Raw genomic sequence first — 81707 nt, 5'->3', positions numbered from 1 at the left:
ATCGACGAGCGGACGCTCGCGGCCACGCGCGAGCTGCTCGTCGAGCGCGGATTCGAGGCGACGACGGTCCAGGCGGTCGCCGCCCGCTCGGGCGTGCACGGTTCGGCCATCTACCGGCGCTGGCCGTCGCGCATCGCCTTGATAGAGGAGGCCGCGTTCCCCGGGTTCAGCCCGGTCAGCGTCCAGCCCACCGGTGATCTACGCCGCGATGTGCGCCGATTCATCCGCGCCTACATGGCCGCCTTCAACGCTCCGGCCGCACGGGCGGCCACCGCGGGGCTGCTCGCCTACCGGCAGACCGCCGATCCGCCCGGCCCGTCCGAGACCTATCCGGGCGTCTCGGTCCGGCCGCAGTTCCGGGACATCCTGGCCGCTGCACCGCCGGGTAGCGTCGACCCGGACGTCGATCCGGACGACGTATTCGACATGCTGCTCGGCGCAGTCCTGACCCGCACCCTCGCCTTCGTCGTCACCGCCCGACGGCGCCCGATCGAACGCACCGTCGAGATGATCCTGCGACTGCTGCAACCTCCCGAGGGAGTCCGGGCATCGGAGCAAGACTCTGTCGTCGCCGTCGATGAGCGCAGGTGAAACAGCCGATATACCTCCACGGCGACCGGATCATGCCCTCACCCCATCGGGCGACCCGCCGGCGATTGAACGCGAGGCGATCAGTGCACGAAGCAGGAAGACCGTAGCATTGAGGCTGGCTACCAGCAGCGTAGCCACGTGAGCGAACGGCGGAGGCGGAGCATGACCGATGAGGAAATCCTGGTCGCGTTCGCCCTGACCAGACTGGACAACGCGAACAGCGATCTCGATCTGGAAGACATTGCCGCCCTGGTGGTGCGCCGCCTCGCCCCCGACCAGATGCTCGACCTCGCCACCCGCAACCTCGCCGAACGAAATGAGCTGCGGGGTGCGCTGTTCGAGTCCGCGGTCGAGCACGTGCTCAGAACCGTGCTGACCGCCCGAGGGCCCATCGACTGACACAGCGCGAGCAACCATCCCCTGCCGCGGATCCGCCGCTCGCCGCCGGTAACGCCACGTGCCGAGAGTTCCTGCGGGACATCGAGATCCCGCCGGAGCGGGCGGACTTCGCGCGGATGGACGCGGGCGGCTCCGGACGTTGCCGCAGAACATCCTGCTGGACCCACCACCGCGTCGGAGACCTTCCTGGCCACCCCGATGGCCGAGGTCACGTCCTGACGCCACCAGGACCAGCTGTCACGGTGCCGGCCGGCAGTATCGGGCCGCCGGTCCAGGTACTGAAGATCAGCTGGGTCTCCACACGGGCGACCTCGCGCCGGGCGGTGAACTGGTCCAGCACGAGCCGTTGCAGCTCGCTCGTGCTCGGGCACGCGACATGCACGACGAAGTCGTGAGCGCCGGTGACGTGATGCATCGCGATCGTCTCCGGCTGGGCCAGCACATGCACGACGAATGGGTCCACCAGCGGGCGCGAGTGCGGCTGAACCTGTACTGCGAGCAAGGCCTGCACGGTCCGGCCGACCGCCTCGGGTGCCACCGTGGTCGTGAAGCCGGCGATGACCCCGGCTCGCCGCAAGCGGGCGACGCGCTCCATACAGGTGGACGGGGCCACTCCCACCATCGCGGCGAGCGCCTTGTTCGCGATCCGACCATCGTTCTGCAACGCCCGTAAAATCGCGACATCGACCGAATCCAAGCGTATATCTTCCGTCATATAGCGAATATATGACGGCGAATACTCTGCGAAATCGAACTCGCTGCCACGGTGAGAGGCATGTCGACATACTCGCAACGCACCCGGGCGGTGCACGCCGGCCGGGACGATCTGACCGATCTCGGTGTGCACGCCGTGCCGCTGGACCTGTCCACCACCTACCCCTCCCGCGACAGCCGCGCCGAAGCCGCCCGGCTCGATGTCCTCGGGACAGGCGCGCTGGACGACGGTCCGCCCGTCTACGGCCGGGTGGGCAACCCCACCGTCGCCCGCTTCGAGACCGCGCTGGCCGAATTGGAGGGCGCCGAGGCCGCGGTCGCGTTCGGCAGCGGTATGGCCGCGTTGTCGGCGTGCTTGCTGGCGGCGGTGGCGGCCGGGCGCCCCCATGTGATCGCGATCCGGCCGCTGTACGGCACCAGCGACCACCTGCTCGCCTCCGGACTGCTGGGCACGACCGTGACCTGGGCGGCGCCGGACGAGGTCGCGGCGGCGGTGCGGCCCGATACCGGGCTGTTGATCGTCGAGTCACCGGCCAACCCGACGCTCACCGAGGTCGATCTGCGGCGGCTCACCGAGGCATGTGGCGAGGTGCCGCTGCTGGTGGACAACACGTTCGCCACCCCGGTCGCGCAGCGGCCGATCGAGTGGGGCGCCCGGATCGTGCTGCACAGCGCCACGAAGTTCCTCGGCGGACACGGGGATGTCATGGCCGGAGTGGTGGCGTGCACCGAGGAATACGCTCGCACCCTGCGGCAGATTCGTTTCGCCACGGGCGGGTTGTTGCATCCGCTGGCGGGCTACCTGCTGCTGCGGGGCCTGGCCACCCTGCCTGTGCGGATGGCTGCCGCCGCGGCGACAGCGGCCGAACTCGCCGACCGCCTCGCCACCCACCCGGCCGTGTCGCGGGTCTACTACCCGGGCCGGACGGCCGACCGCCCCCGAGGCCAGATGAGCGGCGGTGGAGCGATCGTGTCGATCGAGGTCGCGGGTGACCCGCACGCAGTCGTCGCGGCGGTGCGGGTGTTCACACCGGCGGTGAGCCTGGGCAGCGTCGACAGCCTGATCCAGCATCCCGCGTCACTGTCGCACCACATCATGGACCCACAGATCCGAGCCGCCACCGGAATCGGCGACCGATTGCTGCGCCTATCGATCGGCCTGGAGGATGTCGAGGATTTGTGGGCCGATCTGGCCCAGGCACTGTGCCGAGCCGGCCGGTAACCGGGGTCCCGCCGAGGATCGGCACATCACCGCGGGTGTCTCACACGGGGATGCCGCCGTAGGTTCGTCGCCACCGCGCCTCGAGGAACGAGAACACCCCGAAGGCAACCAATCCCAGGGCGACCAGAATGAGAAGCCATGGGCCGAAGACGGTTTGGGCGAATTCGCGAAGCACCCCGTCGACTCCCTTCGCGTCGGCCGGGTTGTAGTCGGCGGCCGCGTACAAGGCCGCGATTCCGATGCCGATGACCACCAGACCACGCGCGATGTAACCTACGCGACCGAGCAGCACCACCATGTCCTGGGTGGAGCGCCGCATCCAGCCCATCCGCAGATCCTCGACGAACTCGATCCGCAGACCACGCAGTGTCGTCACGATGCCGGCGGCAGCGATGGCCAGACCGATCAACACGAGAATCACCCGGCCTCCGCTCAGGCTCAATATCCGAGCGGTCAGATCCCGGGCGGTGGCATCGCCGGAGGCCGGTGCCCGGCCGTGCACGACGAACATTAGTGTACTGAAAAAGATGATGGCATAACCGATTCCGGCGCCGAGCGCGAAGAGTCGATCGCGACCGGACCGATACGCCCGGCCCGAGGCGGCCTGCACCAGACGCCACACCGCCAGCGCGCCGAACCCGATGACCAGAATCCACAACAGCAGATACCCCAGCGGCTTGGTGGCGATGGCCTCCAGCGCCCCGGCTCGCTCGGGCTCGTGCCGGGCGATGCCGAGCGCCAGCATGACCCCGATCACGCCGACCACGATGTACGTGATCCCCCGCGCGACGAATCCGAGCCGCGCAGCGGTCTCCAACCCACCGGATGCCGCGCCTCTGCGCTCGACACTCCGCCGCCCCCACCGCCGATACCCACCCCCACGACGCTCACGTTCCGCACGACCGTCGCGATAACGACGACGATATCCGCCTCGATTTCCGATGAAGCTCATCCGCTCTGCCCTGTCCTCGTGCGGCGGCCACGTACGCGCCGACTGTGCGAGCCATACCCGAAACGACACGAATGACGCACGGCGGACACAACTACGACACATCGTGCCCGAAACAATGAGCGCCACAACGAAGTCCGCCCGTCAAGGCCGATACCGCTCCATGCTGTTCGCAGCGGGACTCGAACAGCACTCTCCGCCAGTCAGTATGCGGGCCGAGATACGTTAGTACAGCTGGCCGATTTGCAGATCGCGAGGACCGAACATTTGCCGCACATCGACTTACGACAACGGATACGAGTAATCCATTGGTAGCGAGCTGGTTTCACGCTCGACATGCGGATTCGAGCTGGGCGCTGATGGGGCCGGTCGGCGCGGTGGAGGGAGGTCTTCGACATGATGTCGATGTCCGAACCGCGGCCCGCACCCCAGTGAAGCGTTACCGTACATGTCAGTGGTGGCACATAGCATCTCGGCCATGACGAGTTCGGCCCAGACATACACCTATCTCCGCCCTTCTGCCGTGTACAGCACGGCAGAAGGGCGGAGAGTCGCTTTGGAGACCTCCGGCGGCGCCACACCGGCCGGGCAGGAAGCCCATCCGCGCTTCTTCCGCGGCTTCCTGACCCACCCCCAGGTCGCCGCCGCCGGACTGTTGTGTGTCGCGGACATCGCCGCCGCCCGCTACTACCAGATGCAACTGGACTACTCATGGGACCCGGTGGTCACCGGGGATGGGGACCGGCTGAGGTTCGAGTCGTTCTCGGCTTGCTGCGGGGTGTACGCGCGGCTCGACATGCTGGGCGAGGCCCTCGACGGCGACGATATCGGCCACGGCACGACCAACGTCGACGTGAACATCCCGCTCCAGGATGCCCTGGCCCGGGTGGGGGCGAGCGATCCGCTGCGCCTGGAGGTCGGGCCCGACGAGATGACCGTCACCACCTTCGAGGGGCCGGTGGTGGAGAAGAAGGTGCCGCTGCCCGGGCGCTGGCTGCGCGGCTTCGCTGAGACCCAGGTGATCGCTTCCGCCTTCGACCTGCGCGCCGAACTCCCGGCAGCCGAGGCCGTGGGTTTCCTGCGCGCGCTGCCACGCCCCAGCACCACCCGCGGCGCCTCCAAGGCGGTGCGCTGGGTCGTTCCGGCGGGCCGCTCGCTGCGCGCCACCACCCGGCCGGTCCCCGGCGCGGTCTGCCTGCCCGGGCCCGAGCGGCTGACCGCGCTGACCCGGGTGTTACGTCATGCGACGGGGCTGCGGATCTACGGCCCGGCCGTCACCGCGGGCAGCGGCCCAGTGGCGAGCGCGTGGGAGATCGGACTGCCCGGGATGCGGCTGACCCTCACCCTGTCCCCGGACACGACACGAGGCTTCTCCGGCGAGGGCAGCGTCCTGGACGCCCTGGCGGCGGACGAGTCGGCCGATGACGCCGACCTGGTGTCCGTGCTGCTCGCATGGGACCCCGCCGTCGACATCGCCGACCTCGCCGCGCAGTCCGGGCTGACCCCACAGCGGGTCCGGGCCGCGCTCACCCGCCTCGGCACAGCCGGGCGCATCGGCTACGACACGGCCGAGGCGGCCTACTTCCATCGGGAGCTGCCGTACGACACCGGACAGGCCGAGCGAGACAATCCCCGGCTGCGCGCCGCCCGCGCCCTCGTCGAGGCGGGCGCGGTGCGCCTGGACGGCGAGACGGCCATCGTCACCGTCGGGGACCACAGCCACCGGGTCAGATCCACCGGAGGACGGCTGAGCTGCACCTGCCGCTGGTGGGCCGAGTACCGCGGCGGACGCGGTCCGTGCAAGCACGCCCTCGCCGTCCGAATCGCCCGCCGCGCGGCCACCCCCTGTACGAGCACCACCGCCCAGGACAACACCGACACTGCCACCGGAGCCACCCGATGACCTACACCTACGACTTCCCGGACTACCGGATCCCCGACGGGACCGCCGAAGGCATCCGCGCCCTGCTCGACGCGGTACGCGAGTGCCGCGTCCAGGACATCCCCACGCTGGTCGGCGCCCTGAGCGACGCCGAGCGTCGCAAGGGGCTGGCGGTGCTCGAGCAGTGGCGCAAGGACACCCCGGAACTCTGGCGCGGCGAGGGGAACGTGCCGGTGCGCCAAGGCCTGCTGCTCGCAGGGACGGGATGCTGCACCGGCGCGGCGGCCGCGACCCAATGGCTCACGAGCCGCGATCTGTGGTGGGCCGCACGCGAGGATCCCCGAGCTGCCGTCGGCGTCATGGGCGATCGCGCCCCCGAGTGGCTGGACGAGGTAGCGCGCCGGCTGGCGCAACGCCGCACCGTCGACAGCTGGGAGTACGGGCTGATCAAGCGGCTGTCGCTGATCACCGGCTGTGAGCCGCCCATGACGGACGCCTTCATCCTCGGCTGGGAGAGCGACATCCTGGAGCGAGGTAAGACGATCATGGAAAGGTTGCGGGATGATCCGTTCCTGACAGCGGCCGTCCCCCGGCTCTTCGAGGTGGACGAGGCCGGCTCCGACTTCCAGGACACCGACCTCGGATGGCCCGACGCGCTCGCGGGGCTCGCCCGGGAAGGGCTGCTCAGCCGGGAAATGCTGGTCGAGGGCTGTCTGTCGCGGCTGCTGCGCGGCGGCCGGCTCGGCATCGTGAAGGGCTTCCTCGCCCTGCTGACCGCCCTGGACCTGACCGCGGACGAGCGTGCGGCGCACACCCTCACCTGGGTGCGGATGCTCTCCGACGGGCACTCGCTGACGGCCGCCCGCGCCCAGGAGACGCTGGCCGCACTCGACGAGGCGGGCCGTCTGGAAACCGAGCACCTGGTCGAGGCATCGCGGGTGGCCCTGTTCCGGCCCGAGAAGAAGATCGTGCGCGCCCAGCTGGCCATGCTCGACAAGGCGATCAGGCACGACCGATCCCTCACCGACGAGCTGCTGCCGCTGGCCGCCGAGGTCTTCGGCCACGAGGACCACAGCCTCCAGGACAAGGCCCTCGCCCTGGCCGTCCGCCACCGCAAGCACGCCGGCGACGCCGTCCTCGCCGAACTGGCGGCGAGCGCCGAGCTGCTCCCCTCCGACCTGCGTGAACGCGCGATCGAGGCGCTCGCTGGCGGCGTGGTCGCCGAGAAGGCCGACCCGCCCGTCGCGGAGAGGAACCTGCTGCCGCCCGTGCCGGATCCCGAGCGCCTGGATCCCACACCGCTCGCCCCCGCCGAGCTCGCCGAGGAGGTCGTCGCGCTGCTGCGCGGCAAGGGCACTCCGGCGCAGGAGGAGCGGGCGCTGAACAGCCTCGTGGTCTACGCCCACGCCGACCCGACGGGGCTGCGTGCGGCCCTGGAACCGGTCGTCGCGGCCTACCAGCAGCCCGCCTCATGGTTGAGCGACAACGTCTTCGCGCAGGCGCTCGAGGCCGTCCTCATGTTCGTCATGGGCAAGGCCGCACAGGACAAGACGCGCGCACTCGGCATCCAATCCGGTGTAAAAGCTCTGCGTTTCCGCTCCCAGGAGTACCAGTGCCCGCACACGGCGGTCTGGTCCGTCTGCCTCAGGCGCGCGGCGGAGATCGGGGAGCGGCTGGAGCTGGGGGACCCTTTGCCGTTTCTGCTGGCCACGCCCACCTGGTCGACGGGGACCATCGACCCGTCGGAACTGGTGGCCCGGCTCGCCACCTACGAGGACTCGGGCACCGAGCCCGCCCCGGCGGACCTCGACCAGGCCCTGCTGCGGCTGGACCGGCAGGCGCCGCCCGAAGCACGGGTCACGGCGGACCGGCTCACCTCCCCGGCAGGGCGACGACTGGCCGCCTGGCTCGCCACGGACGGCCTGCCCGATCCCGTCCTCTCCCGGGACACCGAGTCGCTCCCCCGCACCGGTGTCCTCGTGCGCACCGATGCCCTTCCCGGACATGAGGACTATCCCGAACCGTTCCGCTCCCTGCTCGGCACGCACGACCCCATCGGTAATCCGTGCAAGTGCGGGGGCGGCGGACAATGCTCTGCGCAGGCCCTGGCGGTCTTGCCCCAGCATCGGGAGATCATCGCGGCGCGGATGCTGTCGGCCTTCTCGGCCCTGGCCGACTCCGACCACCTCGGTCACGCGGTGCCCGTACTGCCCGCGCTGGCCGAGTCGGGCGGGCCGGCCGGGCCCTCGACCCATCTGCTGGTGGCATACGGGCTCGGGGCACGTCGCGTCGAGGAACAGCTGTTCGCGGTGGACGCCATGCTCGTGCTGGCCGCGCGCGGACAACTCGACGCGGAAGGGCTCGGCCGGGATATCGCCGAGTTGACCGGCCTGCGCCGGCTCAAGCCGAAGCGGGTCGTGGCAGCGCTGCAGGAAGCGGCGCGCACCGGCGCGTACGCCACGGTGTGGGCGGTACTCTCCGGCGCCCTCCCCGGGCTCATGGCGCAAGAACCGGCACCCGCCGGCGGCGCCCTGCTCACGCTCGCGGCCGACTGCGCGGAGCGGTCCGGGGCGCGTGGCGCGATACCGGGGGTCGACGAGTTGGCGGCACGCAAGGGCTCATCACAGCTGATCAAGCAGGCACGGCGGCTCGAGGCGGCACTGAGCCGCGCCGCCCACTAGAAGGTCATGAAGAACTTCACTTCGACCGCCACGTCGTGACAGCCGGTGCGATCCCGGCTCCGGGTTTGCCGTAGCGGCGAAATCGGTTGCGATGGTTTGGAGTTCACCGACTCGGGTAGAACGGCCCAGCGAGCTGTTTCGGTCCAGCGTTGAAGCGGCATTCACATCGAAGAGATTCCGGAGGCACGGGGTGGGTTCACTCGACGCAGACGGCCAACCACTGGACAGGCGTCTTGCCATCTTGGATGACGCCGCCGAATCTCTTGCCAGGGTGCACGGTTCCGGCAAGCAAGCCGAATTGCCGAAGGTTTTCGAGGCGTTGCGATGGGTGCTGTCGTGCCCGGGTGGTGTTCCGGCGGTTCGTACCCGGGCTGATCGCCTGGAGACCGCCGGGTTGTTTCTCGGCACCGACTGGGCGCGGCCGGACATACTGGTCCCCGCGCTCAGCGCGAGTTCGCTGCGCGGCGACAACGCCGACACCGCGGTCCTGGAGGTGGTCAGCGATCTGCGGCTGCTCGCGGTCGCCACGGGCGAACGCACGCATCCGCTCGTCACCGCCGAGCAGGCCCGCGACCATCTCTCCCTGGTCCTGGCGGCCAATCTCAGGATGTTGTTCATGCCCCCGAACGAGGCCGAACGCACTCTACAGGGGGCGACACCTCGGATGGCGCGAGACCTGTTGCGCCACATCGTCGAAGAGATCGGGTACAACAGCGTCTTGGAAAACCTGGTCGACGAGATCTGGCGCATCCTGCACCAGCGTCCCATCCAGGTCGACGAGATCAAGCAGATGATCACCCAGATCGCCGTCGCCCGCAGTAATCCGGACATCGACCTGGGCGTGAGCGCGCTGGGCGCGGACCGGCTGATCAGCAGTCTGTACGGCGCCAGCGACGGCAGTCGCGAGGATCCGGGCGTCGAGGTCTACCGCGCTCGCCTGGACACCATGGACGACGGCGCATTGCGGTTCGAGGCAACAGGATTCGCCCGATCGATGCACGACACCGGGTTGGTCTCGCCATATCACGTAGTGCTGCTGCGCTTTCTGCTCGCGAAAGAGGACTACCTCATCAGCGAGGCGCTGGGATTGTCCAGCACCGGAATCGAATGCCTGCTGCGCTATCACGATCTGGTCCGCGCCCTGATCGACGAAGCCGTCCATATCGAAACGGCGCAATGCATATACGGCCTCGCCCTGCTGCTGGAACGTGGCATCCTGCATCAACCGCCGGTCGCGCCGGCGATGTGGAGAGCGCTCTCGACGCGCCCGTCGGAATACTCGCGGGAACGTCTGAAACTGGTGTTCGGGCCCACTCCCCACCCGCGGGCCCGGTTGCTGTCGGGTGTGCTGTGCGTGCTGGGACAACCACTCGGAGTCGGGCAGGGCGACAACCCGACCTGCCAAGCTGCTCGCGCGCTGTCGATGTGGTCGTCCAACGACCCCGACTATCTGCTACAGACGGTAGTATGGACTGCCCGTGACGACGAGATAATCATGCACTTCGAAGGGCAGCCGATCTCCTCCCGGGACAGCGTCTCCGGCGTGGCGACCCACCTGCCGATGGACCTGGATCCGGTGTCGTTGCTGGTGGTCCCGCATCTGGATCGAATCTACGCGGAGATGGGACGTCGGTGTGCGGGCCGCGAGGGTGATCCGCACCGCTGGGTGAACCCGGAGTTCCACGGCTGGTGGTCCGGTCGGGGGTTCCACATCAACGTGGACGTGGCCACCGGCAAGCTGATCGACCTCACCGATTTCCTGCGGGACTTCTACGCGAGCTACCACCCGTTCCACAACGGCAACCTTCCGCTGATCCACCCGCAACCAGCCGGGATCGCGGTGACCGACAGCGCCGCGCGCTTCATCGGCTGGCATGCGATCACCGTGCTGCGGGTCACCCTCGACCCCGAAGGCGTCATGCGGGTCTACTTCTACAACCCCAACAACGACAGCGGTCAGGATTGGGGGTACGGAGTGGTCGTGGGCACCGCCGGGCACGGCGAACGGTTCGGTGAGGCATCGCTGCCTTTCGAGCAGTTCGCCTCCCGCCTCTACATCTTCCATTCCGACCCGCTCGAACCCGGAAATCCGGGATCGGTCGACGACGAGGAATTGCGGCGTGTCATGGAGCACATCCGAGCCAGCTGGGGCGCCGACCGGATGCCGGCACACTGACGCAGCATCAGAGGCTCCGCAAAGCTCTGTGCAGCTGACGACCGCACCCATTTCGAGCGTCGTGTTCGGCGACTGCGCGTCTGGTTCTGGCGTGTGGCCCTACATGGCTTCCTGCGTCCGGCGCGTGTCCGGATTCTCGGAGTGAAGGTTTGCGCCGCTGCGGGGGATTCGCTTGTCGGTCGCCCAGACGGCCAGCGCGCAAGCGGCGAATCCGGCTCCGAGGAAGCTGGAGCCCACCCAGCCGTGGGTGGCGAAGACCGCGGTGGTGGTGGCTGCGCCGAGGGCGGAGCCGAGGGAGTAGAAGGTCATGTAGCCGCCGATGACGCTGCTGAGGTATTGCGGGTATGAGGCGGTGAGCACGTGCTGGTTGCTCACATGGACGGCCTGGACCGCGAAGTCGAGCGCCACGATTCCGACGATGAGCACCCAGAGGGACCACGGCAGGTACGCGATCGCCGCCCACGAGCCGATGAGCAGGGCGAGGGCGAGGCCGCTGACCAGGCGCGCCCGTCCTGCATCGGCCCACCGTCCGGCGCGTGCCGCGCCGACTGCGCCGGCGAGTCCGGCGAGGCCGAACAGTCCGATCCGAGTCTCGCTCAGATGCCACGGCGCGCCCGCTAGCGGCAGGGCATATCCGTTCCACAGGGTTCCGAACGAGGCGAACAAGAAGAATGCGATGAGCCCGCGCGTCAGGAAGGTGCGCCGGCGGAACAATTCGCCGAGTGAGACGACGGCTCGGCGGTATCCCGCGATCCGGCGAGAGCGCTCCTCCACCGGAAGGACGGCGGGGACCAGGGCCGCCAGCCCGAGGGACAGCACCGCGAGCACGACGTAGATGCTCCGCCATCCCCACGCGTCGGCGATCATGCCGGTCACGACTCGGGCGCCGAGGATGCCGACCACCACACCCGAGGTCACGACGCCGATGTTGCGTCCGCGTTCGGCGGGCGGGGAGACCGACGCGGCGTAGGCCACGGTGGTCTGCACCACGACCGCGAACAGTCCGGCCGTTGCCAGCCCCGCGAACGCCAGCCAGGCAGCCGGCGCCGAGGCCGTCAGGATCAGGCCCACCGCGGTGAGCGCCAGGTGCGCGGCGATGAGTCGGCGCCTGTCGGCCACCACATCGCCGAGCGGCACCAGCAGTACCAGCCCTATCAGATAGCCGAATTGGGCGATCGAGACGATCCATCCGGTGAGTCCGGGAGGCAGGCCGAGATCGCGCCCCATCGGCTCCAGAACCGGTTGCGCGGCATAGATGCTCGCCACCGCGACACCGCACACCATCGCGAGCAGCAACCGTCGCCACATGTTCATTCCAGGCCTCAATCAGTAGCAAATTGCAACCGTTTTGACGGTACGGCATAATGGTTGCAATCTGCAACCCATCGGGAGGTGTCATGTCGCGCAGCACTGTCCGCGCTCCGAACCCCGAGTGGACCGATCCCGGCTGCCCCACGGCTCGCGCGCTCGACCTCGTCGGCGACAGGTGGAGCCTGCTGGTGATCCGCGATGCGATGGACGGTGTGCGATCGTTCACCGAATTCCAGCGGTGCACCGGCATCGCCCGCAACATCCTCACCGATCGCCTGCACAAGCTCATCGCTCACGGGCTTCTCGCCCAGCGCACCGCGGCGTCGGGCCGACGTCAGGAATATGTGCTCACCGCCGCCGGCCGCGACCTGTTCCCGGTCATCCTCACCCTGCGGCAGTGGGGCGAACGCCATGCCTTCGCTCCGGGCGAGAAGCACTCCACCCTGGTCGACGAGCATGGCACTCGCGTCCCGGAAATCGCGCCGATCAGCGCCGACGGCACCCTCCTCGATACCGGCAACACCCACGTACAGAAGAACCGGTAGCGGCTCGAGCCTCGCACACCGCGGTCGTCGACGATCCCGGCTCAGGAAGCGATCGCTCGCCGCAGCGAGATGCCGAATACGACGGCGACCAGGGCTGGAAGCAGCCACCAAGCGTTCACGCCGAGGTGCACGAGAAGGGCGGTCGCCGCCAGCCCGATCACCACACCGAGCGCGGCGACCCAGTCATCGCCGATGATGAAGTCGTACCAGAACGCGAAAAAGGCTTTGAGAGCGCTCACTGGGATACCTCCGCGGCCCGCAACGCCGCGGCCCGAATCCGCCCGAGTAGGAACACCGTTGCGATCCCGACCACGGCCACAGCGGGCACCAGCACCAGCAGCGCGGCGTCCGCGTGCGGCCAGCTCACCCCGGCTCCCTCACTGGACCAGAAGATCCCGAACGAGGTGAGCATCACCCCGACGACGAATTTCATGGTGTTCTCCGGCACCCGTGCCAGCGGCGCTCGGACCGCCACGCCGAGCAGGGCGACAGCCAGCACCGCGAGGGCGGCGCCCAGGGCGGCAACCGGGACATTGTGCTGATTCGCGCCGAAGGTCACCACGATGAACACCACCTCGAGACCCTCCAGGAAGATCCCCTTGAACGACAGCGTGAACGCGTACCAGTCGTGGACGCTGCCGCGCCCACCGGTCGACGCCGTTGCGGCCGCGGCGATTTCCCTCTCGTATGCGGCCGCTTCGTCGTGCAATGCCTTATATCCCGACCCGCGCAACACTGCCTTGCGCAACCACTGCAGACCGAAGGTCAGCAGGAGCGCGCCCACGACCACCCGCAGCACGGTCAACGGGACGAACTGGACGGCAGGACCCAGGACCGCGACCACGACGGCCAGTGTCGCCAGGGCTGCCACCATGCCCTGGAGAGTTGAGCGCCACCCGCGGCTGGTGCCCGCGGCCAGCACGATGGTCAATGCCTCGACCGCCTCCACGGCGCAGGCCAGGAATACCGTGACTGCCAGGGCGTATCCGCCGCCGTTCATCGGCCACCGCCGTCCCGGTGAGCGGAATCCTGTTGGGTATTCATGCGACCTCCTCGATCGATGGTTCGGTGGAATAGCCACACCACAGCAGCGGCAGGACTCCACGCACCCACGCGGAGGCGGGCGAGGCGCCGTGCACCTGGGACCGCGGTCAGGAAATTGTCGTTGATCTGATCCGTTGTCCCCGACATCAGCCTGGCACTCTTGGGTAACGCCCCGGCCGGATACCCGAAGATCAGCAGCCAGACCGTGCCGTACAGGTCGAGCCCCAACGACGCCGCCCGCGGCAGCCGAATCACCGCCGCGAGCCGGTCAGCGGTTGCGGTGCCCGCCGGGGGTGACGGCGGGAGATGTTCGCCTCCAGCAGTGCGATCGACGTGGCCACCCCGACATCGCCGTCGCCGACATCGGCCAGGCGGCCGTCCTCGGCGCGCAACCTTACCAGCATCTCGGTCATCGCCGTGTGCGCCGCGAACAGGCACGGCGTGGAATAGATCGCCACATCGACGCCGAGATCCTCCAGTTCGCTCAACGATAGCCGCGGCGAGAGGCCACCGGCAATCTGGTTGAACAGCAACGGTTTCGACCCGATCACGCCACGCACCTTCCGGATCCACTCGACACTGCGCACGCCGTCGATCAGCAGCACATCGGCGTCCGTGGCCGCCAATGCCGACGCACCCAGCGCCTCCAACTGCTCGACGACATGACACGCCACCTCGACATCGACATAGCCGTCGTCGATGTCGACCAGCAGATGCTGGTCCGGGAACGCCAGACGTAATCGCTGCACGAACCCGACCATGTCGGGCCACGCGATGAACCCGATATCCGGCAACCCGTAATAGGAGGCCGCGAAACCGAAGCCGGACACGAACATTCCATCGTAATGCTGCGCCGCGATCGAGGCCGAATACATGTCGTAGATTCCGATCAACGGGGTGACCCCGTCCCGGATGATCTCCTCGCGCAACCCAGTGCCGTACCTCATGATCTCCGCCTTCCGTATCCGCGGCCGCACGGCTCGAGGAACCGGCGCCGTCCTGGTGGCTGACAATCAGAATGTCTGCCAAGGTTGCGCTCGCATCGCTGAGAAGACACTGAGAGTGCCGAGCAAGCCGAGACGGCCTAACGATTCTCAGCGCTGCCACAGCGAGTGGTCACTACGGTCGCAGGCTATGACTGAGACGACCGGGCCCGAGGTCGGCACGACCCGGCGCATGCTGAGCAAGGTACCCGAGGTCACGATGTGGTTCTGGGTCATCAAGGTCCTGTGCACCACAGTCGGCGAAACCTTCGCCGACTGGATCAACGCGCTGCGCGCCACGATGCCGGACCCGGCGACCGAAACCCAGACCCTCACGAATCTCCTTGCCGCACTGGGCTGATCCAACGCATGACACGCTTCGGAATAGCGCACACGGCGATCACGTAACCGGAATCGATCGTCGTCGGCGCCCTGCACGACACGGTCCGGGCGGTTGATGACCCGCGATGTCCGGATGCGCGGGCGTGGGATCGTCCGGAACCCCGAGGGATCCGCGGCGCTGGGTTCGGGAGGCTCTCAGCGTGCTCTCAGTGCCGGTCGGGGATAGTGTCGAGAGTCCATGTCCGCCAGCGCCGTGATGCCCGCCGCGCGCCCTCGAAACCCGCTGTCCACCCCCATCTCTCGACACCCTTCCCCGGCGCCGGGGCGGTGTTTACCGCCGTGTCCGCCCCTCTCATTCGCAAAGGTGACCCGTTGAGCACCCCATCCGGCAGACCGAGTTCGTCCGCACTGACCCGCATCGGCGCGCTGCGCGTACCCGAGATCACCGCGGCGTTCTGGATCGTCAAGGGATTGTCCACCGCCATGGGCGAATCCACCTCCGACTACCTGGTCACCAGTATCGACCCGCAGATTGCCGTCGTCCTGGGCTTCGTTGTCTTCGCCGCGGCCCTCGTGCTGCAGCTGCGCGTGGGCCGCTACAACGCGTGGACCTACTGGCTCGCGGTCGTGGGGGTCGGTGTCTTCGGCACCATGGCCGCCGATGTGATGCACGTAGTCCTCGGCGTCCCCTACCCGATCTCCACCGCCTTCTACGCGGTGGCCCTGGCCGCGGTGTTCATCGTTTGGTATCGCACCGAGCACACCCTGTCCATCCATGCCGTCGACACCACACGACGCGAACTCTTCTACTGGGCTGCGGTCATGGCGACCTTCGCCATGGGCACCGCCCTGGGCGACTTCACCGCCTACACACTGCATCTGGGCTACGCCACCTCCGCGGCCCTGTTCGCCGTCGCGATCCTGATCCCTGCGGCCGGTTACCGCTGGCTGGGATGGAACCCGATCCTGTGCTTCTGGACCGCCTACGTCCTGACCCGCCCCCTTGGCGCCTCGGTCGCGGACTGGCTCGGCAAACCTACTGACACCAGCGGCCTCGGCATCGGCGACGGACCGGTCGTGGCCGTATTCGGCCTGCTCATCCTCGCCCTGGTGGCCTACTTGGCGATCACCAAATCCGATGTGCAGCAGACAATCCGAACAAGCGGCTCGCACCACGAGGACCCCGCGCCGCGGCGGTGACCGAAGCACCCGACGGGGCCGTGTCCCGGCCCGCGCCCCCGAAGGCCCACCTCAGCGACGACATCGCGTAGGGGGATCCGGCCCGAGAAAGCAAGAAACCCGCGCGATCCGCGCGGGTCTCTGTTCTCATCGGCTCCTAGATGGCGCGGACGCTCTGGGCCTGCGGGCCCTTCTGGCCTTGGCCGATCTCGAACTCGACACGCTGGCCCTCATCAAGGGACTTGAAGCCCGAGCCGGAAATCTCGGAGTAGTGGACGAAAACATCCGGTCCGCCGCCGTCCTGCGCGATGAATCCGAAGCCCTTTTCGCCGTTGAACCACTTCACACTGCCTTGTGACATGTACTTTTTATGACTTCCTGTAGCGAGCCGGGCGATCACTGCAACAACCCGTGCTCGACACCTATCCTGCCACACCCGCCCCGGCAGGCACAGTCGGGGGCGGGCAACGGCGCGCCGGTGACCGTGATCCCGAGCGTTCGCAGTGCCGATGGCGTGGGACGAGAAACCCTCGCCGGCTGTGCCGCAGCGAGAATGTGTGCGCCCACTGCCACCAATATCAGTGAATCGGTGAGGCCAGGTACTCGAGCGGCTGGGGTGATTCTGAGATTGATTGCGCCGCTGGATGGTTCGTCGGCCTCACCGCTCTCGCTCGGTCACTGTGTCAGGGTGAACCCGTCGTAGTCGTCGGCGGCGACCTGGTCGCATTTTTCGCGATATGCTCCGACGCCGCCGATGTACGCGTACATCACCCTCGGTTTGCCGGGCACATTCGACCCCACGTACCAGGAGTCCACCTTCGGATAAAGCGTCATATCGCCTGCTTCGCCGACGTGCCGAGTCCACGCCTGCTCCGCGTCGGTCTCGGCCTCCATGGCCTTGACTCCCCTGGTCCGCATCGTATCGATCGCGTCTGCCACCCAGTCGACGTGCTGCTCGATGGACACCATCATGTTCGACAGGACCGATGGGCTACCCGGGCCGGTGATCGTGAAGAGGTTCGGAAAGCCCGCCGCGGTGAGGCCGAGGTAGGTGACAGGCCCGGCGGCCCACTTCTCCCGCAGCGACGCACCATCCCGGCCACGAATGTCGATCGCGTCCAGCGCACCGGTCATCGCGTCGTATCCGGTGGCGTAGATGATGTCGTCGAACTCGAAACTCTCCTGCGTCGTCGCGAGTCCTGACGCGGTGATCTCGGCGAGCGGGGTCGTGGAGACGTCCACGAGCCGGACATTAGGACGATTGAAGGTCTCGTAGTAATCCGTCCCCAGGACCGGGCGCTTGACACCGAAGAAGCCGGCGGGCTGAAGTAGCTGGGCGACAGCCGGATCCGCCACGATCTCGGCGATCCGGTCGCGGATGAACTGGGCGGCGGTCTCGTTGGAGGCTTCGTCGGAGAGAGTGTCGGTGAATCCGACCATCATGCTGACGAGTTCGCTGTCTTTGTCCGCCCATACCTTGCGATAGAAGGCATTTCGCTCCTGTTCGCTCACCTCGAGCGCCCCCTTGGTGGCCTCGGGTTGCGCGATGCCGAAGCCCGATTCCCGGTTGGCCTTGCGCACATCGCGGTAGCGAGACTTGATCCCGCGCTGGAATTCGGGATCGATGGCGTGATTGCGTGCGGGGAGAACATAGTTCGGAGTCCGCTGGAACACGGTGAGCTTCTCGGCCGTTCGGGCGATGAGCGGGATGACCTGCACCCCAGAGGAACCGGTCCCGATCACCGCGACCCGCCGGCCGGTGAAGTCCACCTCCCGCTCGGGCCAGTGACCGGTGTGGAAGCTGCGGCCCCGGAAGGTCTCGATGCCCGGAATCTCCACCATCTTCGGCACCGACAGACAGCCTGTCGCCATGATCGCGAACCGCGCCGAGACGACCTCACCCCGATCGGTCGTGATCCGCCACCGCGCGGCGGACTCGTCGTAGACCGCAGCGGTGACGCGGGTCCGCAACCGCACGTCCTTACGCAGATCGAAACGATCGGCGACGTGGTTGATGTAGCGGAGCAGCTCCGGCTGCGGCGGATACTTCTCCGTCCACTCCCACTCCTGTTCGAGTTCCGGGTCGAAGGAGTAGTTGTAGTACATGCTCTTCACATCGACGCGTGCGCCCGGATAGCGGTTCCAGAACCACGTGCCGCCGAGTCCGTCGCCGGCTTCGTATACCTGTACCGAGAGTCCGAGTTCGCGCAGCTTGTGCAGCATGTGGAGACCGGCGAATCCGGCTCCGACGACGACCGCGTCGATCTCGCGAGCTTCCTGCCCGGTCGGGAATTCGGAGTGCTCCGAGGTCGATGTCATCGTGGGGCCCGCCTTTCGATGAGTTGCCGTGAGACGCCTGGACAGCGGCTCGGCTCGACCATGGGCCGAACCGACAGTGATCTGGCCCAGGGAAAAGCTGGGCGCGAGGTCGGATGCCGCGGACGATGATGCCGCAGAAGTCCTCACCCCCCTCCCTCGTGCTGCCGCGACTCGGTTGATGTCACGAGCTCATCGGTGCGCGGATGAACTCACCGAGCAGCAATCTCCCAGACAAGTACAGGCTATAGATTAACGGAATATCCTTGCGCGCGTGCGTGGTTCCACACAACCTCCGTCAGGTCCGTTGCCTGACATCAGCGACGCACACAGGTCGACCGGATGTCGTTGCAGGATAGGAGGATCTGCCGATGCCGTCACCACGGCTGCCTCTGCGCGACAGGTGAATCCGCCAGCTGAGAGTCTATCGCGTCGCCCATCAGGCGAGACGCATCGGCGGGCAGGCCGGGAACCGAACCGGTAGTGCCGCCAAGGCGCGGTGGAACTGCCCCAGCCTCCAATCCAGTTGCCGCACAGGTATTTGCGGACGGATGTCCGGCAGGGCATCGAGCAGCAGATCGATGCCCTGCGAGGCGATCGTCAGAGCGAGGGGCTGGGCCGGGCAGGCGTGCGGACCGGCGCCCCACGCCAGGTGCGACCGGTTGCCTCTGCGGTCACCACCCACGACGGGATCGTTGTTGCACGCGGCCAAGCTGACCACTACCGGTTGATCGGCCGGCAGCCACACATCGCCGACGAGTTGCGGCTGTCTGGGGTAGCTCACACACCAGTTCGCCAGCGGCGGATCCTCGAACAGCACGGCATCGATGGCATCCCGGGTATCCATGGTGCCGCTGAGGATCTCACCGGCGTATTGTTCGTCGGTCATCAACAGCAGCAACGCGTTGAGGATAAGATTGCAGGCCGGCTCCGTGCCCATCGAGAACAGCAGCGCCGCCTGATTCACCATCTCCATCAGATCGAGCCCGTCCGGATGCCTCAGCAGCTCCGAGGTCAGATCGTCGCCCGGCGCGGCCTGCTTCTGCTGGACAACTTCGATCAGAGCCTCGACGAAACGCTGCTGCCCCTCCTCGGCGCCGACGCCCTCCAGCATCGCGGCCATCCCCTGATAAGCCGCGGCCGCGGCATCTTCGGGAAAACCCATCAGTTCGCTCAGGACCCGGAAGGTCAACGGAAACGCGTAGTCCGTCCGCAGGTCAGCGGTACCGCGCTCGCAGAAACTGTTGATCAACGCCTCGGCGGCCCGCGCCACCGCGTCGTGCACCCTGTGCAGGTCGACGGTTTCCAACGCGGCGATGATGGTGCGCCGGTACCGCTTGTGCTCCGCACCCGCGGTGCGCAGCGCATTCTGCCGGTAACCCAGCATCGGCACCAGGGGGCAGTCCGGCGAAGCGTTCTTCTCCCATCGACGGGAATCGGCAGGGAAATGCTGCTCGTCGTTGAGGATCTCCACGGCCACCTGGTAGCCGATCACGAGCGTCGCCGGCACACCCGGAGAAAGCTCGACCGGTACCAACGGGCCGTGCCGCCGCATCCCTGCGTAGACACGGTGCGGATCGGCCGCGAACGCGGGGACATCCAGCCGGACATGCGAGTCGGCGGATACCGAGGATCCATACGCCATCGGGGATTCACCCCGCACACCTGGTCCTGTATCGCTCACCGCATGCCCCCCGCTCGAGGTGCCGCGTTGCCTGCCTCTCTGCCTGCTTCGGAACGGCCGAGCATTCGTTGTGTGGGCATGCCAAGGAACAGTACCGGAAAGTGTTGCACTCCAACGCGTCCAGCGAACCGGACACGATAGCTGGTCGCAATTACAGGCTGCCGATGAATTCGCGCGCATCCCCCTGCATCGCACGAACTGTACCTCCGCAACCAGTTGCTGGAGCAGAAAAATGAGGTGCCGCGGCGTATCTGCCACAAGTTGAGCTGCGAGGAACAGGCTATACCCGCTCGTGAAAGAGCCTGCCGCCGAGAGGATTGCTGGGGCGGTGATGCGCCGGGTGGTGAAGCTCGCTCGCCAGCCCTATAAGGATGTCACATCGTCACGTCGAGCCGATACCGACCACCCTCCCCAACACGGACACACCAACCCTCTTTCGTGACAACAGATACCGCCGATAGGCGACACCATTCGCGCATATACAGCCGACGACGACCAACGCGACGCAACAACCAGATAACTATCAAACATGCTGTCCAGCAACGTATCCAATCGTCGTCGCACCAGAACTGGGGACTGTGACTCGCGACGAAGACAGTGTCGGCTGCTACGCAATTGATCGCGTGAACTGTTCGTCGAGGAAGTCCCACAACTCGTGTTCGCGGTCGGCGTCGTAGGACTCGTCGGACGACGGCACCATCCGGGTCCGGTCGATGTAGGCGCCCGAGGGCGCCGGCGTGCGGCCGAGGATCGCGTCCGCCAGTTTGCGACCGGCGGCGGGCGCCCGGTCGACGATCGGGGTGATCGCGAGAGCGGGCAGGAGCCACCGGTTCACGAAGCGGTCGCGCGCGCTTGCCGCCCGGGCCAGCCCGGTGCCGGGCACGAGCGACGGGTTGTAGGAGACGATGTCCTGGCCGTCGGGGAGTCGGCGCGCCCACTCGTGCACCAGGTAGATCGCCGCGAGTTTGCTTGTGGAGTACGCCGTCCGGCCGGCGGCGACCGTGGCCGGGTTCTCGAAGGCGCCCGGCCGCGACAATGTCGAGGGGGCCGCCCACCGCGGCGCCGGGACCATCCCGCCGGTGTGCCGAAAATCCCCGAAGTGGGTGTCGCTCACGGTGATCACGATCCGCGACGGCGCCCGGAGGTGCGATTCGAGCCCCCGCAGCAGCAGATGGTTCGCGAGGACGTTGACGGCGAAGGTCGTCTCGAACCCGTCGGTCGTCTCGTGCAGGGCGTCCACGAACTGCAGGCCCGCGTTCGCGGCGATGCCGCGCAGCGGTGGTAACGCGCCGTCCTCGAGTGCTCGGGTGATCTCGGCGGTGGCCGCTCGGATGCTGCCGATGCTTGCCAGATCCGCGTCGAGGATCGTGGTGCGCTGCTCGAATTCGGCCAGGGCCTCGGTGAATTCGGTCCTTCCGTGGGCCCTGACGAGTGCGACCACGTGCAGGTCGGGGTCGGTGCGCAGGATCTCCTCGATCGCGACTCGTCCGATGCCCCTGGTCGCACCGGTCATTACCAGCGTGTACATGGTCTCTCCCTCTCGGTCGTGGGCCACCGCTCGACCCGATTTCAGTTGACACCGTCACCTCAATTTATACGAGTATTTAGTGGACATTGTCAACTGATATCTTTGCCTGGTGACGATACGAGCCGAGAGCGCGGCGCACACCCGGCAGGACCTGCTCGACGCGGCGTCGGACCTGCTCGACCTCGGCGGTCCCGGCGCCGTCACGCTCCGCGAGGTGGGACGTCGCGCAGGCGTTTCCCGGACCGCGCCGTATCGGCATTTCGCCGACAAGGAGACGTTGCTGATGGCCCTGGCCGCCGAGGCATGGGACGGCGTCGCGGAAGCCCTGGACGTCATCGCCGCCGACGACCGGTTGTCCGCCGAATCGGCGCTGCGCACCGCACTCGAGGCGCTGTCCGATCTCGGTCGCGCCCGGCCGCACCTGTACCGGTTGATGTTCGCGCAGCCAGCCGGAACGGCGCACGCAGCCGCCACCGAGGCGGCATCGCGGGCACAGGACGTTTTCCTTACGCTGGTGGCCCGATCCGTCGGCTCGGCCAACGCCCAGCCCACCGCCGGCGTGCTCATGGCGGCGGCCCACGGCCTCACCGATCTCGATATCAGCGGCCACCTGCCCACCGAGAAGTGGCACGCCGACCGCCATCAACTCATCGACCTGCTCATCCGGATGATGTCGGCCCATCGGCAGCCGTAGTGCCGTCGAACCGGGAAGGTCTCAACCAACGCTACCCGCCGACAATATTCCGGCCGTGAAGTACGGGGAGTTTACTCGACCACGTCCTTGTACTCCTCCCGCCCCAGGGTGAGAAGTTCGCTGAAGCTGTCACAGGGATCGGAGAGCTGGCCGTACTTCACTGCGAGGAGGTACGCGCGGTACTCGCCGTCCTCCAGGACGTCGCTGGTGTCCAACAGCAGCACGTCCTCACCCCGGGCAATGACGAGGCCGAATCTGAAGACGTCGTCGCTCCCGTCGCTGCCCTCCTCGAGCCATTCCTCCCCGAAACACTTGGTGAACCATTCGATTTCGGCGCAGGGGTGCAGTGAATCGATCCACCCCGCGACGCGCCACCAGCCGTTGCTGGTACGGAGGAAGGCCCGCAGGCTCGGCGGCAGGGGCACCCCGAGACGCTCCTCGGTCGCCGCGATCAGCTGCTCGTCGGCCGGCTCGTACCCCAGCCAGCGGCTGCTGACCTGCTGCTCCGACAGGCCCGAGCGTATGAGCTGGAACCGGGGGTCGAGCAGGTCCGCGAGCTCCTCCTCGTCCATGGAGTCCAGAGCCCAGTCGCTGTACTCGGTCAGATAGGCGCGCCACTCTTCCGGCGTTCCGGGGCACGGGGCGGGCGGCACGCTGCTGCTCTGACCGTCGTCTGTCATGGAATTGACTGCCTTTCTCATTCTTGCGGGCTCATACGGCAGCTTCCATCGCCGCCTTGACACCAGGATGCCGAACCCCCACGGGCCGTGGCTTTCCCGACTCCACCGGGTCGGCCCCTCCTCCCATCGGCTCCCCGCAGTCAGTCAAGCACGGACAGGCTTCTGTTTCGCCGCCAGCGCGGCGCGAGCGGCGGCGAGCTGGTCGGCGCCGAGTTTACGGGGCAGGCCTGGAAGCCGACGATCCGGACAAGGCCGGAAGACCCACGCGCTTTCACATACGGTAATTGTTGTGCGCCAGTCAGTCTCAGTCACCGACTTGTACCCGCCGAGGAGTATGGGCCGCGTGAGGGCCGACCACGGCGCTTGAATGCCGGTGTCGAGCCGGGCGTACCCAGGCCGAGGCGGAGTTCCCAACCGCTGGCGGCCCTCGACATGCGGGGTTTGCTCGCGGTGTGAATGCGCGATCCGAAACTGTTCCTGCTCCGAATACTCCTGTGCTGCTTGGAGGTTGATCTTCACCCTACCGGGCACCGATGGTGCGCTGCCATGCCGCGAGCCGAGCGTTCAACTGAGTCAGAACCACTGGCCGACAAGTGATCTCGTCGGCAATCGCTCATGCCGATTGCGGTGTAATCGGCCCGGCATGTTGCGCGCCGACCGGATCGGCGGTCTCGGTCAGCGCCGTAGGCGTCTGCGGATTCTGTTCGGGTCGGGCGACGTTTCGAGGGACATCGGTCATACACTCGGCCGCCGCGTAATGATCAGTGTCTATGGCCGTCGGCAAGCTCAGTGCGCAGGGCGGCGATTTGCGCGGTGAGTTCCGCTACCTGGGTCCGGGGGCCGATTGATTTGCTCCGTCGTCTTCTGCGACGTCGAGTCGGGGAATCGCGTCGCGAACTTCGACGAGTCGGGGCGAGCGAGTCGGCTGTTCGCCGGACATGACCTCCGGGTGTGCGCTCTGCGAGTATCAGTTGTCGATGTGGTCGGGGAACATGTTATGACCGGTCCCTTGCTCCACGACGCGGCCCAGGAGGTCGTGTAGTGTCTGCTGCTCGGCAGTGGTGAGCACACCGAAGACGTCGTGATGCGCGGCGATGGCGTCTCCGACCACGGCAGCGGCTACCTCGTGGCCGTGGTCGGTCAGGAATGTCTGAAGAATCCGTCCGTGGGTGGGGTCGGGTTTCCGCTCCACCAATCCGCGTTTTTCCAGGATCTTCAGTGCGAGTTGTACCGCCTGCGGGGTGATCAGCAATTGACGGGACAGCTCAGCGCCCGACAAGCCGGGGCGACTGGTCAGCTGCCGCATGAGTCCGACCTGAGCGAGGGTTACCCCACCTCCACGGTCGGCGACACCTTCGTTGACCGTGCGTAGGGCTAGATGAAACGCCTGCTTGAGCAGCCACAACATGTTTTCGGTCAGTTCCATGGGTCTGTACATTCCGGCGCTCCGGAAAGGCTACGCCCGCACCGGACGGAGTCCATCGCATAAGCAGCGCCCTATGATCGATTCCGGTGCCGCGCAGGGGTTTCGAGGCTGAACCGGGGGAAGTTGTGTTCTCCGGACACGCTGGCACAGTAGGCCCGGGCATTGCGCTGACGAGTTGCACGACCGCGCGCACGATACATGTGCACCTTGTGAAGATCTCCGCAGTTCCCGCCACCCCCAGGTGGAAGGGCTCGGATCCGGTTGCGGATAGTCGGAGCTCACCAACGGATTCCGATCGGGAATGTTGTTCCGATGCAAGAGGGGCTTCGGTTTCGACGCGGCGAAACCAAGTCCCTGTTGCCGAGAGCGCACAACCGGTGAACGTGTGCGCGCCGGCGTCACTACCGTCGTGCGACCATCAGCGTATCTGTTCGCTGCCGAGCACTGTGGTGCGCAGCATTTCGCGGTCCGAATTCGACGCGTAGGGGGTGGCTCGGTGCATGAGGCCGTGGTTGTCCCAGATGACCGTGTCGCCGACGCTCCACTCGTGCCGGTAGATGACCGATGGATCGGTGGCCCGGATGATCAGGTCGTCCAGTACGGCGCGGCCTTCGTCGATGTCCATGCCGACGATGTGGTCGGCGTGGGCGCCCATGACCAGCGACTTGCGGCCGGTGGCGTGTGTCCACACCAGTGGATGTTCTTTGCTGGGGCGGGCACGCCATTTGGCGAGCTGCTCCGGTGTGGGATCCGGGTAGGTCTTGCTCTGTGATGCTTCCAGCGTGTGCAGCACTCGCAGCGAGTCGACATGCTTGCGCTCAGCTTCGCTGAGCGCGTCGTAGGCGGCGTAGGTGCTGGCGAATTCGGTCTCGCCGCCCGTCTCGGCCACCGCGATGGCGCTGAGCATGGTCGCTTTCTGCGGAGCCTCGTCGTGCAGTGGCGTGCAGCCGTCCATGTGCCACTGGAACGTACCCTTCATGAGGTGCGCATTCGGCCGCTTCGCGTTGTCCAGGGTGATCCGGTAGATTCCGCGGACCTCGTGGTGTCCCTCCTCGTAGTCGACCTCGCCGAGTCGGGTGCAGAACTCGACCTGGTCGACCGGGTTGATGCGTAGTTCACGGAACACCAGGACGCCGTAGTCCTCCAGGGCAGCGAGGACGGCTTCGGCGACTTGGTCGTCGCGTAGATCATCAGTCGTGAGGCCGATTATCTCGGCGCCCACGGCGTCGGTCAGTCGTTTGGTGTTCAAGGTGGTGGTCATGCTCGGATCCTCTTTCCGGTGATTGCTGCGCCGCCAGCGCGGCCGTGGTCAGATGGCCGGTTCCACGATGCGGTCGAAATGCGCGTTTCCGGAGTCGGGAGTCCTGGGCTGGCCGTAGGCCTCGACGGGCAACGACACGGTGATCACCGAATAGACGAGCCGCAGCAGGTTGAGTTGCTGCCCGTCCAGTGCATCGAGGTCGAATTCGTCGAGATATCGCATCGCATCCTTGATACGAGGGAATGCCGCATCGTAGAAAGCGTGCATCTCCTCCATGGTGCTGCCGATGCGGGTAGCGAAACGCTGTTTCTCGGTCTCGAGGCACCACGTCGCCGCGAAGGGCTCGAGCTCGGAGAATTCTTCGGGCAGCATCGGTGTGCTCATGCGATACCTCCGGTCCGCGCCCGCTCACCGCGGTAGAGATCGACCCATTCGGCGATGGTCGAATGGAAATGACGCACCGTGACCTCTTGGTCGGACAGCGGGAACGACGAGACGACGCCGGATTCGAGGCCACGCTGGGTGCCGTCCAGTGTCGCGGCGTCCTGCAATGCGGCGTCCTTCGACACTGTCGCGGTGACCTCGTGCTGAATGCGCTCCGACACCGTACGTGCGGCGGGGAAATAGTAGTTCATCTCCCATACGTGCGTGTTCACGCTGGTCGGCCAGTAATTGTAGGTCAGGTACCAGCCACGGTCGTACACCAGAATCACGAAGTTCGGGAAGATCTGGAAGTTCGTGATCGACCAGGGGTCGATGCCGCCGGGGTTTCGACCGGGGGGCAGATTCTCCGGCTGCAGTTCCGGGTGGTCGGGACGGTGCCACGGCCCCATCAGCCCGGCCTCGGTGACCTGCTCGATCGGGTACATCTGATCCAATGGCGTCAAATGCCTCGGCACCCCCTTGAAGCCACCGGTGGACACCGCGCGATGTGGCCCCGAGGTGGTCACGTAGGGCAGTTTGAATGCCGTCTCGTACGATCGCAACGACGACACCTGCTGCTGCGAATGCAGGACCGGCGCATGGTAGTACTCCTGGAAAGCGTCGAGAAACAGCTTCCAGTTGCTGTTGATGTTCGCCTTGAAACCGTAGCGCTCCGTCATCAGGCCGAACGGGTAACCTTCGAGGCCCTTCATCATCGGTCCGAGGAAATCCGACAATGTCTGGCTCGGCGTCTCGGCGAGATTGACGAAGATGAAACCTTCCCACACCTCGCAGTGCACCGGAACCAGACCCAAGCTAGATTTGTCCATATCGAAGAATTCGTCCTCCTGGAGAACGAAATTCAACTGTCCGTCGAGACCGTAGCGCCAGCCGTGATACTTGCACATGAACTGGCGGCAGAATCCGGCGCTGTCGTCCTGCGGGGTGTGGTCCCACAGAATCTTGTTACCGCGATGGCGGCACACGTTGTGGAAGGCGCGCACGATACCGTCGGTACCGCGTACCACGATGATCGAGGTCTTCGCGACCTCGATTTCCTTGGTGATGTAACTGCCCTTCCGGGGCAGTTGCTCGACGCGGCCGACATTGAGCCAGGCGCGCTTGAAGACGGCTTCACGCTCCAGTTCATAGAACTGCGGACTGATTGAGTCCTCGTAGTTGACATACCCAGTGCTGAGTCCGGCTTTCTCGGTCCAGCTGGGGGGCTTGACCCCGACGGTCACGGCAGTCCTCCTCGGATTCGGTGGGTCGCTCGCCCACCTTGCCTGTCGACGTGGAGTGCCTGGCGGCTTCGCGCCTCACCGCAGCGGTCTGCGGCCCGAGCCGTGACTGCTGCACGCTTCGAGGCAGCGCTCATCAGCGGGTTGGAGAATCAATCCGCTTGCCCGCCACCGTGATCGGCATGAAGCGTGACGGTGGACCGTCCACGTCGGGTCCAACGAGCCGACTGTATCCGTTGCCGCGGCAGAATATCAAGTACTTTCTATTCGGCGCTTGGCGCCCGACCGTCCACACGGACGGCCACGGCCTCCAGGTGCGCCGTTGATGTTGGCGCGCACCGCGATCGGCCCGGGTTCGGCACCCGCGCCGCCGCCGCGCCCTGGTGGAGCAGGCGCTTCTCAGCGGGAGTCGAGCCCATTAGTATCAACTACTTGTGATCTGTGACGCAGGAGGCTAGCGTGATGTTCTGCACGGCCTGGCCGGCACTTCGCGGATACGAAGTGCCGCAGCCGGTCCGGGACGCCCGGACCATGTGATCGCAGTGGCGTGCGGTCGTGCATCTGTGTGGGTGCTCAATTCGACTGGAGTGAATATGCCTCGCTATCCGAAGCCCTCGGAGGGTAGTTGGACCCAGCACTATCCCGAGCTGGGAACCGATCCGGTATCCTACGAGGATTCGATCTCGCCCGAGATCTACGAACTGGAGCGCGAGGCCATATTCAAGCGTGCCTGGCTCAATGTCGGGCGGGTGGAGCAGCTTTCGAATACCGGCAGCTATTTTACGAAAGAGCTCGCGATCGCCCGCACGTCGGTCCTCGTCGTGCGCAATCGTCAGGGGCAGGTCAACGCTTTTCACAATCTGTGCCGTCATCGCGGAAACAAACTCGTGTGGAACGACTTCCCGAAGGAAGAGACGGCGGGGACGTGCCGTCAGTTCACCTGCAAATATCACGGCTGGCGATACGATCTGGACGGTGATCTGAAGTTCGTTCAGCAAGAAGGTGAGTTCTTCGACGTCGACAAGGACCGGTACGGGCTGGCGCCGGTGCACTGCGAGGTCTGGGCCGGGTTCATCTTCGTCAATCTCGCGAAGGTGCCCGAGCAGTCGTTGTTGGAGTTCCTCGGCCCGATGATCACCGATATGGAAGGTTATCCGTTCGACCAGATGACCTCGCGGTGGCATTTCAGGTCTCCGGTGAAGGCGAACTGGAAGCTCTACATGGATGCTTTTCAGGAGTTCTACCACGCGCCGGTGCTGCATGCGAACCAGTCGCCCGCGGCGTACTCGAAAGCTGCGGCCGAGGCGGGTTTCGAGGCTCCGCACTACCGGCTCGAAGGTCCGCACCGGCTGGTCAGCACCTCTGGGGTGCGCGCCTGGGAGATGGCTGACGAGATGCGCAAACCGATCGAGGACATCTGCCGCAGCGGGTTGTTCGGCCAGTGGGACGCCCCGGGCATCGGTGAACTTCCGAAGGGCGTGAATCCGGCCAAATGCGATCCGTGGGGGCTGGATTCGTTCCAGCTGTTCCCCAATTTCACGATCCTGATCTGGTCGCAGGGCTGGTATCTGACCTACCACTACTGGCCGACATCATACGACTCGCACATTTTCGAGGGAAACCTCTATATGCCGCAGCCGCGGACGCCGCGGGAGCGGGTTGCGCAGGAATTGACGGCCGTATCCTTCAAAGAGTTCGGCCTGCAGGACGCCAATACGCTGGAGGCGACCCAGTCGATGCTCGAATCGCGCGCGGTGGACACCTATCTGCTCAACGATCAGGAAATTCTGGTGCGCCACCTCCACAAAGAGACCGCCGCCTGGATCGATTCCTATCAGCGGCGCAAGGTAGAAGTATGAGAGAAATGAGTGCGATGCTGCCTCCGGAATTCTCCGATCTCGAACGGTTCAGCGATTGGTGCCTGCCCACCCAATCGGAACGGTATGCCAAACGGCTGGCGAGTTCGATGAGCGAAATGCAGGCCTTCTATGACGCGATCACCCCGCGCGCCGAAGAATTACTTTCGAGTGTGGACAAGTACATCCTCGATGAGCTGCCCGAGGACTATCTGAATCTCATGTATCTGTTGTATTCGATGATTCAGGTGTCGTTCCCGGTCGAATGCTGGGGACAGCCGCGCGTTCCCGACACCGGTGCCACGGCTATCGACTGCGTGCTGGAGCCGGTGCCGTGACGGGCACGACAGTCCTGCGGGCCGCTCGGTGGATCGACGTCGAGGCCGGCGAGGTCCGTTCGCCGGCGCTCATCGTCGTCGAAGGCAATCGGATCACCGCGATCGATCCTGACTATCCGGTCGATGCGGCCACGGTGATCGACCTGGGTGACGTCACGCTGCTGCCGGGCCTGATGGACATGGAACTCAATCTGCTCATCGGCGGCCCGGGAGGTCCGGAGGGGTTGCCGCTGCCGATGCACGGCGTCCAGGACGATCCGGCCTATCGCACGCTGCGGGGTGCGGTGAACGCACGGACCACCCTGGAAGCCGGTTTCACCTCGGTGCGCAACCTCGGGCTGATGGTGAAGACCGGCGGCTACCTGCTCGATGTCGCATTGCAGCGGTCGATCGACCAGGGGTGGCACGTCGGGCCGCGCATCGTCAGCGCGGGACACGCGGTGACGCCCTACGGTGGTCATCTCGATCCGACGGTGTTCCAGCGTCTGGCGCCGGGCATCATGCCGCTGAGTGTCGCCGAGGGCATCGCCAACGGCGTGTCCGATGTCCGCGCTTGCGTGCGGTACCAGATCCGCCACGGTGCGAAGGTGATCAAGGTGTCGGCGTCCGGCGGCGTGATGTCGCACAGCACATCTCCCGGTTCACAGCAGTTCTCCGACGAGGAGCTGGTGGCGATCGCCGACGAGGCGCATCGTGCCGGTATCCGCGTGGCGGCTCATGCGGTGGGTGACATCGCGGTGCGCGCCTGTATCCGGGCAGGTATCGACTGTATCGAGCACGGGTTCCTGGCCAGCGACGACACGATCCAGATGATGGTCGACCACGACACCTTCCTGGTGTCGACCACCTATCTGACACAGGCGATGGCTGTCGACCGGGTGGCTCCCGAGCTGCGGAAGAAGGCCAACGAGGTATTCCCGCGGGCCCAGGCGATGCTGCCGAAGGCGATCGCCGCCGGTGTGCGCATCGCGTGTGGCACCGACGCACCGGCCATCCCGCACGGTCAGAACGCCAAGGAACTGGGCGCGCTGGTGGAACGGGGGATGACCCCGTTGCAGGCCATCCGTGCCGCGACGATCACCAGCGCCGAGCTGATCGAGGTCGAGGACGAACTCGGGCGGCTCGCGCCCGGATACCTCGCCGACATCATCGCGGTGCCGGGCGACCCCTCGACCGATATCGCCGCACTGCTGGACGTCTCGTTCGTCATGAAGGACGGCCAGATCTACAAACAGCCCTGAGCCGGGGCCGGGACGGTGAGAATTCACGCGGGCGACTACCGTCCGGTGCGGCCGGGGATCGCTCCCGGCCGCACCTGCTTCACGCGCTGGGCAGAGCCGAGATCGACTTGACCTCGGTGTAGGAATTCAGGCCCTCGGGACCGAGTTCCCGACCGTACCCACTGGCTTTCATGCCGCCGAACGGAGCGAACGGATCCATGTCGTAACCCTGGTTGATGCCCACGGTTCCGGCCCGGATCCGGCCGGCGACAGCGGTCGCGTGGTCGCGATCGCCGCTCCAGACCGCCGCGGCCAGGCCGTAATCGGAATCGTTGGCGATCGCGATCGCCTGGTCCTCGGTGTCATAGGTCAAGGCCGTGAGCACGGGACCGAATATTTCCTCGCGGGCGATGCGCATCTGGTTGTCGGCCCGGGTGAACAGAGTGGGGCGGACGTACCAGCCCTGCTCCAGGCCCGCGGGTGCGCCGCTACCGCCGACCACCGCGCGGGCGCCTTCGGCGATGCCGAGATCGAGGTACTCCAGGACGCGGTGCTGTTGCCGCTGCGAGACCAGCGGCCCGACGCGGGTATCCGGGTCGTTCGGGTCGCCGATACGCAACGCCCGCATCCGTTCGGCCAGCGCCTCGACGAACTCGTCCGCACGGGTGGAGGGCAGCACGAGGCGGGTGAGTGCGTTGCAGATCTGCCCGCTGTTGCTCAGGCTGGCCGACACGATCCCCGTGGCGAATGCCTCGGGGTCGGCGTCGTCGAGGGCGATCGCCGCGGACTTGCCGCCGAGTTCGAGATCGACCCGGGTGAGGTTGACCGCGCAGGCTGCGGCGACCGATTTCCCGGCCGCGGTGGAACCGGTGAACGACACCTTGTCCACACCGGGATGCTGGGCGAGGTACGCGCCGGTGACGGCATCGCCGGGCAGGACACTCACGACGCCCTCCGGCAGTCCGGCGCGGTCGATGATGTCGGCCAGCAGCAGGGCATCCAGCGGAGTTTCCGGCGCGGCCTTGAGGATGACGCAACACCCTGCCAGAAGGGCGGGAATCAGCTTGGTGATGCTCAGGAACTGTGGCATGTTCCACGGCACGATCGCGGCGACGACACCGACGGGCTCACGGCGGATGTCGATGTCGTGACCGTACCGGCCCGGCCGATACTGTTGCCAGGCATGGCTTTCCGCGAGCTGACAGTAGGCATCGATCATCACGCTCGGGAGCCCGACATGGGCACGCTGCGCGAAAGAGGTGGGCGCGCCCATCTCCTCGGTGATCAGTGCCGCCATCTCGGTACGGCTGTCGGCGTAGTGCTGTGCCAGCAGCCGGACGGCCTCGATACGGTGCGCCGGCTCCAGCCGCGGCCAGGGGCCCTCGTCGAACGCCGCGCGGGCACTGCGCACGGCAGCATCCACATCCGCCGGAGCCGCCGCCGGGACCTGGCCGACGACCTTCTCCGTGTGCGGTGAGACGACGTCGATCGTGGCCGAGGTCGCCGGCGGGATCCAGGCTCCACCGACGAACAATGCGTCGGATCGATACATACAAACTCCTCGGTTGATCCAGCCGGGCAAGAATATCAAATACTTGCGATTATTGGTGAGGTCCGGCGCCGGCCCTCGCCACCGGCGCGTGTCCGACTCGGTGGCGGCTCGAAGCTCCTCACATCGTGCGATAACGTCGAGACGTGGCCGGACCGACCAGCCACCCCGATCGCCGCACCCGCGCTCGGCAGGGAGGTACGCATGGAAATCACCGACAACATTCTGTGGCTGCTCAAGCAGGCGTTCCACTTCACCTTGCGTACCCTCAACGAGAGCATCGCCGAGCACGGCATCACCACCGCTCAACTCGGGCTCATGCGTCAGCTGACCGACGATCCGGGACTGTCGGGCGCCGAACTGTCCCGACGGCTGCTGATCACACCTCAGGGCATCCAGTCCGCGGTGGCGGTCCTCGAACGCCGCGGTCTGGTGCAGCGCAAACCCGATCCTCAGCACGGCCGGATCATCCAGTCGTATCTCACCGACGAGGGCCGCCGGGTGACCTTGGCGGTTTTCGCCGACGCTGTCGCCGCCACCGAGGAGGTCTTCGGCGTACTCACTCCCGCCGAACAGCGCACTCTGCACGACTTGCTCAGTCGGGTGGTCGAACAGGGAACCCGTAACAAGCTGCTCGGCAGCGACTGACCTCCGGTTCCGCTGCGTCGCTGAGACGCGCAGGCCCCCAACATATTTCACGCTTCTCTCGTCGAATATCAAGTACTTGCCTTGATGTCAGGTACTTGATACTCTTGGCCGGAACACGACGAGCAGGAGCGATATGAGCGACTCGGCCGTGATCGCAGGCACCGACGGATTCACTCCACTACGGGTGGAGGAGGTCGTGCCGGAGACTCACGACACCATCTCCCTGGTCCTGGAAGTCCCTGGATCGCAACGGGACCGATTCCAGTACAACGCCGGACAATATCTCACCGTGCGTGTGACCGTCGCGGACGCAGAGCATCAGCGGTGTTATTCGATGTCGTCCTCCCCGGCGATCAACGACAACCCGCGTATCACCATCAAACGCGAACGCGACGGTCTGGTATCCAATTGGCTGCACGACAACGTCACCGCGGGCGCTGTGCTCGATGTGGCGGCGCCGCAGGGTCGGTTCGTTCTCACCGAGTCGGATCGGCCGCTGGTCGCGTTCGCCGGCGGCAGCGGCATCACCCCGGTGTTCTCGCTACTGCGCACTGCCTTGGTGGGAACGGACCGGAATCTACGGTTGCTCTATGCCAACCGGGACCGGCGGTCGGTGATCTTCGCCCCAGAGCTGGACGAACTCGCCGAGCATCATTCCGGCAGGCTCGCGGTGCACCACCACATCGACCAGGAGAAGGGCATTCTCTCCGCGGCCGCGATCACGGAATTCGCTGCCACCGCAGGAGATGCCGACTACTACATCTGCGGGCCCGCTCCGTTCATGGACGCTGTGGAGACCGTGCTGGGGACCCAGGTTGTCGATCCGGCACGGATTCACCTCGAGCGTTTCCGTTCGGTCGTCCCGGATATCGACGCGGCCGATCCGGTCACGGAGAAGGTGATCGTCGAGATCGGCCGGAAGACGGCCGCCGTCGAGTACCGGGCGGGGTCGACTCTGCTGCAGACCGCACGATCCGCAGGGCTGCAGCCGCCGTCATCGTGCGAAACAGGTTCTTGCGGAACGTGTATCGCTCGGGTGACCGAGGGAAGCGTGCGCCTGCTGAACAACGACGTACTGACCGACGAAGAGCTGGCCGACGGGTACACGCTGACCTGTCAATCGATTCCGCTCGGGCCGACAGTACGGGTCATCTACGAATAGTCGTCACAGTCGACGGCGGAAAAGGACAACAGACCATGACCCGAGTAGCAGTGGTCACCGGAGGAGCGTCGGGTATCGGCGCGGCGACCTGCCTGGAACTGGGCCGTCGCGGCCACAACGTCGCGGTGCTCGATCTCGATGGTGCACGCGCACAGCGAGTAGCCGAGGAGGTGCGGCTCCTGGGAGTGCAGGCCGTGGCGGTCGGTGTCGACGTCACCGACCGGCCCGCCGTCGAGGAAGCGTTCGCGAAGACACGCAGCGAGCTTGGGCCGGTGGGAATCCTGGTCACCAGCGCCGGGCAGGTCGGATTCGACACCTTCACCGAGATCTCCTGGGAGTCGTGGCAGCGGCTGATCGACGTGAACCTCAATGGCACCTTCCACTGCTGCCAGGTCGCGATCCCCGACATGGTCGAGGCCGGTTGGGGGCGGATCGTCACCATTTCCTCCTCCAGCGCGCAACGGGGCTCACCGAGGATGGTGCACTACGCCGCGGCCAAGGGCGCGGTCATCACCCTCACGAAATCCCTGGCCCGGGAGTACGCGACGGCCGGAATCACCGCCAACAGCATTCCGCCATCGGGCATCGAGACCGAGATGCAGCACCAGTCCCAGGCGGAGGGCCACCTGCCCCCGAACGAGGTCATGGCCGGCTCCATCCCGCTCGGGCACCTCGGTACTCCCGCAGACATCGCTGCCGCGGCCGGATTCCTCGCCTCCGAACAGGCCGGATTCATCACCGGGCAGGTGCTGGGCGTCAACGGCGGCGCCGTGCTCTGACGTCCCGCTCCCGGGACGTCGTCCGCCGCTGCCGGGCCTCCGACAACGAATCCGTCAGGTCGAAAAGGAGCCGTTCAACACTATGAACAACCCCTCCCAGCCACGCATCGCACCGCTTCCCGCGGAAGCCTGGAGTGCGGAGGCACGAGAAAAGCTGCGTGGACATCTCGCCGTCGCGGATCGGTACCTCTCCGGCGAGCCCGGCACTCCCCCGTTGCCCAACGTCCTCGGACTGTTCGGCCACCACATCGATCTGGGCAGCGCCTGGATGGCCTACAACAGTGTCCTGATGGAGCGGCCGGCACTCGATCCGCGTCTTCGTGAATTGATTGTTCTTCGCGTCGCCTATCGAACACGGTCGGCCTATGAATGGGTACAGCACACCCGCATCGGTCAGCGATGCGGACTCACCAGCGAGCAGATCGACGCCGTTGCCGACGGTGCGAGTACCCACACGTGGGATCGCCTGGACGCCCTACTGCTCCGCGCGACCGATCAAATGATCGATCGCTATCGAGTCGATAACACCACCTGGGAGGAATTGACCGGCCTGCTGGACATCCGCCAGTTATTGGAAGCGCTCTTCGTCGCAGGCACCTACACCTGTCTGGCGATGGTCTTCAACAGTGTAGATCTCGAACTGGACTCCGAGGCCGACCTATCGAGCAACCTTCCGTTCACACCCGCCGGCACGCCGGTCTGATATTCAGATCCAGCCGAACCTCCGAACCGCCGATCGCTCTACCGGCCGAGCGAACGGGTCTGTCCGGACAACGGCTCTGTCCTACCGGCGACGCGCGAGCTGACGGATCCGGTGGAGCGGCGGCGGATGTACATCGTCGGCACACTCCGTTCACTGCGGCCCGATATCAACAGCACCGGCCCCCAGTTCATCACCTCCCAGCACTGGCGGCTCCAGCAGCTGTTTCCGGAGGAGATGGCACAGGCCAATCAGCCCATCGCGGATCTGATCGCACGGGAGCTGCGCGCCGCCGCCGAAGCGGACCTGCTGCATCCCCATGATCCGGACGCCGACGGCTGGCTCGCGATGAAGCTGGTCATGTCCGTGTTCCACCACTACGCCTACGCACGGGAACACGAGAGCATCGACGACATGGTCGAACACCTGTGGGCGTTCTGCCTGCCGGCCTTGCGTGGAAGCGTGCCGCGCGATCTGCCGGTGTCGGGCCGGTGAGGGCGCGGCGACCGGTCAGCCGCGGCGCGGCGCGCGCAACCCGATCCGCCGCAGCCCGCGCGCCGCGGTCGCGCGCATCACCGCGGTGGCCAGCCCGGCGCCCAGACGAGTGGACGGATACCACATCACCTCGTCGGACGGCGCGGGCAGGCGCGGTGCGGTGATCGCCTGTGCGCGACAGTATTTGAGAATCCCGGCGCGGCCGCCGAATCGGGCGCCCATACCCGACTGCTTCCACCCGCCCATCGGGACCGCGACACAGAACGCGTTGGCCATCACATCGTTGACATTCACCGCACCGGCTTCGATCCGCCGCGCCACACGCAGACCGCGCGCGGTGTCCCGGGTCCACACCGAGGCCGACAGCGCGAACTCCGAATCGTTCGCCAACCGGATTGCCTCGGCCTCGTCGGCGACCTCGATCACCGGCAGGGTCGGCCCGAAGGTCTCCTCCCGGATACAGGCCATGGTGTGGTCCACGTCGACCAGGACGGTCGGCTCGTAGAAGCCGCCACGTGGTGTGCCGCCGGTGAGGACCCGGGCGCCGCCGGCTACGGCGTCATCGATGTGCCGGGCGACGAGGTCTCGCTGCGCCGGGGTGGCCATCGCGCCGATGTCGAAGCGGAAGTCCTTGCCGTCCTTGCCCTGTCGCAGCGAGTCGACCTTCGCGACGAGCTTGCCGACGAACTCGTCGTACACCGGCGTCTCGACGTACACGCGCTCCACCGAGGTGCAGACCTGACCGGAATTGACCATGCCGCCCCAGGTGATTCCGTTGACCGCGCGGTCTATGTCGGCATCGGCGAGCACCAGCGCCGGATCTTTGCCACCGAGTTCCAGACTGCACGGGATCAGCCGTTCCGCACATCGCACGGCGATCCGGCGGCCGGTCCGGGTCGAGCCGGTGAACTGGACGAAATCCACCTGATCGGTCACCGCGGCGCCGGTGTCGCCGCGCCCGATCGCCAGGTCGAAGACTGGTGGCGCACCGATCTCCCGCCACCCTTTCACCAGTTCGATCGCACTCAGCGGCGTCACCTCGGAGGGTTTGACCAGTACCGCGGCTCCCGCCGCCAGTGCCGGAATGGTGTCCATCGCGGGCGCGGCGAACGGGAAATTCCACGGCGTGATCACGCCCACCACCGGATACGGGCGATAGTTCGTGCTCAGGGCCTTGATCGCGAACAGCGGGCTGTGCGGCCTCGCGCGGGTGTCGGCGAGGTATCTCCGGGCATGTCCGGACCAGTATTTGATCAGGTCGGCGACGGCGGGCGCCTCCACGACGGCGTCGGCGCGCGTCTTACCGGTCTCGGACTGCAACACATCCGCGATCCGCGACTCGTTGTCCAGGATCCAGTCCTGGAACGCGCGCAGCCACACCTCGCGCCCGCGGGGGCCGAGATCCTCCCAATCCCGCTGGTGGGCACGAAGATTCGCCACCTTGGCCCGAACGGTGGCCGCCGAATCCACCGGGATGCGGGCGATCACCGCGGCATCGGCCGGGTTGAACACCTCGATCTCGGAATCCGCTTCGATCGGTGACTCGGTCATCGCTTTACACCCCACTGGCGGCCGGACGACCGGCTGTAGACAATAGCAACGTGCTCGCTGAGAATAGAACATAGTTCTATCTCCAGAAGCAGTTTCAGTGCACTATCGTGCAGAATCGAGGTTCCCATGTCCGGACGCGTCGCAGGAAAGGTCGCGTTGATCACCGGGGCGGCTCGCGGTCAGGGGCGCAGCCACGCCGTGCGTCTGGCGGACGAAGGCGCCGACATCATCGCCGTCGACATCTGCGCACATATCGACGGAACTCCCGAACCACACTCCACCCCGGAGGATTTGGCGAAGACGGCCGAGCTGGTCGAAGCGCAGGGCCGGCGAGTGGTGACCGCTCAGGTCGACGTCCGGGACTACCCGGCCCTGGCCGCCGCGGTCGGCGAGGGCGTCGCACAGCTCGGCGGCCTGGACATCATCATCGCCAACGCCGGAATCGGCACCAGCGGTGCGATGCTCGACGAGATGGACGAGGACCGCTGGCAGGAGACCATCGACGTGAATCTGTCCGGAGTGTGGAAGACGGTGAAGGCCGGCGTCGGACATATCAAGTCCGGCGGTCGCGGCGGTTCCGTCGTGCTGACCAGTTCGGTCGGCGGGTTGAAGGCGTATCCCCATGTCGGGCACTACGTTTCGGCCAGCACGGGATTGTCGGGCTGATGCGCACGCTGGCCGTCGAACTCGGTCAGCATTCGATCCGGGTGAACTCGGTGCATCCGACGCACGTGAACACACCCATGTTGATGAACGAGACGACCTACCGGTCCTTCCGGCCCGATCTCAGTGATCCGGGCCCGGACGATCTGGTCCCGATCTGCCGCAACTTCCACATCCTGCCGATCCCGTGGGTGCAGCCCGAGGACATCAGCAATGCGGTGCTGTTTCTGGTCTCCGAAGAGTCCCGCTACATCACCGGCGTACCGCTGCCGATCGATGCGGGCAGCACGCTGAAGTAGCTACTCGTACACTCGGCGAGGCTCCTGGCACAGCTAGTATCGACACAATGACATGGGCTGAGGAACAGGCCGTCGAGCGATCGACGGCGGTGCAGCGGTCCCGCGATCGTATCGCCGCGCACGTGCGGGCGATGCTCGATGCGGCCCGCCGGCTCATCGAGGAGAAGGGCGATGCTTCCTTCACCACCCAAGAACTGGTGAAGGAAGCCGGGGTCGCGCTGCAGACCTTCTACCGCTACTTCGCCGGTAAGGATCAATTGCTGCTCGCGGTCGTCGCCGATGCCATGACCGAGGCGTGCGAGCGGTGGGCAGAGGCCGCCCGCGAATTGCCGGACCCGTTGGCGCGGTTGCGTTTCTACGTGATCACCGTGCTGGCCGGGGTCGGCGACTCCGAGCGTGACGAGGCGACGGCCCGTTTCATCGTCGCGACGCGCTGGCAGTTGCATCGTGTATTCCCGAAGGAATTGGCCGACGCCGAACAGCCTTTCGTGGATCTGCTGCGCACCGAGATCGTCGCCGCCCGCGAAGCCGGCCTGTTGCGGTCGGCCGATCCGGCATCCGATGCCTGGTTCATCGCCGAGCTGGTGCGCTCGGTCTACCACTACTACGCCTTTGCCCCCGCCCAGCCGGACGCCGCTGAGCGGCTGTGGGAGTTCTGCCTGCGCGCACTGGGCGGTCCGGGGAAGGGGCGGCCACGGCGCCCGCGTCCGGCCTGAGCCCCGCTGTCCGGGAGCGGCGTCCATCGGTTGACGCGAGAAGGCGCAAGTATCATGCTGCTCTTAGTAGAATGTGATTCTCGCCGCATATAGAGCGAGATATCCTCGAAAACTTGGGGAGTTATGTCGATGCGAGCCTTCCGGACTGCCCTGTCGAGATCAGTGACTCTGTGTTGCGCCGCGGTTCTGGTCCTCGTCGTCGAGCCCGGCGCGGCTCAGGCGCAGCCGGCCGTGACGTCGAACGCCGCGGCCGAACCCCTTGTCACCGGGCCGATTTCGGGTGGCGATCGAGGCCACCCGGAGATGGACGCGCCGTTCCGGGTCGGTGACTACGGGTACGGCGAATCGGAGTATTTCCTCGCCGGAACCGCGAAAGCCTATGGGACACAGGCGGCCCCGGCGCCGTATGCAACACGGATCGTGGTGTACCGCCCGCTCGACCCGGCACGCTTCAGCGGCAATGTCGTCACCGAATGGGCCAACACCACCGGGCAGATCGACGCGCCGGTCGAACTGGTCTGGTCGTACCCGCAGCTTTTCGCCACCGGAGACGCCATCGTCGAAATCACCGCACAACAGGTCGGTGTGTGCGGGCTGGGCTTGTCCGGGACGGCGAACGACCTCGGCGGCGTCTGCACGCCGACATCCTTGAAAGGCTTCGATCCCAACCGCTATCGCCCACTCGGTCACCCCGGCGACGACTACTCCTACGACATCTTCTCGCAGGCCGTCCGCGCGGTGCGGCGTACCGGGCCCACGCAGCCGCTGGGCGGCCTCACTGCCCGCCATGTCATCGCGGTGGGGGAATCGCAGTCGGCGATCGCGCTGGACAACTACATTCTGACCGGAGCCGATCGCGACGCCCGCGTCGTCGACGGATTCGTCATCGATGCCGACGGGCACACCGCCGAACCGGCCTCCTATCGCGTGCCGACGGTCACGGTGTGGAGCGAGGAATCGGCCCGCCCCGGCCCGACGTCCGGCCCGAATCACGTGACGTGGTCCGTGGCCGGGGCCGCCCATACCGACCACTGGCTGCTCGCCAGCGTTCTCGGCTGGGCGGGGCACAGTCTGCTCGGGCAGCCCGCCCACAGCGCCGCGGAACAGGAGGCGTCGGCGGTCGCCGACGGCAATTACGGTCAGGAAGGGCCCGGCGCCTCGCTGACCTGCGCCGGTAACGACGAGTTCCCGCGTCGGTACGTCGTCGACGCGGCCATCGCCGACACGGAGGCATGGGTCGCCGACGGAACCGCCGCACCCGCCGCATCGCCCTTCGAATTCACCGGACTGGAGCGGGCGGTGGAACCGATGCCGCCCGCCGGAGCCGTACTCGATGACGTGACCCGCGCGAGCGACCCCGTGCTCGGCAATATCAACGCGCTCGCCATCCTCGGGGCGCCGGCGGCCCTGGCTCGTGACGGCGACGGAAACGCCGTGGGCGGTTTGCGATTGGCGCCGATCTCCGTACCCGTCGCGAGCTACGACGGCAGCGCCTGTATCGCCGCGGGTACGACCGCGCCGTTCTCGCCCGATCGGCTCCGGCAGCTCTATCCGACGCATGCGGACTACGTCGCCAGGATGATCGAAGCGGTCCGAAACGACGTCGCGCGAAGGTATCTCACCGCACGCGACGGGACGGACCTGCTCGCGCGCGCGTGCGGTTCGGCGATTCCCGACTTCGGCACCACGCCCCTGCGGCAACAACCGCCGGAGTGTGGCCACCTCCGGTCCCTCCTGTGAGCGGAGGAATGAAGAATGAACACCACGAATTCGACGTCGAGAACCCCGTCCTGAGACCGTGTCTCATGTCGTTGATTTCGCCAGTTTCTTGTAGCAGGTCAATGTTGCAGCGAGGGTGAGGAATCCGAGGTAGTGGGTGGCCTTGCGGTCGTAGCGGATGTTGAGTCGGCGGTAGCCGGTCAGCCAGGACATCGTGGGCTCGATGATCCACCGGTGCCGGCCCAGGGGTTCAGCGGACTCGATGCCTTTACGGGCAATCCGTACTTCGATGCCCCGGTCGCGTACCCATCGACGCAGCCCAGCGGTGTCGTAAGCTTTGTCGGCATGCAGCTTGCGGCGCCGACGCGGGCCACGTCGAGATCGCACAGCGGGTATCGCCTTCACGAGTGGTTCCAACGCTGCGGCATCGTTGGTGTTCGCAGCCGAAATACCCACCGACAGAGGGATTCCCGTGTGATCGGACAGCACGTGGATCTTCGAGCCGGACTGGCCGGCTCAGACCGGTCATGGGCCCCCTTTTTCGCTCGCGCCGCCGCCGCGTCGATCACCACGCGCGACCAGTCGATCAAGCCCTTGCCGCCCAGCTCGTCCAGCACGGCCCGGTGTAATCGCCGCCAGAGCCCGGCGTCGGTCCCCACGCTGAACCGGCGATGCGCGGTCGGGACCGTGACACCGAACGACGGCGGCAGCATCCGCCAAGCACAACCGCTGGTCAGCACGAACACCACAGCAGTGAACACCGCACGCTCGTCGGCCGGCGCGGTGCCACCACCCTGCGGACGCGGGGCGAACTCTGGTAACAACGGCTCGGCCAGAACCCACAACTCGTCCGTTCAACATCGGTGGATTTGCAGCAGAGTTGCTGCCACTGCCTGTCGCGGTTACACAGCACCCAGTTCGAACGCGCGGTGCAGTACCGCCGACCGCGAACGGGCGGGGGTTGCGGCCCACGTCCGAGCTATCGCGGCGGCCGCCACCGCGGTCCCTCCATCGGGCACGACAGCAATCGTCTCACCTGTAGCGGGGTTTCCACCGAGCCCCGACCGGGGGCGGAACCTCGGGCCCCAGCCGGCGAACTGTGCGCATGCGATATCAGCTGGCAAGATAAGTGGTGGTGGCGGGATCGAGCCTCAACGCGATGTCCTGGCCGGGTCGGCAACCGAAATCGGCGCGCGCGAAAGCGGTGAGCGACACCTCACCGCCACACCGGATCACCAGTTCGACCCGGTCCCCGAGGAATTCCGACGAAACCACGGTTCCGTGGAACTGGTTATCCGCGAGCTCCGAGCGTCCGCCTTCCCTGGTTTGCACCTGAACATTCTCCGGGCGCACACATACGAAGCCGCTGTCGCCGTTGCGCGGATCCGGGCCGTCGGTCGAGTTCCCGCAGCGCACGGGACCTATGCTCGTACCGGCCAGTACGCTGCCGTCACGGCACGGCCGGGATACGTGCTGCACCGCGAACAGGTTGGCGCTCCCGATGAAGTCGGCAACGAAGGATGTCCGGGGACTGTGGTAGATACGCTGTGGCTCATCGACCTGTTCGATGCGGCCCTGGTTCATCACGATGACCGTGTCCGACAGTGCAAGCGCTTCGGATTGGTCGTGCGTCACATACAGTGCGGTAACACCGAACTGTTCTTGGAAAGATCGCAGTTCCTGCCGTAGTTGAGCCCGCAGTTTCGCATCGAGGTTCGACAGCGGCTCATCGAGCAACAGCACCTCGGGCTCACACAGGAGGGCACGCGCGAAGGCAAGGCGTTGCTGCTGGCCGCCGCTCAGCTGGGTCGCCCAGCGGTCGGCTATTCCGGCTAGCCCGACCTGTTCGAGCATCTGCAGGGCGCGTGGGCGTACATCCTTGGACCGGCTACGGTTGCGCCCATATCGCAGCGGAAAGGCAGCGTTATCGATAACCGTCATATGCGGCCAGATGCCGTAGGACTGCGGCACCATCGCGATCGGCCGGTCTTCCGGCCGTACGTAACGGTTTTCCGCAGCATCGAACACGATCCGGCCGCCCATATCGATCCGGCCTTCTTGTGCCTGTTCGAGCCCCGCCACGCAGCGCAATGTGGTGGTCTTCCCACAGCCGCTCGGGCCGAGCAATGTTACGAATTTGCCCTTGGGTACATCGAACGAGATGCCGTCGATCGCATAGGTGGCGTCGCTGCCGGAGACGCGCTTGTAGGACTTGCGTAACCGGGTGATGACGACCGACTCGGTGTGCGCAGCTTCCGCTGATCGGGCCGCATTCGTCATTACGTTTCCTCCAATGTGCCGTCTCGGTTCACCAGCCACACCGCGACGGACGAGATGGCCAGGATGATGACGGCCAGCGCGCTGGCCGTCGGATAGTCGCCGCTGGACGTGAAGGTGTCCCACAGCTGCACGACGAGTGTGCGATTGTGCGAACTGGTCAGCACCAACGCGATCGGCAGTTCGCCGAGTGCCTGGGCGAAAACCCACAGCCAGGTCTTGCGCAGCGCCGGGCGCAACAACGGCAGTAGCACCTTCCTGGTGACCGTGGCCGGTTGCGCGCCGGTGACGCGGGCGGACTCGACCAAGCCGTCGTCGAGTTGTAATAGCGCGGTTTGGATCATTCGTGACGCGCGCGGCAGATAGCGGGCGACCAAGGCGACGACGATGATCCACACGGTGTCGTAGATCGGCGGGATCGGAACGAATACGTACAGGAACAGGACGGAGAACCCGAGCACCACACTGGGGATTCCGAAAACCAGCGAGGTGATCTCGAACAGGAACTTGCTGCCGGGGAACTGCCGGTGCGTGGCCGCGATCGCGATCCAGGTCGATATCGCGGTACTCGCAGTAGCGGTGAGCAATACCACCACCGCCGTGTTCAGCAGTGTCTGTCCGAGATCGGGGGTCGAGAAAACGTGGCCGTAGTTCGCCAGCGTCATCGAGCCGATTCCGGATAGGTCCATCGGACGGACGAACGGGGAGAGGCTCGTCCAGAGCAGGGCCAGGAGGGGCAGGCCGATCCCGATGACCAGGTAGGCGCAGACGACGAGGAAGACCGGGATCCGCCAGCTTCCGAGGGATGTCCTGGCAGGCCGGTACGCCTTGCCGACCACGACCCGGAATCGGTGGACATCGCGAGTGCGGCGCCGGTAGACCATCAGCATGACCAAGGACACGGCGAGCAGTAACACGCCATAGGTACTGGCTTGCCCGTAGTCGGGAAGACCGGTCGGCGGTTCCACGTAATACTGGATTTGGCTGCTGAACACGAAGATCTGCTTCGGTAGCCCGAGAATCGCGGGGATGGCGAAGCCTTCCAGTGCCACGACGACGAACAGCATGGCCGCAGCGGATACGGCCGGCATGACGAGAGGGAACACGATCAGCCGGAGACGGCGCCGCAGCGGGGCACCGGTGGCCGCCGCGGCCTCCTCGAGTTCGGGGTTGATCCGGGCCAGGGCGGGGGCGATCATCAGGTACATGCTGGGCACCCCGAAGATGCCCATCACCACGATCATGCCCGGCAGCGAGTAGATATCGATGCTCAGACCGATCGTCGAGCGCAGGAGTACCGCCAGCGGACCGTTCACCGGATTGGCCACGAGCGCCCAGGCGATCGCCATCACGGTGACCGGCACCGCCATGGGTGCCAGTGCCATCGGCGCAAGGAAGCGCCGGCCCGGGATGTCGGTCCGCTCGATCAGGTAGGCCAGGCCGGTGCTGAGGATGAAAGCGATAATCAGTGAGCCCACGACGTAGAGGACGGTGTTCAAAGCCACCGAGGCAAACTGGGTCGACTCGAAGACGCGACGGAAGTTGTCGAGCGAGAACCCCGGCACCTGGAAGGGCAGTTGGGTCGTCGACGCTTTGAAACTGGAGTACACCAGAATCACCAGCGGGACGAGCGCCAGGTAACCCGCGAGCACGATCATCACCAGGTTGACCAGGTTTCCGGTCAGGCGATGTCCACCGCGCTCGACCGGCGCAAACCGCTTGCGCGGTGCCTGCTCCGGTACGTCGGTCACCGCCGCGGGCGAGTCGCCGACCTCGGTCCTGCTCATGACGAACACTCCTGGGTTCGAAGCATCATTGCCTCCTCACTCCTTGCTCTCGTGACACGGCCGAGGCCGTCCGGCCTTCTCGGTGGACTGGCGACAGGTCCGCGAGGCAGATCTAGCCGATGTTCGTGCCGAGGGCCTTCTGCGCCTCAGGAAAGAATTTCGCCAGTTTCCGGTAGTCGCCTGGTGTCGGCGTGGGAAACCAGCGCATGCCGGCGTCGCACAACGCGCGCAACACGGCGCTCTGGTCGGGAGCCGAGCAGTCGGTGCTGCTGGGAATCCGTGAGTTATAGGTCTTGGCGAGCAACTGCTGCGCCTTATCGGAGGACAGGAACGAGGTCAGCAGCACCGCGGCCGCCGGGTGCGGTGCGCCCTTCGGAACATAGAGGTACGCCTCGCTGGCGCTGGTCGGCGACAGTGGCGCGATCCCGATCGGCGCGCCCTTCGCTTTTGCCTGAAGCACCAGGTTGACCAGGCTCGTCCCGATGCCGACCTGTCCGGATTCCACGAGCGCTTCGGCCTCGTTGACTGTGGGCGTGTAGTGCGGGGTCTGCGCGGCGAACTCCCTTGCCCAGTGGAGCGCAGCGGTCTCGCCCAGCGCTGGGTCCAGGTCCCAGACAGCCATGAACTGCGCCGGGGAATCCGCCGCGGCAGTGCCGCCGGACCATCGCGGTCGCAGCAGTCCGTCCCAGGTCCGCGGAAGTTCGGAGCGGTCGGTCTTCGCGGTGTTGTATACCCAGACCTTGGGTGAAGCCCAGATGTAGACGAGCTTCTTGTCGAAGATGTTCTCGACGGCGATGCCATAGCGGGACCAGTCGATGGTCTCGGCCATCGGGATGGAAGGGATCACCGTCTGCCCCACCGCGTTCGCGACATCGACCGACACCCGCCGCGCGGCCTGCTGCACATTGAGCTGGCTGACCTGATTCGGGGCCTTGGTTTCGGAGTACGTGACCTTGATGCCTGGGTAGGTCCGCTCGAAGAGGTCGATCAACGGCTGCATCTGTTGCCTGGGTTTGGCCGCTGTCCAGTCCACCTCGCCCTCACTCGTAGCCTGCTTGACGAGCGCATCCATGGTGGAGGGAAGGTCGGCGGGTGCGAGTTGTGCCCCACACGCAGTCGTGGCGCCCGCGACAACCAGCAGAACCCCTGCGGCGACCCCGAACCGGCGCCACAGCAGCCCGCGCCGAGCCGCACCGACCCCATTTCGTGCCGTTCTCATCATGTCCTCCGCGTTACTCCGAAGTTCTTTGCAGAAGCCGGGTCTCATCGTCATCCGACGCGCACGCCGTAGACGCGGGCCGCGTTGTGGCCGAGGACCGCCTGGCGCTCGTGCTCGGCCAGCCAGGACAACCGGCTTTCGATCAGCTCCCGGGACTCCCGTAGCGAGCCCTGGGCGGCCGGAAAGTCCGAGCCCCACATCAGGTGACCGGTTCCGAACTTCTTCGCCAGCCGCCGCAACACCTCGGAGACATCGGCGCCGGGCTGGTTTCCGAGCCGGCGCAGCGCCGCGGGGGTGATCTTGAGATGGACCCCGGGGAAGGCCGCGAGCTGTTCGATCTCGCCGAGCATCGGATATTCCGGGCCGCCACTGGCATCGGGTCGGCCGGCGTGGTCCAGCACGACTGTTGTCGCCGGGTGTTCGCCGAGCACTTTCAGCAGTTCACCGGTGTGCTTGGAGTGCATCTGAATACACACCGGGATACCGTGATCGTCGATGTAGTCCCAGACGGCGGCCATCCGCTCGTCGGACAGGCCCGCACCCGGGTCGGCAACCTTGGTGTCGCCGTCGGCGATCCGGATGCGGACGCCGCGAAAGCCCCGCTCCTGGATCCAGTACTGCAGATCCTCCACGGCCGAATCGGAGAGGAAATCGACCGAGCACACACCGACCAGGCGGTCGGCGTGCCGCGCCAGCACGTGCGCCGCGTACCGGTTGTCGACCCCGTATACCGTCGCCGCCTGCACGAGCGCCGCCCAGCGCACACCCGCTCGGTCGAGATGGTCGATCAACTCGTCCCCGTCGACCGGACGGGAAAGCGACCAATCGGACCGGATTCCGCCCAGCGGCCGCGCGGGGTAGGTGACGGTATCGCCGGACACGGCGTGAGTATGGGTGTCGAAGTAGAAGGTCATCGTTGCCCTGCCTTTCTCGCAACCGTCGGGCAGCTTGTCCGCGTCACGACTCGCCTACGTACTTTTCGAAGTCGGCGAAGATATCCGCCGCGTCGAGGTCGCACCGGATGACCTCTTGTTCCCGCGCGTACCGAATCGCTGTCGCGAGCATGTCGAGCAAACCCGAAGCGACGCCGTACCGCACCGCACGCCCGCGGACCGTCCCGGACGGTTCGTTTCGCATTGTGGCCTCGATACTCGCGGTCAGATCGCGGTAGAACGCACGGATGAGCCCCGGCTCCGAGCGGAGCAGATCCCGTCGCACGACGACGAGATGGTTCGCCGGCACCCATCCATGCTGATCGAAGAAACTCTCCTGCCGGGATTCCCAGTCGGGAATCAGCGGGGCCAGTCCGTCGACATTCGCGGCGAACGGAGCGCCCAGCACGACCGACGCGAGGTCTCCGGCACGCAGGGCGTCGACCAGGTTCGTGGAGGTCCGGATGACGTTGCTCGGATCCTTCGCGGTGGCGACATGGGGGCCCTCGGTGGTCACCCAGGTGATGTCGCGGGAGGACACCCCGTAGTCGTCACCGAGAACTCCGCGTGCCCACAGCCCGGTGGTCTGGCTGTAAGCGCGCACGCCGAGCCTGCGCCCCGGCAGATCCGCCGGGTCGACCCGGCGGTCACCACCCCATACATAGAGTGACCGATGAGGGAAATTCCCGAGCGGGACCACCGGCAGGGCGGCGATCGGCACATCGGATTCGATGGCCTGCAGCAAGGTGGCGACGGCGAGCTCACTGAGGTCATAGCGCAGGTGCCGGACCATCGGAGCGAAGGCTTCGTGGATCGGGTGGATGTCCGCGACATCGAGCGCGTATCCCTCGCTGACCGGACTGCCGTCGAGCAGCGGTTCGAGGTGCGGATACCGGCGCAAAGCGGCGGTGAGACGCCTCATCAGACCTCTTCCCCGCACCACAGCCGCCGGAACGGCACACTCATCACCGCGCGCGTGATACGAATATCGACAACCGTGGGCTCGGGGTCGGCGACGAAATCGCCGACCGCCGCTTCGAGTGCGGCGATCGTGCGCACGGTGGCCCCGTGGCCACCCATCGCGGTGGCTACGGCCCCGAGGTCCGGCGAGCGAATCGCCGAGAGGTCCCGGCGCAGCCCGTGGGCTTCGGATTTGTGGTATTCGGCCCCGAGCGCCTCGTCGTTCATCACCAGGATCAGTACCGGCCAGCGGTAGCGGCATGCGGTGTCGAACTCTGCCAGGTGCATGATGAAGCTGGCATCCCCTTCCACGACGAAGGTGGGCTGGCCGTGCCGCCCGAGGGTCCAGCCCATCGTGAGCAGCGGCGCCTGGCCGATCGCACCGAACAGCCCGTAGTTGGACACGACCTCTCGCGGCCGGGAGAAGAGCATGGTCCCGAAATCGGTTTGGTGACCGCTGCCCAGCACGAGCGGAAGCCGTTCGGGGATCAACCGATCCAGCGTGAGGACAACTTCGCGCGGGTCCAGCCGATCTGGCTCCCGGTGGAACGGTTCCCGCAGCGTCGTAGCCTCCCGAAGTCGCTCGGCGACCACCGGCGTGTGGAACCCGGTTCCGGCCGGGGTCCTGCCGCCGAGTGCGGTGATCAGCTGCTGGAGCGCCGGGCGGGCGTCGCCGCGCACATAACAGTCGACCGGCCGGCCGTCCCCCGGTACGACCTGACCGGCCCGGTCGATGTGGACGATATCGGCCTTCGGGAAGAGGCGACCGTGCCAGATCGTGTACTGATTCAGGCTGGCGCCTACCGCGACTACGCAGTCCGCCTCCCTCATCAATTCGTGAGCGATTCTCGTCCCGTAGCCCCCGGCGATTCCGGCGTGGTACGGCGTCCGGTCGCGCAGCCAGTTGCTGGCCTGCAGCGTGGTGGCCAGCAACGCGCGCGTCCGCTCGTGGAGCTGGATGACGAGACCGGCCACCTCCGGCGAACGCGCGCCCTTCCCGACGAGAACGACCACGCGCTCACTCTCGGCGATGAGGTCGGCGGCGTCCTGGATGCGCTGCGGATCGGGCGTCACGGGGGTGGTATCGATGAGGTCGGTCGACGGCAGGTAGTGCGCCGGTCCGTCGAACTCTGCCAGTTGTACATCCATGGGCACGCTGATCATCACCGGTTTCGACGTCGTACGCGCCAGCCAGAACGCCTCCCGTACCGCGGTCCGAGCACGTGCCGGTGCCAACACGGACACGAATCCACACTCCACGGCTTCGGCGAATCTGCGCTGATCGAGGTACTGGGAGTCGCCTGGATCGGTCAGCGGCGCCGCACCGGCAAAAACGACGAGCGGGGTGCGTGCGCGGGCCGCGCAGACCAGCGCTGTCGCGAGCTGGGTGACGCCGGGGCCGCACGTCGTCGCCCCGACGCCCGGACGGCCGGTGGCGCGCGACCAGCCGTCCGCCATCGTCAGACCCGAGCCTTCGTGGCGGACCTCGAACAGCTCTACGCCGCGCTCGGCGACCGCGTTCATCCAGTGCATATTGGCGTCGCCCATCATGCCGAAGACATGTGAGGTTCCTTCCGCCACGAACGCGTCGGCGATGGCTTCGTAAACCTTGGTCATGGGTTCCCTCTCAGCCCACGACATTGTGGCTGTGCCCGGTTCCGGGGAATGTCTCGTCGGTATCCAGAATTCCGCGCAGCCGTGGAAAAACCCTGAGCGCGTTGCCGGACGCGATCGCGGCGCGGCCCGTTTCGGACAATCCCGCAACCTCCTCCAGCAGCGTGCGGGTGTCGTCGTACCGGCGGCCTGTCGCGGGGTCGGTGCTTCGTACGGCGCCGATCATTTCCGAGGCGAAGACCAGGTTCTTCGCCGGCACGGTGTCCACCAGCAGCTGCATGCCCCGCTGCCCGTAGAGGCAGGTGTCGAAGTACACGTTGTCGCCGATGATGTCGAGCAGATCACCGCGACCCTGGTCGTACATAACGCCCTGGTACCTGTCCCAGTGGTACGGAACCGCCCCGCCACCGTGCGGCAGGATCAATCGCAGCTCGGGGAACTCCCTGAACAGGTCGGACTGGCACAGCTGCATGAACACCGTGGTGTCGGCGTTGAGGTAATGGGCACAGGTGCCTTGCACGGCCGGGTTGGCCGACATCGAGGCATGGACAACGGCCGGCACTCCCAGCTCGACCATCTCGGCGTAGAGCGGATAGTAGTACGGGTCGGTGATCGACGATGCCCGCCAGTAACCGTCGGAGGGGTCAGGATTCAGGTTGCACCCCACGAACCCCAGTTCGTTCACACACCGCCGTAGCTCGGCCACGCTGGCGTCGATACTTTCGCCGGGAGACTGCGGCAACTGACCGACACCCACGAGGCGGTCGGGAAAGAGCCCGCACGCACGATGGATGATGTCGTTGCTCAGTCTGCTCCAGACCACGCTGGTTTCCTGGTCGCCGTAGTGGTGCGCCATCAGGCCCGCGATGGGAGACAGCAAGGTCATGTCGATCCCGCGCGCGGCCTGCAGCGAGATCGGCCCGCCGGACAAGGCCCGAGCCAGTTCACTGTCGGAGATGTCCGGTCCCCCGGCAGGCATATGCCGCCCATGCCGCTCGATCTCGTCGATCTGCCGGTTGCGCCATTGTTTCAGCGCCTGCGGCACGCTGGTGAAGTGCGCGTGGCAATCGACGTACATCGGCGGGACCGTCTGCCCCCGTTCGAGGCGCTCGACGACGCCGTTCAACCGAGCCATGGGTCAGGCCTCCTTTCGCTGGTCGGGTACGCCACAAACGTAAGCTCCGGCGAAAGCGGCACCAAGGCACACAGGGAGCGTACTGATAAAAAGTATGCATTAATGACGCGGAGTTTCACCCATAACGCTTGTGCATAAATCGGTCGCCGACCTGTCTTGGAGGCCCTACCGGGCGGCGTTTAGCGTTTCCCGACGGAACGTGGTCGCGTACGCGAATTTCGCACGGTATCCGTGGCGCGGGGAAAGAGGATCGAATGGCTCCACGAGAGAGCATCTATATCGAGGGTTTCTCGCACGAGAATCCTGTGCCGGCAGGCTGTCGCGTAGGCGACTTGCTCTTCACCGGTGTCGTCCACGGCGGTAAGGACGGCACCGACCCGACGAGCTTTCCCGCCGAGTTCGCGGACGAATGCGCACAGATGTCCGCCAATGTGGCGGCGGTATTGGCCGCCGTCGGCGGATCACTGGACGATATCGCGAAGTTCGATATCCAGCTCGGCCGGTCCGCCGACCGCGCGGTGCTCAACGAATGGTGGTGCGCGCTGTTCCCGGACCCGGGCAGACGACCGGCGCGGCGGGTTTCCGTCGGGACGAACCGTCCGCATATCCGGGTGCAATGCGAAATCGTCGCGGTACTCGAGGACAACGCGGTCAAGGGAGAAAAGCATGGTTGAATACGGGAATTTCGATCCGGAGACGCGTGCGCCGAAATGGCAACTGCCAGCCGGTTCATGCGATAGCCACGTACATGTTTTCGGCGATCGAGAACGGTTTCCGGTACAGCCGAATGCCGTCTACACCGCTTACGACGCCACCGTGCACGCGATGCGGCGCACACATTCGGTGCTCGGGATCGACCGCGGTGTGATCGTTCAGCCGACCGCGTACGGCACCGACCACTCGGCGCTCATCGACGCGCTGTCGACCGCGGGCAGCGGCTACCGGGGCTGCGGACGCGTCGACGATTCGGTGACCGATGATCAGCTCACCGAGATGCATGAGGCAGGCGTGCGCGGCGCACGGTTCAACTTTCATCCGAGACTCACCGCCAGCCGGCTCTCTCCGGAGCGGATCAGACGGGCGATCGAACGAGTCACGGAGCGCGGCTGGTACTTCAAGCTGCAGCTGGTCGACATGGATCCGGACGAGGTGACCGCATTGTTCGACGATGTGGAGGCCGATATCATCGTCGACCACATGGGGCCATTGCAGTACGACCACGGCCTGGCCGACCCCCGGTTCCGGAAGATGCTCAACCTGCTGCAGCGCGGGAACTGGTGGATGATGCTGTCCAACGGCGATAAGCGTGCCGAAGCCGCCGGACACCCCTGGAATGACGCCGTCGCGTACGCGCACGAGTACATCCAGCAGGTACCGACCCGAATGTTGTGGGCCAGCGACTGGCCGCACCCGATCCGCCCCGTCCCGGTCCCGAACGATGGCGAACTGCTCGACCTCTTCGCACGGTACGCGCCGGACGAAGCAACACGACGGCAGATCCTCGTGAAGAACCCTCAGGAGGTTTTCCGGTTCGCCGACATTTCGAACGAGATCACCGCGCCGGCAAACGACGAGGATCGCGATTGAGCACACGGTAATCGCCGACGGCGGCTCGCCTGCTACAACCAGTGGTGCTCACGAGCGATCTGTTGTGCCCGGTCGGCGAACGCTCGCACCGCCGTGCTCGAATCCTCCCGGTAGATCAATCGGACGGGCAGGGTCGCGAAATCGTCTTCGATCCGCAGGAAGGCGGCCACGCCTTCCGGATGAACCCGCTGCGCGGACATCGGCAGCAGGGCAACGGCATTGTTGCGCTGCAGATCTGTCATGACCCGGCTGCCCGGGACAGCGTTCGCGACGGTCTTGGGCGCGAATCCGGCTCTGGCGAATACTTTCTCGATCACCGCATGGTAGCCGGGCGCCACGCTGCGCGGAATGATCACGAACGGCTCACCGGATACTTCGGACAACGACACCGACATCAGTGTGGCCAGGTGGTGCCCGTGTGGCACCGCGAGAGCCAGTCGCTCACGGCGAATCAGCACCGAGGCCAACTCCGGATCATCGGGGTCATAACGCACCAGCCCAACATCCTGCCTCCGGCGGCGTACGGCGTCCAGGACGTCCTTCTCCCACAATTCCAGTGCCTCCGCCTGTAACCCCGAATCCGTATCGAGGCCGGTGAGCAGCGCCGGCAAAGTTTCGTAGCCCACGCTGAACGTGTAGGCCACCCGGATGGTGCCGCGATCGCCCGAGGCCGTTTCCTGCGCGCGAGCGACCGCCGAATCGAACCGCGCCAGCACATCCCGGATGTCGTTGAGAAACTCCACCCCCGCGGGCGTCAGCCGCACGTTACGGGTATCACGGTCGAATAGCTGGACCGCGATCCTGCGCTCGAGACGGCGAGTTCGCTGACTCAGCGCCGGCTGCTCGATGTACAGGCGCTCGGCGGCACGCGCGAAGTGCAACTCCTCGGCGAGAACGACGAAAGAGCGCAGCAACGCAAAGTCGATATTCATGCATAAAGTTTAACAATTACGGGTCGGGGCTTCTTGTCGTTCTCGGCCTCAGCCGATTGTCTGAGTACGTACCACCAGCGAGAAAGGTGACCGAGCATGGCCGACGACCTTGCCGAAAACGATCTCCGCGAGAAACTGACAACAGTGTCGGTGGCGACCCTGTCAGCGCAGCTGCGCAAGCACGGACTGAACAACGTCACCATCGACGGTGTGCAGGCGGCTAAGCCGGGTTCGCGGTTCGCGGGTCGTGCGCGCACTCTGCGTTACCTACCCCACCGGGAGGATCTGTTCGCCGAACGCGGCGACGGATTCAACGCCCAGAAGCGGGCCATCGAGTCCCTGGAACCCGGCGAGGTCCTCGTCATGGAGGCCCGGGGCGAGCGTGGCAGCGGCACGATCGGTGACATCCTGGCCAAACGTGCCGAGGTGCGCGGAGCCGCAGCCGTCGTCACCGACGGCGGACTGCGTGACGCGGCCGTCGTCGCGGAACTCGGCATCTCGGTATTCCACGGCGGGCCGCACCCCGCCGTGCTCGGGCGACGTCACGTCCCCTGGGACATCGATGTTCCGATCGGCTGCGGCGGCGCAGCGGTCTTGCCTGGCGACTGGATTGTCGGCGACGACGACGGCGTGCTGGTCATCCCGCCGCCGCTGGTGCGCGAGGTGCTCGGCGCCGCGGCCGAGCAGGAGCGTCAGGAGCGGTTCATCACCGAGCAGGTGGCCGCGGGTTCCGGGATCGAAGGCCTCTATCCGCTCGGCGACATCTGGCAAAAGCGGTACGAGGACTGGCTGACCACCCTCACCGATACCGAATGAAATAACACTACGCGAGCAACTCAGGAGAAGCACCGTGAAGTTCCGCAACGACCCTGCCCAGATACGCGGTTCGATCGCGCCGTTGATCACCCCGTTCCACTCCGACGGCACCGTCGACCACGCCAGCCTGTCTGACCTGGTCGAGTTCCAACTGAGCAACGGCACTCACGCCATTTCGTTCGGCGGTTCGACCGGCGAACCGGGTGCGCAGACGTTGGCCGAACGGGCCGAGGCGATCCGCACGGTCGCGACGGCGGTCGGCGACCGCGTGCCGTTCCTTCCCGGAACCGGCAGCGCCGAACTCGATGACACCCTCGACCTGACCGCGGTCGCCCGTGATGCCGGTGCCGACGCCGTACTCGTTATCACTCCCTACTACGCGCAACCCACCCAACTCGGCCTCTACAACTGGTACGCGACCGTCGCCCGGGAATTTCCCGACCTGCCCATAGTGATCTACAACGTGCCCTCGAGAACCGCAGTGGATATCGCACCCGGCACAGTCGCTCGCCTGTACCGCGAATTCGACAATATCGTCGGGATCAAGGAAACGACCAAGGACTTCTCGCACTTCTCCCGCGTACTGCACGCCTGCGGACCGGACCTGCTGATGTGGTCGGGCATCGAATTGCTGTGCCTTCCCTTGCTGGCCCTCGGCGGCGTCGGATTCATCAGTGCGGTCGCCAATTTGGCTCCGGCGGCCGTCGCTCAGATGTACGAAGCCTGGGATACGGGCGACTACGCGAAAGCCCGCGACTTGCACTATCGCCTGCACCCACTGGCCGATCTCCTGTTCATAGAGACCAACCCGGCACCGCTGAAATGGGCGCTGGCTCAGCAGGGACGCATCGAGTCCGGTTTCGTACGCCCTCCGCTGGTCCCACTAACCGACGACGGCAAGGTAGAGGCCGAAAAGCTACTCGCCGCGGGCGCGGAACTTCTTCCGCCCGGGGACAGCCGAGGCATGTGATCCCGACAAACCCCTCATGCTCGTCGGGTCCCGGGGCCTCGAACTACGCGTCTCAGCGCTCGAAAGCGCTTGGTGCAACGCATCTTTCAGGATCACCTCTGATCGCCGCTGGAGTAGGCCCGCCACCTGCGAATCGCACCGACCGGTAACCCGATGGCCACGGGTGCATGGGCCACTGGCAGGACGACCAGGGATTCCGACTGGAGCCGCCGGAGGGCCTCGCGGACCGGGATCCGCGAGACGCCGTACCGCTCGGCGGGCTGCACCTGGTTGATGCGTCTGCCGTCCTCGATCCGCCCCGCACGATCTCGTCGCGAAAGCGCGCTCAAAATGCCGCCCGCCTCATCGTGGCCGGGAACGGACCAGCAGCCCCTGCGGCCGGAGCAGCAGCACCGCTGTCAGCAGCCCGAAGACGATCAGCTCGTCGTAGCTGGCCGTGTAGTACCGGTCCACCAGGGTCTGCGCGACCCCGAGCACCAGCCCGCCGGCGAAGGCCCCGGCGGCGCTCTCCAGTCCGCCGAAAACCGCGGCGACGAAGGCGAAGACGCTCAGGGACAGGCCGACGTCCGGCTGGATGGCCTGCGCCGCGATGGCCATCGCCCCGGCCAGCCCACCGAGCAGCCCGGTGACCGCCATCGCCACCGCGCCGACCCCCTCGGGGTGAATGCCGAGCAGCCGGCTGGTCTCCCGGTTCGCCGCACAAGCGCGCAGCCGCCGGCCGGTGGTGGAGTACCTCAGCAGCAGGGTGACGGCGACCACGACCGCGATCGAGACCGCCATGATCAGCACGTACTGCCCGCTGATCCGGCTTTGCCCCACCCGGACCTGCCAGCCCGGCACCCAGGCCGGGAGGGTCTGCGCGTCCGGCGTGACCAGCTTCTCGATCAGCGGGGCGGAGAGCGCCGCGACCATCACGGTGCTGAGCAGGACGATGTAACCGGGGCTCCGGCGGCGCCAGAGCGGGACGATGATCACGAACCAGAGCACGCTGCTCCAGACCCCCGCCAGCACCGTCCCGCCGACCACCGCGAGGCCGTACGGCCAGTGCTCCTGCTCGGAGAGCCAGTAGCTGCCCAGTCCGCCGACCACCACATAGGTCCCGGAGGCGAAGTTGATCACACCGGTGGCCCGGTAGACGATCGTGTAGCCGGTCGCGACCAGTGCGTACATCGCGCCGAGGGCCAGGCCCACGGCCAGGGTGGCGATCACGAGGGCTCTCCCAGGTAGACGGTTCTCAGTTCCTCGCTCTCCCGCACCTGCTGTGCGGGCCCGCTGAGGATCAGCCGGCCGAAGTCGAGCAGGGTGACCCGGTCGCAGAGGGAGAAGAGGAAGGACACGTCGTGGTCGACCACCAGCACCGAGGTGCCGCGCGCCCGCACATCGTCGAGCAGCCCGGCCAGCCGGTCGATCTCCACGTGGTTGAGCCCGGCCCCCGGCTCGTCGAGCAGCAGCAGCCGGGGGCCGGCCGCCAGCACCCGGGCCACCTCCAGCAGACGCAGCCGGCCGAAGGAGAGCTCCCCAGCGGGCCGATCCGCGTCGGCGGCGAGGCCGCAGTACTCGAGGAGTTCGTCGGCCTTCTCGCCGAAGGCGCGCTCCTCGCGCCGCATCCGCGGCGACCTCAGCAGGACCTCGACCGCGCCGGCCCGAAAGGAGGAGGCGTAGCCCGCCAGGACGTTCTCCTTCACGGTCATCCGCGTCAGCGGGCTGGCCGCCTGGAAGGTCCGCACCAGCCCGAGCCGGGCCCGCTTGGCAGTGGCGTACGAGGTGACGTCGTGCCCCGCGAACCGCACGGTGCCGCGGTCCGGGCGGAGGGCTCCGGCGATCAGGGCGAGCATGGTGGACTTGCCGGCGCCGTTCGGCCCGATCAGCCCGACCGTCTCGCCCGGGAGGACGGAAAGCGACACATCGTCGACCGCCCTGACCCCGCCGAAGGAACGCGACACGCCCGCCACATCCAGCAGTTGCTGGGTCATACCGCCTCCTGCGTCCGCGTCCTCGTCGCGGCGAACGGCAGCCGCCGGCGTCTCGGCAGCAGCCCGCGGATGCTGCCCAGTTCCCGGCCGTCGCCGAGGATCCCGGAGGGCCAGAGGATCAGCCAGAGCAGCAGTACGGCGAGCATCGCCACGTTCTGCCAGCTGCCGAAGAAGGAGATCTGCTCCGGCAGCAGCACCACCAGTGCCGCCCCGATCAGCGGTCCGGCCAACTGGCCGCTGCCGCCGACGATGAGCACGAAGAAGATGTTGCCGATCATCACCGAGTCGAAGTAGTCGGGGGACACATAGCTGAGGAACTGCCCGAAGAGCGCCCCCGCCAGCCCGGCCATCCCGCTCGCCACCACCAGTGCGAGCAGCCGCACCCGGGAGACCGAGACGCCGACCGACTCCGGCACGTCCGGCCGCGCCGCCACCGCGCGCCAAGCCCGGCCCAGGTGGGAGGAGACCAGCAGGTGGTAGACGCCGAGGCAGATCCCGGCGGCGACCCAGAACAGGACGAAGTAGTCGATGGTCTGGTCGACGGCGAAGCCGCCGATAGTCATCGTCGGGATGTCGCCCACGCCCAGGGCGCCGCCGGTCAGGCCCCTGGCGTTGGTCGCCAGGGACTGCACGCCGAGGGCCAGCGCCAGCGTGCCCATCGCGAGGTAGTGCCCCCTGAGCCGCAGGAAGGGCAGGTAGACCAGGGCGGCGACGGCCGCGGAGAACACCACCCCGGCGAGGATCGCGAGCCACGGGTTCCAGTGCTCCTTCACCTCGAGCAGCGCGCTGGTGTAGGCGCCGATCGCCATGAAGCCGACCTGGGCGAAGGTCACCTGGCCCGCGACCCCGAGGGCGACGTTGAACCCGATCCCGACGATCGCGTAGATCGCCACCAGGCAGAACAAGTACAGCCAGTACGCGGAGCCGGAGACCGCGACGCCGACCAGTATCGCGCCCACGGCCAGGACGACCAGGCCGTTCCTTCTCTCCCACAGTTCGGACCTCATAAGGCTCCTTCTTCCTTCTCGGTCTCCCCGCCCAGGTAGATCTCGGACAGCTCCTCCGGGGAGGGCAGGGCGTGCCGCAGCTCGCGGACCACGCGCCCGCTGCGCAGCACCACCACCCGGTCAGGATCCCGAACCAGCGGGACCGACTTCTGCTCCACGATCAGCAGCGAGATCCCCTCCTCCTGGAGGCGACCCAGCGCCTGGTAGACAGTCGCCGTCGCCTTCGGGGCAAGACCGAGCGAGGGTTCGTCGATCATCAGCACCTTGGGGTCGGCGACCAGGGCCCGCGCCGTGCCGAGCATCTGCATCTCGCCGCCGCTCAGTGTGGAGCAGTCCTGCTTCATCTTGGCCCGCAGCGGTGGGAAGAAGGCGGTCGACCAGTCCAGCGCCTCGTGCTCGGAGCGACGGCGGCGGCGCGGGGCGGTGTGCAGTCCGAGCAGGATGTTGTCGCGGACGCTGAGGCCCGGCAGCACTCCCCGTCCCTCCGGGACCAATGAGAGCCCGGCTCTAGCCCGTCGATGCGTCGGCATGGCCGTGACGTCGAGACCGCCGAGGCGGACGGTCCCGGTGCCGGCCTCGACCAGTCCGGCCAGTGCTTTGAGGAGGGTGGTCTTGCCGGCCCCGTTCAGTCCGAGCACCAGGGCGGTCTCCCCGCGGAGCAGGGACATCGACACACCCTCGAGCGCCTGCACCCGGCCGTAGGCGACGCCCAGCCCGGCGGCCTCGACCACCGCGGTCGCCGGGTCTGGCGGCCGGGTGCCGTTCTCATCCCTGGAAAGTGATGTGGAGCTTGTCACCGGAGTAGCTACCTATCGAGTTGGGGTTGGCCGTGGCGTTCTGACCGGTGTGGTCCTTCGTGGAGTAGCGGTAGGAGCTCACCGCGCCCTGCCAGCTCAGCGAGTTGAGTTCGGCCTGCACCTTCGGGCCGGTGGCACTGCCCGAGCGGGCCACCGCCTCGGCGAGGATGTGCACGGCGTCCCAGCCGTACGCGGCCGAGGTGACCAGCGCCGAATCTCCGTGCGAGGCCTGGTATGCGGTGAGGAAGGTTTGGTCCGCCTGCCGCAGGGCGGTGTCCGGGATCAGCGGATAGGCCTGCGGGGCCTGGACGACGAACTCCGTCCTGGGATAGGCCGCCGCCGCCTGTTCGAAGGTCTGCAGGGTGTCGCTCATCTGGATCACCGGCACGTCGAGTCCCGCGGCCTCGGCGCCCTTGGCCTCCAGGATGTGGCCGGGGCCGACGATCGAGTCCACCACCGCCCCCGGGTGCGAGGCCGCCACCTGCTGCATGGTCGCCGTCATGTCGGTCGCCGTGGCGGAGACGGTCGTGGTGGAGCTGATACTGATCCCGTCCGCCTGGACGGCCGCCTTGACCAGGGTGCCGATGAGCTGCCCGTACACGCTGGTGGTGGCGAGGAAAGCCACCGACTTCACCTCGAGGTGCTTGACATAGGCCATGATCGTCTCGACCATCTTGCCCACCGAGCTGGACACCTCGAACTGGTAGGCGCTCCCGGTGGGCGGCGGTGCGACGCAGACCATCGGCAGCTGGTTGCGGGTGACCACCGGCCGCGCGGCACTGCAGGCCGTGGAGTCCCCGCCGGCCAGAATGGCGTCCACACTGTCGGCGTTCACCAGCTTGTTGACGTTCTGCACTCCGACCACCGGATTGGACTGCTCGTCCGAGACCCCGGAGATCTCCAGTCTGCGGCCACCCGCGCCGCCGGCGGCATTGATCTCCTGCACGGCGAGCCTGAGCCCCGCGATGTAGCCGAGGTCGACCGAGGACAGGTATCCGGTCTGGGCGGCCGAGACGCCGATCACCACCGGCCCGGGCGCGCTGTCCGAGCGGGCCCGGTCGGAGCCGCAGGCGGCGAGGGATGCCGACAGCAATCCGCAGACCGCCGCTGCGACAACGGACTTGGACGCTCTGCGCCGGCGGCGGACCGGAGCAGAGCCCTTGTCTGGACAGCGCATCAGGAGCCCGCACCGGTCCCGAGCCTGGCGTCGAACACGCTGAGCACCTTGTCCCAGGTGTGCTCCGCGGCCTCGAAGTCGTACATCGGCCGCCCGGGGAAGGCGAAGCCGTGCCGGGTGCCGTCCAGCCGCTCGACCGACCAGTCGGCCTCGCAGTGCTTGGCGAACAGCTCCCGCACCCGCTCCACGTCCTCGGCGCTGACGTGCTTGTCGTGCTCGGCGAAGGCGAGGTACGTGGACCCCGTCATCCGCCCGAGCGTCGCCTCCAGCGACTCCTCGCCCTCGGTCAGCATCCCCACCCCGTACAGCGAGGCGGAGGCTTTGATCTCGTCCGGGAAGACGCAGGAGGCGCGGACCGCGAAGAGCCCGCCGAGGCAGTAGCCGACGGCGCCGCGCGGGCCGTCGTCCACCTGCCGCATGTGCTTGATGTAGTCGAGCAGGTAGCGGGTGTCGTTCATGACCTGAAACGGCGTCTCGGCGGTCTTGACGACCACCCCGCGCATGGCCAGCGAGACCGGGTCGGTGTTGTCCGGGTCGATCTCCACCGTGCCGACCCGCCAGTACAGCGACGGCGCGAAGACGCAGTAGCCGTAGGACGCGAGCCGGCGGGCGAGGGCGAGCAGACCTTCGTGGAGACCCCCGATGTGGTGGTACATCACCACCGCGGGGAACGGTCCGGATCCCTCCGGCCAGACCACCGCGGTCTCCATCGGTCCGTCCGGGGTGGGGACGAAGAGGCGGTCTTCCCTCACGGCGATACCTCCTTCTCCGGGCAACGATGCCCAGCTATATAATGTATCCAGTAAGTTAGGCGCGCCCCCGAAACCGTGTCAACGGTTGTAGCTGTATAAATTCGAGCGATTTTCACGGTCGCCCGGAACATCCCGTCGGCGTCGACAGCGCTCCTATTACTAGGATAGTGAATACAGTATACTCTAGATCGGCCGCCTTCCGGCCAGTGTGGAAAGTCTGAAAATCAGCGCAACCGGATCACCGAGTTCGCGGAGTACGGGGCGCTGACCGAGCGCGTCGCCGCGAAGGCCCGCAGCCACATCAAGGAGATGGAAGATGACTGAACCCGAACCGCACTCCGGCGTCTACGTGGATGGCGCCTGGCGCGCCGGGAGCGACGGCCGGACCTTCGAGGTGCGCAACCCCGCGGACGACTCGGTGCTGGCCACCCTCGCGGACGCGAGCGCACCCGACGCGAGCGACGCCCTGGCGGCCGCTGCCGCCGCGCAGTCCTCCTGGGGAGCGACCCCGGTCGGGACGCGAGCCGGGCTGCTGCGCGAGCTGCACAACGCGGTCCTGGAGCGCGCCGAAGAGTTCGCCGATCTGATCACCGCCGAGAGCGGCAAGACCCTGGCCGACGCCCGCGGCGAGGTCGGCTACGGCGCCCAGTTCCTGGCCTGGTTCGCCGACCAGGCCAGCCAGCTCCCGCACGGCGAGCACTACACCGACCCGGCGGGGGCGGTGCGCATTCTGACCCAGTACCGGCCGGTCGGCCCCTGCCTGCTGATCACGCCGTGGAACTTCCCGCTGGCGATGATCACCCGCAAGCTGGCGCCGGCACTGGCGGCCGGCTGCACGAGTGTCGTCAAGCCCGCAGCGCAGACGCCGCTGACCGCGGTCCGGCTGGTCGAGCTGCTGCACGAGCTGGGTCTGCCGGCCGGCGTGGTCAATCTGCTCTCCACTACGCGGGCGGTAGAGGTCTCCGAGGCGGTCTTCGCCTCGCCGGCGCTGCGCAAGGTCTCCTTCACCGGCTCGACCGGGGTCGGCAGTGCGCTGCTGCGCGCGGGCGCCGAGCGGGTGGTGAACTCCTCGATGGAGCTGGGCGGGGATGCCCCGCTGATCGTCTTCGACGACGCCGAGCCTGACCATCTCGACCAGGTGCTGGTCGCCAAGCTCCGCAACAGCGGGCAGTCCTGCATCGCGGCCAACCGGATCCTGGTGCAGGACGCGAGCGCGGACGCGTTCGTGGAGGCGCTCGCCGAACGGTTCCACGCCCTGCGCGTCGGCGCCGGCCGGGCCGAGGGTACGGACGTCGGTCCGCTGATCGACGACGCGGCGGTGCGGAAGGTCTCCCGGCTGGTGGACGAGGCGGTCGCGGCCGGCGCCCGGATCGCCGCGCAGGCGCCGCTGCCCGAGGGCCCTGGCAGCTACTACCCGCCCACACTCCTCGTGGACGTGCCCGGGGAATGCGCCATCGCACGGGAGGAGATCTTCGGTCCGGTGGCCTGCGTGAGCCGCTTCAAGGACGAGGCGGACGCGATCCGGACGGCCAACGCCACCCAGGCCGGCCTGGCCTCCTACGTCTTCACACAGGACCTGTCCAAGGCGCTGCGGGTGGGTACGGCGTTGGACTTCGGGATCGTCGGGGTGAACCGCGGCTTCGTTTCCACCGCCGCCGCACCCTTCGGCGGAATCAAGACCTCGGGTCTCGGCCGCGAGGGCGGGCTCCACGGCCTGGACGAGTACCTGGAGTGCCAGTACCTGTCCCTGCCGGTGAACTCCCCCACCTGAGGTGCGACAGCCGCCCAGTGCCAAGAGAGGTGCGGCGCTGGGCGGCTGTCGGTGGCGGATCGCTCAGGCGGCGCCGTGTCGGGACCAGCCGGCGATCACCTCGTCGCTGGAGGCGACGAAGACGGACGGCCGCAGGATCGCCATCGCGTGCTCGTGCGCCTCGCGGGTGTAGCTGGCCGAAGCGTCCTCGATGACCGCGGTGAAGTACCCGTAGGCCATCGCGTGCCGGGCGGTGAAGTCGATGCCGATGTCGGTGGCCACCCCGGCCAGCAGCACGGTGGTGATGCCGCGGGCCCGCAGCCGGGCGTCCGCGGGGGTGTTGTGGAAGAGCGAGGGGACCGACTTCTCGATCACCAGCTCGTCCGGCTCCGGCTCGAAGCCCTCCAGGAACGCGGTGTCCTGCCCGCCCGGCTGCATGTAGTGGTCGGGCCGGTTCTCTCCGTGGGTGCGGCGGGTGATCCGCCACCTGGTCAGCAGGTCCATCAGCTCGGGCCGGGGCGCCAGGTGGCGGCTGCGCACGATCAGCGCCCCGCTCTCCCGGGCCGCGCCCATCAGCTTGCGCCAGACCGGGGCCAGCCGGGGAGTCTCGCCGGTCTGGCCGGCCAGACCGTTCTGCAGGTCCCACAGCACCAGGGCGCACTTCTCCGGCCGGAGCAGCTCGTCGAGCGAGCTGGGCACGATGCCGCGATCGGGGCTGGTCTCAGCCATGGAGTTCCCTCCGTCTCAGTTGTTCTGTCAGATGCCGTCGACGAACGGCTCGATGCTCGCGAAGTACGCCGCCGGGTCCGTACCGGACAGGGGGATCCCCTGGTACGCGGCGTGCGGTCACCGCTGCGGCGACCGCCTCCTGGACTGGATCGGACGGACTGCGGGGAAGTCCTCGATCACCTGGCCGATCCCCGCCTCCCGGGCGCGCCGCACCACCAGGGCGGCCAGCGCGATGTCCTGCTCGGCGGTGCCGACCGACTTGAAGAGCACCCGCTCGGAGTCCGAGCGCCTGCCCTGCGCCGGATCCTGCAGCACCTGCCACAGCTCCTTGACCTCCTGCTCGGAGGTCAAGTGCAGCTCGGTCGCGGCCAGTCCGTCGCCGGACTCGCGGACGTGCGGGAGGTCGTCGACCACGACTCGGCTGCGGGACCACAGGTCCATATCCACCTCCCGGTGCTGCGGTCGCACCGAGGAGATCCCGCAGACCAGTGCCCCCTCCCGGACGGCGTCTCCGCGGATCACCGGCTCGCTCCCGGCGCGGATGGCGCTGAGTACCACGTCGGCGCTCTTCAGCGCGGCCGTGGTGTCCCCGATAGGCTCGATGTCCAGGTCCAGCCGGGTCGAGAGATCCCGGGCGAACTGTTCACGGTTGGCCACGGTCCGGCTGCAGACCAGCACGCGGTCCGGACGCAGCACCGTGGCACTGGCCTCCAGCAGGGCCCGCGCCTGGGTTCCGGAGCCGATCACGGTGACCTGCCGAGCATTGCTCGGGGCCAGGTGTTTGACCGCGATCGCGGCGGTGGCGGCCGTGCGGAAGGCGGTGATCCAGTCCGCGTCCAGCATTGCGACCAGTTCCCCGGTCTCCAGGTCGGTCATCGCGATGACGTAACGGACCCCGTGCACGGGGTGGTAGTTCATCGCCTTGTAGCCGGCGTAGCCGGTGTCGTAGGCGATCACCGGCATCAGCCGGTGGAAGCCCCGGGCACCGCTGACGTCCATGGTGATCCGGGGCGGGAGCTCCAGGGCTCCTTCGGTCGGCCGGGAGAGCATCCGCTCCAGGCCGGTGACGACGTCGGCATCCGCCATCAGGTCGCGGATGACGGCATCTCGCAGCAGCAACATGTGTCCTGCCCCTACTCGGGGTTGCGGCCGAGGTAGAACTCGGTCAGGTCGCTGGAGGGGAGTTCGTCGATGATGCCGGCCTTGAGGGCGCCCTCGGCGATTCGGCGCATCGCGCCGTCGCTGAGGCGCATCGCCGGCGAGCGGAGGGAGCCGCCGTTGAAGCCGTTCAGCCACTCCATGTACTTCCAACCGACCCGGTGGATGTAGTGGGCTCCGGAGTAGCTCTGGGAGAACGCCAGGCGGGCGGCCCGCGCGGGCTGGATCCGCCACCAGATCTCCATCGCCTCGTCCCAGCGGTCCTGGTGCATGAGGTCGAAGTACCTCGGCACCGCGTCACCGAAGAACTGGAAGTTGCTGGTCCCCATCCACTGCATGCCGAACCACTGCACGAAACCGGGAGCGGTGGCCTCCCGCGGGTCGGAGATCAGCAGGCGGTCCGAGCAGAGCCGGAGCATGTCGGTGTGGGCGCCGTTGCCGGTGCCGCCCTCGCACTTGAGGGCAACCGCCCGCGGGTGGTCGGCGAGCCGGCCGACCAGTTGCGGGGAGAGCTGGCCCGGGTGCAGCCGGCCGAAGTTCCAGTGGTCCACCGAGAAGAGCACGGTGGCCAGCGGGACGGCGTCCATGATCTTGGTCGAGTAGTCGTAGACGTCCTGCTCGGTACGCGGGTAGAAGGTCTGCGGGTACGAGAGCAGCAGCAGGCTGGCGCCCGCGTCGGCGCCGGCCTGCCCGACCCGGACAACGTCGTCCGCGGCATCGAAGTTCGCGTGGACGACCAGGTGGAAGTCCTCACCGCCCTCGTCCTTGACGATCTCCATGAACCGGATGTACTCGTCCACCGTGGTGCCGCACTCCGAGACCGCGAGGGAGCCCCAGAAGCCCAGCTCCTTGATCCGGCGCACGTCGTGGCGGATGGCGGGCTCGTTCAGTTTCTTCATGTCCTGGGAGAAGGACGGCATCACGACGTTGCAGACGCCGCGCATGTTCTCGCGGGCCCATTCCTTGGACTCGCTTTCGGTGTATGTGGGCATACCAGTGATTTCCTTTCCGTAACGCAAGATGTTCAGTCGGTGGGGATCAGGCCCTCGTCGGGCCGCCCCAGCGCGGCTTCGCGGAAGCGCGGCGATTTGCCTCCGGAGAGCACGCCCATCCACTGGTCCAGGCTCTCCTTCGAGTACTCCAGGACCCGGAACGGGAAGTCCGCGGGATCGTCGACCTTGACGCCGTCGGTCTCGCATTCGCAGATGAATTCCATCGGATCGAGGAAGTAGCAGAAGATGTAGTCGCCCGGGCCGTGCCGGCCGGGGCCGTAGAGCTTCTCCCCGGTCTTCGTCCTGCTCGCCCGGCCGATGTGCCGGAAGAACTGGTTGAGCTCCGGCATCTCCCAGGCCACGTGGTTGAGCGAGGGGTGCGGGGCCCGGTTGAAGGCCACCGTGTGGTGGTCGCGGTTGCTGTACAGGAAGGACATGTCCTGGGCGCGCCACTCGCGGACCGCGAAGCCGAGGATGTCGCAGTACCACTCGGTGGCCTTCTCGATATTCCCCGAGTTGAGCACGATGTGGGCCAGGAACGCCGGGACGGCGTCCGGCAGTTCGGCCGGGTCGGGCCCCTCGGCGGGCGGGGTGCGGAGGGCGAACTCCACGCGTCGGCCTTCCAGGTCGACGAAGTGGAATCCCTCGGTCATACCGGGGCAGCAGGGGATGTCCTCGAGGATCGGAACGCCGCGCTCCTCGATCCGCGCCCGCACCTCGTCGAAGCGCTCCCGCTCCGGGGTGACCAGGCAGAAGTGGTCGACCGCCTTCTTCTCGGAAATGACCAGCACAAGGGAGTAGTCCTCCCCGACGTCCCGGCTGGCACCCAGGCGTACGGTCCCGTCCTCCCGACCGACCTCGTGCAGGCCCCAGTCGGTGGAATAGAAGTCCACCGCCTCCGGCGCCTTCGGCGAGGCCAGCGCCACATGGTGCAATGTCATCTGCATCGCGATTGCTCCTCTCCCCTGGTTCCCCAGATGGTTCGTGATTTCCTCCGCACCCGGCGGGCGCGCTGGTCCCGGCGGGCAAGCAGCTTCCAGAGCTTGCGTGCTCACGACTCCTCCATCCGCTATTATTGGATACTGTATCCACTTAGAGCTTGTTGTCAACCTTCCGTGGAGCGAGCCGGAACCCCACCGTCGAAGACCCGCAGGCGGCAGCTTGTCGGCACGGCGTATGAACCAGCCGCACACCGCGCCCGCGAGGATCAGCCGCGCTGCTCCTCGGCCGGCCGTCGGCCCTGCTCCGCCGCGCTCTTGTCGATCCGGTACAGGATGAAGTTCCGCGAGGTCATCACGTGCTCCCGCATGACCTCCCGGGCCCGCTCCAGATCGCCCGCGGACAGCGCCGCGATCAGGCGCTCGTGCTCGGCCGTGGCCGTGCTGCGCCCCGGCTCGTTGGTGACCATGCTGGCCAGATGGGTGTGGATCCGGGTCCGGACGTCGATGATCACCTCGGAGACCATCGTCCCGGGGCCGGCGATCAACTGGTGCAGCCGGCGGTCGAGTTCCATGAACTCTTCGCCGCGCTCACCTTTCATCTGCTCATTGAGCGCCCGGAGCTGGTCGATCGTGTCGGACGGCACGACGCCCCGCTTCACCAGGGCATGGTCCTCCAGGGCGATCCGGATGTCCACAAGCTCCAGGATCTGGTCGACGGTCGGCCTGGAGACCACGAACTGGTGATAGGGGGCCGCCTTGACCAGTGACTCGGCCTGCAGCCGGCGCAGCGCCTCGCGAACCGGGATCCGGCTGACGCCGTACCGCTCGGCGAGATGTACCTGGTTCAGATTGGAGCCGTTGGACAGGACGCCGCGCACGATGTCGTCGCGCAAGCGCTCGTACACGGCGTCGGCAAGCGACGCGCGAGGCACCAGCGTGTCCTTCGGATCCCTGCTCATGGTCGATTCCCTTCACCCTAAACTATAAACAGTATACAGAATGGCTCGGGACGACTCGCGCCGGACACGGTGTCAGCTGAGCGCGTCCCACAAGGTGGAGTACATCTCCTGGAATTCGGCGCTCCTCTTGAAACCGATCCCGCGCGGGTGAGCCGCGTTCGATCTCACCGCGACGCGGCCGTAAATATCGACGTTCATCTGACCGTACGGGCGAAGTCGGTGACGAAACGTGTGAGTAGACGGGCGAACTCGGCACGCTCGCGGGACGACCACTGCGCGGTGGTGCGGGCGAAGACCGCGCGGCGGGCATCGTGGACCCGCGACAATTCGGTGCGAGCCTTGGGGGTCAAGCGCAGGACCACACGACGGGCGTCGGCTTGGTCGGCCTCGCGGCGAAGGAGTCCCTCGGACACAGCGCGAGCGACAAGGCGGCTTGCACGCGGTTGGTCGACATCGAGGGCGTGGGCGATGTCGGTCACCGTGGCGGCGTCGGTGAGGGCCTCGACCGCGTCGAGTACACCGAACAGAGCGGAGTCGAGGGCAAACGCGATCCCCTTGGCGCCCAAGCGGTTCAGGGTGTAGAAGACATGCACCTGGAGGTAGTGGTGTCCACTCCCCAACCGTTCGGCTACTGGCTCGAGCACATCGATCGGGGCATCGAGGAGAGTTTCGTCGCCCTGCTCGCCGCCGACGGCCTGGTTCGCCGGTCCTGGCAGTTGCTGCACACCCTCGCGGTCGCCGGACCCCTGGCGCCACCCGACCTCGATCGAGCGGTTTCCCCGTTCCTCGACGAGTCCGATCCGGCCACCGTGCCCTACGTGGAGCAGTTGGCCGAGCGCGGCTGGGTGGTCCGAAGCGACGACAGTGACTATGCCCTCACCGCAGCCGGTCGCACCGCCCACGACGACCTGTTCGAACGCGCGCAGGCGCAGCGGGGCGCGATCATGAACGGTTTGACACCCGCGGACTTCCACACGCTCGTCGATCTATTGCAGCACGTCGCCGGCAATGTCGATCGCCTTGTGCATCAAGCGAACCAATCACAACCCAGGCTCGCTACGGGGTAGGCACCGCGCAAACACGTGCGCAGGATCCTCGCCGAGCTTGAGCCTCCCGGTCGATCCAGCTGCGCCGGTGTCCAGAAACGTTGGCCGATCTGCCGGTGCCTTGGCATCGGATCGCACGTCTCACACTTCTTTTCAGGATTTGAAAATTCGGTACTTCAAGTTTTGGATATGCTCAATAGCCGATGGTGAAGCGGCGCTGCACGAAACGCGGAAGCTCCGCCTCGTCGAGAATGGCGACGGCGGCGTCCTCGGCGGATATTCGGCTGCGCCCCTCGGCGTCCATGACGGGCTGGTCGCCGCCGATCCGGAAGCGGCCGGTACGCTCGCCGGGGGCGATTTCCACGGCCGGGCTGAGGTAGGTCCAGAGCCGGTTGGAGGTGCGAAAGAGGTTCAGCGCGTCACCGTGGCCCCGCATTGCCGCGGCATACTCCCTGGGCAGGCCGAAGCCGTCGATCGCGGCATTGAGAAGCTCGTCGGAGTCGGCGAACACCAATCCGGGCTCGACCTCGAGATTCGCGGCGCCGCCGACGACAATGAGCCGGATCCGGGGGCGGATTGCCAGTGCGGTCAGCAGCGCCGCGGCTGCCCGGGCGTAGATGCCGGGGTCGCTGATCGCGCGCGCTACAGCGTCGGCTGGGTCATTGGCGGCGTTGCCGGCTCCGAATCCGCTGATCAGGACGTCGAGGCCAGGGAGGACCGCGGCGATGCTGCCGGCATCGGTGGCATCGATGCTCTTCCATCGAATGTTCTCACGGCTGTCCTGAATGCTGGAGATGTCGCGGCTGAACGCTGTGACCTGGTGTACGCGATCGAGCGCCTCCGTGACGATGCGGCTGCCGATGGTGCCGGTGGCACCGATAACTCCGATATGCATGATTCTCCAGATTGTGTAATGAAACGTTTATCGGCGCTGGTCCTCGCGAGCGCGACCCCGGCCTCGAGCTATTCACCGCCGATATCGTCGCCCGGGCCGACGCAATATCTGTTGCGGTCTTCTGGGCGGGCCCCGCAGAGGTCGGCTGCGATGCGGAACAGTCCAATACGTTCCGCTGGCCAATTCTCTTGTTGGTCGTGGTAGATCTGGTGCATCAGGCGGTCGGCGGCATCGGCCGAACCAAGCATGAGCTGGCAGAACAGTCGCAGCTCCGCGTGCGGCGCGGAGTCGTGCCGGGTGATGAATTCCTGTTCGGACATGCCTTTGCCCGGTCAGAGTCCGAACAGGGCAAACGGCCCGGTGCCGTGGAACGCGACTACCCTGCAGACGCCCTCGACGCCGATCGTCAGGACGTGCAGTGCGTGGGGGTGCCGCGCACCGTCGTGGCCGCGGGTGTACACCGCGAAGGCGGGCTGTCCATTGGCGGAGGTGGCGACCAGTTCGGCCGGACCGATTATCCGCATCTGCCTGGCCAGGAAGGCCAGGATGGTGTCGCGGCCCTCGAACCAGGTCGCGATCGGCGGCATCTCCCATCGCGCGTCCTCGGTCAGTACCGCGACGAGTTGATCGATGTCCGCGGTCGCGAATGCGGTGACGTATCGGTCGAGCAGGGCTCGCTGTCGTGGTTCGTCCGGTTCGGTCAGACCGTCCTGGCTGAGTGGAACCTGGGCTCGCGCGCGCTGCAGTGTGCTGTTGACGGCCGCTGTCGTCATCTCCAGCAGTTCCGCGACTTCCGCGGCTCGCCATTGCAGCACGTCGCGCAGGATCAGCACGGCTCGCTGTCGCGGTGGTAGCTGCTGGAGTGCCCCCATCAGGGCCAGGCGCATGGTTTGTCGTTGCACCACGACGGTTGCCGGGTCGGCCGGGGTGGCGGTGAACAGGAAGTCGGGTATCGGTTGGAGCCACGGTATCTCCGGGCTTCGCTTGGCCAGCCCGGCGTCGGGGTGCGCCTCGGGGGCGCCGAGATCGGCGGGCAGCGGCCTGTGTCTGCTTCTTTCCAGCGCCTTGAAGCAGGCTCGGGTCGCGATGCGGTAGAGCCAGGTGCGCAGCGACGATCGGCCCTCGAACCTGCGGTAGGCCCGCCAGGCGTCGAGATAGACGTCCTGAACCACTTCCTCGGCCTCCTCGGCCGAGCCGAGCATGCGGTAGCAATACGCGATCAGCTCGCGTCGGTACGGTTCGCTCAGGCGTCCGAAATCCTCGGTCTCGGTCCTGATCTCAGTCACAGTGTGCATGATCCGCCTATCCTGGTGTCGTTCATCGAGAGACGGTGATGTCGGACATGTCGATCGCGACCAGGACGATCCGATCGTCGCCCATGGTGGTGTAGGCCCGCCGGGCGGCCGGGATGATGATGCCCCCGACGTCGCGGTAGTCCGCGGCGTGGAGCTGCGACTCGGTGCCCGGGTCGACGATGTCGATGGCGAAGTCGTGGCGGCGCAGCAGTCCGTCGGGGCCGAAGCAGAACACCTGCTTGCGGGAGTGGGTCTTGATGTGGTCGGGGAAGGTCACGTGCAGCCGCCGCCATATCTCACCGTCGGCCTCGATGGGTGCGACCTCCTCGCAGACGAACCCGGGCCATGTGAACAGGAACGGCGTGTTCAGGTACGTCCATAGTGCTTCACCGGTGAAGTACGCGAGATGCAGGTCGTCCCAGGGTGTTTGGAAACTGTGGCCGTCGAAGGACCGCTCCGGGTCGTCGCGTACGTCGATCACGGTGCCGTCGAGGTGCTGCAGGGCGACCCGGTCGGTCTCGAACAGCGAGCGCCGGTCTCGACCGAGAAAGTCCATGCTCAGCCGTTCCCGTTTGGTGTCCACCTCGACGCGGACGTCCCCCATGTCCTTTCCCTTGATCTGCCAGAAGGCTCCGCCGATGGTGGCGTCGACGTTGATCGCCCGGATCCGGTTCCACCGGTCCAGACCGCCGTGCGCGGCGACCGCGGTCGTGAGTAGGTCGTTCATTGCTGTGTTCCTGTCTTCGATTGCCCCGGACACCATCCGGTGTGTGGCGGATGGCGTCCGGGGCGTGTCGTGGTCAGTCGACGATGATTCCGCCGGTGAGGTTGGCGACGGTTCCGGTCATCGCGGATGCTTGGTCGGAGGCCAGGAATACCGCGACCGATGCGAGTTCAGCCAGCGCGGTGAGCTGTTTGCGGTGGGTCATCTGGGCGGCGCCGGTGATCATGGCGTCCTTGGGGATGCCGATCGCGTCGGCGTGCAGCCCGTACACGGTATGGATGATGGGTGTCTCGAGCATGCCCGTGGTGCGCAGGCAGACCGAGCGGACGCCGTACTGGGCCCATTCGGCCGACAGCGCGCGGTTCAGGGCCTCCATCGCCGCCCAGCCGACGCTCATCCCGCCGACCAGCGGCAAGGCGATGCGAGCAGGTTCGGGAGTGTTCATCATGATCACTCCCGAACCCCGGGGAATCATGTGCCGGGCAGCGGATTTCGCGGTCACGAAATGAGACTGGGCGTATGCCGTGATCGGCCGCAGGAAGTTCTCGACCGGGAGGTCGGCCAACGGGATTCCCTGCAACCCTTGCGGCGAGATTCCGGTCGCGTTGAACGACACGTCGATACCACCGGCGTCGGCGACAACCGCGGCGAGGTGCTCGGTGACAGACTTCTCGTCCAGGGCGTCGACCACAGCGGTCTCGACGGCCCCGCCCGCAGCGGAGATCTCCTTGGCGACGGTGTTGACGTTGTCGATATTTCGCCCGGTCAGGAAGACCCTGGCGCCTTCGTGAGCGAATGCGCGTGCGACCGCACCGCCGACCGCCCCGCCCGCACCGTAGACGACCACTGTCTTGTTTTCGAGCAACATGTTCTTCTCTTCCTTGTCGTTCACGCGAGCGCGTGAAGTCCGTGGCCGATGAGCTGGTATTCCCCCAGCTCGTCTCGATTGCCGGTATCCCCGCACAACCGTGCGATCTCGGCACCGACGATGGTGGGCGTGAGCAGCGGTTCGAGTGCCGCGGTGAACGTGGCGGTGTCGATTCCCCGGCGCTGGGCGTAGGCCGCGACACCGGCGGCACCGAGATCGGTGGCAGGCGTGATTTGCGGCAACACGGTGGCGAAACGGATGCCGAGCGAGGCGCGTCGCGATTCGTCCGCGGACATCGCCACCACCAGACTGCCCGGTCCCAGTGGATGTCGCAGCGCCGCAAGGATCCAGTGGAAAGCGTGTCGAGTGTCGACATGCCAGTTGCGGCTGAACGATTCCCACGATTGTTCATGCACCGGACCTGCGGCGGGCGTGGCCCTCATTCTGGTCATAGCGACCACCTCCTACCAATACAGAGGCGACCACAGCGCAAAAGTCATCGGAACCCACGACAGACACCGATAGGTTGGAATTACGGCTTCTCGACGCACCGTCGCCGTGTGCTATGCCGTGGTCGCGAGGCGGCTGGTTCGTCTGTTGTCGGCGGGCAGCGTGGTGCCGAGATGGCCTGTCGCGTCCACGGCGCCCCAGTCACGGTTGCCCGATGGATTCCGCGGTACCGGTTGCTGACCTGCAAACTAACGAACCGGTGGGACAACCGGTGACCGATACCGAAGGTGGGGACCCGATGTCATCGGGTTCTGGATCACGGTAGTGCGTGCAGGGTGGGCCGGCTGGTCGGCGACGGGTCGAGGGCGGCGAGTGTCTCGGCGGAGGGGGGCGTGGATAGTTGCGCGACGAGTCCGTCGAGTACCTGGCTGACATGCAGTGCGAACGGTGGGGTTGCTAGTCCGAGGGCGCGGATCCGGTGCCGATGGGCGCACAGACCCAAGCAGGTCAGCGAGGCTTGCTCGATGCGCAGGTCGAGCAGGGGGCGGGGGATCTCGGGCACGAGGACGCCGATGCGGGCGTAGTAGGCGTGTTGCATCTGTTGATGTGCCTCGGGCAGATTCTCGAGGTGGCGCACGTCGTGCAGCAACTGCTCGAGAAAGGGCAGGTAGTAGCAGTCCGGGTCCTCGGCGAGTTCCATCAGCGGTAACTGGTGTGTCTCCAGGACTCGGCGCAGGTCCGCGGGCGGGGTTCTGGCGACCAGCAGTGTGCGGCGGCGGGTCAGGTCGTCGAGACGGTTGGTCAGAATGGCGGCGATCAGCGCTTGTTTGGATCCGAAGTGGTATTGCACCGCCGACTTGTTGGACATGCCGGCCTCGCTGACGATCCGGCTCAGCGGAGCGCCATCGAGCCCGTGCACCGCGTAGAGGCGTTCCGCGGTGAGGATCAGCTGCTGCTTGGCCGAGCGGCCGAGGGAAGACACGGAGCTGGTCATGTTCTCATCCAACCACTCTGGACATTTCTAAGGTATATACCTTAAAGTTCAGTACATCACATTAACTCTGGAGAGTGCGGCAGCTCATGTCAGGATGCCGCCCGATACGGCCCCGGCGCCGAGATCTTGCAAACCACCGAAGCCGATGAGGCACAACGTGTTTCGTAAGGCACCGTGGCAACTCCGGTGTCCCGGATTCCAGTTCGAGAAAGAGAGCAGGCCATGGCAGGACTTCAGGGCCGGGTGGCGTTCATCACCGGCGCGGCGCGTGGGCAGGGGCGCGCCCACGCGATACGGCTGGCCCAGGAGGGCGCCGACATCATCGGGGTCGATATCTGCGCGGATATCCCATCGATGACCTACCCCAACGCGAGCGAAGCCGATCTCCAGGAGACCGAGCAGCTCGTGGAGAAGCAGGGCCGACGGATGGTCGCGATGAAAGCCGACGTCCGTGACTATCACGAACTGCGTGCGGCATTCGAGAAGGGCTATCGAGAGTTCGGCCGGGTCGACATCGTCATCGCGAACGCGGGCATCATCCGGCTGGGTGAGGAGGAGGATTTTCTCACCGAATGGCAGGACGTGATCGGCACCAACCTGACCGGCGTATTCCACACCGTGCGTGCGGCGTTGCCGGAGTTGCGGGCGGGCGGGCGTGGTGGATCGATCGTGCTCACCAGTTCCACCGCGGGACTCAAGGCGACACCATCGTTGAATGCCAGTGGCAGTGCCTACACCGCGGCCAAGCGCGGTCTGGTCGGGCTGATGCAAGGGCTCGCGGGTTATCTTGCGCCGGAGTGGATTCGGGTGAACACGATCCATCCGACCGGGGTGGCCAGCGGGATGACCATGAACCCGGCGATGAGCGCGTTGATGGAGCAGGCCGCCGCCGGGGGGCAGAACGCCATCTCGGGTATGCAGAACGCGTTACCGCTGCCGATCCTGCAACCCGAGGACATCGCCAACGCGGTCGCCTTCCTCGTCTCCGACGAAGCGAAATTCATCACCGGCACCGCCTGGCCACTCGACGCCGGTTTCACGATCCGGTGAACCACCACCATCACCGCCCGGCCACGACGTCGGCCGAGTCACACCCTTCCTGGAGGATTGCATGACAGACACCACGGCATCGCGAGGCCGGGTCGCCGGCAAACGCGTCCTGATCACCGGCGCCGCGCGCGGAATGGGGCGCAGCCACGCCGTCCGGCTGGCCGAGGAAGGCGCCGATCTGATCCTGATCGACATCTGCCGCTCCCTGCCCGAGCTCGAGTATCCGCTGTCGAGTCCGGAGGATCTCGCCGAAACCGCCGCGCTGGTCGAGAAACTCGGCCGCCGGGCGATCACCGCCGAGGTCGATGTCCGCGACGCAGCGGCGTTGGCGTCGGCGGTCCAGGACGCGGTGACCCAACTGGGCAGCCTGGACGCGGCGGTGGCCAACGCCGGCGTGCTGACTGCGGGGACCTGGCAGAACACCACCTCCGAACAGTGGCGCACCGTCGTGGACGTCAACCTCATCGGCACCTGGAACACCTGTGCCGCCGCGCTGCCGCATCTGGTCGAACGCGGCGGCAGCCTGGTCAACATCAGCTCGGCGGCCGGGCTGAAGGGCACCCCACTGCACACTCCCTACACCGCCGCCAAACACGGCGTCGTCGGGTTGAGCCGTGCATTGGCCAACGAGCTTGCCGCACAGAACATCCGGGTCAACACGGTGCACCCCACGGGCGTGGCGACCGGGATGGCGCCGGCCTCGCTGCACCAGTTGCTGATCGATGAACGCCCCGACCTCGCACCACTGTTCGCCAACGCGCTCCCGGTGATCATGACCGAGGCCGTCGATATCAGCAATGCGGTGCTGTACCTGATCTCCGACGAGGCCCGCCACGTCACCGGCACGGAACTCAAGGTCGATGCGGGGGTGACGCTGCGATGAGCACACAGGAGACAGCCGACAGCCCGGCCGCGCGCGATGCCGATCAGCGACGGCAGCGTGGGCGCGAGGCATTCCGCGACGTCATGACCGTCGACCCGCCCGAGGATTCGAGTCCCGCCACCGACGTGCTGCTCGAAGGCGTGTTCGCCGAGGTCTGGACTCGTCCGGCGCTGCGGCGCCGCGACCGCCGGTTCGTCACTCTGGCCTGCGTCGCCGACGCCGACGTCGAGCAGGAGATCGTCGAGCATGTGTACGCGGCGCTCAACAGCGGTGATGTAACCATCACCGAAATGCGCGAAGCGGTCCTGCATTTCGCCGTCTACGCTGGTTGGCCGAAGGCGTCCCGATTCGACGGCATCGTCGACAAGCAGTGGGAACGCATCCACCGCGAACGCGGCATCCCGGTCCCCGCGCGAGAACCGTTGCTGCCGTTGACCACTGCCAGCGATCCCGAAGCCCGGCTCGCAGGCGGCGAGCAATCGTTCCGCGACATCAACTGCCTGGCGTTCTCCCCGAACCGCGACAACCCGTTTCAGGGCGCGGGGATCTTGAACTTCGTATTCGGCGAGATGTGGTTGCGGCCGGGCCTGGGCATGAAGGAACGCCGGTTGATCACCCTGGCCTGCGTCGCATTCCAGGACGCTCCCACCCCGATCCTGTCCCACGTCTACGCGGCACTCGCGAGCCGGGAGGTGTCCTTCACCGAAATGGACGAACTCATCCGCCACATCGCGGTCTACTGCGGATGGCCCAAAGCCTCCCACTTGAACCATGCCGTCACCGAGGTCAAACCCCGAGTACTGGCCGAATGGCAGACCGAACACGCCCCGACCGGCCAGGAGCAGCCGTGACCGCAACCGATACGACTGTGCCCCACAATCTTTCGCTACCCGACACATCCTGGATCGAGGGCGAACGCGCCACGAACACCTCCGGCGGGAGCTACGAACACATCTTCCCCGGCACCGGTCTGTCGAATGCACGCATTCACCTGGCCGGCCCGGACGACATCGACCGCGCCGTCGCCTCCGGGCGCGAGGCACAGCGGGAATGGATGGCGCTGGGCACCGACCGCCGCCGTGACCTGCTCATCGACCTCGCCGACGCGATCGCCGCGCACATGGACGAGTTCTCCCAGCTCAACGTGCACGACTACGCGGTGCCGGTGTCGTTCGCGGCGAATACGATCATGCTGGAACGGTTCCTGCGGTACTTCGCCGGATACGTCGACAAACCCCACGGCCTCAGCACCCCGGTCCCCGGACTGTCGACAGATGTGAACCTGATCGAGCGCGAACCCTACGGCGTCGTCGCCGTCATCGCCCCCTGGAACGGGTCGATGGTCGTCGCCGGAGCCTGCCTCGCCCCCGCCCTGGCCGCGGGCAACGCCGTCGTGTTCAAACCCTCCGAACTGGCGCCGTTCGCTCCGCTGCGACTGGCCGAACTGTGCACCGAGGTCGGTCTGCCCGCAGGACTGGTCAACGTCGTCCCCACCCTCGCCGAAGGCAGCGAGGCCCTGGTGCGACACCCCGGTATCGGCAAGATCCACTTCACCGGCGGCGAATCCACTGCCCGCCGCATCCTGGCCACCGCGGCACAGAATCTCACCCCCGTGGTCACCGAACTGGGCGGCAAATCCGCCAATCTCGTCTTCGCCGACGCCGACCTCGACGCCGCCGCCCGGTTGGCCGCCTACCAGGGGCCGCTCACCCAATCCGGGCAGAGCTGCGCCTGCGCCAGCCGCATCCTGGTCCACGACTCCATCTACGACGGCTTCCTCGACAAATTCGTCACAGCAGTCCGAGCCGTCAAGATCGGCGATCCATTCGACCCCGCCACCACCTTCGGGCCCGTGATCAGCGCCACCGCCGCCGACCGCATCCTGGCCACCATCGACGACACCATCTCCACCGGCGCCGGCACACTACTGACCGGCGGCACACGACTCGGCGGTGACCTGGCCGCCGGATACTTCATCGAACCGACCGTATTCACCGACGTCGACAACCACTCACCCGTGGCTCGCATCGAAACCTTCGGCCCCGTCGTCTCGGTCATGCGATTCACCGACGAAAACGAAGCGATCCGCATCGCCAACGACACCCCCTATGGCCTGAACGCCTTCATCCAGACCACCGACCTCACCCGCGCCCACCGCGTCGCACGCCAACTCGACGCCGGATCGATCTGGATCAACACCTTCAGCGATATCGCCCCCCAAGGCCCCTACGGCGGATACAAACACAGCGGCAACGGCCGCACCGGTGGCCTGGACGGCTACTACGAATTCCTGCGCACCAAAAATATCCGCATCGCACTCCCCTGACCACATTGCAGCGCCCGGGCCGGCGTCTCGTGGAGCATGACCTCCTGCCGCCGAGCCCCTCTCGGCGTCGGCCATACCCGTGAGTCCCATCTCGCGCACCTTGTTCGCACGTTCGGTGGTCCCCCACGGGACTTACAGGTCGCTACCCACACCGGCGACCTTGCTGCCATCCACGATGCCGGCTACGTCCGCATCATCGGGCGCTTCCGTGGCCGGACGATCCGTCCATCCCCGCCATCGAGCCCTCGGCCCGCCACGAGCGCAACAGCTCGTAGTAGGCCAGGGCACCGTCGCCGTAGCGGGCGCCGGAGAAGAGGTCCTCGCCGGTCTTGGCGTTGCCCTCACCGTTGTAGTACCCGGGCGTGCAGTCGGCGTAGAACTGGAAGCTCGCCTTGTTCTTCTCCGAGTTGACGATCAGGTCGACGTACTCGTCCACCCCGGCGGATGCGGGCTCGACGCTGGAGAGACCTCGTTCGCGGCTCTCGGCGATGATGTAGGCGACGTGCAGGGCGAGCTCGTCGATCAGGTGCACCGCGTTCACGGCCATGGCGGTCTGCACGTTGCCGCCCACGAAGAACAGGTTGGGGAAGCCGTCCGTGCTCACCCCGTGCAGGGTCCGGACCTGGCGCTTCCAGTGCTCGGACAGGGCCGTCCCCCGAGCAGCGACGTCGAAGCCCGCCAGCCGGGTGTACGGGATCGCCGCCTCGAATCCGGTGGCGAAGATGAGGCAGTCGACCTCGTACTCGTCCTCACCGACGACGACGGCGGTCTCGGTGAACCCGGTGACCCCCTGGCCATCGGTGTCCACCAGGGTCACGTTCTCCCGGTTGAAGGCGGGCAGGTAGTCGTCGTGGAAGCAGGGCCGCTTGCACCACCACCGGTACCACGGGGTGAGCGCCGCGGCCGTGTCCGGGTCCTCGATGAGCTCGGCGATCCGCTTCCGAAAGCCGTTCATCACCTTGTAGTCGTTGATCTCCGCGAAGTGGAGCAGTTCCTCCGTCGTGGGCGTGCGGCCCAGGCGCTCGGCCAGCTGTGCGGCGGTCTCCGGGATGAGGATATCGAGGTTCTTCGTCCAGCCGTCCCCGACCGGGTCCTCGTCCGGCCGCAGGCCGAGCAGGTAGGACTGGAAGTTCTCGCGACGGGCCCGCTGCCAGCCAGGCTGGGACATGTCCACCCAGTCGGCCGGCGTCTCGCACTGCCCGCGCACCCCGACGGTCGACGGGGTGCGCTGGAAGACCACCAGCTCCTTGGCCCATTTCGCCACCTCGGGCACGATCTGGACCGCCGTGGCCCCCGTTCCGATGACCCCGACGCGCTTGTCCTTCAGCTTGGTCAGGTCCGGCTGCGACGGGTCCCCGCCGGTGTAGCCGTAGTCCCAGCGGCTGGAGTGGAACGTGTGCGGGCGGAACACGTCGATGCCCGGCAGATTCGGCAGCTTCGGCAGGCTCTGCCGCCCACATGCCAGCACCAGGTGGTCCGCGGTCAGTTCGTCGCCCCGGTCCGTGGTGAGGAACCAGCGCTGCTGGTCCTCCTGCCACTCGGCGCCGGTGATTGTGGTCTGGAACAGCGCCTTGTCGTAGAGTCCGTACGCCTTGCCGATCCGCTGGCTGTGCTGCAGCAGCTCCGGCGCGTAGGAGTACCGGTGCCGCGGTGCGTAGTCGAGCTCCTCGAGCAGCGGCAGATAGATGTGCGCCTCCAGGTCGCACATGGCCCCGGGATAGCGGTTCCAGTACCAGGTGCCGCCGAAGTCCGCACCGATCTCGATGATCCTGATGTCGTCAACCCCGGCCTCGCGCAGCCGCGCTCCCATGACCAGCCCGCCGAAGCCACCGCCCGCGACGATCACCGTCGTGTGATCCCGGACGGGCTCACGGGTGAAGTCCGGGTCCGCCCAGGGGTCGGCGCCGAAGGCGGCGAACTTGCCGCCGGTGCCGACGTACTGGCCCTGTCCCTCGGGCCGGATGCGCTTGCCGCGCTCCTCGGCATACTTCTGCTCGAGGGCCACCGGATCGAAATCCAGCTGCCCGACAAGCGCGTCCTGCAACATCGTTGTTCCCTTCGCCGTGCGTGCCGGCGAGCCGAGGCTCCGACGTCGTCGTCGTGCGTGTCCTGACGGCCGTGACGGGCGCCTCGCCCGCACCTACAGTCAAGCGCCCCGTCAGGGCGAGGCGTAGCGACCAGAGTCGCGTCTGACCAGAGACATGCGTCGCGGCTCCACACGACCGCTGATGCTCCTCGGTCGCGCGCCGACCGTATCTCCGCAGGGCCGTCGCGACGTTTGTCCCGTTGACATGCGTTATCTCAGCACCGTTTCATGAGACGCACGATTTGGCACGGTGTGCCGTTCACCGGCACGGAGGAGACACCATGGATGCTGTCCCGACTGCTCAGCAGACGCCGCTGAGCGACCGGCTCAACCGGATTCCGGTGATGACCCGGACTCACAAGGCGTGGACCGTCTTGCTGGGGGGCCTGCTCCTGGTCGACATGGCCGACCTCAACACCTTCGCCTTCGCGGCGCCGGCTATCCGCGCGGACTGGCACCTCTCCGTCGAGGGCGTCGGCACAATCACCGCGGCATCCTTCCTGGGCATGTTCGTCGGGTCGATCGCAGGAGGCCGGGTCGCGGACCGGATCGGCCGCAAGAAGGTCATCCTCGGCGCGACGGCGTTCTTCTCGCTGTTCTCCCTCGTATCCGCCTTCGCGGTGGGCGTCGCGGACCTCGTCGCGTACCGGGCGCTCACCGGGTTCGGCCTCCAGGCGATGACGGTCGTCGTGCTGACCTACGTCTCGGAGATGTTCCCTCGGCTGCATCGCGGCCGTTCGCAGACGTGGATCGTCGCGGTCAGCCTGCTGGGCGTCCCGGCGATGGCGTGGTTCGCCCGCTGGGTGGTGCCCACCGGGCCGTCGGCCTGGCGCTGGATCTTCGTCCTCGGCACCGTGGGCGTACTGCTCCTGGTACTGGTAGCCCGGTGGCTGCCGGAGTCCGTCCGCTGGCTCGAGGCCAACGGACGGGGAGCGCAAGGGGTCGCGATCGTCGAGCGGATCGAAGCCGAGGCCCGCGCGGCCACCGGCGCCGACCTGCCCGCGGTCACGCACGAGCCCGCCGTCGAGACGGGAAGGGCGGTCGACCTGGTCCGCGGCGGCTATCTCGAGCGCACCATCGTCCTCAGCGTGACGATGATGCTGGCCCTGTCCGGCTTCTACGGGTTCAACTCATGGATGCCGACGCTGCTCACCGAGCACGGGTTCACCGCGGCGCAGTCGCTCACCTACTCGTCCATCCTCTCGCTCGCAGCCTTCCCCGGCGCGCTCGTCGCGCTGCTGTTCATCGACAAGGTCGAGCGACGTACGGCGGTTCTGGTGATCTACGCGGCCGTCGCGGCGCTGTGCGTGGTCTTCGGGTTCACCGGCAGCGACGGCGTCCTGCTGGCCAGCGGCTTGCTCATCACCATGCTGCTGCAGATGGCGACCGCGTGCATGTACACCTACCTGCCCGAGATCTTCCCGACGAACCTCCGGGCCCTCGGCGCGGGGCTCGGCAACGGTGCGGGCCGGCTCGCGACCTTCGCCACGACGTTCTTCGTCTCCGCGCTGCTCTCTCTGGTGGGTTTCACCGCAGTCTTCCTGTACTTGGCGGTGGTCATCCTGCTGGCCGGTCTCACGATTGGCATCCTCGGCGAGCGGACCCGGGGCCGCAGCCTCGAGGAGATCACCCTGGTCGGCGGAGCCGGGGAGACCGCGAC

At 66.7% G+C, this 81707-nt stretch carries 77 protein-coding genes and 2 pseudogenes; 32 read left to right on the top strand and 47 right to left on the bottom strand.

From position 1 onward, the window contains the following. Positions 1-591, top strand: a 591-nt coding sequence (locus JZ791_RS12405) for a helix-turn-helix domain-containing protein (protein ID WP_216894398.1), incomplete at its 5' end; no start/stop codon positions are given. 162 nt (positions 592-753) lie between these two features. Then, positions 754-990, top strand: a complete 237-nt coding sequence (locus JZ791_RS12400) for a hypothetical protein (RefSeq protein ID WP_216894397.1) — start codon at positions 754-756, stop codon at positions 988-990. A gap of 208 nt (positions 991-1198) precedes the next feature. On the opposite strand, the gene JZ791_RS12395 is transcribed toward JZ791_RS12400, so the two are convergent. Beyond that, positions 1199-1705 carry an Lrp/AsnC family transcriptional regulator gene (locus tag JZ791_RS12395; protein WP_216894396.1) on the bottom strand — a complete coding sequence of 169 codons (507 nt, stop codon included), beginning with the start codon at positions 1703-1705 and terminating at the stop codon, positions 1199-1201. A gap of 60 nt (positions 1706-1765) precedes the next feature. Between JZ791_RS12395 and JZ791_RS12390 the strand changes: the two genes are divergently transcribed. Beyond that, positions 1766-2926 carry a trans-sulfuration enzyme family protein gene (locus JZ791_RS12390; protein ID WP_216894395.1) on the top strand — a complete coding sequence of 387 codons (1161 nt, stop codon included), beginning with the start codon at positions 1766-1768 and terminating at the stop codon, positions 2924-2926. A gap of 40 nt (positions 2927-2966) precedes the next feature. On the opposite strand, the gene JZ791_RS12385 is transcribed toward JZ791_RS12390, so the two are convergent. Beyond that, positions 2967-3743 (bottom strand): DUF1206 domain-containing protein, encoded by a 777-nt coding sequence (locus tag JZ791_RS12385; RefSeq protein ID WP_254205612.1) that lies wholly within the window; start codon positions 3741-3743, stop codon positions 2967-2969. A 610-nt stretch (positions 3744-4353) separates the two neighbouring features. On the opposite strand from JZ791_RS12385, the gene JZ791_RS12380 reads away from it, so the two are divergent. The 3 genes from JZ791_RS12380 to JZ791_RS12370 all read left to right on the top strand — a co-directional run bounded on the left by JZ791_RS12380 (position 4354) and on the right by JZ791_RS12370 (position 10614). Beyond that, positions 4354-5778 (top strand): SWIM zinc finger family protein, encoded by a 1425-nt coding sequence (locus tag JZ791_RS12380; protein ID WP_216894393.1) that lies wholly within the window; start codon positions 4354-4356, stop codon positions 5776-5778. After that, a complete protein-coding gene (locus JZ791_RS12375) occupies positions 5775-8438 on the top strand; it encodes a DUF7824 domain-containing protein (RefSeq protein ID WP_216894392.1) in 2664 nt (887 codons plus the stop codon). Before JZ791_RS12380 ends, JZ791_RS12375 begins: the two co-directional genes overlap by 4 nt. 190 nt (positions 8439-8628) lie before the next feature. After that, positions 8629-10614, top strand: coding sequence for a hypothetical protein (locus JZ791_RS12370; protein WP_216894391.1), 1986 nt, complete (start codon positions 8629-8631; stop codon positions 10612-10614). A 99-nt stretch (positions 10615-10713) separates the two neighbouring features. Here JZ791_RS12370 and JZ791_RS12365 read toward each other — a convergent pair whose 3' ends face one another. Further along, the gene (locus JZ791_RS12365) at positions 10714-11928 is read right to left on the bottom strand and encodes an MFS transporter (protein WP_254205611.1); all 1215 of its coding nucleotides are present in this window, start codon (positions 11926-11928) and stop codon (positions 10714-10716) included. A gap of 83 nt (positions 11929-12011) precedes the next feature. Here JZ791_RS12365 and JZ791_RS12360 point away from each other — a divergent pair, with 83 nt between their 5' ends. Then, a complete protein-coding gene (locus JZ791_RS12360; protein ID WP_216894390.1) occupies positions 12012-12470 on the top strand; it encodes a winged helix-turn-helix transcriptional regulator in 459 nt (152 codons plus the stop codon). A 41-nt stretch (positions 12471-12511) separates the two neighbouring features. On the opposite strand, the gene JZ791_RS12355 is transcribed toward JZ791_RS12360, so the two are convergent. The 3 genes from JZ791_RS12355 to JZ791_RS12345 form a co-directional block, all read right to left on the bottom strand. Further along, the gene (locus JZ791_RS12355; RefSeq protein WP_216894389.1) at positions 12512-12709 is read right to left on the bottom strand and encodes a hypothetical protein; all 198 of its coding nucleotides are present in this window, start codon (positions 12707-12709) and stop codon (positions 12512-12514) included. Further along, complete coding sequence (locus JZ791_RS12350; RefSeq protein ID WP_216894388.1) at positions 12706-13470, bottom strand: COG4280 domain-containing protein; 765 nt, start codon at positions 13468-13470, stop codon at positions 12706-12708. The genes JZ791_RS12355 and JZ791_RS12350 overlap by 4 nt, the downstream gene beginning before the upstream one ends. A 295-nt stretch (positions 13471-13765) precedes the next feature. Next, positions 13766-14461 carry an isocitrate lyase/phosphoenolpyruvate mutase family protein gene (locus JZ791_RS12345; RefSeq protein WP_216894387.1) on the bottom strand — a complete coding sequence of 232 codons (696 nt, stop codon included), beginning with the start codon at positions 14459-14461 and terminating at the stop codon, positions 13766-13768. A gap of 187 nt (positions 14462-14648) precedes the next feature. Here JZ791_RS12345 and JZ791_RS47175 point away from each other — a divergent pair. Both JZ791_RS47175 and JZ791_RS12335 read left to right on the top strand, forming a co-directional pair. Then, positions 14649-14783: pseudogene (locus JZ791_RS47175) on the top strand (hypothetical protein); the annotation flags it as partial. 428 nt (positions 14784-15211) lie between these two features. Then, a complete protein-coding gene (locus JZ791_RS12335; RefSeq protein WP_254205610.1) occupies positions 15212-16039 on the top strand; it encodes a COG4705 family protein in 828 nt (275 codons plus the stop codon). A 136-nt stretch (positions 16040-16175) separates the two neighbouring features. On the opposite strand, the gene JZ791_RS12330 is transcribed toward JZ791_RS12335, so the two are convergent. From JZ791_RS12330 to JZ791_RS12315, 4 genes are all read right to left on the bottom strand, one after another. Next, positions 16176-16379 carry a cold-shock protein gene (locus tag JZ791_RS12330; RefSeq protein ID WP_030517997.1) on the bottom strand — a complete coding sequence of 68 codons (204 nt, stop codon included), beginning with the start codon at positions 16377-16379 and terminating at the stop codon, positions 16176-16178. Between the two features lie 314 nt (positions 16380-16693). Continuing rightward, entirely contained in the window at positions 16694-18337 is a 1644-nt protein-coding gene (locus JZ791_RS12325) for a flavin-containing monooxygenase (protein ID WP_216894386.1), read from the bottom strand. A 436-nt stretch (positions 18338-18773) separates the two neighbouring features. Beyond that, positions 18774-19979, bottom strand: a complete 1206-nt coding sequence (locus tag JZ791_RS12320; protein ID WP_216894385.1) for a cytochrome P450 family protein — start codon at positions 19977-19979, stop codon at positions 18774-18776. A 646-nt stretch (positions 19980-20625) separates the two neighbouring features. After that, entirely contained in the window at positions 20626-21546 is a 921-nt protein-coding gene (locus JZ791_RS12315) for an SDR family NAD(P)-dependent oxidoreductase (RefSeq protein WP_216894384.1), read from the bottom strand. 109 nt (positions 21547-21655) lie between these two features. Here JZ791_RS12315 and JZ791_RS12310 point away from each other — a divergent pair, with 109 nt between their 5' ends. Then, positions 21656-22240, top strand: a complete 585-nt coding sequence (locus tag JZ791_RS12310; RefSeq protein WP_216894383.1) for a TetR/AcrR family transcriptional regulator — start codon at positions 21656-21658, stop codon at positions 22238-22240. A 71-nt stretch (positions 22241-22311) separates the two neighbouring features. Here the strand turns inward: JZ791_RS12310 and JZ791_RS12305 are convergent, their stop codons facing one another. The 5 genes from JZ791_RS12305 to JZ791_RS12285 form a co-directional block, all read right to left on the bottom strand. Further along, on the bottom strand, positions 22312-22920 hold the full coding sequence (locus tag JZ791_RS12305) for an SMI1/KNR4 family protein (RefSeq protein ID WP_216894382.1): 609 nt from the start codon (positions 22918-22920) through the stop codon (positions 22312-22314). A 967-nt stretch (positions 22921-23887) separates the two neighbouring features. Further along, positions 23888-24346: a MarR family winged helix-turn-helix transcriptional regulator gene (locus JZ791_RS12300; protein WP_216894381.1), complete on the bottom strand. Its 459-nt coding sequence runs from the start codon at positions 24344-24346 to the stop codon at positions 23888-23890. Positions 24347-24764: 418 nt separating this feature from the next. Next, on the bottom strand, positions 24765-25607 hold the full coding sequence (locus JZ791_RS12295) for a TauD/TfdA dioxygenase family protein (protein ID WP_216894380.1): 843 nt from the start codon (positions 25605-25607) through the stop codon (positions 24765-24767). Between the two features lie 48 nt (positions 25608-25655). Continuing rightward, entirely contained in the window at positions 25656-25991 is a 336-nt protein-coding gene (locus tag JZ791_RS12290; RefSeq protein ID WP_216894379.1) for a hypothetical protein, read from the bottom strand. Then, the gene (locus JZ791_RS12285; protein WP_216894378.1) at positions 25988-27274 is read right to left on the bottom strand and encodes an aromatic ring-hydroxylating oxygenase subunit alpha; all 1287 of its coding nucleotides are present in this window, start codon (positions 27272-27274) and stop codon (positions 25988-25990) included. Before JZ791_RS12285 ends, JZ791_RS12290 begins: the two co-directional genes overlap by 4 nt. A gap of 590 nt (positions 27275-27864) precedes the next feature. Here JZ791_RS12285 and JZ791_RS12280 point away from each other — a divergent pair. From JZ791_RS12280 to JZ791_RS12270, 3 genes are read left to right on the top strand one after another with little or no spacing between them, the layout of a single operon-like run. Beyond that, the gene (locus JZ791_RS12280) at positions 27865-29130 is read left to right on the top strand and encodes an aromatic ring-hydroxylating oxygenase subunit alpha (RefSeq protein ID WP_216894403.1); all 1266 of its coding nucleotides are present in this window, start codon (positions 27865-27867) and stop codon (positions 29128-29130) included. Between the two features lie 5 nt (positions 29131-29135). Beyond that, complete coding sequence (locus JZ791_RS12275) at positions 29136-29465, top strand: hypothetical protein (RefSeq protein WP_438804511.1); 330 nt, start codon at positions 29136-29138, stop codon at positions 29463-29465. Further along, complete coding sequence (locus JZ791_RS12270; RefSeq protein ID WP_308162895.1) at positions 29462-30706, top strand: metal-dependent hydrolase family protein; 1245 nt, start codon at positions 29462-29464, stop codon at positions 30704-30706. The genes JZ791_RS12275 and JZ791_RS12270 overlap by 4 nt, the downstream gene beginning before the upstream one ends. Positions 30707-30785: 79 nt before the next feature. On the opposite strand, the gene JZ791_RS12265 is transcribed toward JZ791_RS12270, so the two are convergent. Then, positions 30786-32237, bottom strand: coding sequence for an aldehyde dehydrogenase (locus JZ791_RS12265; RefSeq protein ID WP_216894375.1), 1452 nt, complete (start codon positions 32235-32237; stop codon positions 30786-30788). Positions 32238-32438: 201 nt separating this feature from the next. Between JZ791_RS12265 and JZ791_RS12260 the strand changes: the two genes are divergently transcribed. The 5 genes from JZ791_RS12260 (at position 32439) to JZ791_RS12240 (ending at position 36018) form a co-directional block, all read left to right on the top strand. Further along, on the top strand, positions 32439-32882 hold the full coding sequence (locus JZ791_RS12260) for a MarR family winged helix-turn-helix transcriptional regulator (RefSeq protein WP_216894374.1): 444 nt from the start codon (positions 32439-32441) through the stop codon (positions 32880-32882). Positions 32883-33015: 133 nt separating this feature from the next. Further along, the gene (locus JZ791_RS12255) at positions 33016-34044 is read left to right on the top strand and encodes a ferredoxin--NADP reductase (protein ID WP_216894373.1); all 1029 of its coding nucleotides are present in this window, start codon (positions 33016-33018) and stop codon (positions 34042-34044) included. A gap of 35 nt (positions 34045-34079) precedes the next feature. After that, complete coding sequence (locus tag JZ791_RS12250) at positions 34080-34823, top strand: SDR family NAD(P)-dependent oxidoreductase (protein WP_216894372.1); 744 nt, start codon at positions 34080-34082, stop codon at positions 34821-34823. Between the two features lie 214 nt (positions 34824-35037). Beyond that, positions 35038-35526 carry a carboxymuconolactone decarboxylase family protein gene (locus JZ791_RS12245; protein ID WP_216894371.1) on the top strand — a complete coding sequence of 163 codons (489 nt, stop codon included), beginning with the start codon at positions 35038-35040 and terminating at the stop codon, positions 35524-35526. A gap of 126 nt (positions 35527-35652) precedes the next feature. Further along, on the top strand, positions 35653-36018 hold the full coding sequence (locus tag JZ791_RS12240) for a hypothetical protein (protein WP_216894370.1): 366 nt from the start codon (positions 35653-35655) through the stop codon (positions 36016-36018). 15 nt (positions 36019-36033) lie between these two features. Here JZ791_RS12240 and JZ791_RS12235 read toward each other — a convergent pair whose 3' ends face one another. Beyond that, entirely contained in the window at positions 36034-37569 is a 1536-nt protein-coding gene (locus JZ791_RS12235; RefSeq protein WP_216894369.1) for an aldehyde dehydrogenase family protein, read from the bottom strand. A gap of 126 nt (positions 37570-37695) precedes the next feature. Between JZ791_RS12235 and JZ791_RS12230 the strand changes: the two are divergent. From JZ791_RS12230 to JZ791_RS12220, 3 genes and pseudogenes are all read left to right on the top strand, one after another. Further along, positions 37696-38531: pseudogene (locus JZ791_RS12230) on the top strand (mycofactocin-coupled SDR family oxidoreductase). Between the two features lie 89 nt (positions 38532-38620). Then, a complete protein-coding gene (locus JZ791_RS12225) occupies positions 38621-39247 on the top strand; it encodes a TetR/AcrR family transcriptional regulator (RefSeq protein WP_216894402.1) in 627 nt (208 codons plus the stop codon). 162 nt (positions 39248-39409) lie between these two features. Then, positions 39410-40987, top strand: a complete 1578-nt coding sequence (locus tag JZ791_RS12220) for an alpha/beta hydrolase domain-containing protein (RefSeq protein ID WP_216894368.1) — start codon at positions 39410-39412, stop codon at positions 40985-40987. Between the two features lie 63 nt (positions 40988-41050). On the opposite strand, the gene JZ791_RS12215 is transcribed toward JZ791_RS12220, so the two are convergent. From JZ791_RS12215 to JZ791_RS12180, 8 genes are all read right to left on the bottom strand, one after another. After that, positions 41051-41811 (bottom strand): IS5 family transposase gene (locus tag JZ791_RS12215; RefSeq protein ID WP_438804510.1). Its coding sequence is split into 2 segments (ribosomal slippage): positions 41051-41481 and positions 41481-41811, totalling 762 coding nucleotides; the frame shifts between segments, so codons are not numbered across the junction. 268 nt (positions 41812-42079) lie between these two features. Continuing rightward, complete coding sequence (locus tag JZ791_RS12210; protein ID WP_216894367.1) at positions 42080-43246, bottom strand: ABC transporter ATP-binding protein; 1167 nt, start codon at positions 43244-43246, stop codon at positions 42080-42082. Beyond that, the gene (locus JZ791_RS12205) at positions 43246-45030 is read right to left on the bottom strand and encodes an ABC transporter permease (RefSeq protein WP_216894366.1); all 1785 of its coding nucleotides are present in this window, start codon (positions 45028-45030) and stop codon (positions 43246-43248) included. Before JZ791_RS12205 ends, JZ791_RS12210 begins: the two co-directional genes overlap by 1 nt. A gap of 112 nt (positions 45031-45142) precedes the next feature. Then, on the bottom strand, positions 45143-46249 hold the full coding sequence (locus JZ791_RS12200; protein WP_216894365.1) for an ABC transporter substrate-binding protein: 1107 nt from the start codon (positions 46247-46249) through the stop codon (positions 45143-45145). Positions 46250-46299: 50 nt separating this feature from the next. Next, on the bottom strand, positions 46300-47163 hold the full coding sequence (locus JZ791_RS12195; RefSeq protein ID WP_216894364.1) for an amidohydrolase family protein: 864 nt from the start codon (positions 47161-47163) through the stop codon (positions 46300-46302). Between the two features lie 43 nt (positions 47164-47206). Further along, on the bottom strand, positions 47207-48103 hold the full coding sequence (locus JZ791_RS12190) for a substrate-binding domain-containing protein (protein WP_216894363.1): 897 nt from the start codon (positions 48101-48103) through the stop codon (positions 47207-47209). Then, on the bottom strand, positions 48103-49758 hold the full coding sequence (locus tag JZ791_RS12185; protein WP_216894362.1) for a thiamine pyrophosphate-binding protein: 1656 nt from the start codon (positions 49756-49758) through the stop codon (positions 48103-48105). The genes JZ791_RS12190 and JZ791_RS12185 overlap by 1 nt, the downstream gene beginning before the upstream one ends. A 10-nt stretch (positions 49759-49768) precedes the next feature. Continuing rightward, entirely contained in the window at positions 49769-50890 is a 1122-nt protein-coding gene (locus tag JZ791_RS12180) for an amidohydrolase family protein (RefSeq protein ID WP_254205608.1), read from the bottom strand. A gap of 254 nt (positions 50891-51144) precedes the next feature. On the opposite strand from JZ791_RS12180, the gene JZ791_RS12175 reads away from it, so the two are divergent. Together JZ791_RS12175 and JZ791_RS12170 are read left to right on the top strand one after the other, a co-directional pair. Next, on the top strand, positions 51145-51564 hold the full coding sequence (locus JZ791_RS12175; RefSeq protein ID WP_216894361.1) for a Rid family hydrolase: 420 nt from the start codon (positions 51145-51147) through the stop codon (positions 51562-51564). Further along, a complete protein-coding gene (locus JZ791_RS12170; RefSeq protein WP_216894360.1) occupies positions 51557-52477 on the top strand; it encodes an amidohydrolase family protein in 921 nt (306 codons plus the stop codon). The genes JZ791_RS12175 and JZ791_RS12170 overlap by 8 nt, the downstream gene beginning before the upstream one ends. Before the next feature lie 32 nt (positions 52478-52509). On the opposite strand, the gene JZ791_RS12165 is transcribed toward JZ791_RS12170, so the two are convergent. Further along, on the bottom strand, positions 52510-53409 hold the full coding sequence (locus tag JZ791_RS12165) for a LysR family transcriptional regulator (protein ID WP_216894359.1): 900 nt from the start codon (positions 53407-53409) through the stop codon (positions 52510-52512). A gap of 96 nt (positions 53410-53505) precedes the next feature. Here JZ791_RS12165 and JZ791_RS12160 point away from each other — a divergent pair, with 96 nt between their 5' ends. Beyond that, positions 53506-54225 carry an RraA family protein gene (locus JZ791_RS12160; RefSeq protein ID WP_216894358.1) on the top strand — a complete coding sequence of 240 codons (720 nt, stop codon included), beginning with the start codon at positions 53506-53508 and terminating at the stop codon, positions 54223-54225. A 34-nt stretch (positions 54226-54259) separates the two neighbouring features. Next, the gene (dapA, locus tag JZ791_RS12155) at positions 54260-55195 is read left to right on the top strand and encodes a 4-hydroxy-tetrahydrodipicolinate synthase (RefSeq protein WP_216894357.1); all 936 of its coding nucleotides are present in this window, start codon (positions 54260-54262) and stop codon (positions 55193-55195) included. Positions 55196-55287: 92 nt separating this feature from the next. Here the strand turns inward: dapA and JZ791_RS12150 are convergent, their stop codons facing one another. The 7 genes from JZ791_RS12150 to JZ791_RS12120 are packed head-to-tail and all read right to left on the bottom strand — an operon-like array spanning position 55288 to position 60901. After that, the gene (locus JZ791_RS12150) at positions 55288-55524 is read right to left on the bottom strand and encodes a GntR family transcriptional regulator (protein ID WP_254205607.1); all 237 of its coding nucleotides are present in this window, start codon (positions 55522-55524) and stop codon (positions 55288-55290) included. Between the two features lie 13 nt (positions 55525-55537). Next, on the bottom strand, positions 55538-56404 hold the full coding sequence (locus JZ791_RS12145) for a branched-chain amino acid ABC transporter permease (protein WP_216894356.1): 867 nt from the start codon (positions 56402-56404) through the stop codon (positions 55538-55540). Then, positions 56401-57168, bottom strand: a complete 768-nt coding sequence (locus JZ791_RS12140; protein WP_216894355.1) for an ABC transporter ATP-binding protein — start codon at positions 57166-57168, stop codon at positions 56401-56403. Before JZ791_RS12140 ends, JZ791_RS12145 begins: the two co-directional genes overlap by 4 nt. Then, a complete protein-coding gene (locus tag JZ791_RS12135; RefSeq protein ID WP_216894354.1) occupies positions 57165-58175 on the bottom strand; it encodes a branched-chain amino acid ABC transporter permease in 1011 nt (336 codons plus the stop codon). The genes JZ791_RS12140 and JZ791_RS12135 overlap by 4 nt, the downstream gene beginning before the upstream one ends. Next, positions 58172-58972 (bottom strand): ABC transporter ATP-binding protein, encoded by an 801-nt coding sequence (locus tag JZ791_RS12130; protein ID WP_216894353.1) that lies wholly within the window; start codon positions 58970-58972, stop codon positions 58172-58174. Before JZ791_RS12130 ends, JZ791_RS12135 begins: the two co-directional genes overlap by 4 nt. Beyond that, complete coding sequence (locus JZ791_RS12125) at positions 58941-60149, bottom strand: ABC transporter substrate-binding protein (protein ID WP_216894352.1); 1209 nt, start codon at positions 60147-60149, stop codon at positions 58941-58943. Before JZ791_RS12125 ends, JZ791_RS12130 begins: the two co-directional genes overlap by 32 nt. After that, on the bottom strand, positions 60149-60901 hold the full coding sequence (locus tag JZ791_RS12120) for a dienelactone hydrolase family protein (RefSeq protein ID WP_216894351.1): 753 nt from the start codon (positions 60899-60901) through the stop codon (positions 60149-60151). The genes JZ791_RS12125 and JZ791_RS12120 overlap by 1 nt, the downstream gene beginning before the upstream one ends. Before the next feature lie 316 nt (positions 60902-61217). Between JZ791_RS12120 and JZ791_RS12115 the strand changes: the two genes are divergently transcribed. After that, complete coding sequence (locus tag JZ791_RS12115; protein WP_216894350.1) at positions 61218-62672, top strand: NAD-dependent succinate-semialdehyde dehydrogenase; 1455 nt, start codon at positions 61218-61220, stop codon at positions 62670-62672. A 63-nt stretch (positions 62673-62735) separates the two neighbouring features. Here the strand turns inward: JZ791_RS12115 and JZ791_RS12110 are convergent, their stop codons facing one another. The 6 genes from JZ791_RS12110 to JZ791_RS12085 form a co-directional block, all read right to left on the bottom strand. Continuing rightward, entirely contained in the window at positions 62736-63380 is a 645-nt protein-coding gene (locus JZ791_RS12110; RefSeq protein ID WP_216894349.1) for a cysteine hydrolase family protein, read from the bottom strand. Positions 63381-63497: 117 nt separating this feature from the next. Further along, a complete protein-coding gene (locus tag JZ791_RS12105) occupies positions 63498-64502 on the bottom strand; it encodes an ornithine cyclodeaminase family protein (RefSeq protein ID WP_216894348.1) in 1005 nt (334 codons plus the stop codon). 11 nt (positions 64503-64513) lie between these two features. Beyond that, positions 64514-65530 carry a dihydrodipicolinate synthase family protein gene (locus JZ791_RS12100; protein WP_216894347.1) on the bottom strand — a complete coding sequence of 339 codons (1017 nt, stop codon included), beginning with the start codon at positions 65528-65530 and terminating at the stop codon, positions 64514-64516. Between the two features lie 32 nt (positions 65531-65562). Next, a complete protein-coding gene (locus tag JZ791_RS12095; RefSeq protein ID WP_216894346.1) occupies positions 65563-66477 on the bottom strand; it encodes a VOC family protein in 915 nt (304 codons plus the stop codon). A gap of 260 nt (positions 66478-66737) precedes the next feature. Beyond that, positions 66738-67430 carry a GntR family transcriptional regulator gene (locus JZ791_RS12090; RefSeq protein ID WP_216894345.1) on the bottom strand — a complete coding sequence of 231 codons (693 nt, stop codon included), beginning with the start codon at positions 67428-67430 and terminating at the stop codon, positions 66738-66740. A gap of 194 nt (positions 67431-67624) precedes the next feature. Then, positions 67625-68023, bottom strand: a complete 399-nt coding sequence (locus JZ791_RS12085) for a MarR family winged helix-turn-helix transcriptional regulator (RefSeq protein WP_216894344.1) — start codon at positions 68021-68023, stop codon at positions 67625-67627. Here JZ791_RS12085 and JZ791_RS12080 point away from each other — a divergent pair. Beyond that, on the top strand, positions 68018-68497 hold the full coding sequence (locus tag JZ791_RS12080) for a MarR family winged helix-turn-helix transcriptional regulator (RefSeq protein WP_216894343.1): 480 nt from the start codon (positions 68018-68020) through the stop codon (positions 68495-68497). The genes JZ791_RS12085 and JZ791_RS12080 overlap by 6 nt on opposite strands. A gap of 172 nt (positions 68498-68669) precedes the next feature. Here the strand turns inward: JZ791_RS12080 and JZ791_RS12075 are convergent, their stop codons facing one another. The 7 genes from JZ791_RS12075 to JZ791_RS12045 all read right to left on the bottom strand — a co-directional run bounded on the left by JZ791_RS12075 (position 68670) and on the right by JZ791_RS12045 (position 73702). Further along, positions 68670-69371 (bottom strand): NAD(P)-dependent oxidoreductase, encoded by a 702-nt coding sequence (locus JZ791_RS12075; RefSeq protein WP_216894342.1) that lies wholly within the window; start codon positions 69369-69371, stop codon positions 68670-68672. A 68-nt stretch (positions 69372-69439) separates the two neighbouring features. Further along, positions 69440-69691: a hypothetical protein gene (locus tag JZ791_RS12070; protein ID WP_216894341.1), complete on the bottom strand. Its 252-nt coding sequence runs from the start codon at positions 69689-69691 to the stop codon at positions 69440-69442. Positions 69692-69703: 12 nt separating this feature from the next. Next, positions 69704-70666, bottom strand: coding sequence for a sigma-70 family RNA polymerase sigma factor (locus JZ791_RS12065; protein WP_216894340.1), 963 nt, complete (start codon positions 70664-70666; stop codon positions 69704-69706). Positions 70667-70688: 22 nt separating this feature from the next. Next, positions 70689-71393, bottom strand: a complete 705-nt coding sequence (locus JZ791_RS12060) for a hypothetical protein (protein ID WP_216894339.1) — start codon at positions 71391-71393, stop codon at positions 70689-70691. A 73-nt stretch (positions 71394-71466) separates the two neighbouring features. Then, entirely contained in the window at positions 71467-72282 is an 816-nt protein-coding gene (locus JZ791_RS12055; protein WP_308162894.1) for an SDR family NAD(P)-dependent oxidoreductase, read from the bottom strand. Continuing rightward, positions 72279-72710: a hypothetical protein gene (locus JZ791_RS12050; protein ID WP_216894338.1), complete on the bottom strand. Its 432-nt coding sequence runs from the start codon at positions 72708-72710 to the stop codon at positions 72279-72281. Before JZ791_RS12050 ends, JZ791_RS12055 begins: the two co-directional genes overlap by 4 nt. A gap of 314 nt (positions 72711-73024) precedes the next feature. Then, positions 73025-73702, bottom strand: coding sequence for a TetR/AcrR family transcriptional regulator (locus tag JZ791_RS12045; RefSeq protein WP_216894337.1), 678 nt, complete (start codon positions 73700-73702; stop codon positions 73025-73027). A gap of 222 nt (positions 73703-73924) precedes the next feature. Between JZ791_RS12045 and JZ791_RS12040 the strand changes: the two genes are divergently transcribed. The 4 genes from JZ791_RS12040 (at position 73925) to JZ791_RS12025 (ending at position 77961) form a co-directional block, all read left to right on the top strand. Continuing rightward, positions 73925-74752 (top strand): mycofactocin-coupled SDR family oxidoreductase, encoded by an 828-nt coding sequence (locus JZ791_RS12040; RefSeq protein WP_216894336.1) that lies wholly within the window; start codon positions 73925-73927, stop codon positions 74750-74752. 61 nt (positions 74753-74813) lie between these two features. Further along, entirely contained in the window at positions 74814-75635 is an 822-nt protein-coding gene (locus JZ791_RS12035) for a mycofactocin-coupled SDR family oxidoreductase (protein WP_216894335.1), read from the top strand. Further along, positions 75632-76486 carry a carboxymuconolactone decarboxylase family protein gene (locus tag JZ791_RS12030; protein WP_216894334.1) on the top strand — a complete coding sequence of 285 codons (855 nt, stop codon included), beginning with the start codon at positions 75632-75634 and terminating at the stop codon, positions 76484-76486. Before JZ791_RS12035 ends, JZ791_RS12030 begins: the two co-directional genes overlap by 4 nt. After that, the gene (locus JZ791_RS12025) at positions 76483-77961 is read left to right on the top strand and encodes an aldehyde dehydrogenase family protein (protein ID WP_438804509.1); all 1479 of its coding nucleotides are present in this window, start codon (positions 76483-76485) and stop codon (positions 77959-77961) included. Before JZ791_RS12030 ends, JZ791_RS12025 begins: the two co-directional genes overlap by 4 nt. Before the next feature lie 193 nt (positions 77962-78154). Here the strand turns inward: JZ791_RS12025 and JZ791_RS12020 are convergent, their stop codons facing one another. Further along, on the bottom strand, positions 78155-80008 hold the full coding sequence (locus tag JZ791_RS12020) for a flavin-containing monooxygenase (RefSeq protein WP_216894332.1): 1854 nt from the start codon (positions 80006-80008) through the stop codon (positions 78155-78157). 320 nt (positions 80009-80328) lie between these two features. Between JZ791_RS12020 and JZ791_RS12015 the strand changes: the two genes are divergently transcribed. Beyond that, positions 80329-81707, top strand: a 1379-nt coding sequence (locus JZ791_RS12015; RefSeq protein WP_216894331.1) for an MFS transporter, incomplete at its 3' end; no start/stop codon positions are given.

Origin of the sequence: Nocardia alni, from assembly GCF_019038435.1 — a bacterium.
GTDB lineage: Bacteria > Actinomycetota > Actinomycetes > Mycobacteriales > Mycobacteriaceae > Nocardia > Nocardia alni.
The sequence above is the reverse complement of the archived record's forward strand: the minus strand, read 5'-3'. Positions and strand labels throughout refer to the sequence as shown.

Bases quoted from the DNA above. Each gene is read 5' to 3' on its own strand.
- JZ791_RS12400 (WP_216894397.1), top strand. From the start codon at position 754: ATGACCGATGAGGAAATCCTGGTCGCGTTCGCCCTGACCAGACTGGAC.
- JZ791_RS12395 (WP_216894396.1), bottom strand. From the start codon at position 1,705: ATGACGGAAGATATACGCTTGGATTCGGTCGATGTCGCGATTTTACGG.
- JZ791_RS12390 (WP_216894395.1), top strand. From the start codon at position 1,766: ATGTCGACATACTCGCAACGCACCCGGGCGGTGCACGCCGGCCGGGAC.
- JZ791_RS12380 (WP_216894393.1), top strand. From the start codon at position 4,354: ATGACGAGTTCGGCCCAGACATACACCTATCTCCGCCCTTCTGCCGTG.
- JZ791_RS12375 (WP_216894392.1), top strand. From the start codon at position 5,775: ATGACCTACACCTACGACTTCCCGGACTACCGGATCCCCGACGGGACC.
- JZ791_RS12365 (WP_254205611.1), bottom strand. From the start codon at position 11,928: ATGAACATGTGGCGACGGTTGCTGCTCGCGATGGTGTGCGGTGTCGCG.
- JZ791_RS12360 (WP_216894390.1), top strand. From the start codon at position 12,012: ATGTCGCGCAGCACTGTCCGCGCTCCGAACCCCGAGTGGACCGATCCC.
- JZ791_RS12350 (WP_216894388.1), bottom strand. From the start codon at position 13,470: ATGAACGGCGGCGGATACGCCCTGGCAGTCACGGTATTCCTGGCCTGC.
- JZ791_RS12345 (WP_216894387.1), bottom strand. From the start codon at position 14,461: ATGAGGTACGGCACTGGGTTGCGCGAGGAGATCATCCGGGACGGGGTC.
- JZ791_RS12330 (WP_030517997.1), bottom strand. From the start codon at position 16,379: ATGTCACAAGGCAGTGTGAAGTGGTTCAACGGCGAAAAGGGCTTCGGA.
- JZ791_RS12325 (WP_216894386.1), bottom strand. From the start codon at position 18,337: ATGACATCGACCTCGGAGCACTCCGAATTCCCGACCGGGCAGGAAGCT.
- JZ791_RS12320 (WP_216894385.1), bottom strand. From the start codon at position 19,979: ATGGCGTATGGATCCTCGGTATCCGCCGACTCGCATGTCCGGCTGGAT.
- JZ791_RS12315 (WP_216894384.1), bottom strand. From the start codon at position 21,546: ATGTACACGCTGGTAATGACCGGTGCGACCAGGGGCATCGGACGAGTC.
- JZ791_RS12305 (WP_216894382.1), bottom strand. From the start codon at position 22,920: ATGACAGACGACGGTCAGAGCAGCAGCGTGCCGCCCGCCCCGTGCCCC.
- JZ791_RS12300 (WP_216894381.1), bottom strand. From the start codon at position 24,346: ATGGAACTGACCGAAAACATGTTGTGGCTGCTCAAGCAGGCGTTTCAT.
- JZ791_RS12295 (WP_216894380.1), bottom strand. From the start codon at position 25,607: ATGACCACCACCTTGAACACCAAACGACTGACCGACGCCGTGGGCGCC.
- JZ791_RS12290 (WP_216894379.1), bottom strand. From the start codon at position 25,991: ATGAGCACACCGATGCTGCCCGAAGAATTCTCCGAGCTCGAGCCCTTC.
- JZ791_RS12280 (WP_216894403.1), top strand. From the start codon at position 27,865: ATGCCTCGCTATCCGAAGCCCTCGGAGGGTAGTTGGACCCAGCACTAT.
- JZ791_RS12275 (WP_438804511.1), top strand. From the start codon at position 29,136: ATGAGTGCGATGCTGCCTCCGGAATTCTCCGATCTCGAACGGTTCAGC.
- JZ791_RS12265 (WP_216894375.1), bottom strand. From the start codon at position 32,237: ATGTATCGATCCGACGCATTGTTCGTCGGTGGAGCCTGGATCCCGCCG.
- JZ791_RS12260 (WP_216894374.1), top strand. From the start codon at position 32,439: ATGGAAATCACCGACAACATTCTGTGGCTGCTCAAGCAGGCGTTCCAC.
- JZ791_RS12255 (WP_216894373.1), top strand. From the start codon at position 33,016: ATGAGCGACTCGGCCGTGATCGCAGGCACCGACGGATTCACTCCACTA.
- JZ791_RS12250 (WP_216894372.1), top strand. From the start codon at position 34,080: ATGACCCGAGTAGCAGTGGTCACCGGAGGAGCGTCGGGTATCGGCGCG.
- JZ791_RS12240 (WP_216894370.1), top strand. From the start codon at position 35,653: ATGTACATCGTCGGCACACTCCGTTCACTGCGGCCCGATATCAACAGC.
- JZ791_RS12235 (WP_216894369.1), bottom strand. From the start codon at position 37,569: ATGACCGAGTCACCGATCGAAGCGGATTCCGAGATCGAGGTGTTCAAC.
- JZ791_RS12210 (WP_216894367.1), bottom strand. From the start codon at position 43,246: ATGACGAATGCGGCCCGATCAGCGGAAGCTGCGCACACCGAGTCGGTC.
- JZ791_RS12205 (WP_216894366.1), bottom strand. From the start codon at position 45,030: ATGAGCAGGACCGAGGTCGGCGACTCGCCCGCGGCGGTGACCGACGTA.
- JZ791_RS12200 (WP_216894365.1), bottom strand. From the start codon at position 46,249: ATGAGAACGGCACGAAATGGGGTCGGTGCGGCTCGGCGCGGGCTGCTG.
- JZ791_RS12195 (WP_216894364.1), bottom strand. From the start codon at position 47,163: ATGACCTTCTACTTCGACACCCATACTCACGCCGTGTCCGGCGATACC.
- JZ791_RS12190 (WP_216894363.1), bottom strand. From the start codon at position 48,103: ATGAGGCGTCTCACCGCCGCTTTGCGCCGGTATCCGCACCTCGAACCG.
- JZ791_RS12185 (WP_216894362.1), bottom strand. From the start codon at position 49,758: ATGACCAAGGTTTACGAAGCCATCGCCGACGCGTTCGTGGCGGAAGGA.
- JZ791_RS12180 (WP_254205608.1), bottom strand. From the start codon at position 50,890: ATGGCTCGGTTGAACGGCGTCGTCGAGCGCCTCGAACGGGGGCAGACG.
- JZ791_RS12175 (WP_216894361.1), top strand. From the start codon at position 51,145: ATGGCTCCACGAGAGAGCATCTATATCGAGGGTTTCTCGCACGAGAAT.
- JZ791_RS12170 (WP_216894360.1), top strand. From the start codon at position 51,557: ATGGTTGAATACGGGAATTTCGATCCGGAGACGCGTGCGCCGAAATGG.
- JZ791_RS12165 (WP_216894359.1), bottom strand. From the start codon at position 53,409: ATGAATATCGACTTTGCGTTGCTGCGCTCTTTCGTCGTTCTCGCCGAG.
- JZ791_RS12160 (WP_216894358.1), top strand. From the start codon at position 53,506: ATGGCCGACGACCTTGCCGAAAACGATCTCCGCGAGAAACTGACAACA.
- JZ791_RS12140 (WP_216894355.1), bottom strand. From the start codon at position 57,168: ATGACCCAGCAACTGCTGGATGTGGCGGGCGTGTCGCGTTCCTTCGGC.
- JZ791_RS12135 (WP_216894354.1), bottom strand. From the start codon at position 58,175: ATGAGGTCCGAACTGTGGGAGAGAAGGAACGGCCTGGTCGTCCTGGCC.
- JZ791_RS12125 (WP_216894352.1), bottom strand. From the start codon at position 60,149: ATGCGCTGTCCAGACAAGGGCTCTGCTCCGGTCCGCCGCCGGCGCAGA.
- JZ791_RS12115 (WP_216894350.1), top strand. From the start codon at position 61,218: ATGACTGAACCCGAACCGCACTCCGGCGTCTACGTGGATGGCGCCTGG.
- JZ791_RS12110 (WP_216894349.1), bottom strand. From the start codon at position 63,380: ATGGCTGAGACCAGCCCCGATCGCGGCATCGTGCCCAGCTCGCTCGAC.
- JZ791_RS12105 (WP_216894348.1), bottom strand. From the start codon at position 64,502: ATGTTGCTGCTGCGAGATGCCGTCATCCGCGACCTGATGGCGGATGCC.
- JZ791_RS12100 (WP_216894347.1), bottom strand. From the start codon at position 65,530: ATGCCCACATACACCGAAAGCGAGTCCAAGGAATGGGCCCGCGAGAAC.
- JZ791_RS12095 (WP_216894346.1), bottom strand. From the start codon at position 66,477: ATGCAGATGACATTGCACCATGTGGCGCTGGCCTCGCCGAAGGCGCCG.
- JZ791_RS12090 (WP_216894345.1), bottom strand. From the start codon at position 67,430: ATGAGCAGGGATCCGAAGGACACGCTGGTGCCTCGCGCGTCGCTTGCC.
- JZ791_RS12080 (WP_216894343.1), top strand. From the start codon at position 68,018: ATGCACCTGGAGGTAGTGGTGTCCACTCCCCAACCGTTCGGCTACTGG.
- JZ791_RS12075 (WP_216894342.1), bottom strand. From the start codon at position 69,371: ATGCATATCGGAGTTATCGGTGCCACCGGCACCATCGGCAGCCGCATC.
- JZ791_RS12070 (WP_216894341.1), bottom strand. From the start codon at position 69,691: ATGTCCGAACAGGAATTCATCACCCGGCACGACTCCGCGCCGCACGCG.
- JZ791_RS12065 (WP_216894340.1), bottom strand. From the start codon at position 70,666: ATGCACACTGTGACTGAGATCAGGACCGAGACCGAGGATTTCGGACGC.
- JZ791_RS12060 (WP_216894339.1), bottom strand. From the start codon at position 71,393: ATGAACGACCTACTCACGACCGCGGTCGCCGCGCACGGCGGTCTGGAC.
- JZ791_RS12050 (WP_216894338.1), bottom strand. From the start codon at position 72,710: ATGACCAGAATGAGGGCCACGCCCGCCGCAGGTCCGGTGCATGAACAA.
- JZ791_RS12045 (WP_216894337.1), bottom strand. From the start codon at position 73,702: ATGACCAGCTCCGTGTCTTCCCTCGGCCGCTCGGCCAAGCAGCAGCTG.
- JZ791_RS12040 (WP_216894336.1), top strand. From the start codon at position 73,925: ATGGCAGGACTTCAGGGCCGGGTGGCGTTCATCACCGGCGCGGCGCGT.
- JZ791_RS12035 (WP_216894335.1), top strand. From the start codon at position 74,814: ATGACAGACACCACGGCATCGCGAGGCCGGGTCGCCGGCAAACGCGTC.
- JZ791_RS12030 (WP_216894334.1), top strand. From the start codon at position 75,632: ATGAGCACACAGGAGACAGCCGACAGCCCGGCCGCGCGCGATGCCGAT.
- JZ791_RS12020 (WP_216894332.1), bottom strand. From the start codon at position 80,008: ATGTTGCAGGACGCGCTTGTCGGGCAGCTGGATTTCGATCCGGTGGCC.